This is a genomic window from Halomonas shengliensis (genome assembly GCF_900104135.1).
Taxonomy (GTDB): Bacteria; Pseudomonadota; Gammaproteobacteria; order Pseudomonadales; family Halomonadaceae; genus Halomonas; species Halomonas shengliensis.
In genome coordinates, this window is the sequence record NZ_FNIV01000001.1 from 333,749 (window position 1) to 445,974 (window position 112,226).

General features: G+C 65.5%; 106 protein-coding genes and 1 pseudogene (2 of these 107 running past the window's edge). 81 read left to right on the forward strand and 26 right to left on the reverse strand.

Features of this window, described 5'->3' with window-relative positions:
- Positions 1–860 carry the 3' portion of an LpxL/LpxP family Kdo(2)-lipid IV(A) lauroyl/palmitoleoyl acyltransferase gene (gene lpxL, locus BLP95_RS01540; RefSeq protein WP_089676451.1) on the forward strand. The gene continues 55 nt to the left of window position 1, outside the view, so only the last 860 of its 915 coding nucleotides appear in the window; its start codon lies off the left edge, out of view; it ends in the stop codon at positions 858–860.
- Here the strand turns inward: lpxL and BLP95_RS01545 are convergent.
- From BLP95_RS01545 to ettA, 3 genes are all read right to left on the reverse strand, one after another.
- On the reverse strand, positions 854–2,212 hold the full coding sequence (locus BLP95_RS01545; RefSeq protein ID WP_089676453.1) for a DUF2254 domain-containing protein: 1,359 nt from the start codon (positions 2,210–2,212) through the stop codon (positions 854–856). The genes lpxL and BLP95_RS01545 overlap by 7 nt on opposite strands.
- 111 nt (positions 2,213–2,323) lie before the next feature.
- Positions 2,324–3,526 (reverse strand): ISL3 family transposase, encoded by a 1,203-nt coding sequence (locus BLP95_RS01550; RefSeq protein ID WP_089676455.1) that lies wholly within the window; start codon positions 3,524–3,526, stop codon positions 2,324–2,326.
- A gap of 211 nt (positions 3,527–3,737) precedes the next feature.
- The gene (gene ettA, locus BLP95_RS01555) at positions 3,738–5,426 is read right to left on the reverse strand and encodes an energy-dependent translational throttle protein EttA (RefSeq protein WP_089676457.1); all 1,689 of its coding nucleotides are present in this window, start codon (positions 5,424–5,426) and stop codon (positions 3,738–3,740) included.
- 199 nt (positions 5,427–5,625) lie between these two features.
- Between ettA and BLP95_RS01560 the strand changes: the two genes are divergently transcribed.
- From BLP95_RS01560 to BLP95_RS16615, 22 genes are all read left to right on the forward strand, one after another.
- Positions 5,626–6,837, forward strand: a complete 1,212-nt coding sequence (locus BLP95_RS01560) for a site-specific integrase (protein ID WP_245678654.1) — start codon at positions 5,626–5,628, stop codon at positions 6,835–6,837.
- Entirely contained in the window at positions 6,834–8,423 is a 1,590-nt protein-coding gene (locus tag BLP95_RS01565; RefSeq protein ID WP_089676461.1) for a site-specific integrase, read from the forward strand. Before BLP95_RS01560 ends, BLP95_RS01565 begins: the two co-directional genes overlap by 4 nt.
- Complete coding sequence (locus tag BLP95_RS01570) at positions 8,420–10,630, forward strand: hypothetical protein (RefSeq protein ID WP_089676463.1); 2,211 nt, start codon at positions 8,420–8,422, stop codon at positions 10,628–10,630. The genes BLP95_RS01565 and BLP95_RS01570 overlap by 4 nt, the downstream gene beginning before the upstream one ends.
- A gap of 2 nt (positions 10,631–10,632) precedes the next feature.
- Complete coding sequence (locus BLP95_RS01575) at positions 10,633–11,025, forward strand: hypothetical protein (protein ID WP_089676466.1); 393 nt, start codon at positions 10,633–10,635, stop codon at positions 11,023–11,025.
- A 197-nt stretch (positions 11,026–11,222) separates the two neighbouring features.
- Positions 11,223–11,840: a DUF1819 family protein gene (locus BLP95_RS01580; protein ID WP_245678655.1), complete on the forward strand. Its 618-nt coding sequence runs from the start codon at positions 11,223–11,225 to the stop codon at positions 11,838–11,840.
- Between the two features lie 129 nt (positions 11,841–11,969).
- Complete coding sequence (locus BLP95_RS01585) at positions 11,970–12,578, forward strand: DUF1788 domain-containing protein (RefSeq protein ID WP_089676468.1); 609 nt, start codon at positions 11,970–11,972, stop codon at positions 12,576–12,578.
- A 144-nt stretch (positions 12,579–12,722) separates the two neighbouring features.
- Entirely contained in the window at positions 12,723–16,442 is a 3,720-nt protein-coding gene (gene brxC / locus BLP95_RS01590) for a BREX system P-loop protein BrxC (protein ID WP_089676470.1), read from the forward strand.
- A gap of 96 nt (positions 16,443–16,538) precedes the next feature.
- Positions 16,539–20,171, forward strand: coding sequence for a BREX-1 system adenine-specific DNA-methyltransferase PglX (gene pglX, locus BLP95_RS01595; protein WP_089676472.1), 3,633 nt, complete (start codon positions 16,539–16,541; stop codon positions 20,169–20,171).
- 62 nt (positions 20,172–20,233) lie between these two features.
- On the forward strand, positions 20,234–20,842 hold the full coding sequence (locus tag BLP95_RS01600; protein ID WP_089676474.1) for a hypothetical protein: 609 nt from the start codon (positions 20,234–20,236) through the stop codon (positions 20,840–20,842).
- Positions 20,843–20,852: 10 nt separating this feature from the next.
- The gene (locus tag BLP95_RS01605; protein ID WP_176760207.1) at positions 20,853–21,869 is read left to right on the forward strand and encodes a Kiwa anti-phage protein KwaB-like domain-containing protein; all 1,017 of its coding nucleotides are present in this window, start codon (positions 20,853–20,855) and stop codon (positions 21,867–21,869) included.
- 67 nt (positions 21,870–21,936) lie between these two features.
- Complete coding sequence (pglZ, locus tag BLP95_RS01610; RefSeq protein ID WP_089676478.1) at positions 21,937–24,567, forward strand: BREX-1 system phosphatase PglZ type A; 2,631 nt, start codon at positions 21,937–21,939, stop codon at positions 24,565–24,567.
- Positions 24,568–24,620: 53 nt separating this feature from the next.
- Entirely contained in the window at positions 24,621–24,884 is a 264-nt protein-coding gene (locus BLP95_RS01615; protein ID WP_089676480.1) for a hypothetical protein, read from the forward strand.
- Positions 24,881–25,408 carry a helix-turn-helix transcriptional regulator gene (locus tag BLP95_RS01620; RefSeq protein ID WP_089676483.1) on the forward strand — a complete coding sequence of 176 codons (528 nt, stop codon included), beginning with the start codon at positions 24,881–24,883 and terminating at the stop codon, positions 25,406–25,408. Before BLP95_RS01615 ends, BLP95_RS01620 begins: the two co-directional genes overlap by 4 nt.
- A gap of 27 nt (positions 25,409–25,435) precedes the next feature.
- A complete protein-coding gene (brxL, locus tag BLP95_RS01625) occupies positions 25,436–27,493 on the forward strand; it encodes a protease Lon-related BREX system protein BrxL (RefSeq protein WP_089676486.1) in 2,058 nt (685 codons plus the stop codon).
- Positions 27,494–27,526: 33 nt separating this feature from the next.
- Positions 27,527–27,763 (forward strand): hypothetical protein, encoded by a 237-nt coding sequence (locus tag BLP95_RS01630; protein WP_089676488.1) that lies wholly within the window; start codon positions 27,527–27,529, stop codon positions 27,761–27,763.
- Positions 27,764–27,848: 85 nt separating this feature from the next.
- The gene (locus BLP95_RS16810; RefSeq protein WP_176760208.1) at positions 27,849–28,502 is read left to right on the forward strand and encodes an antitoxin Xre/MbcA/ParS toxin-binding domain-containing protein; all 654 of its coding nucleotides are present in this window, start codon (positions 27,849–27,851) and stop codon (positions 28,500–28,502) included.
- Positions 28,503–28,706: 204 nt separating this feature from the next.
- Positions 28,707–29,093, forward strand: a complete 387-nt coding sequence (locus tag BLP95_RS01640; protein ID WP_245678656.1) for a hypothetical protein — start codon at positions 28,707–28,709, stop codon at positions 29,091–29,093.
- Positions 29,090–29,989 carry a TIR domain-containing protein gene (locus BLP95_RS01645; RefSeq protein ID WP_245678657.1) on the forward strand — a complete coding sequence of 300 codons (900 nt, stop codon included), beginning with the start codon at positions 29,090–29,092 and terminating at the stop codon, positions 29,987–29,989. The genes BLP95_RS01640 and BLP95_RS01645 overlap by 4 nt, the downstream gene beginning before the upstream one ends.
- Before the next feature lie 263 nt (positions 29,990–30,252).
- Complete coding sequence (locus tag BLP95_RS16605; RefSeq protein WP_143004390.1) at positions 30,253–31,074, forward strand: DUF6602 domain-containing protein; 822 nt, start codon at positions 30,253–30,255, stop codon at positions 31,072–31,074.
- Positions 31,075–31,297: 223 nt separating this feature from the next.
- Positions 31,298–32,455 (forward strand): hypothetical protein, encoded by a 1,158-nt coding sequence (locus BLP95_RS16610; RefSeq protein WP_143004391.1) that lies wholly within the window; start codon positions 31,298–31,300, stop codon positions 32,453–32,455.
- A gap of 196 nt (positions 32,456–32,651) precedes the next feature.
- On the forward strand, positions 32,652–33,398 hold the full coding sequence (locus tag BLP95_RS01650) for an SDR family oxidoreductase (RefSeq protein ID WP_089676496.1): 747 nt from the start codon (positions 32,652–32,654) through the stop codon (positions 33,396–33,398).
- 461 nt (positions 33,399–33,859) lie between these two features.
- Entirely contained in the window at positions 33,860–34,447 is a 588-nt protein-coding gene (locus BLP95_RS16615) for a hypothetical protein (protein WP_143004392.1), read from the forward strand.
- 683 nt (positions 34,448–35,130) lie between these two features.
- Here BLP95_RS16615 and BLP95_RS01655 read toward each other — a convergent pair.
- From BLP95_RS01655 to BLP95_RS01665, 3 genes are all read right to left on the reverse strand, one after another.
- A complete protein-coding gene (locus BLP95_RS01655) occupies positions 35,131–35,334 on the reverse strand; it encodes a PA3496 family putative envelope integrity protein (RefSeq protein WP_089676497.1) in 204 nt (67 codons plus the stop codon).
- A gap of 194 nt (positions 35,335–35,528) precedes the next feature.
- Positions 35,529–35,963, reverse strand: a complete 435-nt coding sequence (locus BLP95_RS01660; RefSeq protein ID WP_089676499.1) for a PAS domain-containing protein — start codon at positions 35,961–35,963, stop codon at positions 35,529–35,531.
- Positions 35,964–36,100: 137 nt separating this feature from the next.
- Entirely contained in the window at positions 36,101–37,414 is a 1,314-nt protein-coding gene (locus tag BLP95_RS01665) for an MFS transporter (RefSeq protein WP_089676501.1), read from the reverse strand.
- Between the two features lie 103 nt (positions 37,415–37,517).
- Here BLP95_RS01665 and BLP95_RS01670 point away from each other — a divergent pair, with 103 nt between their 5' ends.
- A complete protein-coding gene (locus BLP95_RS01670) occupies positions 37,518–38,402 on the forward strand; it encodes a DMT family transporter (RefSeq protein WP_089676503.1) in 885 nt (294 codons plus the stop codon).
- A 24-nt stretch (positions 38,403–38,426) separates the two neighbouring features.
- Here BLP95_RS01670 and BLP95_RS01675 read toward each other — a convergent pair whose 3' ends face one another.
- Complete coding sequence (locus tag BLP95_RS01675; RefSeq protein ID WP_089676505.1) at positions 38,427–39,098, reverse strand: arylesterase; 672 nt, start codon at positions 39,096–39,098, stop codon at positions 38,427–38,429.
- On the opposite strand from BLP95_RS01675, the gene BLP95_RS01680 reads away from it, so the two are divergent.
- From BLP95_RS01680 to BLP95_RS01720, 9 genes are all read left to right on the forward strand, one after another.
- Positions 39,097–39,816 carry an ABC transporter ATP-binding protein gene (locus tag BLP95_RS01680; protein ID WP_089676507.1) on the forward strand — a complete coding sequence of 240 codons (720 nt, stop codon included), beginning with the start codon at positions 39,097–39,099 and terminating at the stop codon, positions 39,814–39,816. The genes BLP95_RS01675 and BLP95_RS01680 overlap by 2 nt on opposite strands.
- Positions 39,813–42,392 carry an ABC transporter permease gene (locus tag BLP95_RS01685; protein WP_089676509.1) on the forward strand — a complete coding sequence of 860 codons (2,580 nt, stop codon included), beginning with the start codon at positions 39,813–39,815 and terminating at the stop codon, positions 42,390–42,392. The genes BLP95_RS01680 and BLP95_RS01685 overlap by 4 nt, the downstream gene beginning before the upstream one ends.
- Positions 42,393–42,401: 9 nt before the next feature.
- Positions 42,402–43,823: a hypothetical protein gene (locus BLP95_RS01690; protein ID WP_089676511.1), complete on the forward strand. Its 1,422-nt coding sequence runs from the start codon at positions 42,402–42,404 to the stop codon at positions 43,821–43,823.
- A gap of 53 nt (positions 43,824–43,876) precedes the next feature.
- Positions 43,877–45,010 (forward strand): hypothetical protein, encoded by a 1,134-nt coding sequence (locus tag BLP95_RS01695; protein WP_089676513.1) that lies wholly within the window; start codon positions 43,877–43,879, stop codon positions 45,008–45,010.
- Between the two features lie 117 nt (positions 45,011–45,127).
- A complete protein-coding gene (glyA, locus tag BLP95_RS01700; protein WP_089676515.1) occupies positions 45,128–46,393 on the forward strand; it encodes a serine hydroxymethyltransferase in 1,266 nt (421 codons plus the stop codon).
- Positions 46,394–46,559: 166 nt separating this feature from the next.
- A complete protein-coding gene (locus BLP95_RS01705; RefSeq protein WP_089676517.1) occupies positions 46,560–47,327 on the forward strand; it encodes a FadR/GntR family transcriptional regulator in 768 nt (255 codons plus the stop codon).
- 71 nt (positions 47,328–47,398) lie between these two features.
- Positions 47,399–48,430, forward strand: a complete 1,032-nt coding sequence (locus tag BLP95_RS01710; RefSeq protein ID WP_089676519.1) for a TRAP transporter substrate-binding protein — start codon at positions 47,399–47,401, stop codon at positions 48,428–48,430.
- Between the two features lie 68 nt (positions 48,431–48,498).
- Entirely contained in the window at positions 48,499–49,155 is a 657-nt protein-coding gene (locus BLP95_RS01715; RefSeq protein WP_089676520.1) for a TRAP transporter small permease subunit, read from the forward strand.
- Positions 49,155–50,456 carry a TRAP transporter large permease gene (locus BLP95_RS01720; RefSeq protein WP_089676522.1) on the forward strand — a complete coding sequence of 434 codons (1,302 nt, stop codon included), beginning with the start codon at positions 49,155–49,157 and terminating at the stop codon, positions 50,454–50,456. Before BLP95_RS01715 ends, BLP95_RS01720 begins: the two co-directional genes overlap by 1 nt.
- A gap of 101 nt (positions 50,457–50,557) precedes the next feature.
- Here BLP95_RS01720 and BLP95_RS01725 read toward each other — a convergent pair whose 3' ends face one another.
- The gene (locus BLP95_RS01725; RefSeq protein WP_089676524.1) at positions 50,558–51,067 is read right to left on the reverse strand and encodes a gluconokinase; all 510 of its coding nucleotides are present in this window, start codon (positions 51,065–51,067) and stop codon (positions 50,558–50,560) included.
- Positions 51,068–51,304: 237 nt separating this feature from the next.
- Between BLP95_RS01725 and BLP95_RS01730 the strand changes: the two genes are divergently transcribed.
- The 15 genes from BLP95_RS01730 (at position 51,305) to BLP95_RS01800 (ending at position 64,109) form a co-directional block, all read left to right on the forward strand.
- Positions 51,305–52,714 carry an MBL fold metallo-hydrolase RNA specificity domain-containing protein gene (locus tag BLP95_RS01730; protein ID WP_089676526.1) on the forward strand — a complete coding sequence of 470 codons (1,410 nt, stop codon included), beginning with the start codon at positions 51,305–51,307 and terminating at the stop codon, positions 52,712–52,714.
- A gap of 424 nt (positions 52,715–53,138) precedes the next feature.
- Positions 53,139–53,303 (forward strand): hypothetical protein, encoded by a 165-nt coding sequence (locus BLP95_RS16950; protein WP_218118508.1) that lies wholly within the window; start codon positions 53,139–53,141, stop codon positions 53,301–53,303.
- A 185-nt stretch (positions 53,304–53,488) separates the two neighbouring features.
- Complete coding sequence (locus BLP95_RS01740) at positions 53,489–54,073, forward strand: rhodanese-like domain-containing protein (RefSeq protein WP_089676892.1); 585 nt, start codon at positions 53,489–53,491, stop codon at positions 54,071–54,073.
- Between the two features lie 48 nt (positions 54,074–54,121).
- On the forward strand, positions 54,122–54,610 hold the full coding sequence (locus BLP95_RS01745) for a DsrE family protein (protein ID WP_089676528.1): 489 nt from the start codon (positions 54,122–54,124) through the stop codon (positions 54,608–54,610).
- 23 nt (positions 54,611–54,633) lie between these two features.
- On the forward strand, positions 54,634–54,825 hold the full coding sequence (locus BLP95_RS01750; protein ID WP_089676530.1) for a YgaP family membrane protein: 192 nt from the start codon (positions 54,634–54,636) through the stop codon (positions 54,823–54,825).
- A 199-nt stretch (positions 54,826–55,024) separates the two neighbouring features.
- On the forward strand, positions 55,025–55,936 hold the full coding sequence (locus tag BLP95_RS01755; RefSeq protein ID WP_089676532.1) for an MBL fold metallo-hydrolase: 912 nt from the start codon (positions 55,025–55,027) through the stop codon (positions 55,934–55,936).
- Between the two features lie 156 nt (positions 55,937–56,092).
- Positions 56,093–56,974, forward strand: a complete 882-nt coding sequence (locus BLP95_RS01760; protein ID WP_089676534.1) for an MBL fold metallo-hydrolase — start codon at positions 56,093–56,095, stop codon at positions 56,972–56,974.
- A gap of 19 nt (positions 56,975–56,993) precedes the next feature.
- The gene (locus BLP95_RS01765) at positions 56,994–57,428 is read left to right on the forward strand and encodes a protein tyrosine phosphatase family protein (protein ID WP_089676536.1); all 435 of its coding nucleotides are present in this window, start codon (positions 56,994–56,996) and stop codon (positions 57,426–57,428) included.
- A 3-nt stretch (positions 57,429–57,431) separates the two neighbouring features.
- Entirely contained in the window at positions 57,432–59,240 is a 1,809-nt protein-coding gene (locus BLP95_RS01770; protein ID WP_089676538.1) for a SulP family inorganic anion transporter, read from the forward strand.
- A gap of 33 nt (positions 59,241–59,273) precedes the next feature.
- Positions 59,274–59,747: a YeeE/YedE family protein gene (locus tag BLP95_RS01775; protein ID WP_089676540.1), complete on the forward strand. Its 474-nt coding sequence runs from the start codon at positions 59,274–59,276 to the stop codon at positions 59,745–59,747.
- On the forward strand, positions 59,744–60,157 hold the full coding sequence (locus tag BLP95_RS01780; RefSeq protein ID WP_089676542.1) for a DUF6691 family protein: 414 nt from the start codon (positions 59,744–59,746) through the stop codon (positions 60,155–60,157). The genes BLP95_RS01775 and BLP95_RS01780 overlap by 4 nt, the downstream gene beginning before the upstream one ends.
- Positions 60,158–60,314: 157 nt before the next feature.
- Complete coding sequence (locus BLP95_RS01785) at positions 60,315–61,004, forward strand: response regulator (protein WP_023006284.1); 690 nt, start codon at positions 60,315–60,317, stop codon at positions 61,002–61,004.
- Positions 61,001–62,335 (forward strand): ATP-binding protein, encoded by a 1,335-nt coding sequence (locus BLP95_RS01790; RefSeq protein WP_089676545.1) that lies wholly within the window; start codon positions 61,001–61,003, stop codon positions 62,333–62,335. Before BLP95_RS01785 ends, BLP95_RS01790 begins: the two co-directional genes overlap by 4 nt.
- Positions 62,336–62,407: 72 nt before the next feature.
- Positions 62,408–63,058 (forward strand): c-type cytochrome, encoded by a 651-nt coding sequence (locus BLP95_RS01795; protein ID WP_089676547.1) that lies wholly within the window; start codon positions 62,408–62,410, stop codon positions 63,056–63,058.
- A 13-nt stretch (positions 63,059–63,071) separates the two neighbouring features.
- Entirely contained in the window at positions 63,072–64,109 is a 1,038-nt protein-coding gene (locus tag BLP95_RS01800; protein ID WP_089676549.1) for a c-type cytochrome, read from the forward strand.
- 104 nt (positions 64,110–64,213) lie between these two features.
- On the opposite strand, the gene dsbG is transcribed toward BLP95_RS01800, so the two are convergent.
- Entirely contained in the window at positions 64,214–64,975 is a 762-nt protein-coding gene (gene dsbG, locus BLP95_RS01805; RefSeq protein ID WP_089676552.1) for a thiol:disulfide interchange protein DsbG, read from the reverse strand.
- Between the two features lie 218 nt (positions 64,976–65,193).
- On the opposite strand from dsbG, the gene BLP95_RS01810 reads away from it, so the two are divergent.
- From BLP95_RS01810 to BLP95_RS01880, 15 genes and pseudogenes are all read left to right on the forward strand, one after another.
- Positions 65,194–65,691 (forward strand): copper chaperone PCu(A)C, encoded by a 498-nt coding sequence (locus tag BLP95_RS01810; RefSeq protein ID WP_089676554.1) that lies wholly within the window; start codon positions 65,194–65,196, stop codon positions 65,689–65,691.
- A gap of 75 nt (positions 65,692–65,766) precedes the next feature.
- Entirely contained in the window at positions 65,767–66,240 is a 474-nt protein-coding gene (gene nrdR, locus BLP95_RS01815; protein WP_089676556.1) for a transcriptional regulator NrdR, read from the forward strand.
- Positions 66,241–66,253: 13 nt separating this feature from the next.
- Positions 66,254–67,399, forward strand: a complete 1,146-nt coding sequence (gene ribD, locus BLP95_RS01820; RefSeq protein WP_089676558.1) for a bifunctional diaminohydroxyphosphoribosylaminopyrimidine deaminase/5-amino-6-(5-phosphoribosylamino)uracil reductase RibD — start codon at positions 66,254–66,256, stop codon at positions 67,397–67,399.
- Between the two features lie 135 nt (positions 67,400–67,534).
- Entirely contained in the window at positions 67,535–68,701 is a 1,167-nt protein-coding gene (gene ribBA / locus BLP95_RS01825; protein ID WP_089676560.1) for a bifunctional 3,4-dihydroxy-2-butanone-4-phosphate synthase/GTP cyclohydrolase II, read from the forward strand.
- 99 nt (positions 68,702–68,800) lie between these two features.
- Positions 68,801–69,295: a 6,7-dimethyl-8-ribityllumazine synthase gene (ribH, locus tag BLP95_RS01830; RefSeq protein ID WP_023006294.1), complete on the forward strand. Its 495-nt coding sequence runs from the start codon at positions 68,801–68,803 to the stop codon at positions 69,293–69,295.
- Entirely contained in the window at positions 69,292–69,789 is a 498-nt protein-coding gene (gene nusB, locus BLP95_RS01835; protein ID WP_089676562.1) for a transcription antitermination factor NusB, read from the forward strand. The genes ribH and nusB overlap by 4 nt, the downstream gene beginning before the upstream one ends.
- An 11-nt stretch (positions 69,790–69,800) precedes the next feature.
- A pseudogene (gene thiL, locus BLP95_RS01840) lies at positions 69,801–70,676 on the forward strand (thiamine-phosphate kinase); the annotation flags it as partial.
- An 86-nt stretch (positions 70,677–70,762) separates the two neighbouring features.
- Complete coding sequence (locus BLP95_RS01845; RefSeq protein ID WP_023006297.1) at positions 70,763–71,236, forward strand: phosphatidylglycerophosphatase A family protein; 474 nt, start codon at positions 70,763–70,765, stop codon at positions 71,234–71,236.
- A 47-nt stretch (positions 71,237–71,283) separates the two neighbouring features.
- Entirely contained in the window at positions 71,284–72,525 is a 1,242-nt protein-coding gene (locus BLP95_RS01850) for a DUF945 family protein (RefSeq protein WP_089676566.1), read from the forward strand.
- A 73-nt stretch (positions 72,526–72,598) separates the two neighbouring features.
- Positions 72,599–75,046, forward strand: coding sequence for an endopeptidase La (gene lon, locus BLP95_RS01855; protein ID WP_089676568.1), 2,448 nt, complete (start codon positions 72,599–72,601; stop codon positions 75,044–75,046).
- The gene (gene thiB / locus BLP95_RS01860; protein WP_089676570.1) at positions 75,046–76,044 is read left to right on the forward strand and encodes a thiamine ABC transporter substrate binding subunit; all 999 of its coding nucleotides are present in this window, start codon (positions 75,046–75,048) and stop codon (positions 76,042–76,044) included. Before lon ends, thiB begins: the two co-directional genes overlap by 1 nt.
- Positions 76,020–77,678, forward strand: a complete 1,659-nt coding sequence (thiP, locus tag BLP95_RS01865) for a thiamine/thiamine pyrophosphate ABC transporter permease (protein WP_218118509.1) — start codon at positions 76,020–76,022, stop codon at positions 77,676–77,678. Before thiB ends, thiP begins: the two co-directional genes overlap by 25 nt.
- Before the next feature lies 1 nt (position 77,679).
- A complete protein-coding gene (locus tag BLP95_RS01870; RefSeq protein ID WP_089676572.1) occupies positions 77,680–78,333 on the forward strand; it encodes an ATP-binding cassette domain-containing protein in 654 nt (217 codons plus the stop codon).
- A 96-nt stretch (positions 78,334–78,429) separates the two neighbouring features.
- A complete protein-coding gene (ilvD, locus tag BLP95_RS01875) occupies positions 78,430–80,274 on the forward strand; it encodes a dihydroxy-acid dehydratase (protein ID WP_023006303.1) in 1,845 nt (614 codons plus the stop codon).
- Positions 80,275–80,331: 57 nt separating this feature from the next.
- On the forward strand, positions 80,332–81,417 hold the full coding sequence (locus tag BLP95_RS01880) for an oxidoreductase (protein WP_089676574.1): 1,086 nt from the start codon (positions 80,332–80,334) through the stop codon (positions 81,415–81,417).
- A gap of 69 nt (positions 81,418–81,486) precedes the next feature.
- On the opposite strand, the gene nudE is transcribed toward BLP95_RS01880, so the two are convergent.
- Positions 81,487–82,071, reverse strand: coding sequence for an ADP compounds hydrolase NudE (gene nudE / locus BLP95_RS01885; protein ID WP_089676576.1), 585 nt, complete (start codon positions 82,069–82,071; stop codon positions 81,487–81,489).
- Positions 82,072–82,153: 82 nt separating this feature from the next.
- On the opposite strand from nudE, the gene yrfG reads away from it, so the two are divergent.
- Positions 82,154–82,843 carry a GMP/IMP nucleotidase gene (gene yrfG, locus BLP95_RS01890; RefSeq protein WP_089676578.1) on the forward strand — a complete coding sequence of 230 codons (690 nt, stop codon included), beginning with the start codon at positions 82,154–82,156 and terminating at the stop codon, positions 82,841–82,843.
- A complete protein-coding gene (hslR, locus tag BLP95_RS01895; protein ID WP_089676580.1) occupies positions 82,836–83,222 on the forward strand; it encodes a ribosome-associated heat shock protein Hsp15 in 387 nt (128 codons plus the stop codon). Before yrfG ends, hslR begins: the two co-directional genes overlap by 8 nt.
- Positions 83,223–83,401: 179 nt before the next feature.
- On the opposite strand, the gene BLP95_RS01900 is transcribed toward hslR, so the two are convergent.
- Entirely contained in the window at positions 83,402–83,515 is a 114-nt protein-coding gene (locus BLP95_RS01900) for a DUF188 domain-containing protein (RefSeq protein WP_425402532.1), read from the reverse strand.
- 51 nt (positions 83,516–83,566) lie between these two features.
- Positions 83,567–84,016: a YaiI/YqxD family protein gene (locus tag BLP95_RS01905; RefSeq protein WP_089676583.1), complete on the reverse strand. Its 450-nt coding sequence runs from the start codon at positions 84,014–84,016 to the stop codon at positions 83,567–83,569.
- 421 nt (positions 84,017–84,437) lie between these two features.
- Between BLP95_RS01905 and BLP95_RS01910 the strand changes: the two genes are divergently transcribed.
- Together BLP95_RS01910 and BLP95_RS01915 are read left to right on the forward strand one after the other, a co-directional pair.
- Positions 84,438–86,144: a DEAD/DEAH box helicase gene (locus tag BLP95_RS01910; RefSeq protein ID WP_089676585.1), complete on the forward strand. Its 1,707-nt coding sequence runs from the start codon at positions 84,438–84,440 to the stop codon at positions 86,142–86,144.
- Positions 86,145–86,259: 115 nt separating this feature from the next.
- On the forward strand, positions 86,260–87,243 hold the full coding sequence (locus tag BLP95_RS01915) for a DMT family transporter (RefSeq protein ID WP_089676587.1): 984 nt from the start codon (positions 86,260–86,262) through the stop codon (positions 87,241–87,243).
- A 144-nt stretch (positions 87,244–87,387) separates the two neighbouring features.
- On the opposite strand, the gene BLP95_RS01920 is transcribed toward BLP95_RS01915, so the two are convergent.
- The 3 genes from BLP95_RS01920 to argE all read right to left on the reverse strand — a co-directional run bounded on the left by BLP95_RS01920 (position 87,388) and on the right by argE (position 90,611).
- Positions 87,388–88,559, reverse strand: a protein-coding gene (locus tag BLP95_RS01920; protein ID WP_089676589.1) for an IS3 family transposase whose coding sequence is annotated in 2 segments (ribosomal slippage) — positions 87,388–88,268 and positions 88,268–88,559 — 1,173 coding nt in all. Because the reading frame shifts where the segments join, the coding sequence is not laid out codon by codon here.
- 138 nt (positions 88,560–88,697) lie between these two features.
- Positions 88,698–89,420: a glutamine amidotransferase gene (locus tag BLP95_RS01925; protein ID WP_089676591.1), complete on the reverse strand. Its 723-nt coding sequence runs from the start codon at positions 89,418–89,420 to the stop codon at positions 88,698–88,700.
- Positions 89,421–89,456: 36 nt separating this feature from the next.
- Complete coding sequence (gene argE, locus BLP95_RS01930) at positions 89,457–90,611, reverse strand: acetylornithine deacetylase (RefSeq protein ID WP_089676593.1); 1,155 nt, start codon at positions 90,609–90,611, stop codon at positions 89,457–89,459.
- A 207-nt stretch (positions 90,612–90,818) separates the two neighbouring features.
- Here argE and BLP95_RS01935 point away from each other — a divergent pair, with 207 nt between their 5' ends.
- From BLP95_RS01935 to BLP95_RS01950, 4 genes are all read left to right on the forward strand, one after another.
- Positions 90,819–91,937 (forward strand): alkene reductase, encoded by a 1,119-nt coding sequence (locus BLP95_RS01935; RefSeq protein WP_089676595.1) that lies wholly within the window; start codon positions 90,819–90,821, stop codon positions 91,935–91,937.
- Positions 91,938–92,136: 199 nt separating this feature from the next.
- Positions 92,137–93,162, forward strand: a complete 1,026-nt coding sequence (locus BLP95_RS01940) for a virulence RhuM family protein/type II toxin-antitoxin system death-on-curing family toxin (RefSeq protein WP_089676596.1) — start codon at positions 92,137–92,139, stop codon at positions 93,160–93,162.
- Complete coding sequence (locus BLP95_RS01945; protein WP_089676599.1) at positions 93,159–94,055, forward strand: PhzF family phenazine biosynthesis protein; 897 nt, start codon at positions 93,159–93,161, stop codon at positions 94,053–94,055. Before BLP95_RS01940 ends, BLP95_RS01945 begins: the two co-directional genes overlap by 4 nt.
- On the forward strand, positions 94,052–94,516 hold the full coding sequence (locus BLP95_RS01950) for a hypothetical protein (RefSeq protein ID WP_089676601.1): 465 nt from the start codon (positions 94,052–94,054) through the stop codon (positions 94,514–94,516). The genes BLP95_RS01945 and BLP95_RS01950 overlap by 4 nt, the downstream gene beginning before the upstream one ends.
- Before the next feature lie 4 nt (positions 94,517–94,520).
- Here BLP95_RS01950 and BLP95_RS01955 read toward each other — a convergent pair whose 3' ends face one another.
- The 4 genes from BLP95_RS01955 to BLP95_RS01970 all read right to left on the reverse strand — a co-directional run bounded on the left by BLP95_RS01955 (position 94,521) and on the right by BLP95_RS01970 (position 96,759).
- Positions 94,521–95,108: an NAD(P)H-dependent oxidoreductase gene (locus BLP95_RS01955; RefSeq protein WP_089676603.1), complete on the reverse strand. Its 588-nt coding sequence runs from the start codon at positions 95,106–95,108 to the stop codon at positions 94,521–94,523.
- 129 nt (positions 95,109–95,237) lie between these two features.
- On the reverse strand, positions 95,238–95,555 hold the full coding sequence (locus BLP95_RS01960) for a CcdB family protein (RefSeq protein ID WP_089676605.1): 318 nt from the start codon (positions 95,553–95,555) through the stop codon (positions 95,238–95,240).
- Complete coding sequence (locus BLP95_RS01965; RefSeq protein ID WP_089676607.1) at positions 95,555–95,800, reverse strand: type II toxin-antitoxin system CcdA family antitoxin; 246 nt, start codon at positions 95,798–95,800, stop codon at positions 95,555–95,557. Before BLP95_RS01965 ends, BLP95_RS01960 begins: the two co-directional genes overlap by 1 nt.
- A 95-nt stretch (positions 95,801–95,895) precedes the next feature.
- Positions 95,896–96,759, reverse strand: coding sequence for an SDR family oxidoreductase (locus BLP95_RS01970; protein WP_089676609.1), 864 nt, complete (start codon positions 96,757–96,759; stop codon positions 95,896–95,898).
- 146 nt (positions 96,760–96,905) lie between these two features.
- Here BLP95_RS01970 and BLP95_RS01975 point away from each other — a divergent pair, with 146 nt between their 5' ends.
- Positions 96,906–98,219 (forward strand): transthyretin-like family protein, encoded by a 1,314-nt coding sequence (locus tag BLP95_RS01975; RefSeq protein WP_089676611.1) that lies wholly within the window; start codon positions 96,906–96,908, stop codon positions 98,217–98,219.
- Here the strand turns inward: BLP95_RS01975 and BLP95_RS01980 are convergent.
- Both BLP95_RS01980 and BLP95_RS01985 read right to left on the reverse strand, forming a co-directional pair.
- Positions 98,193–99,473, reverse strand: coding sequence for a sensor domain-containing diguanylate cyclase (locus BLP95_RS01980; protein ID WP_089676613.1), 1,281 nt, complete (start codon positions 99,471–99,473; stop codon positions 98,193–98,195). The two genes, BLP95_RS01975 and BLP95_RS01980, sit on opposite strands and share 27 nt — an antisense overlap.
- 38 nt (positions 99,474–99,511) lie before the next feature.
- Positions 99,512–99,793, reverse strand: coding sequence for a DUF503 domain-containing protein (locus BLP95_RS01985; protein WP_089676615.1), 282 nt, complete (start codon positions 99,791–99,793; stop codon positions 99,512–99,514).
- Between the two features lie 162 nt (positions 99,794–99,955).
- On the opposite strand from BLP95_RS01985, the gene BLP95_RS01990 reads away from it, so the two are divergent.
- Positions 99,956–100,720 carry a FadR/GntR family transcriptional regulator gene (locus BLP95_RS01990; RefSeq protein WP_089676617.1) on the forward strand — a complete coding sequence of 255 codons (765 nt, stop codon included), beginning with the start codon at positions 99,956–99,958 and terminating at the stop codon, positions 100,718–100,720.
- Between the two features lie 87 nt (positions 100,721–100,807).
- Positions 100,808–102,163 (forward strand): CHAD domain-containing protein, encoded by a 1,356-nt coding sequence (locus tag BLP95_RS01995; protein WP_089676620.1) that lies wholly within the window; start codon positions 100,808–100,810, stop codon positions 102,161–102,163.
- Positions 102,164–102,246: 83 nt separating this feature from the next.
- Here BLP95_RS01995 and BLP95_RS02000 read toward each other — a convergent pair whose 3' ends face one another.
- Entirely contained in the window at positions 102,247–102,987 is a 741-nt protein-coding gene (locus BLP95_RS02000) for a dienelactone hydrolase family protein (RefSeq protein ID WP_089676622.1), read from the reverse strand.
- Positions 102,988–103,112: 125 nt separating this feature from the next.
- Complete coding sequence (locus BLP95_RS02005) at positions 103,113–103,499, reverse strand: gamma-glutamylcyclotransferase family protein (RefSeq protein WP_089676624.1); 387 nt, start codon at positions 103,497–103,499, stop codon at positions 103,113–103,115.
- 210 nt (positions 103,500–103,709) lie between these two features.
- On the opposite strand from BLP95_RS02005, the gene BLP95_RS02010 reads away from it, so the two are divergent.
- On the forward strand, positions 103,710–104,129 hold the full coding sequence (locus BLP95_RS02010) for a SpoIIAA family protein (RefSeq protein ID WP_023006329.1): 420 nt from the start codon (positions 103,710–103,712) through the stop codon (positions 104,127–104,129).
- A gap of 153 nt (positions 104,130–104,282) precedes the next feature.
- Positions 104,283–106,295 (forward strand): sensor domain-containing diguanylate cyclase, encoded by a 2,013-nt coding sequence (locus BLP95_RS02015; protein WP_176760209.1) that lies wholly within the window; start codon positions 104,283–104,285, stop codon positions 106,293–106,295.
- Here the strand turns inward: BLP95_RS02015 and BLP95_RS02020 are convergent.
- Together BLP95_RS02020 and BLP95_RS02025 are read right to left on the reverse strand one after the other, a co-directional pair.
- Positions 106,263–106,583: a hypothetical protein gene (locus BLP95_RS02020; protein WP_089676627.1), complete on the reverse strand. Its 321-nt coding sequence runs from the start codon at positions 106,581–106,583 to the stop codon at positions 106,263–106,265. The genes BLP95_RS02015 and BLP95_RS02020 overlap by 33 nt on opposite strands.
- Positions 106,584–106,655: 72 nt before the next feature.
- Positions 106,656–107,564: a LysR family transcriptional regulator gene (locus BLP95_RS02025; protein ID WP_089676629.1), complete on the reverse strand. Its 909-nt coding sequence runs from the start codon at positions 107,562–107,564 to the stop codon at positions 106,656–106,658.
- Between the two features lie 164 nt (positions 107,565–107,728).
- Between BLP95_RS02025 and BLP95_RS02030 the strand changes: the two genes are divergently transcribed.
- The 5 genes from BLP95_RS02030 (at position 107,729) to BLP95_RS02050 (ending at position 111,387) form a co-directional block, all read left to right on the forward strand.
- On the forward strand, positions 107,729–108,172 hold the full coding sequence (locus tag BLP95_RS02030; protein WP_089676894.1) for a DoxX family protein: 444 nt from the start codon (positions 107,729–107,731) through the stop codon (positions 108,170–108,172).
- 72 nt (positions 108,173–108,244) lie between these two features.
- Entirely contained in the window at positions 108,245–109,192 is a 948-nt protein-coding gene (locus tag BLP95_RS02035; RefSeq protein ID WP_089676631.1) for a glutathione S-transferase family protein, read from the forward strand.
- A 76-nt stretch (positions 109,193–109,268) separates the two neighbouring features.
- A complete protein-coding gene (locus tag BLP95_RS02040) occupies positions 109,269–110,213 on the forward strand; it encodes a pirin family protein (protein WP_089676632.1) in 945 nt (314 codons plus the stop codon).
- 39 nt (positions 110,214–110,252) lie between these two features.
- A complete protein-coding gene (locus BLP95_RS02045) occupies positions 110,253–110,603 on the forward strand; it encodes a DUF3147 family protein (protein WP_089676634.1) in 351 nt (116 codons plus the stop codon).
- 109 nt (positions 110,604–110,712) lie between these two features.
- Complete coding sequence (locus BLP95_RS02050) at positions 110,713–111,387, forward strand: SDR family oxidoreductase (protein ID WP_089676636.1); 675 nt, start codon at positions 110,713–110,715, stop codon at positions 111,385–111,387.
- A gap of 41 nt (positions 111,388–111,428) precedes the next feature.
- Here BLP95_RS02050 and BLP95_RS02055 read toward each other — a convergent pair whose 3' ends face one another.
- A protein-coding gene (locus BLP95_RS02055) for a homocysteine S-methyltransferase family protein (protein ID WP_089676638.1) crosses the window boundary here: on the reverse strand, positions 111,429–112,226 show its 3' portion. The gene runs 120 nt beyond the window's last position; 798 of the gene's 918 nt are visible here — the last part of the coding sequence; its start codon lies beyond the right edge, outside the window; the stop codon is at positions 111,429–111,431.

Sequence of the window (112,226 nt, forward strand, 5' to 3'; positions counted from 1 at the left end):
GGCTGGCCATCGGCGCCATGCACCTCGTCGCCTGGCTGCCCTGGGGCCTCAAGATCCTGGTCGGCAAGGCGATTGGCCTGGCCGCCTGGCGCTTCGCCCGGCGCCGTCGGCATATCACCGAGACCAACCTGCGGCTCTGCTTCCCCGAACTCGATGAGCAGCAGCACCGGTCGCTGGTCAGGGAGACCTTCATCGCCAACGGCATCGGCATCATGGAGACCGCCACCGCCTGGTGCCGCGACCCGGAGCACCTGCGCCACCGCGTCACCTTCAAGGGCCAGGAGCACATGGCCCGGGTGCAGGCGCAAGGGAAGGGCGCCCTGATCATCGGCGTGCACTTCTCCACCCTCGACCTGGGCGGCGCCCTGCACTCGCTGTTCTTCCCCGCCGACGCCGTCTACCGCCCCCATGACAACCCGCTCTTCGAGCGCTTCATGACCCGGGCGCGCAACCGCATCTTCGGCGAGACCATCGACCGCTTCGACCTGCGCGGCGTGGTGCGCCGCATCAAGGCGGGCCATAGTGTCTGGTACTCGCCGGACCAGGACTTCGGGCGCGACGCCAGCGTGTTCGCTCCCTTCTTCGGCATCCCGGCCGCCACGGTGAAGATGACCGCGCGCATCGCCCGCATGACCGGTGCCCCGGTGATGCCGCTGATCTTCCACCGCAACCCGGACAATCGCACCTACACCCTGGAGTACCTGCCGCCGCTGGAGAATTACCCCAGCGACGACGAGGTGGCCGACGCGGCCAGGGTCAACGCCTTCATCGAGGCCGCCATCCGTCGCCACCCCGAGCAGTACCTGTGGCTGCACCGACGCTTCAAGACCCGTCCCGAGGGCGAGCCGGGGCTCTACTGAGCTCTCTCCACGGCCAAGCTTGCCCTCGGTGGCGGCAGCTGCAGCGGCAGGTCCAGGCGGTGAGCGCCGGTGCTCAGCCGCGCCTCGATGAAATGCCGGTCGAGCGGGTGGCGGGCGGCCTCGGCCAGCGTTTCGATGACCCGCTCGGCGTGGGCCTGCAGCGCCTCCCGTGACTCTCCCTCGGCGAACAGCGAGAGGCTCTTGAGCGCCTTGAGCAGCGCCAGGCCGATGCTCACGTCCTGCCGACCATAGCTCAGGATGGGCTGGAAGAGGCGGTAGAGCAGGTCATCGAAGCGTGCCAGCGGCCAGGTCACCCGCACCCGGCCCTCCGCGTCGAGCAGGCAGTTGCTGGGTTGCCAGCGCAGCTGGCGGGCCAGCAGGTCGGTCAGCCGGTGGATGCAGAGCCGCGCCGTGCCGGGATCGTTGATGCCTGGCGAGAGTGCCTTGATGGCGACCTCCATGAGTTGGCTCATGCCATAGAGATGATGGTCGGCGATCGACTCTCCCTCCAGGTAGGTGAGGGTGGCGCGAGCCTCCGCGCACCAGGCCTCGTCGGGGGCGTCCTCGGCCTCCAGCGACAGGATCGGCAGCCCCTCCACCACATAGTCCCCGAAGCGGAAGTGCAGGGTCACCCGTCCCTCGACGCGTGCCGCCAGCTCGCCCAGGGCGGACAGGTCGGCGTTCTGCAGGTAGCCGGCGCGCCGGGCGTGGATCACATGGCGAGGGTTGTCGGTGGGCACCACGGTAGGCAGGTAGCGCCAGCGCTCGCCCTGCTGACGTGCCTGGAGGCGTTCCAGGGCCAAGCGGGTGGCACGGTGCAGGTCCGAGGCCACGGCATCGATCTGGATCGACTCAGACACGTTGTGAATGAAGTAGACGAACAGCCCCAGGCAGTGGACGACCATGGCACAGGCGAGGTAGATCGCCAGCGAGCGCCAGGTCGTCTCGCCGCCGGCGACATCCGGCACGATCAGCAGCATCAGGATGAACAGGATGGTGCCCAGGTAGTGGCCCAGCACCCACTGGTGGGGCCGTTCGGTGACCAGGCCGAACACCAGCTTATGGGAGAACTGGCCGCCGGCCTGGGAGAGCACCGACATCACCATCGAGAAGCTGAACACCATCAGCGAGATCATGCCGCCGAGCAGGGCCGCCAGCAGCGCGCGGGTCGCCTCCGGCGCTTCCAGGCCCAGGGCGGTGAGCAGGCCCGGCAGCTGCTGGTTGGAGACCGGCAGCAGCAGGGCGGCGAGTCCCAGCAGTGCGTAGACGACCGCCAGCAGGGAGGGCAGGTAGGCGATGCTCTGGCGATAGGCCTTGAGCAGGTGGAGGGGCCAGGAGAGCAGGGCGCGCATGAGTGACTCCTCGCGGAACGAGCCTCCCTTATGGCGCGTCTCGCCGTTCGGGGCAACCCCGCTTGTTACCCACTAGCCATAAGCCATAAGCCGTAAGCCATAAGAAAAGGTTCATCGCACTTTGCCGGGAAACGCGGCACGGATCTTCAGGAAAAAGTACGCCGTGTCGCGGTACCCGTAGGCCATCCGCTTGATGACCTTGATCCGGTTGTTCATCCCCTCCAGCACACTGGTGTTCAGCCGGTGTCGGGTGCTGGATAGGATTCCTTCAAGGTACGGGGCCAGCCGCTTGGCGAAGCGTCCCAGGGCCTCAATGCCGCTGCTGGTGGTCATGTCGTACCATTCCTGCCAAGCGTTTCGGGCGGTGGCCTCGTCATCCGCAAACCACAGGGTCTTGAGCTGGTCCTTGAGCAGGTACGCCGTGGTCAATGACGCATTGGCCGCCAACAGCTCCTCCAACCTCACTGCCTGCTCGGGCTTGAGGTTGTCGGCATTGCGCAGCAGCAACCAGCGGCTGCCCTTGATCACCTTACGGGCGGCCTTGTCGTCGCGCAGCTGATTGGCCTGATCGACGCGGACCCGATCCATCACCTCGCGTCCATACTTGGCCACGACATGGAAACGGTCATAAACCACCTCGGCGTTGGGACACTGGGCCTTCACCTCGAGATCGAAGGCCGAATTCATGTCCATGGCGACCGCCTCGATCTGCTCTCGTGCCTCGCCAAGCCACTCGAAGAAGGGGCGGATCGCCTCACGGGATCGGCCCTCGCCGATCCACACCACCTGCTGGGTGTCGGCGCAGGCGACCACCGTGGCGTAGCGGTGCCCCTTGTGCAGGGCGAACTCGTCCATCATCAGGCGCCGCAGCCGTGTCGGGTCTGGTGCCGGTAGGTCGCGTTGCAGGCGCAGCTTGTCGATGGTTTTGACGGTGTGCCAGTGCAAGCCGACCAGCTCCGCAACATGTCGAATCGGCAGCAGCGTAACCAGACGCTCCACCCACTGGCGCAACGTGGTGGTGACCGGTGAGCGCCCCGGTAACCAGTCGATGCGCTCCCGTGTCGGACCGCAGACAGGGCAGCGAAGGCGGCGTACTGGGACGTTGAGCTCCACCCGGTAGATCAGCAGCGGCGCCTCACGAACGCGCCGGCGATGCACGTCATGTACCAGGAAACAGGCATGGTCGCAGCCGCTGCAGACCGGCGGAATCCGATCATCGGGCTCCAGCTGGAGCCGCAGCGTTTGGGGGGCCAGGAACTCGTGGTGAACGACGGTGAACCCTTTCCAGAACAGGCAGAGCGGGGTAGCATCCATGGCAACGGCGGTATCCGTGAGCAGACGTTTGTGGTGAACATCAGCTTACTCGGATTTACCGCCGTTTCTCTATCCTGCCTTCGCTCCACGCCCCGACCGTTTCACGCCAGTCTGCGAAGAACCTAAGAAAACCCCACAGACACTGGAGTCTGTGGGGTTGGCTTTCTTAAGCGGAACAACAGCTTATAGATTACCGCTCCGGCGAAGCCGGTCAGGCGTCGATCCGCTTGTACTTCATGCGGTGCGGGGTGTCGTCGCCCACGCGCTTCTTGTGGTCCGCCTCGTAATCCGTGTAGTTGCCCTCGAAGAACTCCACGTGGGAGTCGCCCTCGAACGCCAGGATATGGGTGGCGATGCGGTCGAGGAACCAGCGGTCGTGGGAGATCACCATGGCACAGCCGGGGAAGGCCAGCAGCGCCTCCTCGAGGGCCCGCAGGGTCTCGATGTCCAGGTCGTTGGAGGGCTCGTCGAGCAGCAGCACGTTGGCGCCCTGCTTGAGGGTCTGGGCCAGCTGCAGGCGGCCGCGCTCACCGCCGGAGAGCTCGTTCAGCCGCTTCTGCTGGTCGTTGCCCTTGAAGTTGAAGCGCCCCACGTAGGCCCGCGAGGAGACCTCGTAGCCGTTGATGTTGAGGATGTCCTGGCCGTCGGAGACCGCCTCCCACACCGTCTGCTTGTCGTCGAGGCCGTCGCGCAGCTGCTCGACGTAGGCGACATCGACGGTGTCGCCGACCACCACCTCGCCGGCGTCGGGCTGCTCCTTACCGGTGATCAGCTTGAACAGCGTCGACTTGCCCGCGCCGTTGCCGCCGACGATGCCGACGATGGCACCCTTGGGCACGGTGAAGGTCAGCTCCTCGTAGAGCAGCTTGTCATCGAAGGCCTTGGCGACGCCGTGGAACTCGATGACCTTGTCGCCCAGGCGCGGGCCGGGCGGAATGTAGATCTCGTTGGTCTCGTTGCGCTTCTGGAAGTCGCCGGACTGCATCTCCTCGAAGCGGTTGAGGCGCGCCTTGCTCTTGGCCTGGCGGCCCTTGGCGTTGGAACGCACCCACTCGAGCTCGTGCTTGATCGCCTTCTGGCGCGAGGCCTCCTGCTTGGCCTCCTGCTCCAGGCGCTTCTCCTTGGCCTCGAGCCACTGGGAGTAGTTGCCCTCGAAGGGGATGCCCTGGCCGCGGTCGAGCTCGAGGATCCAGCCGGCCACGTTGTCGAGGAAGTAGCGGTCGTGGGTGATCGCCACCACGGTACCGCTGTAGTCGTGCAGGAAGCGCTCCAGCCAGGCCACCGACTCGGCGTCCAGGTGGTTGGTGGGCTCGTCCAGCAGCAGCATGTCGGGGCTCGAGAGCAGCAGCCGGCACAGCGCCACGCGGCGCCGCTCGCCGCCGGAGAGATGACCGACCTGGGCCTCCCAGGGCGGCAGGCGCAGGGCCTCGGCGGCGACCTCGAGCTTGCGCTCCAGGTTGTGGGCGTCGGCGGCCTCGATGATGTTCTCCAGGCGGGCCTGCTCGGCGGCCAGGGCGTCGAAGTCGGCGTCCGGCTCGGCGTAGGCGGCGTAGACGCCGTCGAGCTTCTCCTGGGCCTCCTTGATGCCGGCCAGCGCCTCCTCGACGGTCTCGCGCACGTTCTTGCTATCGTCGAGCTCGGGCTCCTGGGGCAGGTAGCCGACGTTGATGCCCGGCATCGGGCGCGCCTCGCCCTCGTACTCGGTGTCGACGCCGGCCATGATGCGCAGCAGGGTCGACTTGCCGGCGCCGTTGAGGCCCAGCACGCCGATCTTGGCGCCGGGGAAGAAGGAGAGCGAGATGTCCTTGAGGATCTGCTTCTTGGGGGGCACGACCTTGCCCACCCGATTCATGGTGTAGACGTAAGAACCTGTTTGCCCGTGTTTGTCGCCTTTTGCCATCTTAATAACACCTATAGGCTTGTGAATTCATGACTTTAGAAGATTTTTGAGCGCTTGGCGCAAAATAAAAAAAGTTATTTTTAGGTTGGCCACCCTATTATTCTTTACTATACTAAGAAAAGTCAAGTTTTGGGGCGGGGTGGTCATGGGTTGCAAGGTCGTAGAAATAACGTGCAACGGCGCTAGGAGAAAGGTGCTGGTGCAAGAGCACATGCCTCTTTACTACCCGAATCTTTATGTGACTCTTGAGCAGTCGAGTCGGGCATTAAACACACAGCAAAAATATTTAGAGCATATCGGGTTGCTTGAAGACTTTCTTGAGTATGAATCAATTAATCTGATAAAACGCTTGGAAGATCGCCTTAAGTCATGCTATTTAACTGATAGTGAAATTTCAAGATTCGTTGCGGATGCCGCATTAACTAAAAAAACTCTGGATAAAAGGTACGCAGACTTGCGTCTTCTACCAGCGGGCTATGAAACGGTAGGTAGAACTCACGCACAGCAACGTCTTGAAGCTGTGCGTGACTACCTCAAGTTTCTTTATGACAAGCTAGGTGATGAAGCGACACGAGATGCAGCCGTTAATGATGTTGAGCGACGTTTTAATAGAAAAATAAAGGCCGCCAAGCCTGCTTGGAAAAAGAGGAAAAACGAAGAGATGAAAGGGTTGGATAATCAGGAGCGTGCTCGCTTGTTAGAGGTCATGCATCCTGAAAGCTCCAAGAGTCCCTTCGCAAATAAATCGCTGAGGCTGCGTAATTATATTATCCTTCTCCTGGGTCTTGAGCTGGGGCTACGTCGCTCCGAAATGCTGCTTATTAAGCTCAACGATATTCATTGGCACAGCGGGAAACTCTCAGTTGTCAATCTTGAGGATGAGAAAATCGACCCGCGTGCTCTGGCACCACAATTCAAAACCCACGAACGCATGCTGCAAATGAGTGATAACCTTATCTGGGCGCTACAGGAGTATGTAGATACTCACCGTATCATGACGAAGGGGCCGTCTGAGGCGAAAAAAAATCCGTTTTTGCTTGTGTCTCATAGACGAAATGAAGGTAAACCTTTAAGCATCAAAGCGCTGGATGGCGTTTTCCCCCGAGTCGGCAAGGTGGCACCTGAGCTGGCTCACATTCATCCCCATATTCTAAGGCATGACTCGGTCTACACGATGCTTGAAAGCATGCGCGAGGAGCTTGAAAAGCTCACGCCAGAGGATCGCACAACTCAAGTTCAAAAGACCCTCACTTGGATGTTTGGGTGGAGTCCTGAATCGAGCATGCCGGGACTCTACGGGGCGAAGTTCTGGAAAGAAGAAGCAGATAAGGCAATGAAAACACGCTCGGGTAGATTCAAGGTGACCAGGAAGGGTGATGAGGCTGAAATTTTCAAGGGATACGCAGAATGAATATAGCTGCTGCCGCACTTCAATCACCGACAGAGGACACTCTCGATGCTTGGCTGAATACACCTCGACTCGCCAAATGCGGCGAGTTTTTCACTCCCTCTGAACCAAGGTGGTGGCCTGATAGCTCAGTTAACATCTCGATCAATTGGCAAGCCGCAATCGCTTGTGTTCCGTCCGACTGGCAACGCTGGTTACACGCCGCCTTAGCCTACCGCATGGTGGAGGTCTCACAGGGGACTATGGTACTCGCTACTTCAGTTCTGTCGCGCGCGGCACAGGTAGGGCTTGATCCCCTCAATGAGTATCACGTGATCGATTTGCGCGAACGGTTTAATATGGGAGAATTTTCCGCGCTGACCGGTTTCATGAAATTTTGGCAAGAGTGTGAATCGCTTGAACAGCGACCATCACAAGCCCTGATTGATGCTTATGACACACTACCCAGAAAGAAGTGTCCCCGAAATGATGTCATCTTGCGCTTAGATCCTGAACAGGGGCCGTTCACGCAGGTGGAGCAAGACGCCCTACACCAGTGGGCGCATGAGCAGTTCTGTCACGGCAATTTGGATCCTGAGCACTACCTCTATTTGCGTCTGTTGATGATCTACGGGCAGCGTGGTGTGCAACTACGGATGATGGTCTTTAACGACTTTGTCAAAACCGAACGGGGCTATCAGGTTAGAATCTTCTGGGCGAAGCAGAAAGATAATGATGCGGGATGGAGAGAAAAATCCGAGACCTTCAGCTTAGATGAGGATCTTTACAATCTCGTGCAGGCCTATCGGTCGATTGTCCTCGCTCGACTTGAGCAGGAATATCCTGGTCGAGCCGATTGGGATAAAGCGATTGCGAATGTGCCACTCTTTCGTCGCAAGCTGGAAAATAGAGCAGTTGGTAGAGAGCTGCTCCCCGTAATAGTTGACATGCCTGATCACACTTCGTTGGAGCAGGAACCTAAGGCGAAGTTTCATGCTTCCGCTAGTGTTATAAGATCTTGGCTGTTGCAAATGGAGAGGAGGCCTGACTTTCCCATTTCTTCGCGCACCCATCAGCCTCTTAAAATCAGCAAGGGGCATCGTTTCAGGCACACGCTCGGTACCGATCTCTCGAATGCAGGGCTGGATGAGTGGTCAATAGCTAGCGCATTGATGCATTCTGATACATATACTGTTCGTAAATATCGAGCAGTATCGGCAGAGCTGATGAAGCTAATTGACGAGAAGATGAGCGACCATCTCGCGATTGTCGTGAGAGCGTTTACAGGTACCATCGTGAAAGATCGCGCTTCAGCCAAAAATGGAGATCGAGTGAATCGCCAGATTGAGGATTTGGCCGTCTGTGGTGCCGATGCAGCTTGCCATCTTGACGCCCCATTCACATGCTACGGATGCAGCAAATTTCAGCCACTTCTTGATGCGGATCACATTGCCGCACTTGATCGGTTGGAACGCCGCCGTGCGCAAACCATCGCCACCGATAAAACTACAGGTGTGCTCTGGGACCGTTCCATTCTGGCGTGTCGAAAGGTAATTATCGATTGCTACGCGCTGCGTGAATCAGGCAAGTTAGGCGGAGGTGACGCATGAGTAATATCATCGATTTTAAACCCCAGATTCACCTTGAAGCCGCCGCGCAACTGGATGCCTTTATCGCGTGGGCGAAAGCCACTTTGCCCAAGGGCGTTCCTAATCAACGAGTCCATTCAGGAATACGGTGGGATATGGAGTCGTGGCATAAATCGGGAGTTGTCAGTTGCTCTTTCACGGCACATGGAGCACCTAGATATTCGAAGGCAAAAGACAAAAAATATATGCAGCCGCCGTTCATAGATTTCGCCAAAGCGATAGTTGTTTATTATAGAGTGTTTCTAGGAAAGAAGTCGGTGAGGGAGTGGCTCACTGCGGCCAAGGTTCTTGAGGTTGCGCTGGTCGAATTGTCTGGAACACGAGATGTGACAAGAGTGTCGGCTGCTATCTGCAACAGGGCCTGTGAGCACTTCAAGAACGACTATCCTCGCGGCGACACTGCATACAATAATGGCAAAAGTCTCGAAAAAATAGTCCAGTTGATGAGGGATAAAGGGTTGCTTGCCAACCCCTTTCGATGGTCTTCGCCGCTGCGAATGAAGTCCCCAGCTACGCTGAAGGAGCAGAAGAAAAATCGCGACAAAAAATTGCCGAGCCGTGAAGCCATTATAGCCTTGGGGGAGTTATTTAATAACGACCTGACCAGTCCGCTGGATATTATAACTACATCAGCGTGTGTCCTCTTGCTCAGTCAGCCTAGCCGCATCGGAGAATTAGTCGATGTTGAGCATGACTGTTTGGTGTTTAAAGAGGATGCTGATGGTGGTCAGCGCATGTTCCTGCGATGGTACGCTGAGAAAGGTTTTGGAGCGACGGTTAAGCCCGTTGTGACCGGCATGGAGATTTCGGTGGAGCGTGCCCTCAAGCTGTTGGAACCGATCACTGATGAGGCGCGCAATTATGCAGCATGGCTCGAAGATCATCCCGAAAAATATCCGCCCCATGAAGGTGTGCCCCTAAAAGGTCTAGATGAACCGCTCTCGTATGATGAGGCCTGTGCTGCGCTAAAGTTGAAGTTTGGTGTGCTGACATCGCCGCGATCCGCTTTTAAGGATGGTTTTCTCGACTCTCTGGAAAAAAATAAATCATTAAGCCCTGATGCACAGTTTTTGCTCGATGATATACGAGCAGGTTGGGATACCAGTAATGGGAAGCGAATTTATTTGAATGGCAAGCTCAATCACTACGTATTTAACGATAGTGCGGTCATTACGTTGCGAAAACTTAATATCTTAATGCGTGAAAAGTATCTTCCTAAAAACTTCCCGTTTACCTCGCCTGCAGCAGATGGCAAGAAACGCGTGAAGTACCGCGACGCATTGTTTACAGTACGAACGGGGAGTCTGCCTGATGAGACAAAGAAGAGGAGAGACGTAATGGCCCGTGACTTTGGAGTGGAGATCGCTGCCAAACCTTCTCGATTGTCGGGGCAATTAGGAGGTGATCGGAAGATGCAGAGTATTTTCGAGCGTCACGGATACAAGGGCATTAAGGTAAATACGCATGCTTTCCGCCACGAGCTGAATACTGAGATGCACCGAGCAGGACTTTCACAACTTTTGATCGATGCATTTTCTGGACGCACTAGTATGGGCTCGGTCTACAATCATGAGACCGTCGAGGAGCGTACCCAAAGGGTTGCGCACTATCACCCCAAGACCAAGCACAGCAATGCGGCTCAGAGACTGGAGAAGGTCAAAACAAATCAACCTTTGAGTCTCAGTGATGTGAAGGATCTCCATGAGGGTGATCAGGACCTAGTCATCCATCAGACACACGTTGGGATCTGTGTGCACAACTTTGCCTCCGAACCCTGTCCGAAAATGGGGGCCTGCTTGACATGCGGGAAGCTGGGTTGTGTTAAGGGTGATGATGTGAAGCTCGCAAATCTCAAAGAAGAGCGCGCGGACCTTAAGCGCCGCTATGAAAAAGCGCTTGATGCCAAGTCTCGCGACATCTTTGGGGCCTCGGAGTGGGTCAAAAAAGTGGGTATGGATCTCTATAAGTGTAACGCGCTGATCCGAACCTTGGAGAATCCCGAACTCGAAAACGGCGACATCGTGTGGAACGTCGATAATGGTTGGACACTGACAAACAATGCCGCAGCAATGGCCGGGCTGATGGATGCCAACGTTATCGAAGATAAAAACGAGCAGCTGCCGTCGTTGGATGAGTTGTCAGCAATGTTAGACGATATTGAGGTGTAACTGTGGGGCATTTAACGAAGAAAGATGAAGCTAATATCATCAAGCTGATTGAAGAGTGGTCTGGGCCTAAGCTGACTTGGCCTCTTCTGGTTGAGGCCTGCAAAGCCAAGCTCAACATTAGTCGTGCTCGCCAGTCTTTGATGAAGTTGCCAGCAGTGGATATGGCAATGAAGGATCGCAAGGCGGCGCTTAAAGCATCAACTTCGAAGCCGGGCTGGGTTAAGGATATTCAGCAGGCAAATGAGCGTATTGAAAAGCTGACTGAAGCGAATCAGCAGCTCAAAATGGTTAACAAGAAACTTCTTGAGCGCTTCATTATTTGGCAGGCCAATGCGGATATGCATGGCGTATCTCAAACGAAGTTGGATCGACCGCTGGTTCAGTTCAGGAAGTAGTTTGGAAGGCGCTTTGGTGACCTGTTTGCATGTAAGCTTAGGAGTATAGGGTGCGGGCTTTCTGGCTCTTCGTTGGCGTTGACTAACTTGCCATGTGATAATCTCAATCTATGCATGAGATTAACGAGCTTTCCGCCATTGGGTGGGGAAGATAAATCTCCATAGATTCTGGCACTTTTTCTACGAGCTAAAGCCTTGTGAATACTCACACCCATGACTTCCACTACGACTCCGACCTCATCGGTGGCTCGCTCATGGTCCGCGAGAGCCGCATTGTGGCGGAGCTGCTGCTGGCTGGCGTCGATGACGCGGCCTGGAAGGCGGCCATTCTCGACGAGAATCGCCTCCAGAAGGCGCGGCCGGCCACGGCCAGGCGCATGGCCCAGGCAATTCGCAAGCGCCTTGAGCGGCTTCCTAAGCCGTTCTGGCAGGTGTTGAGCGATGGGGATGACCAGCTGGCCACCCAGGTGGCGTTCTGCGCGGCGCTGGCCCGCAATCTGCTGCTGGTGGAGTTCCTGGAGACGGTGGTGGCCGATGCCTTCGTGACCCAAGCCGAGCGCCTTGAGCCGTACCAGTGGGATGACTTCCTCGCTGATCGTGCCTACCGCGATCCGGTCATCAACGGCTGGACCGCTTCCTCTAGACGAAAGATGGGTCAGGTGGCCTTTCGCATGCTATCCGAAGTAGGCTTGATGGAGAGTGCGCGTAGCCGCCGGCTGCGTCCGCTGATGCTGCGGCCCGAGGTAGTGACCCTGCTGGAAAGGCACCACCTGATTCGGCTGCTGGACTGCCTGAGTGCCCTGGGACCGCGTTGAACGCCATGGACCCGGGCTGGCGGTAGCGTGCCCGAAAGCCCGCTATCCACCACAGGCCGCGGCACAAAGCATTATAAAACGCTCAATCATAACGAAAAGAACGACACCGGACGCAAGGATGAGAGCCGTATGTCACCGCTCACGCAGGGGCCGTCCCACCGCGAAGATCCTCACCTGAAGGATCGCCTCAACCAGATCGCCGAGAAGATCACCAGCCCGGCTTTCCTCTCCGGCCAGGGCCTGGGCAACGAGATCGGCTTCTGGATCTTCGACTATCCCCCCGAGCACGAACTGCAGGTTCGTGAGTACCTCACCTTCCTGGAAGGGGTACTGTCCCGTCAGCACAGCGAGCTGACGGTCGACCACGTCAACCTGCTGCGCGTGCTGCGCGACTATCTCCATGAGCGTGGCTTTCTCGATAAGGCCATCGCCATGCAGCAGACCAAGGGCGATGCGGCGCTGCTCAAGGCGCTGCGCGGCCCGCTGCACATGGACAAGTTCGCCCCCTTCCTTATCCGACACGCGCTGTCGGACGACCCCGATATCATTCTTTTGTCAGGCGTGGGTAGCGTCTGGCCGGTGATGCGTGCCCACAGTTTGCTCAATGCGCTGCATGGCAGGCTCGGCCACAAGCCGTTGGTGCTCTTCTATCCTGGCCGCTATGACGGCCAGAGCCTGGCCCTCTTCGACCAGATCGCCAGTAACCACTACTACCGGGCGTTTTCTCTCGTGCCGTGACGCATGGGCGCCCGGCTCAGTCAGTCCCCAGGGAACTCTCGATCTGAAGGCCAGCCGGCAGCCGTGCTGCGCTGGCACCCGCTTTGTTGACCGCCTTGCCCCACCACGGGAGCGAGGCGTTGCCCGTTAAGGAATCGATCGGACATGCGTATCCAGGACCTCTTCCAGAAACCCTTGAACCGCCCCATCAACGGGGTGGTGAAGGCCGACCAGAAGGACCGTGAGACAGTCTACCAGGAGCTCGACGAGTACGTGGTGACCAACGAGCTGGAGAAGCACTTCCGCGCCTTCTTCGAGTCCTACGCCACGCCGCTCAGCGATCCCTCCATCGCCAACCGCGTCGGGGTGTGGATCTCGGGCTTCTTCGGCTCCGGTAAGTCGCACTTCCTCAAGGCGCTGTCGTATCTGCTGGCCAACATCGAGGCCGAGGATGAGGCCGGCAACCATCGCCGCGCCGCCGAGTTCTTCGACGAGCACAAGCTCCATGACCCGATGATCCGCGCCGACATCACCAAGGCGGTGCAGCAGCCGGCGGATGTCATCCTGTTCAACATCGACAGCAAGGCGAGCTCCAACGACGGCGGCAACCCGATCCTCAACGTCTTCCTGCGGGTGTTCAACGAGTACCAGGGCTTCAGCGGCGACCACCCGCATATCGCCCACATGGAGCGCCACCTGGCCCAGCGCGGCGTGCTGGAACGCTTCAAGGCGGCCTTCCAGGAGGCCAGCGGCATGGTCTGGGAGGAGGAGCGCGACGGCTTCCAGTTCTATCAGGACGACATCGAGCAGGCGATCAGCCAAGCCCTGGATCTCTCGCCGGAGGCGGCCCACAAGTGGTTCGAGGATTCCGAGGAGACCTTCAGCGTCTCGGTGGAGAACTTCTGCCGCTGGGTGAAGGAGTACCTGGACGCGAAGTCTCCCACCCAGCGTATCGTCTTCATGGTGGATGAGGTGGGTCAGTTCATCGGCAGCAACACCCGCCTGATGCTGACCCTGCAGACGCTGACCGAAAACCTCGGCACCATCTGCGGCGGTCGCGCCTGGATCGTGGTCACCTCCCAGGCCGACATGGACGCCGTGCTCGGCGAGATGACCGCCGCCAAGGCTAACGACTTCTCCAAGATCGCCGGTCGCTTCAAGACTCGCCTGTCGCTGTCGAGCTCAAACTCCGACGAGGTGATCCGCAAGCGCCTGCTGGCCAAGAAACCGGAAGCGCGCGACGAGCTGGCCCAGGTGTTCGAGGCCAAGGGTGCGGTGCTGCGCAACCAGCTGACCTTCGACCGCTCCGGCCCCACGCTCAGGAACGTCGACGGCGTAGAGAGCTTCATCGCTAACTATCCCTTCGTGCCGTACCACTTCCAGTTGGTCCAGAAGGTCTTCGAGGAGATCCGCAAGGTCGGCGCCACCGGGGCCCACCTGGCCTATGGCGAGCGTTCCATGCTCGACGCCTTCCAGATGGCCGCCAAGGCGGTGGGTGACCAGGAGGTCGGTGCCCTGGTGCCAATGCATAGCTTCTACCGTGCCGTGGAAGGGTTCCTCGATACCGCGGTGAAGCGCACTATCGACCAGGCCAGCGAGAACGTCGCGCTGGATGACTTCGACGTCGAGATCCTGCGCACCCTGTTCATGATCCGCTACGTGGATCTGGTCAAGGGCACCCTCGACAACCTGGTTACGCTCTCCATTACCCGCATCGACGACGACCGCCTGGCGATCCGCGAGCGCCTGGAGGGCACCCTAGCGCGGCTGGAGAAGGAGAGCCTGGTCACCCGCAATGGCGAGGAGTACCTGTTCCTCACCAACGAGGAGCGTGACATCACGCGCAAGATCAAGGCCACCGAGATCACCAGCAGCGACGAGAACAAGCTGCTGGCCGAGATGATCTACAAGGACCGCCTGCGCGACCGCAACAAGTACCGCTATCCGCTCAACAAGACCGACTACACCATCGGCCGCTACCTGGATGGCCACACCATCGACGGCCGCTTCCAGAGCCAGCTACGCGTCGAGGTGGTCTCGCCGCTGGATATCGATTACGTCCAGAGCTACTCGGTCCAGAACGGCGAAGCGGGCTGCATCCACCGCAGCAACGAGAACCAGGGCCAGGTGCTGATCCGTCTCGGCGACAACAAGGCCTTCTTCGACGACCTGCGCACCACCCTCAAGACCGAGAAGTACATCCGCCTGAACGCCGCCTCCGGCGACAGCAGCGTGGAGCGTATCCTTGCCGACCGCGGTCGCGAGAACCAGGAGCGTCGCAAGCACCTGCTGGTGCGCTTGGAGGATATGCTGCTGGAGGCCGACGTCTACGCCCTGGGCCAGAAGCTCGACATCAACAGCAGCAGCCTGAACACCCGTCTCGACGACGCCTGCCAGTACCTGCTGGAGAACACCTACAGCAAGCTCGGCTACCTGCAGGTGCTCAACCCCGACCCCATGCGCGAGCTCCTCGCGGTGATGACCGCCGACGACATCGGTCAGCAGGCCATCGAGCTCGACGGCGAGGAAGGCAACCCCCAGGCGGTGCGTGAGGTGGAGCAGTACATTGGCCTGCATGGCGGCGAGCCGGTGCCGCTCAACCCGCTGCTGGAGCGCTTCAACAACCGCCCCTTCGGCTGGCCGGTGGAGGAGACCCTGCTGATCCTCGGGCGGCTGTATGCCGCAGGAAGGCTCACCTTCCACACCGCCGGCCCGGCACTGCCCGGCAAGGAAGCCTTCGAGCTCCTCAACAATAGCCGGCGACGCAGCGAGGTGCGCATCCAGAAGAAGCGCCAGACCGACGACGCCGTGCTGCGCCAGGTGCGTAACCTCACCAAGGACCTGTTCACCAAGCTCGGGCCCTCCAGCGAGACCGAGCTCTACGCCTTCTACGTCGAGCAGTTCAGCATCTGGAAGAAGGACCTGGAGGCCTATCGCAGCAAGACCGAGGTGAGCCGCTTCCCAGGGCGTGCCGCCATCGACAGCACCCTCAAGGAGGTCGAGCGCCTGCTGCGCATCGATGACAGCTTTGACTTCTTCAAGGCGGTGGCCGATCAGCAGGAGGATCTCCTCGATCTCGAAGAGGAGTACCGCGACCTCCATGAGTTCTTCACCAAGCAGCTCACCACCTGGAAGCAGCTGGACCAGGCGCTGACCCGTTTCAAGCCCAACCGCACGGCGCTGGAGAAGGAGCCCGAGGCAAAGGCGGCCCTGGGCGAGCTGGACCGCATCTACGCCTCCGAGGCGCCCTACGCCATGCTGCAAAAGGTCTCCGGCCTGGTCCAGACCGTCGAGGAGATCAACTGCCGGCTGTTGGAGCAGAAGCGCGAGCATGCCATTGGCCTGATCGACAAGCGCATCGCCCGGATCAGCGCGGAGATCGTCAAGAGCGGTATCGGCACCCCGGAACTTAGTAACCGCTTGCTACGCCCGCTGCAGCTGCTCAAGTCGGAGATCGAAGCGGCCACCAGCATTGCCCAGATCTACCTGCTGCAGGGCGATACCGCCAATGACCGCGAGCAGGAGAGCCTCGACGAGCTTCACCGCGAACAGCAGGCCGAAGCCGAACGCCAGCGTGCCGCAAGCCGGAAGGCGGATAACGGCAGCAAGCCCGACCGGGATGCCAAGCCTGCCGGCGAGGGCGGCTCATCCGAGGGCGACGGCGGCCGCGATACCGGCACGCCGCCCGGTGAAGTGCGCGAGCCTGTGCCCACCCGAGTCGCCGCACCCAAGCCGGTGGCCAACGTCAGCGTCAGCCAGGTGCTCAGCCGCACCCATGAAGGCGTCTACCTGGAGAGCCAGCAGGAGGTCGATGCCTTCCTGGATGCGCTCAAACGCGAGCTCGACGACGCCATCCAGGCCAACAAGCGCATTCGCATCCGCTAAGCCGCCGCTCTACCGGGCTGACCTGTCCCTCAGCGCACGGGGCTGCCACGCTCAATTTGCCAACCCTTCGGCAACCCGCACGATCAGGAATCCAGCATGAACACAGGGAATATCAAGAAGTTCGCCCCCAAGGCGCGTACCCGCTTCATTGAGACCATGACCCGCCAGGCCGCCCGCTACGGGATCAGCTCTGGTCACAAGGGCGAGGGCCACGTGGCGCCCACCGAGGTACGTGGCGACGTGATGCTGATAAGCGCCCTGGATGGCCAGACCCACAGTTTTCCCAAGGCGCTGCGCGGCCCCCGCGAGGCGCTGGCCAAGTGGGTGACCCAGCTGGGCTTCGAGCAGGCCATGGAGCAGGCCGCCTACAGCTGGTTCAACCGCCTGTGCGCGATCCGCTTCATGGAGCTCAAGGGCTATCTGGATCATGGCCGGCGGGTGCTCTCCCACCCGGACCATGAGGGCGGCTTCCAGATCCTTGATGACTGCCTGGAGATCGACCTGCCCGGGCTGGATACCGCCCGGGTGCGCGAGCTCAAGCTCGATGGCACCCAGGACGAGGCGCTCTACCGCGAGCTGCTGCTGGCCCAGTGTCATGCCCTGCATGAGGCCATGCCCTTCCTGTTTGAGCCGCTGGACGATGCCAGCGAGCTGCTGCTGCCGAACAACCTGACCAAGACCGACTCGCTGATCCGTGAGCTGGTGGAGGCGATCCCTGAGGAGGACTGGCATGACGTCGAGGTGATCGGCTGGCTCTACCAGTTCTACATCGCCGAGAAGAAGGACCAGGTGATCGGCAAGGTGGTGAAGAGCGAAGATATTCCCGCCGCCACCCAGCTGTTCACCCCCAACTGGATCGTTCAGTACCTGGTGCAGAACTCCGTGGGACGCCAGTGGCTGCAGACCTACCCGGATTCTCCCCTCAAGGGCGAGATGCCCTACTACATCGAGCCCGCCGAGCAGGAGCCCGAGGTGCAGGCCCAACTGGACGCCATCACCCCGGCCAGCATCGACCCCGAGACCATCAAGGTGCTCGACCCCGCCTGTGGCTCCGGCCATATCCTGGTCGAGGCCTACAACGTGCTGAAGGCGATCTACGAGGAACGCGGCTACCGCTCCCGGGACATCCCCAAGCTGATCCTGGAGAACAACCTGTTCGGCCTGGATATCGACGACCGCGCCGCCCAGCTTGCCGGCTTCGCGCTGCTGATGAAGGCCCGGGAAGACGACAGGCGCATTTTCAGCCGTGGCATCCGCCTCAACGTCATGGCCTTGCAGAGCACCCAGCACCTCGATGCCAGCACCTTGTGGCGCGATCTCAACCTCTCCGGCGACTGGCACCAGGGCCAGTCCCAGAGCCTGTTTGAGAGCGAGCAGAAAGAACTCTCCAGCAACGACAGCACCTACAAGGCTATCGTCGACCTGATCGAGCTCTTCCAGGACGCCAAGACCTTCGGCTCGCTGATCGAAGTGCCCAACAGCTTCGAAGTCCCGCTCAAGACACTGATGGAGGTGCTATCCGAGCGGAGCAGCAGTGGCGACACCATGCAGAAGACCGCTGCCAGGCAGCTGGTACCGATTGTGCAGCAGGCGTGGGTATTGGCGCAGCGCTACGATGCTGTGGTGGCGAATCCACCGTATATGGGCAGCAAAGGCATGAACAAAGCGCTGAAAGACTACGCTAAAACTGCCTATCCCAACAGCAAGTCGGATCTGTTCGCGATTTTTATGGAGCATGGGTTCAGTCTGCTGAACGAAAACGCCTTTAATGCCATGGTCACCATGCAAAGCTGGATGTTCCTGTCCAGCTACGAAAAGATGCGTGAAGCGCTGCTGGAAAACAGCACCATTGAAACCATGGTGCATATGGGCAACGGCGTAATGAAAATCGCCTTTGGTACCAACGCCACCGTGTTTCGAAATTGCTATATCTCTGGAATGAAAGTCTCGTTCTCTTATGCAGAAGCTGGCGATATTAGCGATCAAGGCGAGCCATATGAGTTTCCGGTTAAGAACGAGCGACTGAAAGCCGTGGCGCCGGATGATTTCAAGAAGATTCCAGGGAGTCCAGTGGCGTATTGGATTGGAGCCAGTTTTGCAAAAACATTCGACCAACCAAAGCTTGATGAGATAATTACAACCGAAGGGCAAAATAAAACTGCAAATAATGATAAATATGTCAGGATGTGGTGGGAAGTTTCGCGCCAAAAAATCGGGCAAGATAAAATGTGGATTACTTACGCTAAAGGCGGTGAGTATAGGAAGTGGTTTGGTAATATGCAGCATGTGGTAGATTGGTCTGAAGAAGCAAGAGTTCATTATAGAAAAGATAGTTCGTGTAGGATTGTTGGAGAAAATTTTTGGTATAAAGAAGGGCTTACTTGGACTGATATAACCTCAGGGGGGGCATCATTTAGATACCTTCCAGAAGGAGGTACTTTTGATATGTCAGGACCGACAGCTTTCTTTGAGAGCAGAGATGAAATTTATAGAACGCTACCACTACTAAACTCAAGCTACACCGCTTATCTTTTACCTATTATCAATCCAACACTTCATGCACAGTTGCGTGACATCAAGTCAATTCCGCAGCTAAACAAAGTCAGGTATAATGATAGGTGTATATTTATTGGTAAAGAATGTTCAAAAATCACCAAGCATGACTGGGACGAATATGAAGGGTCGCTAGATTTCAAAGAAAACAGCTTAGTGGAAAAGATATCTTTTGAGAACAATGCAAAAGAGAGCTATCAGAACATAAGAGGTGAGTGGATAAGCAAAGTAGACGAGATTAGGCACCTGGAAGAAGAGAATAATTCTCTCTTTGTAAAAGTCTACAACCTACAAAATGAGTTGAAAATTGAAGTTCCGTTAGAAGATGTAACGCTCACCTGCAATCCTTACTACCGCTATGGCGGCAACCGTCCGGAAGAAGAACTGGAAAACCTGCTCCAGTGCGACACTCTCAAAGAGCTGGTGAGCTACGCAATCGGCTGCATGATGGGCCGCTACTCTTTAGAAAAACCCGGCCTGATCCTCGCCAGTCAGGGCGAAACCGTCCGCGATTACTTCGCTCAGATCCCTGAGCCAAGCTTTTCCCCGGATGACAACGCCATCATCCCGCTCACTGATCAGGAATGGTTCACTGACGATGCCACCAACCGTTTCCGTGACTTTGTCCGTACCGTCTGGGGTGATGAGCATCTCCAGGAAAACCTCGATTTCGTGGCTGAGAGCCTTTGCCTGCACGCTATCAAGCCCAAGAAGGGTGAGGCAGCTCTGGACACCATCCGCCGCTACCTGAGTACGCAGTTCTACAAGGATCACCTGCGCACCTACAAGAAGCGCCCCATCTATTGGCTGTTCAGCTCCGGCAAGCAGAAAGCCTTCGAGTGCCTGGTCTACCTACACCGCTACAACGAGAGCACCCTCGCCGAGATGCGTACCGACTATGTAATCCCGCTCAGCACCAAGCTCGCCAGTTACGTAGAGAAACTGGAGCAGAACAAGGAGCGTAGCGCCTCCGCCGCCGAAGCCAAGCGCATCGAGAAGGAGCTGAGCAAGCTCTACAAGCAGCAGGCCGAGCTTAATGCCTTCGACGAGAAGCTGCGCCACTATGCCGACCAGCGGATCTCACTGGATCTCGATGATGGGGTGAAGGTGAACTATGGGAAGTTTGGGGATTTGTTGGCGGAAGTGAAGGCAGTGACAGGCGAGAAGCCAAAATGAGATGCACGAGCCACGTTATATCATTGCGCGGTATTATGAATATATAATGTCAGGAAATATGAATGGGTGAAAGAGGATTTACTCTAAAACCTGGCGCGAAATTGGCATTGTTTTTAGTGTCTTATACGCCTTTGTTTTTGATCATGTGCGTTACGCAGTTATATGAATACCGTGATTACTTTTCATGGGGTGGGTTAAACTATACATCTCTTGTTAATTATTTTCGCTATTTCGGTGCGGTCACGGCATTGTTTGTTATGTCTGCTTTTGGCTTGGTGGGGCTCTTCTTTTTATTGTCTAACATGCGTCGAAGAGCAAGCTCTAATGGGAAATTAGTCAAGGTTGTTGATATAGAAAATAAAAATAGCGAGTCGATATCATATCTTTTTACATACATAATTCCTTTCGTATTCCAAGACCTATCCAGTGTAACCAATGTATTTGCAGTTGGCGTGCTTCTTGTTGTCACCTATCTAATATACTCGAACTCATCAATGATCCTTATCAACCCGACTTTGAGTATGACTTACTCATTGTATCACGTTGAGTACGAGGATATGTCAAATAACAGAATACGGAAGGGGATGATTATTTCAAAAAATAAATTTTTAGAAGAGGATGACGAGATAAAAATACAGAGCATGGGTCATAAGCTTTATTACGCTGTCTAGGGAGGTGGAAGTGATTGTTAACGAGAAGCTTACTAAAGCAAGAACGATTTTGGAAAATAAACCTATATCGCTAAACTTGTTTTTTGTTACTAGAGAAGTCAAAGATGGGATATCTAAGTCTGCTAAAGTGGTAGATAAGTACTGCTTTAAAGCTTGGAGTGTTGATGCATCTCCAGACCTGGACGAGTTTTTCCTTAAAAACCTTTCAAAGCAGCTTGATAGAGTGGTGGAATCCGAAGGCTACGAGCTAGAGCCTTATGAAGTTATTTCTGACGATCTGCCTAACAAGCTTTATACTTATGCGTTGAATAACGCGCTATCATTTTCCGAGGTCGTCACTGATCAAATAATTCCGGGCTCTTCTCGCTCCATTACGTCACTTGCTAGTGTTAAAAACAATCTTTGGGCTTACAGCTTGAAAATAACAAGCCCGAGAGGTTGTTTTTTAATGTTCAGGAAGTTGTCAAAAGGTAAAGTGGTAACAGATCAAGATCAAACGATGAAAGAAAAGATTTCTTCCTACTTTGATTCTTCCACTGCAGAACTAAAAGCCTCGCTCCAAGAAAGTATAACTTTCGACGATGAGCTGGATTGTATTTTTATCGACAACGAGTTTTTTGTTTTTAGAAAGTCTGGGTTTGAAAACATTGTTGGGCTTGAAGAGGATTTTAACGAGGCGGCCAACGATGTAATCGATATTGTTGAGGCTACTGATCTTATTGACGGAGTTGAGCATATTAAGGCATCACTTAAAGAAAGTAGGTCTCTACTAAAAACCCTCTCTAATATAGCAAAAAAAGGGCATCATCATAATCTTAATCATGAAGAGATCAAAAAAATGAAAGAGGTGCTTCATAGATTTGAAGGAAAGGAGCTAAAGTCTACGCGCGAGGGTAGGCTTTTACTTGAAGACAAAAATGATGTTGGTTATTTCATAAAGCTTCTAAATGATTATTATAAACAGGGCCTGGTCTCCGGTGATGTCTATGGAACTCATGGTGGGCGATTGCTACCATCCGGTGAATAATATAAATATATATGGAGATTTTCTCTTATGTAATGTAACAACCCCATCCATCCAGCAAGGAGGCTAAATGCAACTCGACCAACTTCAGCAGGGGCTCCAAAACGCCTTCTTCACGGACGGCCACCGTTTGGTCTTCTGGTACGACCCGCCCGGCCACTTTGCTGATGCACTGGATGAGCTAACGCTGGAGGGCATTCAGATCCTCAACATGGCCGGGCAGTCCACCTTCGGCGTGAAGCTACGCCTGGAGCTGGATGAGTCCGAGCCCCCGACTCTGCTCTACTTCCCCTACGCAGAACCGGCACCGGAAGATGACTGGCTGCTGGACATAAAGCTCTACTCGGGGCGCTTCTACGCCGATCAGCTCTCGATGACCTTCAATGAGCTGGGCCTCACGCGGCATGCGCTGCGCGAGCACCTGGCCCAGCGGCAGGCGTTCCTGGGCAACCGCAAGCGTGTTGAAACGCTCAAGCGCCTGGTCACGCCGGAGATGGACGAGGATGGCCTGGATCTAGCCATGTGCGCCGCCGTGGTGGGTGCCCCCGCTAGCGATATTACTACGTTGCTGTTCCACCTCGGTGATGAGGCGGTGGCAGAAGAGACAGGGCTGGAGGGCAATCCCTCCTCGCTGGAGGAGATGACCAAGTACGCCCTGGTGCCGAGCCTGGTGCGGGCACTTCAGCTGGAGGTGGGGTACCCCGCCAGTCAGGCGGAGCTCAGCGGCGAGGCGGCGCTGCCGTTCGGCCAGCTGATGCTGCGGCTGCTTACCACCGGCTACTGCGAGAGCATCTCTGAGATCCCCGACTGGGCGCAGAGCCATGCCATCGCCTCGGTGAATGCCCGGGCCACCTCCCGGGCGCTGCTCTCCCGCTGGCGGGACAGCTCGCGCTTCTACCCGGCCTTCGATGTGATCTCCGGTTGGGTGGCCGAGGCGCTGCGTATCGAGGACAAGATCCGCGACGTGCCATTGGAGCGGCTGGCCAACGTGGCGACCTTCGAGGTGGTCGAGAAGCAGATCATCGTCGACCTGTGCTTGTCCATCCCCCAGGCCGATGTGCGCGACCTAGAGATGTTCCGCGGCATCATCGCCGAACGCCTGGACGGCTACTGGGCCTCACGGCACAAGAACGACGAGCGCCGGGCGCGCTACCGTCAGCTCTACGACGCCCTGAGCGCCGCCATTGATCTCTTTGCCCTGCGGCAGCAGCATCTCAACGGCTTCCACTACGAAAGCGTCGAGGCGCTCTACCACGCCTACAGCACCGAGCTCTACCGCTTCGATACCGCCTATCGCCACTATGCCGTGGCCTCCGACAGCACCGGCGTGGAACTGCTCAAGAAGCTCGATGAGGCGGTGGAGCGCTGCTACGACGAGTGGTTCCTGGGCCAGCTCACCCGCAACTGGAGCGAGCGAATCGACGCCGAGGGGCGCCTGCACGACTGGAAGCTGCCACGCATCCCCAACCAGCAGCACTTCTTCCGCGATGTGGTACGCCCGCACCTGGACGCTCACCGCAACAAGCGCCTGGTGGTGATCATCAGCGATGCCTTCCGCTATGAGGCCGCCGAGGAGCTGCGCGAGCGCATCAACGCCAAGCGCTACAGCGAGGCCACCCTGGGCAGTCAGCTCGGTGTGGTGCCCAGTTACACCACCCTGGGCATGGCCTCGCTGCTGCCGCATCGCGAGCTTACCTACCAGCCCGGCAGCGACAGCGTGCTGGTGGATGGCAAGTCCAGCCAGGGCACCGAGAACCGCAGCCAGCGCCTCAGCGCCGCCGTGAGCGGCCAGGCCATGGCCGTGACCGCCGAGGAGGTGAGGGGCTGGTCCCGCGAGCAGGGCCGCGAGGCGATCAAGGGGATGCAGCTGGTCTACGTCTACCACAACGTGGTGGATGCCCGGGGGGATACCGCCAGCACCGAGAGCGAGACCTTCGCCGCGGTGGAGGACGCCATCGAGGAGCTCGATACGCTCACCCGCAAGATCCTCATGCACCTCAACACCAGTACCGTGCTGGTCACCGCCGATCATGGCTTTCTGTTCCAACGCAGCAAGCTGGACGCCACTGACCGCACCAGCCTGACAGAGAAGCCGGCCGGCGCCTTCAAAAGCAAGAAGCGCTATGTGCTCGGGACGAGCCTGCCCGACAACCCCAGCGTATGGCACGGCCATACCCGCGAGACCGCCGCCACCACCTGCGATACCGAGTTCTGGATTCCCAAGGGCGCGCACCGCTTCCACTTCGTTGGCGGCGCTCGCTTCGTGCATGGCGGCATCATGCCCCAGGAGATCGTCGTGCCGGTGCTCACCGTCAAGCAGCTGCGCGGCGAGAAGGTCGAGAAGCGCACCCGCCGCAAGGTAGACGTGATCTCGCCCAAGGCCTCGCTGAAGATGGTCAACAATATCCAGCGCTTCGAGCTGCTGCAGACCGAGGCGGTCAGCGAGCAGCTCAAGCCCATCACCCTGGCCGTGGCCATCTACGAGGGCACCGAGGCGGTCTCAAGCGAGGAGACAGTGACCTTCGACAGCACGAGCGACAACATCAGCGATCGCATGAAGTCCGTGCGCCTGTCGCTGTCGGGGACCGACTTCGACCGCAAGCGCGACTACTTCCTGGTGCTGCGCGACAAGGACCTGCAGACCGAGCTTGAGCGCTACCGAGTGGTCATCGACCTGGCGTTCACCGATGATTTCTTCTGAGGTTGTCAATTGACAACCGGCGGCGAATGCCTAAGCTACTGGCAGGAGACACGATGACCCGCCCACGACACAGCAAGAAGGAAGTTGAGGCGGCGCTGGTCCACGCCGAGGCGCAGGGCTGGCGGGTTGAGCTCGCTTCGGGGCATGCCTGGGGCCGGCTGTATTGCCCACACAACGACAGTGAGTGCCGCTGCGGTGAGTTCTGCATCGTCAGCGTGTGGAGCACACCGAAGAACCCCGCCAATCATGCCCGACAGCTGCGCCGCGTGGTCGACAACTGCACGGGTGGCACATCCTCCGAGGAGGACGAGACATGACGACCTACGATTTTACCCTCAAGTTTGCGGTGCCCGGTGACCTCGGCATGGAGGCGCTGGAGTCCCGTCTGTTCGAGGCGGGCTGTGACGATGCCTTGATCGGCATTGGACTGAAGGGGCGCTTGGCCCTGGAGTTTTCCCGCGAGGCGGTGTCGGCTCAGCAGGCGATTACCAGCGCCATGTCGGATGTGAAGCGCGCCATTCCCGAGGCCCGCCTGATCGAGGTGGGGCCTGACCTGGTCGGCGTCACGGATATCGCCGAGCTACTGGCTTTCACCCGCCAGAACATGCGCAAGCTACTGCAAACGCACCTGGCGACCTTTCCGTTGCCGCTGCATGAGGGGCGTGCCTCGCTGTGGCACCTGGCCGAGGTGCTGGACTGGTTTCAGACCCATCAGCGCAGGAAGATCGACGACGCCCTGCATGAGGTGGCGCAGACCAGCATGCAGGCCAATGTGGCACGTGAAAGCCGCCGGGTGCCGGCGGAACACATCCGCCACTTCGATGATGCCCTGGTGTCATAAATGACCAATCCGATGGAACCCGCTCGAATGGAAGCGCTCCCCAACGTCGGCTCTGACGAGCCTGCCGACCTCGACACCCTGCTCAACACCCACTTCGCCGGTCGGGTGGTGCGCAAGGACCTGACCCAGCGGGTCAAGGAAGGCGCCAACGTACCGGTCTACGTGCTGGAGTACCTGCTCGGCATGTACTGCGCCTCCGATGATCAGGAGGTGATCGACGAGGGCCTGAAGAACGTCAAGACGATCCTCACCGACAACTACGTGCGCCCCGACGAGGCCGAGAAGGTGAAGTCGCTGGTCCGCGAGCGCGGCAGCTTCAAGGTCATCGACCGGGTGACCGTGCGCCTCAACGAGAAGCAGGACTGCTACGAGGCGGCGTTCAGCAACCTGGGGATCAAGGATGCCGAGATCTCCGCGGGCATCGTCAAGGAGCACGAGAAGCTGCTGGTGGGCGGGATCTGGGTGATCGCCACTCTGAGCTACTACCACGAGGAGGGCCAGCGCGGCTCGCCCTTTGGGGTCAGCCAGCTCAAGCCGATCCAGATGGCCCACATGAACATGGAGGAGCTGTTCGAGGGGCGCCGCGGCTTCACCACCGACCAGTGGCGTGAGGTGCTGATCCGCTCCATCGGCATGGAGCCCGCCGAGCTCGACGCCGAGGTGCAGTGGCACCTGCTGGCCCGGATGATCCCCTTCGTCGAGAACAACTACAACGTCTGCGAGCTGGGTCCCCGCGGCACCGGCAAGAGCCATATCTACAAGGAGTGCTCGCCCAACAGCATCCTGGTCTCCGGCGGCCAGACCACCGTGGCCAACCTGTTCTACAACATGAGCTCGCGGCGCATCGGCCTGGTCGGCATGTGGGACCTGGTGGCCTTCGATGAGGTGGCCGGCATCTCGTTCAAGGACAAGGACGGCGTGCAGATCATGAAGGACTACATGGCCTCCGGCTCATTCGCCCGCGGGCGCGAGCAGATGGAAGCCTCCGCCTCCATGGTGTTCGTCGGCAACATCAACCAGAGCGTCGAGTCGCTGGTGAAGACCAGCCACCTGCTGACGCCGTTCCCCGACGCCATGATCGACGCCGCTTTCTTCGACCGCTTCCACGCCTACATCCCGGGCTGGGAGATTCCCAAGATGCGGCCGTCGTTCTTCACCCAGCGCTACGGCTTCATTGTCGACTACCTGGCCGAGTTCTTCCGCGAGATGCGCAAGCGCAGCTTCGCCGACGCCATCGACCAGCACTTCCGCCTGGGTGATAACCTCAACCAGCGCGACGTCATCGCCGTGCGCAAGACCGTCTCTGGGCTGCTGAAGCTGCTTTACCCCCATGGTGAGTACGATAAAGAAGCCGTGCGCCAGAGCCTGGAGTATGCCCTGCAGGTGCGCCGCCGGGTGAAGGAGCAGCTCAAGAAGATCGGCGGCATGGAGTTCTACGACGTCCACTTCAGCTACATCGACAAGGAGACGCTGGAGGAGCACTTCGTCGCGGTGAAGGAGCAGGGCGGCGGCGGGCTGATCCCCGAGGGCCTCGGCAAGCCCGGCGTGGTGCATACCATCGGCCTCAGCGACAAGGGCATGCCCGGGGTCTACCGCATCGAGCTCCAGGTCACCGCCGGTAGCGGCAAGCTCGCTATGTCGGGGCTGTGGAACTCCACTGCGGCCAAGGAGCAGGTCAAGATGGCCTTTGACTACTTCAAGGCCAACGCCAGCCGCATCAGTGGCTCCAGTAAGGTGCTGGAGCATGATTTCCACCTGCACGTGGTCGACCTGCAGAACACCGGCGTGCTGCGCGACCTCGCCCTGGCCAGCCTGGTGGCCTTCGCCTCAGGAATGCTGGGCAGACCCACCCAGAGCCAGATGGTGGTGCTGGGCGACATGAGCCTGGGTGGCAGTCTCAAGCCCGTGGAGAGCCTCGCCGAGTGCCTACAGGTGGCCTTCGACGCCGGCGGCAAGCGCGTGACCCTGCCCATGAGCAGCGCCATGGATATCCCCACCATCCCCGCCGAGCTGTTCACCAAGTTCCAGACCAGCTTCTATGCCGAGCCGGTGGACGGCGTGGTGAAGGCGCTGGGGGTGGAGTAGCCCTTTATCGATAACGATTCTGGAGAGAGCCTCGTGAGCACCGAACCCGAACTGATCCAGGGCCCCCTCAGCCAGGCCATCACACGCGACGGCCATACCCTGCGGGTCGATATCTACCGCCTGGAAGACGAGACCGACTGGCTCCTGGAAGTCGTCAACGAGGACGGCACTTCCCAAGTCTGGGACGACCGCTTTGCCACCGACCAGGCCGCCCTGGACGCGGTATACGAAGCGATCGACGAAGAAGGCGTCGCTGCCTTCCTGGACTGACGCCAGTACCCGAAAGAGAGCAATGATAGACCGCGGTGGCCATGGGCTACCCTGATATCCGAAGCCTCAGCTGGGTAGCCTCCCCATGACACAGCCCGCAGATCCTCCCACAGACCCGCTAGCACGGATCTTTGCCTACAGGGCCATCGACCTCCGTGACCGCTTCCCCCAGCCTCTGGAGAGCTTCCGCGAGGCACTGGAATGCCTGCAGAGTGACCGCTCTTACATGGCCGCCATGAGCGGCGAGATCATCGCCTACCTGAGCGGTGGCTACTCCTTGACCATCCCTGATGAGTTTTTCATCCGCCGCAGCGGCGAGATCGACGCCACTCTGGCACCGCCGGAGGAAAACGACGCGGTGTGCGCGAAGGTGCAGGCCTGGCTGCGGGAAATGCTCACGCGACCTGATGTCGACACCACCAAGGGTGTTCCCGCGGAAGAGCGGCCTTACTCCCTCGATCAGCTACTGGCACAGTGCGATCCTCAGGCTCCACACCCTGAAGAGCTACAAGCCTGGCAGGACATGCCAGATGTTGGACGCGAAATCCTTGAGGCGCCTACCGAGACAGATATCTGGCAAGCCGCCGAGCGACTATTTGAAAGTCGAGACGGTGCCGAGCGCTGGATGACGAGTCCAGCAATTGCTCTCGGAGGTCACACACCGGTAGATGTTATGGTTGAAGATCCTCAGCTAGTTTACGACCTTATCATGCGACTGGAGTATGGGGTCTATACATGAAGGAAAGACCGCTATCGAGCCGAAGCGGTCATGCCGGAAAAGGCAGAGGACAAGTTCATTGGGGATATGTAGCATGCACGATGATCGGGTTTATGCGGGCAAGCTATAACTTAATATCAAGAAGTTCAAATAGGTTGAGAGTTGGTCGAACGCACAGCAATCAAAATATTGAATGCGCATGCGCGTTAAAGTGGAATATCAAGCGTGCTATATAATGTAACTTTAAATCATAAAGACATTGTGGCTCGGCTTGCTTGGTTTAGGGGTAAAGAGTTTCTGGCATGTCATAAAGAAGGGGGATTTATGCTTAAAATTACAGGGCTCAACAAGCTACAGAAAGAACTAAAAGAAGCAGAGCAAGCATTGAGTGAACTGGATGGCGAGTTGGGCGTCGTTAACTTTGACCCTGACGATCCTGCCAGTATTGAAGCTGCCATCCAGTCAGTTATGCGAGTTATTGATAGCCGAATTGAACCGTACGCTGATAACCCTATTGTCGGATCGCTCGCCGACCAAATGAAAGAAAGCTATAGAGAAAACATTCTCCAGAAAGCCGCTGAGGCCAGATTGCAGTCTGACGAGGATGAATGATGGCTCACGATATTTTCGGAGAAATTAACAACGCTGTGCTAGATTTACAGAACTCGCAGTTACAGACGTACGAACGACCGTTGAAGAAGTTGGCTCAATTGTTGCGGCATCCTGACCTTGAGCCTTACAACAATGAGCTGACGAAAGACGTTGATCTCAATGCTTTTATTGCGGAAAGTGAAAAAAATGGCGGCAGCATGGTTGGCAGTGCCAAACTTGCCTGGCCAGATGACCCCGAAAAAACTATGGGGCTAACGTTGCTTTTGATCGAGAAGTTGGCCAGCGAACCTAGTTACGCTACCAACTTCGGTAATCATTTCTTCTATTCTGGGAAGAAAACCATTGCCGGCATTCATTCGCTTACTGGCCAGCTAATCATTCCCTTCGTTCGTGATTATAAGAACTATGTCCAATCGAAGGGGAGTACTGAAACTGTGTTGATGCCACCATTTTCCCGTAAGGTATTTATTGTTCACGGCCATGACGATGGTGCGCGCGAAACAGTGGCTCGCTTTCTAGAACGCATTGGTTTGGAGGCTATCATTCTGCATGAACAAGCCAATCAAGGACGAACCATTATCGAAAAAGTTGTTGCAAACAGCGATGTTGGGTTTGCGGTAGTTCTTCTCACGCCGGATGATGAGGGCTGCGCAAAGGGAGGTAAACCCGAACCACGGGCGCGGCAAAATGTATTGTTGGAACTGGGCTACTTCATAGGTCGCTTGGGCCGAGACAAAGTATGCGCACTAAAGCGCGGTACGTTGGAAATTCCAAGTGATTTCGCGGGTGTCGTCTGGGAAACGATGGACAGCAATGGTGGCTGGAAGCAGTCACTTGCGCGCGAACTCGAAGCGGCTGGTCATAGTATAGATTGGAACAAGGTCATGCGCACTTGAGATGCGATGCGCCACGATCGAAGGGCCGCTATAGCGGTTATGCCTGCATAGAGACAGTATTCACCTGACCGCTCAGCTTCGCCTCGTGCCGGGTGAACTCTACCGTTATATAAGAATACACTGAAGGGCTGCTTTTGGCCGGTTCGTGAATTTAAGGAAAATTTTATGAAGTGGCTTTTGATAAATATGACCCAAAACGGTTGGTGCGATAATTCAATAATGGTGCATTTTAGCTATGAGATGACTGTTAGTGAGGAATCGTTATGAATAATAAGCTTAAGCTGGATGAGGTCTATATATCAGAAGCTCGCCGCATATTTGAGGCAAAAAAAGAAGCTAAAATTATTCACAATAGCGGAGATATTGTCTCCTCAGGTGATCAGACGGAGAGAGCGGTAAGACGTTTTATTGGAAATAGGCTGCCGACCCGCTTCAGAACAACTCATGGCCATGTTGTTGACTACTGCGGGAGAGCTAGTCCTCAGTTTGATATTATAATTTCAGAAAGTTTGTCATCAAAGTCACTATTTGAGGCTGCCGATGGTACTGAGTACATTCCCTATGAGTCGGTATACGCGATCGGAGAAATTAAATCTTCATTCGACAAGTCAAAGAAGCCGATAGAATCGTTTTCCAAGTCGATAGAGAAACTCAAGACACATCTAAGTCGACAAAAGCATGTTAAGCACAAGATTCTAACATTTCTGGTTTTTGTTACCACTGAACATATGGATTATGACTATTTGGAGGCAACTACCAAATCGATTGATCGGCCTCATTACCCAAGCTTTATGTGCTTCTTGGATCGTGGGTCATTCACTTATACGAGAATGTCAAAATCACCGCAGGGGTCTATCATTCCTTTGCAGTATTTCTTGTCCGATTCAGATATAGCTCCTGCTGATGAAAAACATATGTGGTCAATAATACATTGGGGAGATTCCGACAACCGCTCAGGAGTTAACTTGATGTTTCTTCATTTGTCAATTGTTCAACACTTGCAAACCTGCCCAGCAGGGATTCCTAATTTGACAGCGTACATGATAGGTGCAATGTCTCATGAAAGTGGTATCGCTTTTCAATGATCAGTTGACAAACTGGCAGTGGCCTCGGTATCTGCTGTAAGCTTTATATGAGCACGCGCTCAATGGTCGCTCTTGGCCGAATGAAGAATGCCAGTCTATGCTAATTGAATATAGACAGCTATTGGCTGAAATAAATGAATAAAAAATTATTTATTATAGATACAGCCGTTTTCAGGGTCTATCTTCGCCCTTGTTTTTCCAGCATTTGCAAAAAGGGTCATGAATGGAAATATGGTCGACATTGATAATTGCAGCTGCGACAATAATAGCAGCAGTATGGTTACGGCCGGTGCTACGGTATCGAATACTCCATGACGCGATTAATAACCAATTGGAGTCTCGTAGGCATCACAATGCAGAGATCCAAGCTTATGCAAAAGATGTTATGCGATCGCTTGATCAAACTGCTAATAATGAAAATCTCATCAGGCCGGCTTCTGTAAGTGATTATGAAAACTCAATAAAGATAGTTGAGGGGGCGCTTGATCGTGCTATTGGTTGCAATGAAGCAGTAGTAACATATTCTGTCCTTTTTGAGAGAACACTAACTCCCCTAAGAAAAATAAATGGCCTTGAAAATAATTCAAATTTATTTCTTTCGGATCTTCACTACTATTTATCATGCGGTGCTGCTAAGCTTGAGAACTCTGCATCAAACTATCTTGATATTCCAGATAAAATAAAAACAGAAAAATTCAATCCAATTCGACACCGCCTTCGTGGATTTGTTACGGAGTCAAACATTAAGCAAGTTCCTGGCTTGAGTCGAAGCTTAGATATTTCACCGCTGTCACCTTACGTTGTAAGTTTTTATGCAGATATTGTTTTAAGGGCGTTTCGGGACAACCCCGAATTATACCGATCTTTTTTTCAAATAATCGGAGATAATGCTCTTATGGGGGTGATTTTATATCAGCAGGGCTTCTATTACCCCCTTAATATCCACCTCCCAGAGATTCCTTTTTTTGGCAAGAATCCCGGTGTTCTAATCGGCTTTAAGCTGCAGGTGCGTCACGATGAATATGGAGAACAACAGGAGGTTGTTCTCTATTATTCACATCTTAACTCTTCGATAGAGTTCATGGAAGGGTGTGTTGCGGAAGAGAGTTTTTTAAATTCGTTTTCCGATTTGGATATTTGCCCCCGGTTTGATTTTAAAGATCATGTTCGAGCGGTGCGGTACCTGACAGACGAAGTTGTGGCGATCTACGTTAACCAGACGGCTGGGAAGGACGCATTTACTCTATGTAGGCCTTGCTTAGAGGACTGGCTTATTGTGAAAGCAAATCGTTGGTGGCTCAAAGAAAAAGCTTTGATTTGGCTGAGAAGAAATATTAAAAAAAGCTCCTTTCTTTCAAAAATTTTAAATTTCTCTATATGACAAAGGATGCCTTTTGTGTATTTTATATAAATTCTAAAGCCTATTTCATAATAGTTCATCACGAAAAATTATGTATCACGCCAGAAGCAGAATCACTTAATTTCCGCTCTTGGCCGACAGCTGACGCTCGCAAGTGATCAGTTTTTCAAAAATGACCTTAATTACTCCAAAATAAATTATTAACTGGAGGTTGTATATGGAGAAAGTGGTGATTGTTACCGGGGGTGGGCGCGGTATCGGCGCTGCAACAGCACTTTTATGTGCAAACCAGGGGTATGCTGTATGCGTCAACTATAAGAACAATAAGGAGGCAGCCGATGCGGTTGTTGAACGTATCAGATCAGAAGGTGGGCATGCCATCGCTGTTGCGGCGGATGTTTCGTTAGAGTCTGGTGTCAGAGAACTATTCGAAACTGTAGATGATAAGCTTGGCAAGATATCGGCGCTGGTCAATAATGCGGGTATTCTTGAAAGGCAGATAAGAGTCGAGGATATTGATGCGGAGCGGCTTCGGCGGATTTTGTCGGCAAATGTGGTCGGCCCTTTCCTGTGCGCAAGAGAGGCGGTGAGACGCATGTCTAAAAATCGTGGCGGTCAGGGCGGCGCGATCGTCAATGTTTCGTCTGCCGCTTCAAGACTTGGCTCGGCTGGAGAGTATGTCGACTACGCTGCATCAAAGGGGGCAATTGACACGCTTACAATAGGTCTGTCTCAAGAGGTGGCAGGAGAGGGGATTCGCGTTAATGCTGTTAGACCTGCATTTATATATACTGATATGCATTCTGATGGTGGCGAGCCAGGTCGAGTAGATCGCATAAAAACGTCATTGCCAATGAAGAGAGGTGGATGTCCAGAGGAAGTGGCGAATGCTATCGTTTGGCTGTTGTCTGAGAAAGCTTCATATGCAACAGGCACATTTATTGATTTGGCGGGTGGAAAATAGTTTTTGAACGATAGCGAGCGATCGGAAGGCGAGTCTGGAGATGGTGGAGCGACCGCTTCTGGCCGGTAGCTGATCTTGAGGCTACCCTGATAGGTCAGCCACTGACGACTCAAAGCCGACATGGTTATAGGGGCACCAGTCACGACCCCGTTTGTCTGGGAAATGCAACATACGCGATGCTACATTACCAATCTAGGCTTAACACGCTTTTTCAATGAGATAAGAGATGGCAGAGCGAGTGGAAAAAATATTTTTGAAAGCGCGTGCACGCTCAAGTCGAATATCGAGCATGCGGGACCTTAAAGGTATTGACAATTTCATGCTGTTTCCCAATAATTTGAGAAGGCATAGGTAGCCTCCCTGCTGCGTTGGGAAATACCAAATTTACCTTCCAGTATTTACTTTGAAGCCAAGCAAGCAGCATGCTAACTATGATTAACATAGGGCTGTCGGAGTAAAAAATGTTTGCATACAAAGAGTGCTTAGATAGTCTCAAATATCTAGCAAAGGTATCCATTTTCAATGACAAGTCTCATTGCCAGAAGCTTGACCTCTGTAGCCAAGAATTCGGCTTCAATAACTACCATCATTTAAAAAATACTTTACATAAATTACCTGAAGATCGATTTGGTAAAGTTTCTCTAAAATTAATGCGAAAATATTGCCAAGCTGCAAAGCCCAGCTTGAATGAAGATTATGTTGAGTTTTATGCTTTTCAAGGTATAGAAGCTGTTCAAGTTGCGTTCTATAGCCAATGGGTCGGATGGGACAAGCTAGGGAGAGAAGTTAGAGAGCCGCGTCCATATTGTGGCAAAAGGAGCATTGATGGCCTGAGAGAGCTGTTTGAAACCCCTGTCTATGTGGTGGAAAATGACAAACAACTTATAAGCTGGCTGCATGACTGGTATGGTACTGCATTAATACCTGAAAAATTGGCGAAGAAATATTTCTCAGAAAAATTTGACAGAAGAAGGCTTGTCTGCGATGAAGTGAACATGGGTCTGGTTAGAGCGTGTGCGGAAGATCACAGCAATAATGTCGCTACATAGTCAATTGCATAACAAAACTAGTCAGAGGTGGAGGGGTTGCCCGCGCCTCTGCTGGTGGCGTTGTAAGTTAGTATAATCCAATGGCCGATTCTGGCCGAATGCAGCCCTGCCAACCATATTACTGGACGGAAGGGCTACACCCTTGTTTTTCACCAGCCATCCCTTAACGGTATCTGCACCGTACTCCTATAAGTTACACAGTCTTTTCCAAAACATAACCCATAGCTTTGTTATGGAAAATTATTCCGCATAATGCTTAAAGCATTTCCAGCTGCAGCAGGCGAGGTGCCATTGTGTCGGTTAACCGGGAGCGGGGCTTCCGGTCGCTTTAGGTGATCCGGAAGAAGAAGCGGCTAAAATTAACAAAAATGAGAACTATTCTTGACGAATGCCAGGTCACACAGCTCACCTTCAAAAAGTTAAGTTTTCCAGCCAAATTGGGCCCAAAAGCGGCAAAGCTAACCAAAGATGTTGGCTTTGAGTAAAGGTAGGAGGGGGAGCGGACTACTGGGTAGTCTGGAAAGCCTGTTGTTCCGGGGGCTATCCATCCTTCCATAGAAATTTAACGAAAAGAGAATGGCGCAGAGGGCCATATTGCGCCATGGAGTTCCACTTGGTTGGGGGGTTGGCTGACCTCGGGATGATAGAGCCCGCAACGGGCAAAGGCCAGCCAGTGGGGTGGGCTACTCCTCTTCGTCCACCGCCCAGTCGTCCTCGATGGCACGCCTCAGGCGGCGCTCCTCGAGCAGTGCCTCGACGCGGCGGCGGGCGCGCAGGGTCTCGGCACGGCTGGTGGCGCGGGGACGCACGTAGTCGTCGTCGTTCACCGCGTCGGTGAGTTCCTGATCGTCGTCGTATCCGGGATCGAGAAGGGGTTCACGGCCCATGTGGCAATCCTCCCATGGCCAGGGCCCGGAAGTTGCCGGGCCATCACACGATCGCTTCTCGTCCGCCGGTCACGTCACACATGCGAACCTGAAGCGCCCAGGCAGCAAGCTGGCTGCCTGGGCGCTATATATCTGCCTTGGGTGTGCAGTGCAAGCCCTTGAGGCCGGTTTTTTTCGCGGCGCCGCCGCGGGGCTCACTCCAGGCCGTGCTCGGCCTTGAGCCGCGCCAGCTCCTGCTGGGCCTCGACCCGCTCGGTGACGTCCTTCTGCACCCCGATGTAGTAGGTGAGGTTGTCGTCGTCATCATGCACCGGGGTGATGGAGAGCTCGTTCCAGAACAGGGTGCCGTCCTTGCGGTAGTTGCGCAGCACGGTGCGGCAGGGGCGCCCCTCGGCCAGTGCCTTGCGCAGGGTGTCGAGCCCCTCCTGGTCGCGGTCGTCGTTCTGCAGGAAGCGACAGTCCTGGTAGAGGATCTCGTCGGCGCTGTAGCCGGTCAGGCGCTCGAAGCCCTTGTTCACGTAGATCAGGATGTTCTCGTCGCCCTCCTGCTCGGCGACCACGATGCCGTCCTCCGAGGCGTCGACGATGCGCTCGAGCAGGTCGGGACTGATCAGGGGAGATCGTTTCATGCTGGGCGTTCCTGTCGCGGATCCTGTCCTGGCCGCCCGGGGGAGACGGCGTGCGTGTTGCCGCTAGTGTGCCAGATATCATGGCCAGTGGGCGGCGGGATTTCAACGCGGCACCGGCGCGGACCTCCCCGGGCCATTCACTCCACCTCGGGCAGGCGGCTGGCGCTGGCGGCGGCCGCCAGCGCCATGCCGGCGAGCACCACCAGCAGCGCGGCGCCGCCCAGCCACTGGCCCAGGGCGCCCACGGCACCGCCCACCACCAGCAGCAGCACCCCGGTAAGGGTGTTGGAGAGCGCCACGTAGAGGGCGCGCTTGTCGCTGCCCGCCATGTCCACCACATAGGTCTTGCGGCCCAGGCGCACCCCGGCGTGCACGATCACCAGCAGCGCATAGACCAGCGCATAGGGCCACACCGTCTGGGTCCAGCCCCCCGGCAGCCAGGCGACCAGCGCGCCCAGCAGGCAGCAGGCCGCCGCCCCCAGGCCGGCGTCGCGCATCACCTTGCGGCTCGAGGCATCGGCGCGCTTGCCCCAGACGGGATTCGCCAGCATGCCGGCGACGCCGGAGACCACGATCAGCACCCCCAGGCCACCCAGCTCGGTGCCGCTCTGCTGCTGCCCGAGCAGCGCCACCCAGGGCAGCGCCAGGGCACTGGCCAGCAGCAGGGCGCGGGCGACGTTGAAGTGCAGGAAGGCGCGGTCATCGCGCAGCAGGCGCAGGCCCAGCTTGATGCTGTCCCAGGCGTTCTCGCCACCCTCCACCGCCCCAGGGGCCTCGCGGAGTCGCGCCGCGCACAGCGCGTTGAGCGCCCAGCCCAGGGCCGCCACGCCCAGCAGCACCGCCAGGGCCAGCTCGCCGGGGCGGTCCTCGAAGAGCATCAGCACGCCGCCGGCGGCCAGGGTCACCGCACCCGCCACGCTGCCGCTCCAGCCCATCAGGGTGCCGCGGCGTCGCTTGGCGATGGTCTTGCCCAGCACGTCCTTGGTGGCGATGGAGGAGAGCCCCCGGGCCAGCGACAGCGCCACCAGCACGCCCAGCACCAGGGCGCCGCCCAGCCCACCGGAGCCGGCCAGCGCGAGCAGGGCGAGCGCCGCGGCGGCCGCCGCCTGGAGCAGCCCGCCGGCCACCCAGACCCACTTGCGCCGTGGCTTCTGGCGGATGAAGCCGGCCACGAACAGCTGCGGCAGCAGGGCGCCGGCCTCGCGGATCGGCACCAGCAGGCCCACCATCCACAGCGGCGCGCCGATCACCCCGAGCAGCCAGGGCAGCACCAGCCGGGCGCTGGCGAGCTCGTCGGCGAGCTTGTTGCCCAGCGAGGCGACTAGGTGCAGGAAGAAGCTGCGCGGCTGCTCGTCGCACGCCTCGTCGGGGATGTCCCGGCACATCCGGCTGTCCTCTTCGCCGGTCAACCATTCGTAGAGGCGGCGCTGACTGATCTCGGGGGCGGCCATGGGGGCTCCTCGCTGGTAGGATGGACGCCCATTGTCGCGACTGTGAGGACGCCGTGTCACCCGTTGGAATTCCCTGCTGCCCTCCTGCCCCGAGGCCGCTGCCATGACCCGAGACGGCCAGGCGATGCTGTTCGGCCTCGGTGCCGTGGCGCTGTGGTCCACGGTGGCCACGGCGTTCAAGGTGGCGCTGGGCCACATGAGTCCGCTGGCGCTGATGTGGCTCGCCTCGCTGGTCTCCTGGGCGCTGATCGGCGTGCTGGTGGCGCGCCAGGGCCTGTTGGGACAGGCGCTGCGCCGCGGCTGGTGCACCGCCGCCTGGGCCGGGCTGATGAACCCTGTGGCCTACTACCTGGTGCTGTTCGGTGCCTACGACCGCCTGCCGGGCCAGGAGGCCATGGCCCTCAACTACACCTGGGCGCTGGCCATGGCCTTCCTGGCGGTGCCGCTGCTCGGCCAGCGGCTGACCCGCACGGACGTCGCGGCGGGGCTGATCGCCTATGCCGGCGTCTGGGTGATCGCCACCCGCGGGGCGGTGCTCGACGTGGCCTTCGCCGACCCCCTGGGCGTCGCCATGGCGCTCGCCTCCACGCTGATCTGGGCGCTCTACTGGCTGCTCAACGCCCGTGACCATCGCCCGCCGCTGGTGGCCCAGTGGCAGAACTTCAGCGTCGGGCTGCCGGTGCTCACCGCGCTGCTGCTGGCCGGGCCGGGCCTTGCGTGGCACGGCTGGACGGCGCTGGGGGCGGGGGTCTACGTGGGGCTCTTCGAGATGGGCATCGCCTTCGTGCTGTGGCAGCTCGCCGTGCATACGGTGTCGCGCACGGCGAAGGTCTCCAACCTGATCTTCCTCTCGCCGCCGGTGTCGCTGCTGCTGCTCTACCTGGTGGTGGACGAGCCGATCCTGCCGTCTACCCTGGTCGGCCTGGTGCTGATCCTCGCCGGCCTCGGCCTGCAGCAGTGGCAGAAGGCGCCGGCGGCAGCGCAGTAGGCGACTCGAAAGCCCGCAACGGCGTCAGCCCTGCGCCTCGGCCAGGGCCAGGCCGTTCTCCTCGAGCAGCGGTGCCAGCGTCGGCCAGACGTTCTCCAGGATGACCGGCTGGGCGGCGGCGGTGGGGTGGATGCCGTCGTCCTGCATCAGCGTCTCCTCCAGCGCCACCCCCTCGAGCAGGAAGGGCACCAGCGGCAGGTCGTAGTCGTCGGCCAGGCGGTGGTAGACCCCGGTGAAGGCGTCGCGGTAGGCCTGGCCGTAGTTGGGCGGGATGTCGATGCCCAGCAGCAGCACCTCGGCGCCCGCCTCTTGGCTCGCCTCGACCATGCGCCGCATGTTGGCCTGGAACTGTCCCGGCGGCAGGCCGCGCAGGCCGTCGTTGCCGCCCAGCTCGAGCAGAACGATGTCGGGGTCATGCTGTCCGAGAAGCTCGGGCAGCCGGGTCGCGCCGCCGCTGGAGGTCTCGCCGCTGATGCTCGCGTTGACCACCCGCGCCTTCCCGTCGAGGCGCGCCTGCAGCAGACTGACCCAGCCGGCGTCGGCCTCGATGCCATAGGCGGCACTCAGGCTGTCGCCCATCACCAGCAGGGTGGGGCGTTCCTCGGCAGGCGCGGCCTGGGTCCAGAGCACCAGGGCCAGGGCCAGCAGCCAGCCCAGCGAGCAACGCAACGCAACAGCAGGGGATCTTGTGATCATGAAGGCGACCTCTCAGCGGAACACGACACCGATTCTACACGCCGAGCACCTCTGCAAGGAGGTGGCCAGCGGCGAACGGCGGCTCACCATTCTGAATGATCTGGCGCTCTCGGTGTTCCCCGGCGAGACGGTGGCGATCCTCGGCCAGAGCGGCGCCGGCAAGTCGACCCTGCTGGGGCTGCTGGCCGGTCTCGACCTGCCCACCTCCGGCGAGCTCTCGATGTTCGGCCACCTCCTCGCCGAGCTCGACGAGGATGGCCGGGCACGGCTGCGCGCCGGCCGGGTGGGCTTCGTGTTCCAGAACTTCCAGTTGCTGCCCACCCTCACGGCGCTGGAGAACGTGATGCTGCCGCTGGAGCTCTCGCCACGGGCCGGCGCCGAGGCGCGCGCCCGGGAGTGGCTGGAGCGGGTGGGGCTGGGCGAGCGCCTGGACCACCTGCCCAAGCAGCTCTCCGGCGGCGAACAGCAGCGGGTGGCCCTGGCCCGGGCCTTCGTCACCGGCGCCGAGCTGGTGTTCGCCGACGAGCCCACCGGCAACCTCGACCCCGACACCGGCGAGCGCATCATCGAGGCACTGTTCGCCCTCAACCGCGAGGCCGGCACCACCCTGGTGCTGGTCACCCACGATCACGCCCTGGCGCGGCGCTGCGATCGCAGCCTGCGCCTGGACCACGGCCGCCTGACCGAGATGATGACCCTCGACGAGGTGAGCGCATGAGTCGGCCCGCCCTGCGCCTGGCGCGCTTCTCGGCGCGGGGGCTGGCACGGGACCTGCGCGCCGCCGACGTGCGTGCGCTTTTCGTCGCCCTGGCCCTGGCGGTGGCCGCCTCCACCATGATCGGCTTCTTCCTGGACCGCCTCGACCGCGGCCTGACCCGCCAGGCGAGCCAGCTGCTGGGCGGCGACCTGGTGCTGGAGCAGGCGCGGCCCTTCGATGACGCCCTGCGCGCCGAGCTCGAGGAGGCCGGCCTGGTGCTCAGCGACCAGATCGACATGGTCTCCATGGTCAGCTTCGACGACGCCTTCCAGCCGGCCAGCCTCAAGGTGGTGGACGACCGCTACCCCCTCTATGGCGCGGCGGAGGTGGACCTGGGGGAGGGCGTCGAGACCCTGGCGCGCGGCCCCGCCCCCGGCGAGGTGTGGCTGGCGCCGCGCCTGGCCCTGCTGCTCGAGGCCCAGGTCGGCGACCGGGTGCGCATCGGTGAGAGCGAGCTCAAGGTGGGCGGCCTGGTGGAGCGTGAGCCCGACCAGTCCGCCGGCTTCGGCAGCTTCAATCCGCGCCTGATGATGCATATCGACGACATCGGCGACACCGCCCTGGTCCAGGACGGCTCGCGGGTGGAGTTCGAGCTGCTGGGCGCCGGGCCGCCGGACCTCCTGGAGGCGCTCACCCCGCTGCTGGAGCGGCTGCGTCGCGACGGGGTGGAGGTGCGCGACGTGCGCCGCGACCGCCCCGGGCTCGGCAACGCCCTGGAGCGCGCCGAGCGCTACCTGAGCCTGGCCGGGCTCGCCGCGGTGCTGCTGGCCGGGGTGGCGGTGGCCATGTCCACCCGCCGCTACGTCGACCGCCACCTGGATACCGCCGCCCTGCTGCGCTGCTTCGGCGCCACACAGGGGGAGCTCAGCCGACTGTTCGCCCTGCAGCTGCTGTGGCTGGCGCTGGCGGCCTCGCTGCTGGGGGCGGCGCTGGGGCTGGCCGGCCAGGCCGGGCTGCTGGCGCTGCTCACCGCCTTCCTGCCGCTGGAGCTGCCGCCGCCCGGTGCGCTGCCTCTGTGGCTCGGGGTGTTCACCGCCCTGGCGGTGCTGGTGGGCTTCGCCGGCCCCACCCTGCTGCGGCTCAAGAAGGTCAGCGCCCTCAAGGTGCTGCGTCGCGAGCTCGACCCGCTGCCCGCCTCGGCGTGGCTGGTGGTGGCGGTGGCCAGCGCGGTCTTCGGCGGCCTGCTGTGGCTCTACTCCGGCGATCTCGGCCTCGCGGTGGCCCTGCTGCTGGGCGGGCTGGTCATGCTGGTGGTGCTGTGGGGGCTGGGCCGGCTGTTGCTGGCCGGCGTGCTGCGCCTGGCGGCGCGGCTGCCCCGCGGCGAGGGCGAGGCGGGGCTGAGCCAGGCACTGCGCCTGGGGGGCGCCCAGCTGGCGCGGCGGCGCACGGCGAGCCTGGGCCAGCTGCTCGCCTTCGCGGTGACCTTCTTCGCCATGGCGATGATCGCCATGGTGCGCGGCGACCTGCTGACCACCTGGCAGGCGCAGCTCCCCGAGGAGACCCCCAACCACTTCGCCATCAACATCCAGCCCCACGAGCGGGAGGCCTTCGAGGCCGCCCTGGGCGATGCCGCCGACGCCCGCAGCGCCCTCTATCCCATGGTGCGTGGGCGCATCACCGCCATCAACGGCGAGACGCCCCGCGACGCGGTGCCACCCGAGTCGCGCGGCGACAACGCCCTGCGCCGCGAGCTCAACCTCACCTGGCGCGAGACCCTGCCTGAGGGCAACCGCCTGGTGGCGGGCCGCTGGTTCGATGCCACGGCCGAGGGCGGCGGCGACTGGTTCGACGAGGTGGCCGCCGAGCCCGGCGTGGCGACGGTGCCGATCTCCCTGGAGGATGGCCTGGCCGAGCGCTTCGGCCTGGGGCTGGGCGATACCCTCACCTTCACCATCGGCGCCGACGAGGTGGTGGGCGAGGTGCAGAGCCTGCGCGACCTGGACTGGGACAGCTTCCGCCCCAACTTCTACGTCATCTTCCCCCCCGGGGTGCTGGAGCGCTTCGGCCACAGCTTCATCACCGCCTTCCACCTCGACGAGGAGCGGCGCGAGCTGACCCGCGAGCTGGTGCGCGACTTCCCCGGGGTCACCCTGCTCAACGTCGACGCCATCCTCGCCCAGGTGCGCGAGCTGCTCACCCAGGTGACCCGCGCCGTGGAGCTGGTGCTGGCCTTCGTGCTGCTGGCCGGCGTCAGCGTGCTCTATGCCGCACTCACCGCCAGCCGTCCGGTGCGTGCCCACGAGAGCGGCCTGCTGCGCGTCTTCGGCGCCGGCAACCGCCTGCTCTCGCGGGTGCAGGGGGCGGAGTTCGCCATCCTCGGCCTCGCCAGCGGCCTGATGGGCGCGCTGCTGGCGGAGCTGGCCACCGCCGGGCTCTACCTCGCCTGGCTCGACCTGGCGCCGCGTCCCCACCCCTGGCTGTGGCTGGCGCTGCCGCTGGGCGGGGCGCTGGCGATCGGCGCCATCGGGCACTTGCTCTCCCGGGACCTGCGCCGCCAGGCCCCGGCGGCGAGTCTGGGCCTGCTGGGCGAGACCTGAGGCGTCGTCATGAAGAGGGACACCCTGCGCTATCGGCTGCTGGAGGCCCAGCTGGAACTCGCCCGCCGCCAGGAGCGTGCGGTGGTCCTGCTGCTCACCGGCCATGCGGCGACCCACAAGGGACAGCTGGTCAACGCCCTCAATCGCTGGCTGGAGAACCGCCACACCGAGGTGCACGCCCTGGCCCCCAGCAGCGAGGAGCAGAGCCGCCCCTACTGGTGGCGCTACTGGCGACGGGTGCCGGAACGCGGGCGCATCGGCATCTTCATCCATGGCTGGCACGGCGACGCGCTCTTCGCCCGTGCCGAGCGGCGCCTCGCCGCCGGCGCCTTCGAGGATCGCCTGTCCCAGATCCGCCAGTTCGAGGCCGAGCTCGCCGCCGAGGGGGTGGTGCTGCTCAAGCTGTGGATGGAGATCGGCCGCCACGCCCAGCGCGATCGCCTGCAGGCGCTGGCGGCCGACCCGGCCACCGCCTGGCAGGTGGGGCCGGTGGAGTGGCAGCGCCATGTGCAGCACGCCGCCATCCAGTCGCTGGGGCGGCGCCTGCGCGAGGCCACCGAGGCGCCCCACGCCCCCTGGCAGCGCCTGGCGCTGCGCGAGCCCGACGCGCAGTTGCCGCGGGTCGCCGAGGGGCTGCTGGCCGCCATCGGCGAGCCACGGCCGGCCCCGCCGCCTCCTGCCGAGGTCGCCCCCCTGGCGGCGGTGCCCCGGCTCCACCAGGCCGCCCCCCGGGAGGTCGAGCCCCTGGCCAAGCCTCGCTACCGGGAGCGCCTGGCCGCCGCCCAGGCGCGGCTGGCGATCAACGCCCGCGAGGCCGCCCGCCGCCGACTGCCGGTGGTGATCGTCTTCGAGGGGCTGGACGCGGCGGGGAAGGGTGGCAGCATCCATCGCCTCACCGCGGCGCTGGACGCCCGCCAGTACCGCGTGCACCGCATCGCCGCGCCCAGCGACGAGGAGGCCCTGCGCCCCTGGGCCTGGCGCTTCTGGCGACGCCTGCCCGCCGACGGGCGCCTGGCTATCTTCGATCGCAGCTGGTATGGCCGGGTACTAGTGGAGCGGGTCGAGGGGCTGGCCTCCGAGGCCGCCTGGCGGCGGGCCTACGGCGAGATCCGCCACTTCGAGGAGCGCCTGCTGGCGCATGGCGGGGTACTGATCAAGCTGTTCCTGGCGATCTCCCGGGACGAGCAGCTCAGGCGCTTCGAGGATCGCGCCGCCACGCCCCACAAGCGCCACAAGCTGACCGCCGAGGACTGGCGCAACCGCGAGCACTGGGACGACTACCACCAGGCCATCGACGCGATGTTCGCCGCCACCCACCGCCCCGGGGCCGAGTGGACCCTGGTGGCCGGCGACGACAAGCGCCGGGCCCGCCTGGCGGTACTGGAGGTCGTCAACGAGCGCCTCGAGGCGCGACTCGCCGCGGCCGATTGAGCTAGGCTGGGAGCAGTTCTCCACGCCATCACGATCACACGGGAGGTGGTCCCATGCGGTTATCCCTTCTCACCGCGGCGCTCGCCGCCGCCCTCATGCTGCCGGCCGCCCCAGTACTGGCCGATGCCGAGCGCCTGGAGGCCGATCTGCGGGCGCTGTTCGCCGGGCGCGGCGAGCTGACCCTCGGAGAGGTCTCCACCTCGCTGCTCGGCGGCGAGACCCGCGCCGAGGAGATTCGCTTCACCGGCCACGACGGCGAGCGGCTGTGGGTCGAGCGCTACGTGGTCGCCGGCGACTACGACGCCCCGGACGCCGTCACCCTGGAGGGCGTGCGCCTGGAGGGCGAGGTGGAGGAGCTGGAGGCGCCGCTCACCATCGCCGTCGAGGAGGTCGCCCTGGACGCCCCCGACCGGGCGGTGCCGCCGCGTGACGACGAGGCGCTGGAGGAGGCCTGGTTCGACGGCGTGACCCTGACCAGCTTGGCCATCGACCATCGCGAGGAGCGCCTCGCGCGCCTGGAGCGCCTCGCGCTGGACAACGACTTCGCGGACGGCGAGGGTGGCCTCTGGCTCGACGCCCTGTCGCTGGACCTCCCCCGGATGATCGCGCTCTCCCCCGAGGAGGAGCGGACCCGCCTGCGCATGGCCAGCAACGTGCTTACCGACGGCAGCGGCGAACTGCGCCTGGACGCCGCCTTCGATGCCCGCTGGGAGCCCGAGGACGAGCGTGAGGGGCGCCTCGTCAGCGACGGCGAGCTGACCCTGCGTGACGGCCTGGTGTTCGGCCTCGACCTCGATAGCCTGCTGGTCCTGCCCGAGGAGGGCGACGTCACCACGCTGATGGCCGAGGGCACCCTGCTGGAGGAGGCCGCCCTGGGCGGCGGCCGGCTCGAGCTGCGCCTGGCCGAGCGTGGGCTCTTCGACCGCCTGGCGACCCTGGGCGCCACCATGGAAGGCATCAGCAAGGCCCAGTACCTGGAACAGGCGCGCACCCAGGCCGAGGGCTTCGGGATGATGTTCGGCCCCCAGGTGCGCGACCTGCTCAACGGCCTGGTGGACCTGATGGCCGGCGGCGCCGAGAGCCTGGTGGTCACCCTCGACCTGCCCGCCGAGGAGCGTCTCGAGCGCTTCGCCGAGGACCCGCTGGCGCTGCCCGAACGCTTCGCCATGCGCGTGGAGACCCGCTGAGCCCTCGCCGACGTGCGCCGATTCGCCGTCGGCGATGATCCGCTTTCATGTGAAAGCGCCGGGGGCTGGGGTATCATGCGAGGACATCTTCACTCCGTGATGCGAGGTTTCCAGACGATGTTCAGCCGTGACATGACGATTGCCGGTTTCGATGACGCCCTCCTTGACGCCATGCAGCAGGAAGTGCGGCGCCAGGAGGCTCACATCGAGCTGATCGCTTCCGAGAACTATGCCAGTCCCCGGGTGATGGAAGCCCAGGGCAGCCAGCTCACCAATAAGTACGCGGAAGGCTATCCCGGCAAGCGCTACTACGGCGGCTGCGAGTATGTCGACGTCGTCGAGCAGCTGGCCATCGATTACGCCAAGCAGCTGTTCGGCGCCACCTACGCCAACGTCCAGCCGCACTCCGGCTCCCAGGCCAATGCCGCGGTCTTCCAGGCGCTGGTCAAGCCGGGCGATACCGTGCTGGGCATGAGCCTGGACGCCGGCGGCCACCTGACCCACGGCGCCAAGCCCAACTTCTCCGGCAAGCACTACCACGCCGTGCAGTACGGCATCGACGAGGCCGGCCGCATCGACTACGCCGAGGTGGCCAAGCTGGCCCGCGAGCACCAGCCGAAGATGATCATCGCCGGCTTCTCCGCCTACTCCCAGATCATCGACTGGGCCAAGTTCCGCGAGATCGCCGACGAGGTGGGCGCCTACCTGCTGGTGGACATGGCCCATGTGGCCGGCCTGGTGGCCGCCGGCGTCTACCCGACCCCGCTGCCCCATGCCCACGTGGTCACCACCACCACCCACAAGACCCTGCGTGGCCCCCGCGGCGGCCTGATCCTCTCCAGCGAGGGTGACGAGGCGATGGAGAAGAAGCTCCAGTCCGCGGTCTTCCCGGGCAGCCAGGGCGGCCCGCTGGAGCACGTCATCGCCGCCAAGGCGATCTGCTTCAAGGAGGCCATGGCCCCCGAGTTCAAGACCTACCAGCAGCAGGTGGTCAAGAACGCCCAGGTGATGGCCAGCGTGTTCATCGAACGCGGCTATGAGATCGTTTCCGGCGGCACCGAGGACCACCTCTTCCTGCTCTCGCTGATCAAGCAGGGCCTGACCGGCAAGGACGCTGACGCCGCCCTGGGTCGCGCCCACATCACCGTCAACAAGAACGCCGTGCCCGGCGACCCGCAGAGCCCCTTCGTCACCTCCGGCCTGCGCATCGGCACCCCGGCGGTGACCACCCGCGGCTTCGGCGAGGGCGAGTGCAAGGAGCTCGCCGGCTGGATCTGCGACATCCTCGACGTGATGGCCAAGGGCGAGGACACCGCCGCCATCGAGGGCGAGGTCAAGGCCAAGGTCGAGGCCGTCTGCGCCAACTTCCCCGTCTACCGCTGATCCCGGGTGGGCCGCCTCCCGGCCCGCCCTTCCGCACACCCAGGGCCCCGCCCGGCATTCGCCGGGCGGGGCCCTGGCGTTTCGGGCGACCAAAGTCTAACGGCGGGCGGTGCCGATCTGGTCCAGTCTATGTCGGACATAGCTTTTCTCAGGTCGTACAGAAACCATGCCGACACCCTCCAAACCCGATATCGCCGAGGACCTGGCGCGCGGCATCTTCGCCGGCGATCACGCCCCGGGCAGCTTCCTGCCCCGGGAGCTCGACCTCTGCGAGACCTACGGGGTCAGCCGCAGCACGGTGCGCAGCGCCCTGCAGCAGCTGGTCTCGGGGGGCATGGTGGTGCGCATCTCGGGGCAGGGCAGCCGGGTCCGCGAGCTGGCCGACTGGCACCTGCTGGATCCCCGGGTCAGCGACTGGATGGCCCGCTTCGCCCAGCCCAATGCGCGCATCCGCCGCGACATCTTCGCCTTCCGGGTGGCGGTGGAGCCCTTCATGGCGCGCCTCGCCGCCCAGCACGCCACCGCCGCCGACCTGCTCGCCATCGAGACCGCCTGGGAGAGCATGATCCGCGCCCTGGAGGCCCCCGACCGGTGCCATGAGGGGCGCACCCATGACGAGCATGACGTGGCCTTCCACGAGGCGATCTTCGCCGCCACCCACAACCTGATGTGGGCCCAGCTCAGCCACATGCTCAAGCCGGCCATCGGCCTGCTGGTGGAGACCTCCAACCATAGCGCCGCGGAGCTCAGCGACAGCATGGAGCGCCACCGCCGGCTGATGGAGGCGATCCGCCTGCGCCAGCCGGAGCAGGCCGAGCGGGCGGCCCTCTCGGTGCTGGAACGCACCGGCCTCGACCTGGGCTTCGACAGCCTCTTCGACCATCCTCCGCCACGCCTGCGCCTGCCGGGCGTAGACGTTTCCGAACCGGGCTGACCGGTTTGTCTCGTACCCGGTGTCACGCACCGACAACAACAATCCTCATGCGCTGAAGAAGGAATCACACCATGCAACAGACCACGCCACGCTCCCTTGCCCTCAAGGGCCTGACCGCCGCCGTCCTCGGCGCACTGGCCTTCTCCGCCCAGGCCGCCGAGTACGAGTGGACCTTCCAGACCTCCGAGACCGCCGGTGAGCCCCAGTTCGAGCTCAAGAAGGCGTGGGCCGAGAACGTCACCACCATGTCCGATGGCCGCATCGAGATCGAGATCCTGCCGGTCAACGCCGTGGTCCAGGCCAACCAGACCCTGGATGCCGTGCAGTCCGGCATCCTCCAGGGCCACCTCACCGACCCCAGCTACTTCTCCGGCCGCGACCCCGCCTTCGGCATGCTGGGCAACCTGGTGGGCGCCTGGGGCGACCCGCTGGAGTTCCTCGAGTACATGAACCACGGCGGTGGCGAGGAACTCTACAACGAGCTGGTCAACCCCTACGGCGTGCAGTTGATCGGTGCCGCCGCCACCGGCCTGGAGTCCTTCCCCTCCACGCGGCCGATCCGCACCGTGGAGGACCTCGAGGGCCTCAAGGTGCGCGCCCCCGAGGGCATGGTCTACAACATCTTCGAGAAGGCCGGTGCCGCCCCGGTGAACCTGCCGGGTTCGGAGGTCTACACCTCGCTGGAGAAGGGCGTGATCGACGCCGCCGACTACACGGTGTTCTCCACCAACCACAGCCAGGGCCTGCACAGCTTCGCCAACTACCCCAACTATCCTGGCTTCCACTCGCTGCCCATGGTAGCCGTGTCGCTCAACAAGGAGATCTGGGACGGCCTGCCGGAGGACCTCAAGGCGATACTCGAGACCTCGGTGGACAAGCTCGCCTACGAGATGGTCTTCGAGCTCAAGAAGCTCGACCTCGAGGCCGTGGCCGAGGCGCGTCAGGACCCGGACATCGAGCTGATCGACATGGCCCCCGAGGAGCGCGCCAAGTTCCGCAACATCGCCAAGGAGGAGTGGGCCGCCTGGGCCGAGCGCAGCGAGATGAACCAGAAGATCTATGACTCCGTGGTCGCCTTCCTCCAGGCCCGCAACCTGATGTAAGCCGACCCCCACCCACCGCCAAGGCGCCGCCCGGGTCCGTCCCGGGCGGCGTTCGATCGAGACGCGCCATGACCCATCCCCCCACCGACTCCCGAGATCACGACCCCGCCGAGGCCCACGAGCAGGTCGAGGCCCACGAGCAGGTCGAGGCCCACGAGCAGGTCGACGCACAGCGCCCCGAGCGCACCGCCCTCGACCGCCTGGTGGCCCGCGGCGCCCGCGGCGCCGCCTGGCTGGTGCTGGTCGCCATGGGCATCAGCGTGGTCGAGGTGTTCCTGCGCTACGGCTTCAACAACCCCACCTCCTGGGTCCACGAGAGCGTGGTCTTCCTGGTGGCGGTGAGCTTCGCCCTGGGCGGTCCCGCGGCCCTGGCCCGCAACGCCCATATCCGCGTGCGGGTGCTCTACGACAGCGCCGGCCCGCGGCTCAAGTGCTGGATGGACCGCTTCAACGACCTGGTGACCCTGGGCTTCTGCCTGGCGATGAGCTATGCCGCCTTCCACATGTTCTGGCGCGCCTCCCACAACCCGCTGGGCGAGTGGCAGCTGGAGCGCTCCGGCACCTCCTGGAACCCGCCCTTCCCGGCGCTGGTGAAGGGGATGATCCTGTTCGCCCTGGCACTGATGACCCTGCAGGCGGCATTGCACCTGGTGCAGTCGCTTCGCGCCCGTCCCGCCGACCATGAGCCCGACGCTCATGAGTCCACCGACAGGGAGATCCGCTGATGGATATCGGGACGGCCACGATCCTGATGATCGCCGCCATCTTCGGCCTGCTGGTCACCGGCCTGCCGCTGGCCTTCATCACCGGCCTGGTGGCGATGGTCTTCACCTTCGGCTGGTTCGGCGAGACGGCGCTGCCGCTGGTCACCAGCCGGGTGTTCAGCTTCATCACCGAGTATTCCCTGGTGGCGGTGCCGATGTTCGTGCTGATGGCCTCGCTGCTCGACCGCTCGGGCATCGCCAAGGACCTGTTCAACGCCATGCGGGTGTTCGCCGGGCGGCTGCCCGGGGGCGTGGCGGTGCAGACCATCGTGGTGGCCTTCTTCCTCGCCGCGCTGTCGGGGATCATCGGCGGCGAGATCGTGCTGCTGGGTATCCTGGCGCTGCCGCAGATGCTGCGCCTGGGCTATGACAAGCGCCTCTCCATCGGCGTGGTGTGCGCCGGCGGGGCGCTGGGCACCATGATGCCGCCGTCGATCGTGCTGATCATCTACGGCCTGATCGCCAGCGTCTCCATCGCCGAGCTGTTCACCGCGGCGATCACCCCGGCGGTGATCCTGATGGGCTCCTACATCGCCTATGTGCTGGTGCGCTGCCTGAAGAACCCCGAGATGGGCCCGCCGCTCACCGCCGAGACCCAGGACAATCCCTTCGCCAGCAAGCTCGAGGCAGTCAAGGCGATCCTGCTGCCGGGGATGATCGCCTTCCTGGTGCTGGGCACCATCTATGGCGGCATCGCCTCGGTCACCGAGGCGGCGGCCATGGGCGTGTTCGGGGTGATCCTGGCCATCGTCCTGCGCGGCGAGTTCAGCGTGGCGATGCTGCACCACAGCCTGGGCCAGACCCTCAACACCTGCGGCATGATCATCTGGATCGGCATCGGCGCCGCGGCCCTGGTAGGGGTCTACAACCTGATGGGCGGCAACCGCTTCGTCTCCGGCATGATCCTGGGCATGGAGGTGGCGCCGATCGTGATCATCCTGGTGATGATGGCGATCATGCTGGTGCTGGGGCTGTTCCTGGACTGGATCGGCATCGCCATGCTGGCCCTGCCAATCTTCCTGCCCATCGTCACCCAGCTGGGCTACGACCCGATCTGGTTCGGCATCCTGTTTGCCGTGAACATGCAGGTCTCCTTCCTGTCGCCGCCGTTCGGTCCCGCCGCCTTCTACCTGAAGAGCGTGGCGCCACCGGAGATCAGCCTGAAGGATATCTACCTCTCGGTGCTGCCCTTCATGGCGATCCAGCTGCTGGTGCTGGCGGCCCTGCTGATCTGGCCGCAGCTGGCCATCTGGCCGCTGTAGAGGCGCTGTAAGGCACCACAAGGCGTGAAAAAAGGGAAGCCGAATGGCCTCCCTTTCCCTTGCCTATTTTCTGCCCTTTGCTGGCTGTCGAAGGGCAGGAATCAGGCGTCGAGTCTCTCGATGAAGCTCGCCACGATCTCGTCCGGTGAAAGGGCGATGTCGACCCGAAAGGCCTCGTCGTTTCCCGGCGGTTCCAGATCATGAAGCTGGCTGTCGAGCATGTGCTCTCCCTGGAAGAAGTGTCCCTGCCGGGCACGCAGCCGCGACAGCAGAAGCTCGCGGCTGCCGTGCAGGTAGAGGATCTTCAGCGCCGGCGCACCACCGCGCAGGGTATCGCGGTAGCGGCGCTTGAGGGCGGAACAGCCAATCACCAGCGAACGCCCCTGTCGCCGGTGGTCGCGGTAGAAGTCGGCCAGGGTGGCCAGCCACTCCTCGCGATCGCCGTCGTTGAGGGGTTCACCGCGTGACATCTTGGCGATGCTGGTGGGGCTGTGATGGTCATCGGCATCGATGAAGTCGGCCGACATCGCCTCGGCGAGACGCCGGCCGATGAAGGATTTTCCCGACCCGGAAACACCCATGACCAGCACGAGTTGGGGGCTCGTCGACATCCTGGTATGGCTCTCGATGATGGCGCCTTTCGCGCGGATTTTTCAGGATGTTAATAGGGTAAAAGTCGCGTGCATGGGTGGCAAGGTTTTTCCGTCGCTTACCCGTCGGTGATGCGCCTGGAAAGGCGGTCGTGATCATGCCGTGACATCAGGCAGGCGTCAGGAAGGGAGTGATCCGTTATGCTGAAGGCAGACAACGGCCCGACAGGGATCGCCAGCAGACGGGAGAGCATGCACATGTCGACACTGACCTTTCTGGGTGCAGTGGGGGAAGTCACCGGGTCCCGCTACCTGCTCGAGGTGGACGGCGAGAATGGGCCCCACCGGCTGCTGCTGGAGTGTGGCCTGCACCAGGGCGGGGCGGACGCCGACCGCGCCAACGACAAGCCCTTCGGCAAGCTGGTGAAGGAGCTAGAGGCGGTGGTGCTCTCCCATGGCCACCTAGACCATTCGGGCCTGCTGCCCAAGCTGGTGCGCGAGGGCTATCGTGGGCCCATCCACTGCACCCGCGGCACCCGCGACCTGCTGGAGATCATGCTCCAGGACGCGGCCTTCGTGATGGCCAAGGACATCGAGTGGGAGAACAAGTGGCGCAGCCGCCACGACAAGCCGCTGGTGGAGCCGCTCTACGACCTCGACGACGTGGCGCAGACCCTCGCCCAGTGCGTCTCCCACCCCTATGGCCAGCCGGTCAACCTGCCCGGCGGCGTGACCCTGGTGTTCCGCGACGCCGGCCATATCCTCGGCTCGGCGATCGTCGAGCTAGGTGTGCCCTCCGGCGGCCAGGAGAAGCGCCTGGTGTTCTCCGGCGACCTGGGCAATCCCAGCTCGGTGCTGATGAAGGACCCCGAGAAGCTCTATGAGGCCGACCTGGTGCTGATGGAGAGCACCTACGGCGACCGCGACCATCGTCCCCTGGAGGAGACCCTGGAGGAGTTCGCCAGCGTGCTGGAGGAGGCCCACGCCGACGGCGGCAACGTGCTGATCCCCGCGTTCGCGGTGGGGCGCAGCCAGGAGATCCTCTACCACCTCAGCGTGCTCTACCACGAGGGGCGCCTGCGCCAGCAGCTGGTGTTCCTCGATAGCCCCATGGCGATCAAAGTCACCGAGCTCTACCACCGGGCGCGCAAGGCGCTCGACCCCGACGACCTCAAGGTGCTCAACAAGGCCGCCAGCGGCGACCCCGGCCAGTACCTGCCGGTGCTGCGCATGACCCGCACCGTGGAGGAGTCCATGGCCATCAACCGCATCCACGGCGGGGCGATCATCATCGCCGGCGCCGGTATGTGCAACGGTGGGCGCATCGTCCACCACTTCCGCTACAACCTCGAGAAACCCGCCACCCGGCTGGTGATCGTCGGCTTCCAGGCCGCCGGCACCATCGGCCGCCAGGTCGTCGACGGCGCCGAGCGCATCCGCGTGTTCGGCCACGACCTGGCGGTGAAGGCCAGGGTGCACACCATCGGCGGCTTCTCCGCCCATGCCGGCCAGAGCCAGCTGATCGGCTGGGCCGGGGCCTTCCGCAACCGCCCGCGCTTCTACCTGGTGCACGGCGAGCCCGAGACCCAGAAGGTGCTCCAGTCGGCCCTGGCCGAGAGCGAGATCGAGGCCGAGATTCCCGCCTACGGTGACCGCATCGAGCTCTGAGCCACCGCGACAACCTGTCCTCTTGCCGTCACGCGGGCGCAGGCGCAGCGTGATGGCAACGATGGAGCGGAAGGGGTGAGCATGATGGGCGTGAGCCAGGCACTGACGCGCCACCTGGTGGTGGGCATTCCCCTGCTGGCCGGCCAGCTCACGCGGCACTGGCTGATCAAGCGCCATGGCGCCGAGGGCTTCCGGAAGCGCTGGGCACCGCGCTTTCCGCCGCTCTCCACCCTGGGGGGTGCTGGGGATCGTTTTCGTGGCCATGGCACTCAAGGCCGATGCCCTGCTCGCGAGCCCCGGGCTGCTGCTGGAGATCGCCGTGCCGCTGCTGCTGCTGTATGCCATCAACCTCCTGCTCAGCACCCTGATGGCCCGGGCCTAGCTATCGCGGGGTGACGGCATCGCCCTGGTCTACGGCACGGTGATGCGCAACCTCTCCATCGCCCTGGCGCTGGCGATGAACGCCTTCGGCGAGGCGGGCACCGATGCCGCCCTGCTGATCGCCCTGGCCTATATCATCCAGGTGCAGTCCGCGGCCTGGTACGTGAGGTTCACCGACCGGCTGTTCGGGCCGCCTGCGGCGGCATAGGCCTGCCAGGACCGCTACGGTCGCCGACACGCGAGAGTCAACCTGCCCGTCGTGATGGCCCGCATGGGCCGGGTGACTTGACCCATATCAAGGTGCGGCCAGATGCCCCATGGCAAAGCAGTCTGAGCGGACTATCCTTCAGTGACGTTTATTTTGTAATTAGCTTAGAGGTTTTTATTATGAAAATGGCGTTGAAGGATCTTCTGGCCTCGACCGCCCTGGCGGCGCTGCTCGCGGCGGGCCCGGCCCTTGCCGAGGAGGCCGCGGCCTATCGCGAGACCCAACTGGGGCTCTACGTCAACGCCGCCGAGGCCTGGGAACTGATGCAGGAGAACGAGCGAGCGGTGCTCATCGACGTGCGCGACCCCGTCGAGATCAAGTTCACCGGCTTCGCCGAGCCCACCGATATCCATGTCCCCTGGGTGCTCGCCGACCGCGACAGCTTCGACGCCGAGGCCAGGACCTGGCCGATGGTCAAGAACCCTGACTTCGCCGAGCAGATGCGCGCCGAACTTGAGGCGCTGGGCGTGGCCGAGGATGACCCGATCATCGTGATGTGCCGCTCGGGCTCCACCCGCAGCGCTCCGGCCGCCGACGCCATCGCCGCGATGGGCTTCAGCGAGGTCTACTCCGTCACCGACGGCTTCGAGGGAGGCAAGCTCGAGGAGGGTGACTCCAAGGGCGTGCGCGCGGTGAACGGCTGGCGTAACTCCGGGCTGCCCTGGAGCTACGAGGTCGACCCCGACGTAGCCTGGCGCCCGGCGCAGTAACGACGCTAACCCGGTTCCTTCACTACCCAATGACCGCGAGGTGGTTTCATGAGCATCAAGACGACCCTGAGTGCGGCGCTCGCCGCCGGTACCCTCGCCTTCGGCGCCGCGGCCCTGGCCGACAGCCATGGCGGGGAGGCCGAGGAGGGCAAGGCGATGGGTGATAAGGCGCTGGTGATCCTGACCAGCGACTCCCTGGAGACCCAGGGCATGGCGATGATCCTGGCCAACGCCATGCAGCAGCAGGGCACCGACCTGCAGCTGCTGCTCTGCGACCAGGCCGGTGACCTGGCGATGGAGGGCTACCAGAGCACCCAGCCGATCAACACCCCGCCGAGCAACCCCGCCGGCCAGGTTACCCCCGAGGGCATCATGCAGATGCTGATGAACAAGGGGGCCCAGGTGGATGTCTGCGCCATCTACCTGCCCAACCGCGACTATGGTGAAGAGGTGCTGCGCGAGGGGGTGGGCATCGCCGCACCGGGCCCGATCGCCGAGCTGATGCGTGACCCGTCCGTACCGGTCTTCAACTTCTGAGCAGATTCATCGAGGAGAGTGACATGACACGCAACGTGGGTGGCATCGACAAGGTCCTGCGCATCGCGGTCGGCATCCTGCTGATCGTGCTGGCACTGACCGGCACCATCGGCGCCTGGGGCTGGATCGGCGTCCTGCCGCTGGCCACCGGCCTGTTCAACTTCTGCCCGGCCTACAAGCTGCTGGGCATGAACACCTGCAAGCTGAAGAAGTAGCCATCGCCGGCCTGTGCCGGCGCTACCGGCAAGGCGCCCGCGGCCGCAAGGTCGCGGGCGCCTGTTTTTATGGGCCTGGTGACCGCGGCTATCGCCGCCATGCAGCGGTACAATCGCCACATAGTAATTTTTAAGCTAAGCTTATTCCATATAAAGCAATCGGTGGTCGACCCACCCCGAACCCTATCGGAGGACGTCCATGAAGACCTTTGCCCTCTCTCCCAGCAGTGGCGCCGGCAGCCCCGAGGTGGCCGGCTTCTTCGACTCGCGCACCTTCTCCATCCAGTACGTGGTCAGCGACCCCGCCACCGGCAAGTGCGCCATCATCGACCCGGTATACGACTTCGACGAGAAGTCCGGGGCCACCGCCACCCACCACGCCGACGAGCTGCTCGCCTACGTGAAGGAGAAGGGGCTCGAGGTGGAGTGGGTGCTGGACACCCATCCGCATGCCGACCACTTCTCGGCGGCACGCTACCTGAGCGAGCAGACCGGCGCACCCACCGCTATCGGCGAGAAGGTGGTGGAGGTACAGAAGCTGTGGAAGGAGATCTACCACTGGCCCGACTTCCCCGCCGACGGCTCCCAGTGGGATCGCCTGTTCGCCGAGGGGGAGACCTTCTCCATCGGCGAGCTGGAGGCGCGGGTGATGTTCTCGCCGGGGCATACCCTGGCCTCGATCACCTACGTGGTGGGCGACGCCGCCTTCGTCCACGACACCCTCTTCCAGCCGGACTTCGGCACCGCCCGGGCCGACTTCCCCGGGGGTGATGCCCACCAGCTGTGGCGCTCCATCCAGGCGATCCTGGCGCTGCCCGACGACACCCGCCTGTTCACCGGCCACGACTACATGCCCGACGGCCGCGAGCCAGAGTGGGAGAGCACGGTGCGCGAGCAGCGCGAGACCAACAAGCACCTGGCCGACGGCGTCAGCGAGGCGGAATACACGGCCATGCGCGACCAGCGCGACAGCGAGCTGCCCATGCCCAAGCTGATCCTCCACTCCCTGCAGGTGAATACCCGTGGCGGGCGCCTGCCGGAGCCCGAGGCCAACGGCAGGCGCTACCTCAAGATCCCCCTGGATGCCCTGGAGGGCGCCGCCTGGGAGTAGGCTCACCGTCCACGGGCTCCGAACCACCGGGGCCCGTGGTGTTTCGAGGCGTCTCAGGGCGAGGGTGTCATATTTCCAAATAATCTATGCTTAGAACGTAAGTTGGGCTATGCTGTCGGCATACCGGCACACGACATCCCACGGAGGTTGTTCCCCATGTCCAGGACCAACTCGCCACGACCCATCGTCACCCACTTCTTCGACGAGCCCACCAACACCTTCAGCTACGTGGTGCAGGATCCCGACAGCAACGCCTGCGCCATCCTCGACTCGGTGCTCGACTTCGACTACGCCGCCGGTCGCACCGACGTGCGCTCCGCCGACGAGATCATCGCCTTCGTACGCGACAACGGCCTCGAGGTGGCGTGGATCCTCGAGACCCACGTGCACGCCGACCACCTCTCCGCCGCCCCCTACCTGCACGAGAAGCTGGGCGGGCTGACCGGCATAGGCGCCAGGATCACCGTGGTGCAGGACGTCTTCGGCAAGGCCTTCAATGCCGGCACCGAGTTCGCCCGTGATGGCAGCCAGTTCGACCGCCTCTTCGAGGAGGGCGACACCTTCGCCATCGGCAACCTCGAGGGGCGGGTACTGCACACCCCGGGCCACACCCCGGCCTGCCTGACCTACGTGATCGGCGACGCCGCCTTCGTCGGTGACACCCTGTTCATGCCCGACTACGGCACCGCCCGCTGCGACTTCCCCGGCGGCGACGCGCGCACCCTCTATCGCTCCATCCAGAAGGTTCTGGCGCTGCCCGAGGAGACGCGCCTCTTCCTATGCCACGACTACAAGGCGCCGGAGCGCGAGGAGTACCAGCACGAGACCAGCGTGGCCGAGCAGCGCGCCCACAACGTGCACGTCCACGAGGGCATCGGCGAGGAGGAGTTCGTCAGGATGCGCACCGAGCGCGACGCCACCCTGGGCATGCCGCGGCTGATCATCCCCTCGGTACAGGTGAACATGCGCGCCGGCGAGATGCCCCCCGCCGAGGACAACGGCCAGATCTACCTCAAGGTGCCGATCAACAAGTTCTGAGATAGAGGAGAGTGCCTGCATGCAGATCCATGAGCTCGAACCCGGCTTCGCCATCACCGACGCCGTCACCCCGGCCGATCTCGACGAGGTCGCCCGCCGCGGCTTCCGTTCGGTGGTCTGCAACCGCCGCCCCGGCGAGGCCGAGGACCATCCCGACGACCGCCCCCTCCGCGAGCGTGCCGCCGAGCTGGGCCTCGAGTGGCGCTGCATCCCGGTGACCCCGGGCGACTACTCCGCGGCCGATATCGCCGCCTTCGGCGAGGCGCTGGAGACCCTGCCCACGCCGATCCTGGCCTTCTGCAAGACCGGCAAGCGCGCCGTGCACCTCTGGGCCCACGCCCGCAGCCAGGGCGAGAGCTGCGACATCCCGGCGCTGCTGGCCGCGGCCCGTGCCGCGGGCCATGACCTCGAGGAGCGGCGCCCGCTGCTGGAGGCCGCCGCGGGGCGGGGCTGAGCCATGAACCCCAGGCGCTACCTGCCGATCCTGCAGTGGCTGCCCGGCTATGGCCGGGCGACGCTATCCAGCGACCTGCTGGCGGCGGTGATCGTCACCATCATGCTGATCCCGCAGTCGCTGGCCTACGCCATGCTGGCCGGGCTGCCACCCGAGGTGGGGCTCTACGCCAGCATCGCGCCGCTGGTGGTCTACGCCGTGTTCGGCACCAGCCGCACCCTCTCGGTGGGGCCGGTGGCGGTGGTCTCGCTGATGACCGCCGCGGCGGTGGGCAAGATCGCCCCCCAGGGCAGCCCGGAGTACCTCGCCGCCGCCCTGGCCCTGGCGCTGATGTCGGGGCTGATGCTGACCCTGATGGGAGTGGCACGGCTGGGCTTCTTGGCCAACTTCCTGAGCCACCCGGTGATCTCGGGTTTCATCACCGCCTCCGGGCTGATCATCGCGGCGAGCCAGCTGCGCCATGTGCTGGGCGTCGAGGCGAGCGGCCACAACCTGCTGGAGCTCGCCGGCGGCCTGGCGGGCAGCCTGGGGGAGGTCAACGGCCCCACCCTGGTCATCGGTCTCTCCGTGCTGGCCTTCCTCTATGCCGCGCGCCGCTGGCTCAATCCGGCCCTGCGCCGGCTCGGCGTGCCGGCGCGGCCGGCGGACATGCTCACCAAGGCCGCGCCGATCCTCGCCGTGGCCGCCACCACCCTGGCCAGCTGGGCCCTGGGGCTCGACGAGCGTGGCGTGGCGCTGGTCGGCGAGGTGCCCGCAGGGCTGCCGCCGCTGACCTGGCCTGCCTTCGACGCCGGCCTGTGGCGCGAGCTCGTGGTGGCGGCGCTGCTGATCAGTATCGTCGGCTTCGTGGAGTCGGTGTCGGTGGGGCAGACGCTCGCCGCCAAGCGCCGCCAGCGCATCGACCCCGACCAGGAGCTGGTGGGGCTCGGCACCTCCAACATCGCCGCCTCGCTGACCGGCGGCATGCCGGTGACCGGCGGCTTCTCGCGCTCGGTGGTCAACTTCGACGCCGGCGCCGAGACCCCGGCCGCCGGGGCCTTCACCGCGGTGGGCATCGGCGTGGCGGCGCTGCTGCTCACCCCGTTGATCGCCTACCTGCCCATCGCCACCCTGGCGGCCACCATCATCGTGGCGGTGCTCTCGCTGGTGGACCTGGGCGCCATCCGCCGCACCTGGGCCTATTCGCGCAGCGACTTCGCCGCCATGCTGGGCACCATCGCCGTGACCCTGGGGCATGGCGTGGAGAGCGGTATCATGGTCGGCGTGGGGCTGTCGCTGGCGCTGCACCTCTACCGCACCAGCCGGCCGCACAGCGCCGTGGTGGGGCGGGTGCCGGGCACCGAGCACTTCCGCAACGTGCAGCGCCACCGGGTCGAGACCGACGAGCGCCTGGTCATCCTGCGCGTCGACGAGAGCCTCTACTTCGCCAACGCCCGCTACCTGGAGGACACCGTGATGGCGCTGGCCGCCCGCCAGCCGGGCCTCGAGCACATCGTGCTGGCCTGCCAGGCGGTCAATGTCATCGATGCCTCGGCGCTGGAGAGCCTGGAGGCGATCAACGCGCGTCTCAAGGATTCCGGCGTGGCGCTGCATCTGGCCGAGGTCAAGGGGCCGGTGATGGATCGCCTGCAGCACACCGAGTTCTGCCACGAGATGACCGGCAAGGTGTTCCTGAGCACCTATGATGCCTGGCAGGAGCTGCGCGGTGTCGGCGACGGCCGGCTGTCGCGGCGCTGCGCCGAGATGCAGATGGGCGCCGTGCCGGGCGCGACCTTCGACGACGAGGCACAACCGCATCCGCGGATGCCCTGACGACAATTTTTTTCGACGATAGGAGAAGAAAGCGTGGACTGGAGTTCATCCCTGCAGGGACTGGCCGGCGGTGTGCTGATCGGCCTCTCTGCCACCTGGCTGATGGCCACCCTGGGCCGCATCGCCGGCATCAGCGGCATCGTCGGCACCCTGATCACCGCCCGGCCGAAGGGCGACAGCGCCTGGCGCCTCACCTTCGTGCTCGGCCTGATCAGCGGCCCCCTCGTGGTGATGCTGCTGGGCGGTGGCCTGGGCAATGTCGCCGGCGGCGCCGTCGACGTCACCGGCCGGGTGATCGGTGAACCCGCCGGCGGCGCGGCGCTGATGCTCGTCGCCGGCCTGCTGGTGGGCCTGGGCACCGGCCTGGGCAGCGGCTGCACCAGCGGCCATGGAGTCTGCGGCCTCTCGCGGCTCTCGGTGCGCTCGATGGTAGCGACCGTCACCTTCCTGGTGGCGGCGATCATTACCGTGTTCGTGGTTCGGCACGTGATCGGAGGTGGCGCATGAAAACGCTCATGGGCTATATCGCCGGGCTGATCTTCGGCCTGGGGCTTGCCGTCTCCGGCATGACCGACCCGGCCAGGGTGCTGGGCTTCCTCGACGTCGCCGGCGCCTGGGACCCGACCCTGATGTTCGTGCTCGGCGGTGCCGTGGTCACCAACTTCATCGGCTACCGGCTGGTGCTGCGGCGCCCCAACCCGCTGTTCGCCGAGCGCTTCCAGCTGCCCACCCGCCAGGACCTGGATGCCCGTCTGATCGGCGGTTCGGCGCTGTTCGGCATCGGCTGGGGCCTCTCCGGCTACTGCCCGGGGCCGGCCATCGCCTCCGTGGGCGGGCTCACCGCCCCGCTGGTCGCCATGCTGGTGGCAATGGTCGCTGGCTGGTTCCTGGCCAGGGCGATCCCCGCCCGGGGCTGAGCCTGATCTGCATTAAGCGACGCCCCCGCAGGCCCCGCCGGCGGGGGCGTCGTCGTCTACGACCAATGGATCGCCGCGGGCGGCTTATAACCCTATAACCATTAACGCAGGCTTAATGGCGCGGTGACAGGATGTCGCACAACGAGAGGACCCTGCCATGCACGTACTGTTGATCGAGGATGACGCCCTGGTGGCCTCGGGCATTCGCGCCGGGCTGGCGATGCACGACTACGTCGTCGATCACGTGGCCAGCATCGCCGAGGCGCGCCGAGTCCTGGAGAGCGTGGCCAGCGACGTGGTGATCCTCGACCGCGGCCTGCCCGACGGCGACGGCCTCGCCCTGCTCGAGGAGTGGCGCGACGCCGGGGTGACCACCCCGGTGCTGGTGCTGACGGCCCGCGATGCGGTGAGCGACCGGGTGGCGGGGCTGCAGGGCGGCGCCGACGACTACCTGGTCAAGCCCTTCGACCTCGACGAGCTGGTGGCGCGGCTGCAGGCGCTGCTGCGGCGTGCCGCCGGCCGCTCCCACCCGCTGATCGAGCACGGCGCCCTGTGCCTCGACCCGGTGGCCCGCGAGGTGACCCTGCGCGGCCGGCCGGTGTCGCTGTCGCGCCGCGAGCTGGTGCTGCTGGAGGCCTTCCTCCAGGCGCCGCGCAGCGTGCTCTCCGCCGACCAGCTCAAGGACAGCCTCTACGGCATGAGCGAGGACGTGGAGAGCAACGCCCTCAACGTGCATATCCACCACCTGCGCCGCAAGCTCGGTGGCGAGGTGATCGAGACGGTGCGCGGGCTCGGCTACCGGCTGGGGCCGCCGCTGGGCGAGGGCGCCGGCGAGGCGCGCGCGTGAGCCTGCGCACGCGGCTGCTGCTGACCCTGGGCGTCACCCTGGCGCTGCTCTGGGGGCTGGCCGCCGCCTGGCTGTTGCGTGACCTCGAGGAGCAGTTCGTGGCCACCCTGGACCAGCGCCTGGCGCAGTCGGCGCGCATGGTGGCGGGGCTGATGGCCCAGCTGCCCGAGGAGGTGTGGCTCGAGGCGGACCGGCGGGCGCTGTCGATCCCCCCCATCGAGGGGCTCGCCTGCCAGGTGCACTCGCCGCGTGGCGAGATCATGGCGCGCACCCACACCGACCTGGAGTCGATCCTGGCGGCAGGAGAACGCGGCCATGCCTACCGCGAGGAGGGCGGCGTGACCTGGCGGGTGTTCACCTATGAGCGGGGCGGGCTGACCATCACCACCGCCGACCGCATGGACGAGCGGGATCTGCTGCTGGGCAACGTGATCAAGACCGCCACGCTGCCCTTCGTGGTGGCCATGCTGGGCAGCCTGGTGGCGCTGTGGATCGGCGTGGTGCGCGGCCTGGCGCCCATCGCCCGGCTGCGCGACTCGCTGGCGCGCCGCCATCCGGATGCCCTGGCACCGGTGGCTACCTACGGGGTGCCCGGCGAGCTGCGCCCGCTGGTGGAGACCCTCAACGGCCTGCTGGCGCGCATCCAGCAGGCCATCGTGCGCGAGCAGCGCTTCACCAACGATGCCGCCCACGAGCTGCGCACGCCCCTCACCGCCATCAAGACCCACCTGCAGGTGGCCGGCCGGGTGGAGGGCGAGGCGGCACGCGAGGCCGTCGCCTACGCTGAGGAGGGGGTCGAGCGCCTGGCGCGGATCCTCGACCAGTTGCTGATGCTGGCGCGGGTCGAGGGGCGGCTGACCTTCGAGGATGGCTCCCTGTGTCGCCCCGCCGAGGTGGTGGCCCTGGCGCTGCGCGACAGCGGCGCGCCCACCGCGCGTTTCGCGCTGCCGGAGGCCTGGCCCGAGGCGCCCCTGGCGCTGCCGCGGGAGCTGGCGGTGACCGCGCTGCGCAACCTGATCGACAACGCCCTGCGCCACGGCGGCGAGGGGGCCAGGGTGACGCTCGACGCCGAGAGCGAGCCCGGAGGCGCGGTGACCTTTCGGGTGATCGACCAGGGCCCCGGCGTCGATGACGAGGCCCTGGCGCAGATGTCGCGGCGCTTCTGGCGCGCCAGCAAGCAGCACGGCAGCGGTCTGGGCCTGGCCGTGGTGGCCGCCATCACCGAGCGCTTCGGTGGCGGCCTGGCATTCGTCCGTCCCGAGCAGGGCGGACTGGAGGCGCGCCTGACCTTCCCGGTCCAGGCGAGCCATGACGCCCCGTCAGGGGCATGAGGGATCGCCCCGCGCCCGGGGCCACGATAGAAGACCCAAGACAAGACCCACGACATCAAGAGGGGAATACCGATGACCAGCAAGAGGATCGTGAGCGGGCTCGGCCTGCTGCTGGGCGCCGGCCTGGCCGCCGGCCAGGCCCTGGCGCTCGAGGGGGACGCCGAGCGCGGCGAGGCGGCGGCGGGCACCTGCGTGGCCTGCCACCAGGCCGACGGCAGCGGCATGAACGTGCCGGGCGGGCAGTCCTGGCCGCGCCTGGCGGGGCTGGATGCCGGCTACATCGCCAAGCAGCTGCATGACTTCCAGGCAGGGCGTCGACAGAACGCCAGCATGATGCCCTTCGCCAACATGCTCGATGACCAGCAGATCGCCGATGTGGCGGCCTACTACAGCCAGTTGCCCGCCACCCAGGGTGATGGCGGCGACGTCGACGAGGCGGTGCTGGCCCGCGGCGAGCAGATCGCCATGCGCGGCGACTGGGACGAGTACATCGTCTCCTGCAAGAGCTGCCATGGTCCCGGTAACCAGGGCGTGGGCGGCACCTTCCCCGGCATCGCCGGCCAGCACGCCGGCTATATCGAGAGCCAGCTGCGCGCCTGGCAGGCCGGCGAGCGCAGCAATGACCCCCAGAACCTGATGGGGGCCATCGCCCAGCGCATGAGCGACGAGGACATCACCGCCGTGGCGGCCTGGCTGGCCAGCCAGCCGGCGGCCGACGAGTAAGGGAGACGAGACCATGAGCAATCGCAGGAAGACGCTGGTACTGGCCGGCGCGACCCTGGCCGCCGGCGCAAGCCTGGTCGCCTGGGCCGAGACCGAGGGGCATCCCTACGACAAGCTGGTGGAGATGGGCTATCCGGCGCCCCAGGAGGGCGAGCTGGTCCACGTGCCGCCGACCATGGCGGACCTCGAGGCGGCCGACATGAAGCCGCAGACCAAGGCGGTGATCCGGCGTGGCTACGAGCTGTTCACCAACACCCAGCAGCTGCGTGGCAAGAACGTCTTCAACGACATGAACTGCTCCAGCTGCCACCTGGGCGAGGGGCGTCAGCCCTTCAGCGCCCCGGTGTGGCCGGCGGCGGTGACCCTGCCGGACTTCCGCGGCAAGAACCAGCACGTCAACAACCTCGAGGAGCGCATCGCCGGCTGCTTCGCCTACTCCATGAACGGCACCCCGCCCGAGTACGGCAGCGACGACATGCTGGCGCTCTCCGCCTACCACCAGTGGCTGGCCAAGGGCGCCCCCATGTACCCGGACCAGCCCATCTACGGCCGCGGCTTCCCGGCACCGGAGCGCCCCGAAGAGCTGAGCTACGCCAACGGCGAGGCCCTCTACGTGGAGAACTGTGCGGTCTGCCACGGCGAGGACGGTGGCGGCCTCTACCAGGACGGCGAGTATGTCTTCCCCGCCCCCTGGGGCGACGGCTCCAACAACTGGGGAGCGGGCATCGTGCGCACCCACACCGCGGCCGGGTTCATCAAGAACAACATGCCGCTGGGCCAGCCGCTGTCGCTCTCCGACCAGGAGGCCTGGGACATCGCCTACTACATGACCCAGCAGGAGCGTCCGCAGGACCCGCGTTACACCGGCAGCGTGGACGAGGTGCTGGAGAAGTTCGGCCCCACCTTCCACAAGCACTCCAGCTACGGCCAGGTCCGTGAGGTGGATGGCCACCGTCTCGCCGACCACGCCAACTGGGGCGAGAAGGGCGAGGAGATCAAGCCCTGGAACGTCGGCCAGCCGCGCTTCGAGGACCTCGAGGTCGATCAGTAGGCCGACCCCGGCGCCGAGTCCTCGGCGCCAGGAGGCAGGCAGGAAGGCCCCGTCCGGCAGCAGCCGGTCGGGGCCTTTCTCGTCACGGGGGGGGCGCTTGAGGGTCAGGGCGCCGGGCTGCCCATCGCCTCCTCGAGACGCTCGGGGCTCGGCACGCCCTCGATGCGGTCGACCCGGTTCCCGGTGCGGAACAGGGTGGTGGGGGTGGCCATGAAGCCCAGGGATTCGAACAGCTGGTTGTTGGCGAAGACCTGCTCCTCGATCTCCCGCGGCTGCGGGCCGGGCACGATCTCCTCGCCCTCGCCGCTGTGGGCATGGAGGGCGGCGGCCGGGTCCTCGGCGCCGAGCAGGGCGGCGGCCTTGGCCGGGCTGTCCTGGGCCAGCACACCGATCATGATGTGGCGCAGCTGCACCCTGCCGGCCTCGATCCAGGGGCGGACGTCGTGCCAGAACTGGCGGCAGTAGGGGCAGTTGGGGTCGGTGAAGGTGTAGACGATGCGCTCGGCGTCGGGGTCGCCGTCGGCGATCCAGTGGCTCTCCTCCAGCTCCTGCCAGACCTGGGCGAACTGCTCGGCGCGTACATGCTCGTCCAGCGCCGCCTCGGAGAGGTTGTTGCCCTCGGCGTCGACCAGGGTGCCGACGATGGCGTGCTCGCCGTCGGGCAGCAGGTAGATGGCGACCTCGCCGCCGGAGTGGCTGGCGCCGAAGCCGCGCAGCCCGCCGGGACCCTCGAACTCGCCGTGGATGGTCAGCCCCTGCTCGGTGAGGGCCTCCACCGGGGCGGGCCAGTGGTCGTCGGCGAGGGTGGGGAGGGCGGCGCCGCAGGCGGCGAGGCCCAGGGTCAGGGAGGGGAGGAGATGGCGCATCGCAGGGTCCTGTGGAAGAAGGTCAGGGATGTGGGGTAGAGGCACGGGGTATGGAGTAGAGCATAGGGGTCTACACCAGACCGCCCGCGTCGTCTCGGGTTTCCCATCCTTGCACGCGGTGATTAGCCAGGGGTTAAGCGGGGCAGGGTGTCGCAGTCCTGCTCACGCCGTCTGTGTCGCGCTAAGCTGGAGACTCTTACTTGCCTCAGGAGTGTCGCATGCGTCTTCTCTCTCTTCTCGCCGCGGCGGGGCTGGCGGTGGCCAGCGCCACGGCCCTGGCCGACACGCTCAGCGTCGAGGGCGCCCATGTGCGCGCCGTGCCGCCGGTCTCCACCACCACCGCCGCCTTCATGCGGCTGCACAACAGCGGCGAGGCCGACCGCGAGCTGGTGGCGGCGAGCACCCCGGCGGCCCGGGTGGCGGAGCTCCACAACCATGTCGACGTGGACGGCGTGATGCAGATGCGCCAGGTGGAGGCGATTGCGGTGCCGGCGGGCGAGGGCGCACGCCTGGCCCCGGGTGGCTACCACCTGATGCTGATCGACCTGGTGGCGCCGCTCCACGAGGGCGACGAGGTGGCGCTCTCGCTGACCTTCGACGACGGCCAGACCCTCGAGGTGGCGGCCCCGGTGCGTCGCATCGAGACCATGGGCCATGGCATGGCCGACGATGGTGCCGAGGGGAAGGCCGAGGGCATGTCGCACTCGGCTCACTGAGGCGGCACCGCTGGGCGGGCGGGACGCGAGTCGCTACAATGCGCCGAGTCCCGTCTTCCCGTTCTGGAACCTGCCATGCACTGTCCCTTCTGCGGCACCCACGACACCAAGGTCACCGACTCGCGGCTGGTCGCCGAGGGGGACCAGGTGCGCCGGCGTCGCCAGTGCGTGGCCTGCGGCGAGCGCTTCACCACCTACGAGACCGCCGAGCTGGTGATGCCGCGGGTGATCAAGGGCGATGGCTCCCGCGAGGCCTTCAACGAGGAGAAGCTGCGCGCCGGCATGCTGCGCGCCCTGGAGAAGCGCCCGGTGAGCGCCGAGGCCATCGAGGCGGCGGTGCAGCGCATCCGCCAGGCCCTGCGCGCCCGGGGCGAGCGCGAGATCCACGCCCGCGACATCGGCGAGGCGGTGATGGCCGCGCTGCGCGGCCTCGACCAGGTCGCCTACATCCGCTTCGCCTCCGTCTACCGCCGCTTCCAGGACATCGACGAGTTCCGCGCCGAGATCGAGCGTCTCGCCCAGGATCCTGACCAGCCCGCCTCCCGCTGACCCGGAGCCTCCCATGGCCGACCCCACGCCCCCGCACGCCTGGATGGCCCGTGCCCTCGAGCTGGCCCGCCGCGGCCTCTACACCACCCACCCCAACCCCCGCGTCGGCTGCGTGCTGGTCAAGGACGGCCGCGTGGTGGGGGAGGGCTACCATGCCCGCGCCGGCGAGCCCCACGCCGAGGTGCATGCCTTGAGCGCCGCCGGCGACGCGGCTCGCGGCGCCACCGCCTACGTCACCCTGGAGCCCTGCTCCCACCAGGGACGCACCGGCCCCTGCGCCCAGGCGCTGATCGCGGCCGGCGTCGCCCGGGTGGTGGTGGCCATGGAGGATCCCAACCCGGCGGTGGCCGGCCGCGGCATCGCCATGCTGCGCGAGGCCGGCATCGAGGTGGCGGTGGGCATCGCCGAGGACGAGGCCCGGACGCTCAACGCCGGCTTCGTGCGGCGCATGGACCATGGCCGCCCCTTCGTGCGCCTGAAGATGGCCATGAGCCTCGACGGCCGTACCGCCATGCAGTCGGGCGAATCGCAGTGGATCACCGGCCCCGAGGCGCGGTGCCAGGTGCAGCGCCTGCGCGCGCGTTCCAGCGCCGTGCTCACCGGGGTGGAATCGGTGATCTTCGACAACTCGCGGCTCACCGTGCGCGCCGACCAGCTCGGCCTGCCCGATGCCGAGGCCATCGCCTCTCGCCAGCCGCTGCGGGTGATCGTCGACAGCCGCCTGCGCCTGCCCGAGGCGGCGGCCTGCCTCACCGAGCCGGGGCGCACCCTGGTGGTGGCGGTGGAGGGCGTCGAGGAGGAGCGTATCGCGCGGCTCACCCGTGCCGGGGCCGAGGTGCTCACCCTGCCCGCCGGCGCCGACGGTCGGGTCGACCTCGATGCCGTGCTGCGCCACCTGGCCGAGGTCGAGCAGGCCAACGAGGTGCTGCTGGAGACCGGGGCGACGCTGGCCGGCGCCATGCTCGACGCCGGCCTGGTGGACGAGATGCAGCTCTTCGTGGCGCCCACCCTGCTCGGCGGCGACGCCCGGCCGCTGTTTCAGCTCGCCGGCATCGAGACCATGGCCCACCAGCGTGGCCTGGAGATACTCGATATCCGCGCCGTGGGGCAGGACTGGCGCATCACCGCCCGGCCCAAACGCCGTAGTCCGACGCGCTAGCGCCTTGGTTGCCTTTACTGGCGCGCAGCGACCGACCACGGTACCCTGACGCCGTTTCGAGGCGGGCGACGCCCCCGGCCGACGCCAGCGTCGCCGAGCGCCGACGCCCGCCCGCGCAGAACTTGTGGAGATCTCATGGTGCACGCCACTAGCGGGGGCCTGGCCCCCATCGAGGACCTGATCGAGGACATTCGTCAGGGCAAGATGGTGATCCTAATGGATGACGAGGATCGCGAGAACGAAGGCGACATCATCATGGCCGCCGAGAAGGTGCGGGCCGAGCATATCAACTTCATGGCCCGCCACGCCCGCGGCCTGATCTGCCTGCCCATGACCCGCAGTCGCTGCGAGCGCCTCCGCCTGCCGCTTATGGTCAACGACAACGGCTCCGGCTTTGGCACCAAGTTCACCCTCTCCATCGAGGCCGCCGAGGGGGTCACCACCGGCATCTCCGCCGCCGACCGCGCGCGCACCGTGCAGGCCGCCGTGGCCCACGACGCCCGCCCCGAGGACATCGTCCAGCCCGGCCACATCTTCCCGCTGATGGCCGAGCCCGGCGGCGTGCTGCGTCGCGCCGGCCACACCGAGGCCGCCTGCGACCTCTCCGCCCTGGCCGGCCTCGACCCCAGCGGCGTGATCTGCGAGATCATGAACGACGACGGCACCATGGCCCGGCGCCCCGAGCTCGAGCGCTTCGCCGAGGAACACGGCCTGAAGATGGGCACCATCGCCGACCTGATCCACTACCGTATCCACAACGAGCAGACCGTGGATCACGAGGAGTCGACCACGGTGCAGACCGCCCACGGCGAGCTCACCCTGCACGTCTTCCGTGACAGCATCCAGGGGGCCCACCACCTGGCACTGGTCAAGGGGCGGCCGAGCCCCGAGGCGCCGACCACGGTGCGCGTGCACCTGGCCAGCACCATGCGCGACCTGCTGTGCCTGGAGAAGGGCGACGGGGGGCACTGGGCCTCCCACGCGGCGATCGCCGAGGTCGCCCGCAGCGAGCGCGGCGTCTTCGTGCTGCTCGACGACGGCCGTCCGCACCTCGACCTGCGCGACCAGCTCGACATCTTCCTCGAGCGCCGCCGGGCGCCGCGTACCAGCGCCTCGGATGGCGCCGGTAACTACCTGACCATCGGCACCGGGTCGCAGATCCTGCGCCACCTCGGCGTGGGCCAGATGCGGCTGCTCAGCTCGCCGTGGAAGTTCTCGGCGCTCTCCGGCTTCGACCTTGAGGTGGTCGAGCGCCTGGGCCCCGAGGACGTGGCGCGCACCGGCGACGAGGCCGGCGACTGAGCCGGCCGGCGCTACCGCCCGTTCAACCCCGTTCTTCATCACCCTATTTCACCCCCAGGGCGCGGCACCGCCGCCCCAGGGGCACAGCAGGAAACCGACATGGAACCCATTGCACAACTCGAAGGCAGCTTCGTCGACGTCGACGGTCGTTACGTGATCGTGGTGGGGCGCTTCAACCACCACGTGGTGGACAGCCTGGTGGAGGGCGCCGTGGATAGCCTGGTGCGCCACGGCGTCGACCCCGAGAACATCGATATCGTCCACGTGCCGGGCGCCTGGGAGCTGCCGCTGGCGGTCAAGCAGGCGCTCAAGGTAGCCCGCCCCGAGGCGGTGATCGCCCTGGGCGCGGTGATCCGCGGCGGCACCCCGCACTTCGAGTACGTGGCCGGCGGCTGCAACGCGGCGCTTGGCAACCTGCAGCTGGAGTTCGACACCCCCATCGCCAACGGCGTGCTGACCGTCAACTCTATCGAGCAGGCCATCGAGCGCTCCGGCACCAAGGCCGGCAACAAGGGCGCCGAGGCGGCCATGGCCGCCATGGAGATGGTCTCGCTGATGCGCCAGCTGGGCGGCGGTGCCGAGGAGGAGGCATGAGCCGCGAGCGCGCGCCTTCCAAGGCGCAGCAGTCACGCCGCGCCGCCCGCGAGCTGGCGGTGCAGTGCCTCTACCAGTGGCACATGACCGGCAAGTCCATCACCGCGGTGGAGGCGGAGTTCAGGAGCCAGGTGGCCGACGACGACCTCGAGGACCACGAGAACTGGCACAAGGTCATGGAGATCGCCGACCTGGCGCTGTTCCATGAGCTGGTGCACAACGTGGCGCGCTTCAAGGCCGACCTCGACGCCTCCATCTCGCCGCTGCTCGACCGCAAGGTCGACGAGCTCGACGCCATCGAGCTCACCATCCTGCGCCTGGGCGCCTACGAGCTGTCGCGGCGGCTGGACTTGCCCTACCGGGTGGCGATCAACGAGGGCGTGGAGCTGGCCAAGTCGTTCGGGGCCACCGACGGCCACAAGTACGTCAACGGCATCCTCGACAAGCTTGCCGGGCGCCTGCGTGGTGCCGAGGTGGCCGCCCGCCGCCGCTGAAGGGAAACCGGATGCATAGCGAATTCGACCTTATCGCCCGCTACTTCACTCCCGCTCCCCCCGGCCCGGAAGCCGGCGTGGCGCTGGGGGTGGGTGACGACTGTGCGCTGCTGGCGCCCACCCCGGGCCGGCGGCTGGCGGTAAGCGTCGACACCTCGGTGGCGGGGGTGCACTTCCCTGCCGAGGCACCGGCCGAGGCGATCGGCCACCGCGCCCTGGCGGTGAGCCTCTCGGACCTGGCCGCCATGGGGGCCCGCGCCCGCTGGTGCTTCATGGCGCTGACCCTCCAGGCGCGCCCGGACGCCTGGCTCGAGGCCTTCTCTCGCGGCTTCAAGGCGCTGTGTGACGCCACCGGCACCACGCTTGCCGGCGGCGACATCACCCGCGGTGAGCTGGCCATCGGCGTCACCGTGATGGGGGAGGTGGCGCCTGAGGCCGCCCTGACTCGTGGCGGCGGCCGGCCCGGTGACCTGGTGGCGGTCACCGGGGCCCTGGGCGGCGGCGCCGGCGGCCTGGCGGCCTGGCAGGCCGGCGAGCGCGATGTCGGCCATCCCTTGCTCGCCCGCTACCTCTTCCCCCGGCCGCGGCTGGCCGCCGGCGAGGCGCTCGCCAGGCTTGCCACCGCCGCGGTGGACCTCTCCGACGGCCTGCTCGCCGATCTGGGCCACATCCTCGAGCACTCCGGCGGCGGCGCCCGGCTCGAGCCCGAGGCGCTGCCCCTGGCCGAGGGGCTGGTGGAGGCGCTGGGCGAGGCCCGGGCGCAGGAGGCGGCGCTCTCCGGCGGCGACGACTACGAGCTGCTGATCTGCCTGCCCGCCGAGCGCCTCGACGAGGCCCGCCGGCGCCTCGCGGCGCTGGCGCTGCCGCTGACGGTGATCGGGCGCCTGACCGAGGCGCCCGGGCTGCACGGGGTGCCGGGGGCTCGCCGCCTCGGCTGGCAGCACTTCCGCGGCGACGAGACGGGAGGTCGCCCATGAACCGCGCCCCGGCCAGCGTCTGGCATCGCCCCTCTCACTTCCTCGCCTTCGGCCTGGGCAGCGGGGCCGTGCCCTTCGCCCCCGGCACCTTCGGCACCCTGGCCGCTATCCCCTTCTACTGGCTGCTCTCGGAGCTACCCCTCGACTGGTACTGGGGCGTCATCGTCATCGCCTTCCTGTGGGGCGTGTGGCTGTGCGAGAAGACCTCCCGGGACCTCGGCGTCCACGACCACTCCGGCATCGTCTGGGACGAGTTCGTGGGCTACTGGATCACCATGGCCGCGGTGCCCTTCTCCTGGGAGGCGGCGCTGTGGGGCTTCGTGGTGTTCCGGGTGTTCGACGTGATCAAGCCGTTCCCCATCCGCTGGGCGGATCGCCGGGTGGCCGGGGGCTTCGGCATCATGATCGACGACGTGCTCGCCGGCATCTACGCCTGGAGCCTGATGCACCTCTGGTTCTGGCTACACTAGGGCGAGGCCCGCGTCGCCGGGAAGGCGCCACCGGGAAGGGAGGCTGGATGCGCAAGGAACGACTGATCGTGCCGGTGGTGCTGGGCCTGGCGCTCGCCTGGGCGGTGGCTCAGTATGCCGCCTCGCTGCTCTTCGAGCGCGAGCTCGCCCGTACCCTGGCCGACCTCGAGGCGCGCGGCGAGCTGGTGGTGGAGCGCGAGGCCGTCGAGCGCGGCTGGCTCTCCTCCTCGGGTCGGGTGCGCATCGCCCCGCTGCTGGGCGACGCCTGGCAGCTCGCCTTCACCTATGAGGCCCGCCATGGGGTGCTGAGTACCCGCCTGGAAGGGGAGCTCTCGCCCACCCTGGGGCCGGCCCAGCGGCGGCTGTTCGGCGATGCGCTGCCCTCCCGGGCGCCGCGCTGGCACGCCCGTTACCAGACCCTGGGCGGCACCCTGGAGGGCAGCCTGGGCCTGGCGCCCTTCGTGGTGCGCCAGGGCGAGCGCGAGCTCGACTTCCAGGGCGGCCAGGTCACCTTCGGCGGCGAATACGGCGACTGGTGGCTGCGGGCCCGCCTGCAGCCGCTGCGCCTGACCGACGGTGTCGCCACCCTCGAGGCCGGCCCGGCGAGCCTCGAGAGCCGCTACGCCTACACCGAGGGCGCCTACCACTTCACCCAGCACGACCTGCTGCGCCTGGAACGCCTGGCCTGGCGCCAGCCCGACCTCGCCCTGGACGGCAGCGAGCTGCTCTATCGCAGCCGCATGCAGCTCGACGACAGCGAGCTGGTCGTCGACGGCGAGCTCGAGATCGGCCAGGTGCTGGCCGCCGAGCAGGTGCTGCTCACCGGGCGGGTCGCCGCGACCCTCTCGCGGCTCGATGCCGAGGCCCTGCGCACCCTGCTGCGCCGCCTGCGCGAGGAGGTGATGCGCGTGGGCAGCGATACCCCCACGCCCCGCGAGCTGATCGCGCGGCTGGAGCCGGAGCTCAAGGCGCTGCTCGCCGACTCGCCGCGCGTCGACGTCACCACGGTGGACCTCGACAGCCCCATGCTGGGGATCACCGCGCGCGGCGAGGGCACCCTGATCTTCGACCCGCGGCGCCTCGACGAGCTCACGGTGTCGCGGCTCGACGACCCCGCCGAGCAGGCGCGCTGGCGCAGCCGCCTGGATGGCGACTTCGTGTGGCACCAGGTGCCCACCGTGGTGGCCCTGTGGCTGGGACTGCCGCTGGATACCCGCGAGCTGGCGATCGACGTGGTGCGCGGCAAGGTGCGCGTCAACGGCCGCCCGCTGCCCCCGCTATGGCGCTGATCGGGCTTGAACTTTCGTGGCGTCGCCCGCATTCCTAGGGCATCGGCACCCGCCCACAGGACACGGAGACCCCATGAGCGACGACCAGGACCGCCGTCCCGATTCCGACGAGCCCGAGTGGCTCCACGACGACCCCGAGAGCGGCGATGCCTTCGCCGAGGATGACCTCGACGGCGAAAGCGGGCATGCCGTGGTACCGGCCCGCGAGGCGCTGCCCGAGCGCATCTACCTGCTGCCCATCCACAACCGTCCCTTCTTCCCCGCCCAGGTGCAGCCGCTGGTGATCAACCGCGAGCGCTGGGAGGAGACCATCGAGCGCGTCGCCAAGACCCCGCACCACACCGTGGGCCTGGCCTTCGTGGGCGAGGCCGCGGTGGAGGGGCTCTCCCACGACGCCTTCCCCGAGATCGGCACCGCGGTGAAGGTGCACAAGCTCCAGGGGGAGGACAACCAGATCCAGTTCATCGCCCAGGGGCTGCAGCGCTTCCGCATCCAGCGCTGGATCTCCCGGGAGCCACCCTACCTGGTGGAGGTGAGCTACCCCCGCGAGCCGGTGGACGCCGAGGCGGACGAGGCGCGCGCCTACGCCATGTCGCTGATCAACGGCATCAAGGAGCTGCTGCCGATCAACCCGCTCTACGGTGAGGAGCTCAAGCACTACCTCAACCGCTTCAGCCCCCACGAGCCGGGCCCGCTCACCGACTTCGCCGCCGCCATCACCTCGGCCAAGGGGCACGAGCTGCAGGACGTGCTGGCCACCCTGCCGGTGCTGGCGCGCATGCAGAAGGTGCTGCCGCTGCTGCGCAAGGAGATCGAGGTCGCCCAGCTGCAGAGCGAGATCAGCGACCAGGTCAACGCCCAGATGCAGGATCGCCAGCGCGAGTTCTTCCTGCGCGAGCAGCTCAAGGTGATCCAGCGCGAGCTCGGCATCTCCAAGGATGACCGCGAGAACGACGTCGACACCTTCCGCGACCGCCTCGAGGACCTGGTGGTGCCGCCCCGGGTGCTGACCCGCATCGAGGAGGAGCTCGACAAGCTGGCGGTGCTGGAGACCGGCTCGCCGGAGTACGGCACCACCCGCAACTACCTCGACTGGCTGACCAGCATGCCGTGGGGCGTGCAGAGCCAGGACCAGCTCGACCTCACCCACGCGCGCCAGGTGCTCGACCGCGACCACGACGGCCTGGCCGACGTCAAGGAGCGCATCATCGAGTTCCTCGCCGAGGGCACCTTCAAGGGCGACGTGGGCGGCTCCATCGTGCTGCTGGTGGGTCCGCCCGGGGTCGGCAAGACCTCGGTGGGCCGTTCCATCGCCGAGGCGCTGGGTCGCGAGTTCTACCGCTTCTCGGTGGGCGGCATGCGCGACGAGGCGGAGATCAAGGGCCACCGGCGCACCTACATCGGCGCCATGCCCGGCAAGCTCGCCCAGGCCCTCAAGGAGGTCGAGGTCGAGAACCCGGTGATCATGCTCGACGAGATCGACAAGATGGGGCAGTCCTTCCAGGGCGACCCCGCCTCGGCGCTGCTCGAGGTGCTCGACCCGGAGCAGAACGTCGACTTCCTCGATCACTACCTGGACGTGCGCCTGGACCTCTCCAAGGTGCTCTTCGTGTGCACCGCCAACACCCTGGACTCGATCCCGCCGGCGCTGCTCGACCGCATGGAGCAGATCCGCCTCTCCGGCTACATCGCCGAGGAGAAGATGGCGATCGCCAAGCACCACCTGTGGCCCAAGCTGCTCAAGCGCGACAACATCCCCAAGAAGCGCATCAACCTCACCGATGCCGCCCTGCGCCAGGTGATCGAGGGCTACGCCCGCGAGGCGGGGGTGCGCCAGCTCGAGAAGCAGCTGCACCGCATCGTGCGCAAGGCGGCGGTCAGGCTGCTGGAGAACGACCAGCAGTCGGTGAAGGTCTCGGTGAAGAACCTCGAGGAGTACCTTGGGGCGCCGCTGTTCCGCAAGGAGCAGGTGCTAAAGGGCGAGGGCGTGGTCACCGGCCTGGCTTGGACCGCCATGGGGGGCGCCACCCTGCCCATCGAGGCGGGCAAGGTGCACTCCCTGACCCGCGGCTTCAAGCTCACCGGCAAGCTCGGCGAGGTGATGCAGGAGTCCGCCAACATCGCCTACAGCTACGTGCTGGGCCACCTGACCGAGTACGGTGCCGACGCCGACTTCTTCGACTCCGCCTTCGTGCATATGCACGTGCCGGAGGGCGCCACCCCCAAGGATGGCCCCTCGGCGGGGGTGACCATGACCACGGCGCTGCTGTCGCTGGCCAGGCACCAGGCCATCGACCGCGACCTGGCGATGACCGGCGAGTTGACCCTCACCGGCCAGGTGCTGCCTGTCGGCGGCATCCGCGAGAAGGTGATCGCCGCCCGGCGCAGTGGCATCTTCGAGGTGATCCTGCCCGATGCCAACCGCCGCGACTACGACGAGCTGCCCGACCACCTCAAGGAGGGTGTCACCGTGCACTTCGCCAAACGCTACCAGGACGTGGCCAGGGTGGTGTTCGGCTGATGCAGAGACTGCTACCACTGGCCCTGGGGCTGGCGGCGGCGGGTGGTGCCGCTGCCGCCGAACGCACCCTGACCGTCTATACCTACGACTCCTTCGTCTCCGAGTGGGGGCCGGGGCCCGCCATCGAGGCGGCCTTCGAGGCGCGCTGCGGCGATTGCGACCTGCGCTTCGTGGCCCTGGATGGCGGGGTCGATATCCTTCAGCGCCTGCGCCTGGAAGGAGAGGGCACTGGCGCCGACCTGGTGCTCGGCCTGGACATGAACCTGATGGCCGAGGCCCGCGCCCTCGACCTGCTCGCCCCCCATGGCGTCGACACGGGTGCGCTCGAGTTGCCCATCGAGTGGGACGACGACACCTTCCTGCCCTACGACTGGGGCCACTTCGCCTTCGTCTACGACCGCGAGCAGCTGGAGGAACCGCCGGGCAGCTTCGCCGAGCTCCTCGAGGCGCCGGAGGACGTCAAGGTGATCCTCCAGGACCCGCGCACCAGCGTCACCGGCCAGGGGCTGCTGCTGTGGATCAAGCACGTCTATGGCGACGCGGCGCCCGAGGCCTGGGAGCGCCTCAACGAGCGGGTGCTCACCGTCACCAACGGCTGGAGCCAGGCCTACTTCTCGCTGTTCATGAACGGCGAGGCGCCCATGGTGCTGTCGTATGCCACCTCGCCGGCCTACCACATGGCGGTGGAGGAGACCGACCGCTACCAGGCCGCCGAGTTCGCCGAGGGACACTACCTGCAGGTGGAGACCGCGGCCATGCTTGCCAGCAGCGAAGAGCCGGCGCTCGCGCGCGACTTCCTGGCGTTCATGCTGACGCCGGACTTCCAGCGCCATATCCCGCTGGGCAACGTGATGAACCCGGCCATCGACCTGGGTGACGAGCTGCCCGCGGTGTTCGAGCGGCTGATCGACCCTGAGAGCCTGACGTTCACCCCCGAGGAGGTGCGCGACCATCGCCGCGCCTGGATCCGTGAGTGGCTGAACGCCGCGGCGCGCTGACGCCGCCGCGCTGGGCACGCCCCTCGCCGTGGCCGCCGGGGTTGGGGCTCGCCGCCCTGGCGCTGGTGGCGGGGCTGGGGTTCGGCAGCCTTGGGGCGCTGCTGTGGCAGGCCCGCGAGCTGCATCCGGCTATGCTGTGGCAGGAGCCATGGCTCGCCGCCATCCTGCGCTTCACCCTCTGGCAGGCGACCCTCTCCACGCTGCTGGCCGTGGGGCTCGCCGTGCCGGTGGCGCTGGCCCTGGCGCGGCGCCCCGCCTTCCCTGGCCGGGCCCTGCTGCTGCGCGCCATGGAGCTCTCGCTGGTGCTGCCCACGCTGATCGGCCTGTTCGGACTAGTGGCGGTGCACGGCCGGCGTGGCTGGGCGGCACCGATGTGGGAGTGGCTGTTCGGCCTCGAGGCCGGTTACCTCTACGGCCTCTCCGGCATCGTGCTTGCCCATGTGTTCTACAACCTGCCGCTCGCCGCGCGGCTGATGCTGCAGGCGCTGGAGACGGCGCCGGCGGCCCACTGGCGCCTGGCCGCCCAGCTGGGGCTCACCCGCGGGGCCATCTGGCGCACCCTGGAGTGGCCGCGCCTGGCGCCGCTGCTGCCGCGGCTGGCGGCGCTGGTCTTCACCCTCTGCTTCACCAGCTTCGCCATCGTCATGACCCTGGGCGGCGGGCCGCGCAGCTCCACCCTGGAGGTGGCGATCTACCAGGCGCTCAAGTTCGACCACGACCTGGCGCTTGCCGCGCTGCTGGCGCTGACCCAGCTGACCATCTGCCTGGCGCTGTGGGGGCTGGCGCTCTCCCGGGGCGGGGCGCCCTCGCTGATGGTGGGCAGCGTGCGCCTGCCGAGCCTGGGACGCTGGCGCCGCCGCGACGCCGCGGGGTCCTCGCGCTGGATGGACGCCGCCTGGCTGCTAGCCCTGGTGGCGCTGCTGGCCCCGCCGCTGGTGGCCATCGTGGTCGCCGGCCTGGGTGGGCTCGCCGAGCTGCCGCGGGCGTCGAGCCTGTGGCCGGCGGCGGTGAGGAGCCTGGTGATGGCGCTGGGGGCCGGGTTCGGCGCGCTGGCCCTGGCGCTCGCCCTGCTGGCCGGCAGCCGCTGGCTGCGCCGCCGCGGACGCGGGGGCCTGGGCCTGGTGATGGAAGGCGGCGGCCAGCTGATCCTGGTGGTGCCGGCGCTGGTGCTGGGAACCGGGCTCTTCCTGCTGCTGCGCCCCACCCTGGGCAGCGGCTGGGAGGGCTATGGGCTGGTGGTGCTGGTCAATGCTTTCATGGCGCTGCCCTTCGCCATGCAGGTGCTGCGCGGGGCGCTGCCGGGGCTCTCTGCCCCCGAGGCGCGCCTGGCCGACCAGCTGGGGGTGCGCGGGGCGCCGCGGCTGCGCTGGCTCACCTGGCCGCGCCTGCGTCGCCCGCTGGCCCTGGCGCTGGCCTATGCCATGACCCTGTCGCTGGGTGACTTCAGCGTCATTGCCCTGTTCGGCAGCCCCTCGGCGCCGACCCTGCCGATGCTGCTCTACCAGCAGCTGGGCGGTTACCGCTGGCAGGGGGCGGCGGCCACCGCCCTGCTGCTGCTGGTGCTGGTGACCCTGACCTTCGCCGTGCTGGGTGGCCTGACCCGGCGCCCGCCGCGCCCACGCTGGAGGCCCTGAAATGCTCGATTGCCGCGACCTCACCTTCCATTACGAACGCGCCGATCCCGGCGAGACGCCGGCGTTTGCCTTCAGCTTCCGCCTGGCCCCGGGGGAGTGCCTCTCGGTGGAGGGCCCCTCAGGCTGCGGCAAGAGCACCCTGCTGGGGCTCCTGGCCGGCTTCCTCGAGCCCGAGGGTGGCACCCTGACCTGGCGGGGGCAGGACCTGCTGGCGCGTCCGCCCTGGGAGCGGGGCATCACCACCGTCTTCCAGGAGCACAACCTCTTCGACCACCTGCCGGTGTGGGCCAACCTGGGGCTCGGCCTGGCGCCGGACCTGCGGCTGACCGCCGACCAGCGCCGGCGCATCACCGAAGGCCTCGCCGAGGTGGGGCTCGCCGGCCTCGAGGCGCGCCTGCCTGGTGAACTCTCCGGCGGCCAGCGCCAGCGCGTGGCGCTGCTGCGCGCCCTGCTGCGGGCCTCGCCGCTGCTGCTGCTCGACGAGCCCTTCACCGGCCTCGACGAGGCCACCCGGGAGGGCCTGTGGGCCCTGGTGCGTCGCCAGCAGCAGGCGGGCGCCGCGGTAATCCTGGTCAGCCACGACCGCGACGACATCGACGCCCTGGCCGACCGCCGCTGCCGGCTAGAGGCGGGACGGCTTAAGCCGCTTCCCTGAGCCACTGGCCTGACGGCCGGGCGCGTGCCAGAATCGTCGGCTGACCTGGACACCGAGCCGCCGGCACAGGCGGCCGCACGCGAAGAAGAGGACACCATGCCCGAGTACCGTTCCCGCACCACCACCGCCGGCCGCAACATGGCTGGCGCCCGCGCCCTGTGGCGCGCCACCGGCATGAAGGATGACGACTTCCACAAGCCGATCATCGCCGTGGCCAACTCCTTCACCCAGTTCGTGCCGGGACACGTGCACCTGAAGGACATGGGGCAGCTGGTGGCCCGCGAGATCGAGAAGGCCGGCGGGGTGGCCAAGGAGTTCAACACCATCGCCGTGGACGACGGCATCGCCATGGGCCACGACGGCATGCTCTACTCGCTGCCCAGCCGCGACCTGATCGCCGACAGCGTCGAGTACATGGTCAACGCCCACTGCGCCGATGCCCTGGTGTGCATCTCCAATTGCGACAAGATCACCCCCGGGATGCTCAACGCCGCCATGCGCCTGAACATCCCGGTGATCTTCGTCTCCGGTGGCCCCATGGAGGCGGGCAAGACCAAGCTGCTCGACCACAACATCGACCTGATCGATGCCATGATCTACGCCGCCGACGACCAGTACAGCGACGAGCAGATCGAGGAGATCGAGCGCAGCGCCTGCCCCACCTGCGGCAGCTGCTCGGGCATGTTCACCGCCAACTCCATGAACTGCCTGATGGAGGCCCTGGGCCTGGCGCTGCCCGGCAACGGCACCGTGCTGGCGACCCACGCCGACCGCCGCCGGCTGTTCGAGGAGGCCGGCCATCGCATCGTCGAGCTGGCCAAGCGCTATTACGAGGGTGACGAGGCGCACCTGCTGCCCCGGGCCATCGGCTCCAAGGCGGCGTTCAGGAATGCTATGACCCTGGATATCGCCATGGGCGGCTCCACCAATACCATCCTGCACCTGCTGGCCGCCGCCCAGGAGGGCGGGGTGGACTTCACCATGGCCGACATCGACCGCCTGTCGCGGGAGGTGCCGCAGCTCTGCAAGCTGGCGCCCAACACCCAGCAGTACCATATCGAGGACTGCCACCGCGCCGGCGGCATCATGGCGATCCTCGGCGAGCTGGACCGCGCCGGTGTTCTCGATACCCGCGTGCCCACCGTCTACGGCGACACCCTGAAGGCGGCGCTGGAGGAGTGGGACATCATGCGCAACCCCAGCCCCGAGGTGGTGGAGTTCTACAAGGCCGGCCCCGGCGGCATCCCCACCCAGACCGCCTTCTCCCAGGCCGCGCGCTGGCCGAGCCTCGATGGCGATCGTGCCAACGGCTGCATCCGTGACCTCGAGCACGCCTTCTCCCGCGAGGGCGGCCTGGCCGTGCTGTTCGGCAACATCGCCGAGGATGGCTGCGTGGTGAAGACCGCCGGCGTCGACGAGTCGATCCTGGTCTTCGAGGGCCCGGCCCACGTGGTGGAGTCCCAGGACCAGGCGGTGGAGCATATCCTCGGCGGCCAGGTGAAGGAGGGCGATGTCGTCGTCATCCGCTACGAGGGGCCCAAGGGCGGCCCCGGCATGCAGGAGATGCTCTACCCGACCTCGTATCTCAAGTCCAAGGGGCTGGGCAAGGCGTGCGCGCTGCTCACCGACGGCCGCTTCTCCGGCGGCACCTCGGGGCTCTCCATCGGCCACGCCTCGCCGGAGGCCGCCGCCGGCGGCGCCATCGGCCTGGTGGAGCAGGGCGACATCATCGAGATCGACATCCCCAACCGCGCCATCAACGTCAGGCTCTCCGCCGAGGAGCTGGCCGAGCGCCGCGCGGCGGAGGAGGCCAAGGGCGCCGATGCCTGGAAGCCCAGCATCCAGCGTGACCGCAGGGTCTCCGCGGCGCTCAAGGCCTATGCGCTGCTCGCCACCTCCGCCGACAAGGGCGCGGTGCGCGACCTCACCAAGCTCGACTGATCCACTCGTCCCCCGCGCCCCGGTCTGCCGGGGCGCGGCGTCTCAAGGAAAGCCGCGATGCGAACCCATACCCTGAGCGTCGGCCTGATAGGCTACGGCCTGGCCGGCCAGGTGTTCCACGCCCCGCTGATCCAGGCCGCCAACGGCATGGAGCTCACCGCCGTGGTGTGCAGCGATGCCGAGCGGGTCCACGTTGACCTGCCGGACGTCGCGGTGCTGCCCAAGGCGGCGGCGCTGCTGGCCCGGCGCGATATCGACCTGGTGGCCATCGCCACCCCCAACGAGACCCACTTCCCGCTGGCCAAGGCGGCGCTCGCCGCGGGCAAGCACGTGGTGGTGGACAAGCCCTTCACCCTGACCCTCTCCGAGGCGCGGCTGCTGCGCGCCCAGGCGGAAGAGGAGGAGCTCACCCTGAGCGTCTTCCACAACCGCCGCTGGGACAGCGACTTCCTGACCCTCAGGGCGCTGCTCGAGGCGGGCACCCTGGGGCGGGTGGTGTCGCTGGAGTCGCGCTTCGACCGCTTCCGGCCCGAGGTGAGCGACCGCTGGCGTGACCACCATCGCCCCGGGGCGGGTATCTGGTACGACCTCGGCCCGCACCTGCTCGACCAAGCCCGGGAGCTCTTCGGCATGCCGCGGGCGATCCTGCTGGAGCTCGCCACGGTGCGCGACGGCGCCGAGGTGGATGACGACTTCCTCTGCCTGCTGGAGTACGACGGCGCGCGGGTCAGCCTGCAGGCGGGCTCGCTGGTGGCCGACCCCACCCCGCGCTTCCGCGTCCACGGCACCCGCGGCAGCTACGTCAAGTACGGCCTCGACCCCCAGGAGGCGCGCCTCAAGCAGGCTCGGGCACTGGTCGAGGGAATGGGCGATGACCCCGCGCCGGGGCAGCTGACCCTGGCCGAGGCCCCCGGGGCCGAGCCGGTGACCCGGGCGCATACTGGCGAGCCCGGCGACTACGGCGCCTTCTACGCCGGGGTGGCGGAGATGTTGCTCCAGGGTGGGCCGGCGCCGGTGGCCCTCGAGGGTGCCATGGAGACCATGGAGCTGCTCGAGGCGGGGCTCGACAGCTACCGCCAGGCGCGCTGGGTGCGGCTCAAGGAGGGCAACGGCGTGCTGCGCCAGCGGCTGCATCGCCGCTGAGCCCCCGGGTCGCGGCCTGGTTCCCGGGGGGAATGGCGAGGCTGACCCCGGAGTGAGGGTGACGCAGCGCTACCAGCGCAGCGGCCCCTCCGCCTCGCGCTCTAGCAGCTTGTCCCGGGCGATGAACAGGGCGGCGATGGCGCGCGCCTCGTGGAAGTCCTCCCGGGCGAGCAGGGCGGGCAGCTCGAACAGCGCATGGGTCTCGACGATCAGCGGCTCGGGCTCGTCGCCCGGCAGGCGCTTGGGGTAGAGGTCGGTGGCCAGCAGCACCTGCATGCGGTGGCGCATGTAGTTGGGCGCCAGCGACAGCTCCACCAGCGGCTCGATGCTGTGGGCCCCGAAGCCGCACTCCTCCATCAGCTCGCGGTTGGCCGCGGTGATGATGTCTTCGCCGGGGTCCACCAGCCCCTTGGGCAGGGTCAGCACATAGTCCTCGAAGCCGGCGGCGTACTCGCGGATCAGCAGCACATGCTCGGGGTCGGGCATCGCCACGATCATCACCGCACCGCTGTCGCTGCCGGTGAGGCGCTCGAAGGTGCGTTCGGCGCCGTTGGAGAAGCGCAGGTCGAGGGACTCGACGTGGAACAGGCGGCTCTTCGCCACCGAGCGGCGGTCGAGGATGGCGGGTTTCTGCGGCCAGTCGGGCGGGGTCATGGCGGCTCCGTGTCGGGGGTTCGTGGTGTCGGGAAGCGCCTGCTACCATAGCACCTCCCGCAAGCCACGACCCGGAACCCGCATGATCGACTGGCGCGCCATCGACACCGTCCTGCTGGACATGGACGGCACCCTGCTGGACCTGCACTTCGACAGCCACTTCTGGCTCGAGCACCTGCCGCGGCGCTACGTGGAGCTGCACCAGCTCGACGAGGCCACCCAGGAGGTGGTGCGCTCCAAGGTGCTGCGCGAGCAGGGCACCCTCAACTGGTACAGCCTCGACTACTGGAGCCGCGAGCTCGACGTCGACGTGGTCGCCCTCAAGCGCGAGATCCAGCACCTGATCGGCCTGCGCGGCGACGCCCTGGACTTCCTCAAATGGCTCAAGCAGGCCCATCCGCGGGTGGTGCTGGCCACCAACGCCGACCGCGCCAGCCTGGCGCTCAAGCTGCCGCTCACCGGCCTGGAGGAGTACCTGGACGCCATCGTCTCCTCCGCCGACCTCGGCGTGCCCAAGGAGGAGCAGGAATTCTGGTTCGCGCTGCAGGAGGTGGAGCCCTTCGACCCTGCCCGCACCCTGTTCATTGACGACAACCCCAGGGTGCTGGAGAGCGCCCGGGAGTTCGGTATCCGCCACCTGCTGGGCATCAAGCAGCCCGACAGCCGGCGCCCGGAGCGCGAGCTGGAGGAGTTCATCGCCCTGGACCGTTTCGCCACCATCCTGCCCGACAACCTGCCGCCCGCGGCGGGCGAGGGAGGACGCCATGGATAGCGTCAGGCTCGACAAGTGGCTGTGGGCGGCGCGCTTCTTCAAGACCCGTGGCCTCGCCAAGAAGGCCATCGAGGGCGGCAAGGTGCACTACGACGGCGCCCGGGCCAAGATCAGCAAGGCGGTGGAGGTGGGCGCCATCATCCGCGTGCCCCAGGGCTGGGACATCCTCGAGGTGGAGGTGCTGGCGCTCTCCGACCAGCGCCGCGGCGCCCCCGAGGCGCGCACCCTCTACCGCGAGACCGAGGAGAGCGTGGCGCGCCGCGAGCGCGAGGCGGAGGCGCGCCGGCTCACCAACCAGGCCATGCAGCACCCCCTCAAGCGCCCCGACAAGAAGCAGCGCCGCGACATCAAGCGCTTCCAGCGCAATCAGGGGGAGTAGGGCGCGCGGCTCCTGCGTGATTGGCGCCTTGTAGGAGGGAGGCTCTGCCTCGCGACTGGCGCCGCCAGGCGCCCCGGCCGTGTTGCCGATCTTGCGGGCGTCATCTGGGGAGGCCTTCGGCCTCCAGTCGCGATGCGTAGCATCCCTCCTACCAACCCCATGCAGGGCAAGCAGTTTGACTACCGCTGCTTCGCCAGCCAGCGATCCAGGGCGTTGGCGAACTCGCGGCGGTCGCCGTCGGAGTAGCCCTTGAGCCCGCCGGTATGCTTGCCGCTGGCGCGCATGGTCTCCATGCTGCCCTTGAATCAGCCGAATCTGCACCCCGGGTGCAGATGCGTCATCGCTTAGACGTTCTTCGCCAGCCAGCGGTCCAGGGCGTTGGCGAACTCGCGGCGGTCGCCGTCGGAGTAGCCCTTGGGCCCGCCGGTGTGCTCGCCGCTGGCGCGCATGGTCTCCATGAAGTCCCTCATCTGAACCCGTGCCCGGATGTTGCTCTCGTCCAGCGCCTCGCCGCGGGTGGTCATCACCCGGGCGCCGCGCTCGATGGCGGCCATGGCTAGCGGCAGGTCGGAGGTGATCACCAGGTCGCCGGGGGCCAGGCGCTCGACGATCTCGTCGTCGGCGGCGTCGAAGCCATGGCTCACCGCCAGCGCCTTGACCCACTTCGAGCGCGGCAACGGCACCGTGTGGTTGGCCACGAACCAGGTCGGAGTGGCGGTGCGTTCGGCGGCGCGCACGATGATCTCGCGGGCCACCTTGGGGCAGGCATCGGCATCGACCCACAGGCTGGGCATGGTCTCTCCTTGTCGGGGGCGGCCGCCGAAAAGGCTGGCCAGGGAAGATCGACGATGGTAGCATGCGCGCTCCTCGCATGTGCTGACCCCACCATCCATGGTCGACGCCACCGCCCCTCGGGCCGTGGGCGTTGCAACGCCAGGCAAGGCCCCAAGCAGGCCGCACTGCCAGCGTTTGAAGTGTGAAGATGGAGCGCCAACGAGATCTCGCCACCCGGGCGGGATCGGCGCAGACGGTCGCCACAGGGGTTCCGAGCGCCATCCTCGATGGCCGGACCCGATGCCAGGTGCGACCGGCGTCCCCGACTCCGATGTCCCGTGCTGCCGCCTTACCAGGCCGCGGCGCGCCTGATCGCTTTTGCCCGCGTCAGGGACGCCAATGAACTTACGCCGGTGACCCCGGCCTACCAAGGTGTGATTGATGACCTCTTCTTCCGTCGCCTCGCCGAGTTTCGGCGATCTTGCCCTGCTGCCCGCCGTTCTCTCCGCCGTGGAGACCCTGGGCTACCAGACCCCGTCCCCCATCCAGGCCGAGACCATCCCGGCACTGCTGGAAGGGCGTGACATGCTGGGCCAGGCCCAGACCGGTACCGGCAAGACCGCGGCCTTCGCCCTGCCGCTGCTTTCGCGTCTCGAGATCAGCCGCCGTGAGCCCCAGGTGCTGGTGCTGGCGCCGACCCGCGAGCTGGCCCAGCAGGTGGCCGTCTCCTTCAGCAAGTACGGCCAGAACCTTCAGGGCCTGGAAGTGGCCACCCTGTGCGGCGGCCAGGAGTATCGCGAGCAGCTCTCCGCGCTGCGTCGCGGCGCCCAGGTGGTGGTCGGCACCCCCGGCCGGGTCATCGACCACCTGGATCGCGGCAGCCTCAAGCTCGACGGCCTCTCCGCCCTGGTGCTCGACGAGGCCGACGAGATGCTGCGCATGGGCTTCATCGACGACGTCAAGCGTGTGGTCGCCGACACCCCCAAGGAGGCCCAGCGGGTGTTCTTCTCCGCCACCCTGCCGGCGGAGATCGAGCGCATCGTCAACCGTTACCTGGTCGATCCGGTGAAGGTGGCCATCGAGTCGCGCACCACCACCGGCGAGAACATCGAGCAGCGCCTGGTGCGCGTCGATGGCGGCGCCAAGCTGGAGGCGCTGTCGCGCATCCTCGAGGTGGAGCCGGTGGATGCCGCCATCGTCTTCGTGCGTACCCGCGCGGCCTGCACCACCCTGATGGAGCAGCTCTCCGCCCGGGGCATCAACGTGGCCAGCCTCTCCGGTGACCTCGACCAGAGCCTGCGCGAGCGCACCATCCAGCGCCTCAAGCGCGGCAAGGTCGACGTGCTGATCGCCACCGACGTGGCCGCCCGTGGCCTCGACGTGCCGCGCATCACCCACGTCTTCAACTACGACCTGCCCCAGGACTCCGAGGCCTATACCCATCGCATCGGGCGTACCGGCCGGGCCGGGCGTACCGGCATCTCGATCACCTTCGTGGGCTTCCGCGAGGGCCGCAAGGTGGGCTGGATCGAGCAGGCCACCGGTCAGAAGATGAGCGAGATGGCGGTGCCCGACGAGGCGGCCATCCGCGCCCATCGCGACGAAGCCTTCCACCAGAAGGTGATCGCCGCCCTGACCGCCGGTGCCGAGGAGCAGCAGGCGCTGGTCGAGCGCCTGATCGCCGAGGGCTACGACCCCGTCGAGCTGGCCTGTGCCTTCGCCCGCCTGGCGCGTGCCGACGAGGCGCCCATCGGCCGCCTGCAGGCGCCGCGCAAGGAGCGTGCCCCGCGTGACGGCAAGCCGGCTCGCCAGGGCGGCCCGTGCGACCGCGGTCCCAGCGAGGGGATGACCCGCTACCGCGTCTCTGTGGGCCACAAGGATGGCGTCAAGCCCGGCCAGCTGGTTGGCGCGCTGGCCAACGAGGGCGGCATCGAGGGCAACCGCATCGGTCGCATCGACATCCGCAACGCCTTCTCGGTGGTGGAGCTGCCCAGCGGCCTGCCCTCCAGCATCCTGGCCAAGATGGCCCGCGCCCGCGTGGCCGGCCGTCCGCTGGAGATCAGCGAGGACCGCGGCGCCCCCGAGCGCGCCCCGCGCCGTCGTCGTGACGACGGTGAGGCGCCGATTCGCCGCCAGTCCCGGGCGTAACGTCAGGCTCGCCGCCCGCCAGGGCGGCCTGCCCCCCCCACGACAGGTCGGAGCCTTGCTCCGGCCTGTCGTCGTTGGTGGCCTCGAAACCTTTACCTCACAGGGAGGATGCCCCATGTGGAAGCGACTGCCGTTCCGGCTGCGCGGCTACCTGATCACCATGACCGGCGTGCTGCTGCTCTCGCCGGATGCGCTGCTGGTCAAGGACACCACGGTGGACGTGGCCACCTTCATGTTCTGGCGTGGCCTGCTGCTGGGCGGGGTGCTGCTGCTGATCGCCGCGGCGCGCTACCGTGAGCGGCTGCCGGCGGCCATCCGCGCCTGCGGCCCGGCCGCGCTGTGGTGCCCGCTGGCCTTCGCCGCCAGCGCCTGGGCCTTCGTCGCCGCCAATCGCCTGACCTCCGCCGGCAACGTGCTGGTGATGCTCAACCTGGCGCCGCTGGCGGCGGGGCTGATCGGCATGCTGCTGTTCGGCCAGCGCCTGCGCCGCCAGACCTGGGTGGTGATCGCGGTGTGCATCGCCGGGGCCAGCCTGATGGCGGTCGGCGAGGTGGGGCAGGGCAGCCTGCTGGGACTGGCGGTGGCGCTGATCGTCCCGCTCTCCATCGCCATCAACACCACCGTGGCCAGCGCTCAGCGCGGCAGTGGCCGCCGCGGCCTGGACACCACGGTGATCCTGCCGCTGGGTTGCCTGGCGATGCTGCTGCCCGCCGCCGTGATGGGCGGCGCCCGCCTGCCCGAGGGTGACGACCTGCAGCGGCTGCTGCTGATGGGGGCCTTCCTGCCGCTCGCCTACTTCCTGATCCAGACCGGCGCCCGCTACCTGCCGGGCGCCGAGGTCAGCCTGGTGATGCTGCTGGAGACCCTGGTGGGCACCCTGCTGGTGTGGTGGTGGGTGGGCGAGGTGCCCACCGCGCTGGCCTTCGCCGGCGGGGGCATGATCGTCGTCGCCATGCTGGCGAGCTCGCTTCGCGACCTCTACCGCCAGCGCCGCAAGGCCGCCGAGGGCGCGCCGGATACCCGACGGCTGCGCGACGAAGCGGCGGAGGCGAGTCTCGAGCGCGGCGAGCCCGCCCCCTCGGTGGGCGAGCGCCACTGACCCGGCTGCGCCGGGAGCTTGAAGCGGGAGGATCGCCGCTTCGCGGCTGGAAGCTGGGAGCCCGGCTGTGCCGGGAGCTGTAAGCTTTAAGCCTTAAGCTGTAAGTGGGTGCCTTGATGTGACCCTGAAAAAGTAGACACCTTCTCAGGCAGCGGCTTCATAGGTCCGGGGGGAGACTCCGCCCAGGGCCCCATGGAGCCGCACGTCATCGTAATACTCTTCGATGTAGTACTGCGCCTCAGCGCGCAGCTCGTCGCGGCTTTGCCGCCCAAGACACTGCAGCCATTCCACTTTCAGCTGGGCGAAGAAGCTCTCGGCGCAGGCATTATCCCAGCAGTTGCCTCGCCGCGACATGCTCAAGGTTACGCCCCGCTTCGTCAGCCACCGCATCACGGCTTCACTACGGTACTGCGCCCCTTGGTCTGAGTGAAATAGCATACCGCCACCCGAGGGCTGTCGCGTGTCCCAGGCCGCTTCCAATGCTCGCTCGACGAGGTAGCTGTCGTTAACCGGCCCATCAGCCCACCCCACGATCCGGCGCGAATACAGGTCCATGACAATCGCCAGATACCACCAGCCCTCGTCACAGCGCACCTGCGTGATGTCTGACACCCAGACCTGGTTCGGCTTGCTGACCTCGAATTCCCGATTCAGTAGGTTGGGCAGGGCCGGCAATCCAGGCTTGGGGCGTCGATAGCCGGGCCGTAGCGCGCGTACTGAACGATAGCCGGCTCGCTGCAACAGACGCTGAACGCGGTTCTTGCCGCAGGCAAAGCCGGCGTTTACGGCGGCTTGCCACAGCTTGCGATAGCCGGGCACGCTCGACTGCCGCTTCGCCTCAGCGAGCAGGAAGCCGAGCAGATGCTCCCTCTCCGTCGCTCGCGGCGACGGGGAGCGGCTCAGCCAGCGATAGAAGCCCGCCCTGGATACTCCGAGCACTTCGCACATCAAGGCCACCGTCCAGTTCCTGGATCGGTATCGCCTGATGAATATAAATTTCACTTCGGGCTTTTGGCGAAGTACTCGGTGGCTTTTTTTAGGATTTCTACCTCCAGCTCTGCTCGCTCAAGGCGCTGTTTTAGCTTGCGATTTTCACGCTCCAGCTCGCCCAGGCTTTTGGTGGGCCCGTGATTGGGCACTCCTTCGGGTGAATGAGCATCAGGGGTCACGAGCTCACGCCTCCATCGACACAACACATTGGGGTGAAGCCCGAACTGCCCTGCCACGTTCGACAGGGTGTCCGGAGATTCCAATGAATACTGAACGACATGCCGTTTGAACTCTATCGAGAATTGGCGTCGAGTTTTCAAGCGCATAGCACCTTACCTTCGGTTGTCGGCAAGGTGTCTACAAAACCGGGGGCACATCACCTGCCCCTGTGGGAGCGACGGTCCGGCGCTCCGGCTTCAGTTCGCGAAGGTGGGGCGTTAGCGATGCTGCCAGGCGCTCCGGTCTCAGCGCTTGGCGTGGCTGGTCACGGTTTCGGCGAAACGCACCAGCAGCGAGCGTGCCTCGGGGGTGTCGGTGACGCGGCGCATCAGGGCATGGGCGTCCTGGCCCTGGTCGCGCAGCTTGTCGACCTGGCGCGCCAGGTAGGCGCGCATCACCTCGGGGGTGAACTCGGGGTGGAACTGCACGCTCCACTGGCGCGGGCCGTAGCGCAGCGCCTGGAAGGCATCGTGGGCGTTGCGGGCCAGCACTACGGCGCCGCTGGGCGCGGCCAGCACCGACTGGGCGTGGGTGAGCTGGGTGGGGAAGTGGCGGGGCAGGGCGCCCAGCAGCGGGTCCTCGCGGCCCGAGTCGGTGAGCGACACCTCGTGGGTGCCGGACTCGCGCCCCGCCGGATGGTAGCCGCTCTCCCCGCCGAAGGCCGATGCCATCAGCTGGTGGCCGTAGCACACGCCGAGCATTGCCAGGTTGCGCTCCCGGGCCGAGACCAGCCACGGCTTGAGCGCCTCGCTCCACGGCTCGGCGTCGCTGACCATGGCGTGGGAACCGGTGATGATGAGGCCGTCGATGCCGGCCAGGTCGGGCAGCGGCTCAAGGCGGGCGTCGAACACCTCGGCGGTGAAGCCGGCCTCCGCCAGGGCCCGCCTAAACAGCGCCTCGAAGTCACCGTGTTGCGCGATCACCTCGGGGAAGGCATCGCCGGTCTTGACGATCAGCAGGCGGGGCATGGCGGCTCCTGGCGTGGGGGATGGAGGCGCCCTATTCTACTTTCGTTGCAGCCGCTCGCCCAGCGCCGCCATGAAGCGCGCCCCCGCCTCGAGCTGCTCGTGCTCGATGTACTCGTCGGGTTGGTGGGCCTGACCGATGCTGCCCGGGCCGCAGATCACCGTGGGCAGCCCCTGGCGCTGGAACTGCCCCGCCTCGGTGGCGTAGGCCACCGCGCCGGCGGGGCGCTCGCCGAGCAGGTCTTGGCATAGCGCCAGCACCTCGGCGTTGTTGTCATCGGCCAGCGCCGGGACCGTCTGGTTGAGCGGCTCGGTGACGATGCTCGCCTCCGGCGCACGGCGGCGCATCTCCGCCTCCAGCGCCTCGGCACGGGCGTCGACCCGGCCGGTCAGGTCCTCGAAGCGGTCCGACGGCAGGTGGCGGATCTCCCACTCGAAGGTGCACTCCCGGGCCATGATGTTGATCGCCGTGCCGCCCTGGATCCTGCCCACGTGCAGGCTGGAGTGCACCACGTTGAAGGCCTCGTCCACGCGCCCCTCGGCGCGCAGCTCCGCCATCACCTCCTCGATATAGGTGACCAGCCGCGCCGCCACATGGATCGCCGAGACCCCCTGGTTGACCTGGCTGGAGTGGCTGGCGCGACCGGTGACGGTGGTGCGCAGGTTGGTGGCGCCCTTGTGGGCCACCACCGGGTGCATCAGGGTCGGCTCGCCGACGATCACCGCCGCCGGCCGCGGGTGCTCGGCCATCAGCCGCTCGATCATGCGCGGCGCGCCGATGCAGCCCACCTCCTCGTCGTAGGAGAGCGCCAGCCAGATCGGCGTCTCGAGCTCGAGCGTCACCCAGCGCGGCAGCTCCGCCAGGGCGCAGGCGATGAAGCCCTTCATGTCGCAGGTGCCGCGGCCGTAGAGGCGGCCATCGCCCTTGTCGGTGAGGGTGAAGGGGTCGCTGGACCAGGGCTGCCCTTCCACCGGCACCACGTCGGTATGCCCGGAGAGCACCACGCCGCCGGCCACGTCGGGGCCGATGCGCGCCAGCAGGTTGGCCTTGCGGCCGTCGTCACTCTCCACCCGCCAGTGGGGCACGTCGTGCTTGTCGAGCAGTGCCTCGACGAAGGCGATCAGCTCCAGGTTGGAATCTCGCGAGACGGTGGGGAAGCCCACCAGGCGGTCGAGCATCTCGGCGGCGGTCATGGCGCACTCCAGGATCGAAAGGGAAGACGACGGCAGGGGGCAGACTACCACGCCCGCGGGATGGGCCGAAGGCGGTGACGAGGCGGCTACACGATAGCGCCAGGCTATGGGGGCCATCGGCGCTCTGGCTTGGCGAAGGCCGTTAACACGCTTATGGTGTTGGCCTGCTTTCACCCAGTGAAATTCCCTTTCCAGAGGAGGCGCCTCATGCCGAATCCTTCGCTTCTCACCCCGCTCAGGCTCGGCAGCCTGACCCTGCCCAACCGCGTGATCATGGCGCCCCTGACCCGGGCACGCACCCCGGACAGCGTGCCCGGCACGCTGCAGCAGGCCTACTACGGCCAGCGCGCCGGCGCCGGCCTGATCATCAGCGAGGCCACCAACATCTCGCCCACCGCCCGCGGCTACGTCTACACCCCGGGCATCTGGACCGATGCGCAGGAGGCCGGCTGGCGCGACGTGGTCGAGGCCGTGCATGCCAAGGGCGGGCGCATCGCCCTGCAGCTGTGGCACGTCGGCCGCGTCTCCCACGAGATGGTGCAGCCCGATGGCCAGCAGCCCGTGGCCCCCAGCGCCCTGAAGGGCGAGGGCGCCCAGTGCTTCGTCGAGTTCGAGGACGGCAGCGCCGGCCAGCACCCCACCAGCACGCCACGGGCGCTTGAGACCGACGAGATCCCCGGCATCGTTGAGGACTACCGCCAGGCCGCGCAGCGCGCCAAGCGTGCCGGCTTCGACATGGTCGAGGTCCACGCCGCCAACGCCTACCTGCTCAACCAGTTCCTCGCCACCGGCACCAACCGGCGCACCGACCAGTACGGCGGCTCCATCGAGAACCGTGCGCGCTTCCCGCTGGAGGTGGTCGACGCCGTGGCCGAGGTGTTCGGGCCCGAGCGGGTCGGCATCCGCCTGACCCCCTTCATCGAGCTGTTCGGCCTCACCGACGAGGAGCCCGAGGCGATGGCCCTCTACCTGGCCGACGAGCTCAACCGCCGCGGCCTGGCCTACCTCCACTTCAACGAGCCCAACTGGGCCGGTGGTGACATCACCTTCCCCGAGGGCTTCCGCGAGCAGATGCGCGAGCGCTTCAAGGGCGGGCTGATCTACTGCGGCAACTACGATGCGAAAAGCGCCCAGGCTCGCCTCGACGAGGACAGCGCCGACGCCATCGCCTTCGGCCGCCCCTTCATCGCCAACCCCGACCTGCCCGAGCGCTTCCGGGTGGGCGCCGCGCTCAACGAGCCGGACCACGCCACCTTCTACGGCGGCGCCGCGACGGGCTACACCGACTACCCCTTCCTCGATAATGGCCACGACCGCCTCGGCTGAGGCGATGCCAGCCAGCCGCTGAACGCCACAAGCCCGGCCATCGAGCCGGGCTTGTGGCGTGATGGGGCGTCGCCATCGCCGATTGGCGGCGCTGGTGGGCGCGGCGTAGCATTCATCAAACACATCGCCAAGGGCCGCTATCCGGGGCTGTCGGCGCTAGACCCAAGCAGGAACAGGCCGGGGAGTTGGGGAGCAGGACATGAACACCAATAGCCAGACACCCATCGTCATCTATCAGGAGGCCGATCAGCAGGTCGAGGTGCGGCTGGACGTGGAGCAAGACACCGTCTGGCTGACGCAGCGGCAGATGTCGGAGCTATTCGGCAAGGATGTCCGCACCGTTAATGAGCACCTGCTGAACGTCTATTCCGAAGATGAGCTGGAGCGTGATTCAACTATCCGGAAATTCCGGATAGTTCGGCAGGAGGGCGCACGGAAGGTCACACGGAGCATTGAACACTACAATTTGGATGTGATCATTTCGGTGGGGTATCGGGTCAAGTCTCCCCAAGGCACTCGCTTCCGCCAGTGGGCCACCCGGGTGTTGCGCGAGCATCTTACCCAAGGCTGGACCCTGAACCGCCAGCGCTTCGAGGAAAACGCCCGCGAGCTGGAAGCCGCCATGGCCCTGGTGCGCAAGACCGCCGGCAGCCCGGCGCTGGATGCCGCCAGCGGACGGGGCTTCGTCGATATCGTCACCCGCTATGCCCAGACCTTCCTGCTGCTGCAGCGCTACGACGAGGGCCTACTCACCGAACCCCGCGCCGAGGCCGGCGGCCGGCTGCCGACCCTGGAAGAGGCTCGCGCGGCGCTAGCGTCGCTCAAGGCCGAGCTGATCGCCAAGGGCGAGGCCACAGACCTGTTCGCCCGGGAGCGCGGCGACGGCCTCGAGGCGCTGCTCGGCAATCTCGACCAGACGATCTTCGGCGAGCCGGCCTATCCCTCGGTGGAGGCCAAGGCCGCGCACCTGCTCTACTTCGTGGTCAAGAACCACCCCTTCGCCGATGGCAACAAGCGCAGCGCGGCCTATCTGTTTGTCGACTTCCTCTACCGCAACGAACGCCTGCTCGATGCCCACGGCGCGGTGGTGGTCAACGACGTGGGCCTCGCCGCCCTGACGCTGCTGATCGCCGAGTCCGACCCGGCCAACAAGGAGACGATGGTCCGGCTGATCATGAACATGCTCGCCATCCCTGAAGCTCGAGTTTCCGGAGAGTCTGTATGACCGAGTATTTCCTGCTCGATGTCTTCACCGACCGGGCCTTTGCCGGCAATCCGCTGGCGGTTTTCCCCTACGCCGAGGGCCTCGCCTCTGGCACGATGCAGGCCATCGCCAACGAGCTGAACCTCTCCGAGACGGTATTCGTCGGCGAGGCAACCGAACAGCATCGCTACCCCATCCGCATCTTCACGCCCACACAGGAACTCCCCTTCGCGGGCCATCCGACGGTAGGTACCGCCCACCTGCTGGTGGCGCTGGACATGGCCGAGCGAGAGTGTCCGCTGGTTCTCGAGGCTGGCGTCGGCCCTATCGTCGTTGAGTTCGACAACCAACTGGCTCGCTTTACCACGGCCGCGTCGTTCAGCCGCCTGCCGAGCTCCTTGAATCGGACCGCTGCGGCCGAGCTGCTGGGCCTGGGGGCACACCAAGTCCTGAGCGAGCCGGTGCTCGCCTCCTGCGGGCTGCCCTATCATCTGGTCGAGCTCGCGTCGGTAGAGGCCCTCGAGCGGGCACGGCCATCGCCAGGCCCCTGGGCGGACTGGGTCTCACCCAGTGGCCAGGATCAGATCTATCTCTACGTGCTTGGCAACCAGGGTGGGGCAACACGGGGTGTGAGAACCCGGATGTTTTCCACCCCGGGTGGCGTGCGCGAAGATCCTGCTACCGGCAGTGCGGCAGCGGCCCTGGCAGGGCATCTGGCACAGAACAGCGGAGTCGGTCGATGGCGTTGGCAGATCGAGCAGGGGGTCGAGATGGGGCGCCCAAGCCGCATCCTTGCCGAGGCCGAGCGCACCGAACACGATCTTTCGGTTCGCATCGCGGGAGAGGCCGTGATCGTGGGAAGCGGGACGCTGCACCTGCCAAGTGGGCTGTCGGTTTCCCGGGAGGCCCTATGAATCCCTTCTCCATCCTGCTGATCCGCCTGCTGGGGCTCTACCTCTTCCTGAAGACGCTGTTCTCGGTGGTGCCGGCGCTGGCGCTGCTGGGGCCCAATGCCGCCGAGCCCGGCATCGGGAAGTTGCTGCTGATCTATGCGGCGACCGTTGGCGTGCCGATGCTCGGCGGGGTGCTGCTGTGGGGCTTCGCCGGGCGGCTGGCGGAGAGGCTGCATGGCGGGGTCGAGGCCGACGACGGCGCGCGCATCACGGACGAGGACCTGGTGCGGGCTGGCACCTTCCTGATCGGCGTGTACCTGGTGGTGCGTCACGTCGGCATGCTGCTGGCGGCCTACACGGGCGCCGGCGCCATCGCCTACGACGCCCTCTTCGTGGTGGTGGCGGGCCTCGGCATGATGCTCGGCGGCGGTGGCATCACGGCGCTCTACCGCAGAATCAAGTATCTGGGGCTGGACCGGTAGGCGCCTACCGTCCCTCTTCGCCGAAGGTATGCACCTCGCGGAACCAGTCGTCGATCTCCTTCTGGCTCATCCCCTCCACGCCGCCGATCAGCGTCTCGCGTATCGGTGAAAAGCCGACGAAGCCGAGGACGTTGCGCTCCAGCGACTTGAGGCTGTGGGCGCGGTAGAGGTGGCGGTAGATGGCCGCCGGCATGCCCATGGTCACGATGACCCGTGCCGAGCGACCGGTCAGCCCCTTCTTGCCCAGGGGGTTGTCCTCCTCGTACTCGAAGGCGAAGCCCGGGCGCAGCACCTGTTCCAGGAAACCCTTGACCATGGCCGGCATGTCGCCAAGCCACAGGGGGAAGATGAGCACCAGGTGCTGGCACCAGCCGATGGCCTCCTGGGCCTCGGCCAGGCTGTCGGGGAGGGGCGAATGCTCCCACTCCTTCTGGCTGCGAATCAGGGGGAACTCGAGGCTGGCCAGGTCGATCTGGCGGATCTCGTGGCCCTTCTGCTCCGCGCCGGCGCGGTAGTGGTCGGCCAGGGCGTGGCAGAGGTGGGTTTCGCTGCGGTCGGGGTGACCCTGCAGGATCAAGATTCGCTGGTGCATGACGACGACCTCTCAGTGAGGTAGGGGGCTTCACCCTCAGCGTAGTCGTCCGGCCGGTGATCACCTTGACCGATATCAAGCCATGGGCAGTGCGGGCACTGCGGCCGTGTCCGCTGGTTGCCGGATGAATCAGATGCCGGTGATCAGGAAGTCGACGGCGGCCATGATCCGATCGCGATAGTCACCAAGGTCATGAACGGGTGCACCGAGTCGCTTCCTTTCGATGCCGGCAAGCTCCTGCGTCATGGCGATGTAACGCTCTTCGTCGATCTCGATGACGGGATTCAAGTAGGTCATGCGCACGCTCTCGGCTTGCGCGACAGGACAGAGAGGCACGACCACGGTGGTGCGGAGCTCTTCGAGCAGGTCGCACTGGATATCAAGCAGGTAGGGGTAGCGATGCCGCGAGGCTGGATTCCGGTTTTCGTAGGCGTTGAATTGGGCCATCAGAACTGCCGCTCGTCATCACCGAAGGTGCCGTTCTCTTCGACGAACTGGTTGTAGGCCCGAATGGCATCGCTGTTTTCCCGTTGCCATTTGTCGCGTTGCTCTGCACGTACCTTTTCCGTCAGCGCGCTCTCGAAGGTGGCTGAGAGGTTGATCCCCAGGTGCCTTGCGAGTTGGAGCAGGTCGCTGTTGATGCTGACGTTGGTGGCCTTCTTGGGTGCCGTGACATCGAAGAGTGGCGACATGGTGCGATCTCTCGTCGAGATAGGCGATGCGTATAGCGTATGCGCATCATGGTTGGGTGGCAAGGCATGCTCTGCGTGGCGGACTGCCCGGGCATTCACTCCCGCTCATCCCGCGTCGCGCGCAGCAGCACCCGGTCCATGCCGCGGGTACTCAGTACCCGCCTGAAGGCGGCGAAGAGGTGGGTCGGCAGGGTCACCGCGTAGCGAGGCCTGGGACGCGGGTGCTCCAGGGCGTGGATCAGCTTGGCCACCACCGCCTCGGGACCCAGGGTGAAGGCACCCTTGCCGTCCTGGCTGGCCAGGCGTGCCTCCACCTTGCGATAGGTCTCGGCATGGGCGCTGTGCCGGGTATCGATGTTGGCGCGAAAGGCGCGGTGGGCGTTCTCGCGAAAGCGGCTGGCGATGGGGCCGGGCTGGATCAGACTGACCTGGATACCGCTGCCGATGAGCTCCTGGCGCAGGGTGTCGCTGAGCCCCTCGAGGGCGAACTTGGAGCAGACATAGGCGCCGCGGTAGGGCAGGGCGGCGAAGCCCAGCACCGAGCTGTTGTGCACGATGCGCCCATGCCCCTGGGCGCGCATCATCGGGAGCACACGAACGGTGAGCTCGTGGGTGCCGAGCAGGTTGGTCTCGAGCTGCTCTCTCAGCACCTCGCGGGAGAGGTCCTCCACCGCGCCGGGCTGGCCGTAGGCGCCGTTGTTGAACAGCGCCGTCAGTCGGCCGTCGGTGCGCTTCGCCACCTCGGCGACCGCCGCCTCGATGGAGGCGCTGCTGGCGAGGTCCAGGGGCAACGCCTCGAAACCCTCCTCGCACAGCCGGGCGACATCCTCGTCCCTGCGCGCCGTGGCGAAGACCCGCCAGCCCCGCTCGGCCATGGCATGGGCCGCGGCATGGCCGATGCCGCTGGAGCAGCCGGTGATCAGCAGGCTGCGCGTGGTCTGTGGCGGGGCGGCTGGCATATGGAGCTCCTTTCTCTGCCCAGGGGGCCGGGGTGAGGGCTTCGACCTTATGGCCCGGGCGCCCGTTGCGCAACGATGGGCCAGGGCAGTACCCGTCGCGAGGGGCGGGGTGCTAGGCTGCCGGTGGCGAGGAGGGGAGGCGAACCATGAGCGAGCATGCCGGGCGCCGTTGGCGGTGGGGGGTGATAGCGGGGGCCGTGGTCTCGGGGCTGGTGCTGGCGGTCTGGCTGACGCTCTGGTGGCTCACGCCCGCACCGGTGACGGGGCGGCTGATCGAGTATCACCATGAGACCCCGATCGCCGGCGCCACCCTGACCCTGAGCCGCCACGGCTGGGGGCTGATCGGCCCGGAGCGCCAGCTGGTCTGGGACAAGCGCTACGCAACCACTACCACCACCGATGTCGAGGGGCGCTTTCGGCTGCCTTTGCCCGGCCCGGAGTGGTTGCTCGGTAGCGGCGGCGGCCGGCTGGTGGCCCAGGCGCAGGGCTTCCAGCGCCTCGATGCCGGCTATGTGGCCCCCGGCGCGGACGTGACCCTGCAGACGGTGGCAGAGCGGGAGGAGCGCCTGCCCGGCGGGACCGCCTACCTGGGGTGGGACGAATCGGGCGAACCCTTCGGCTGGTCCTTCATCGACCACGCCCCGGTGCGTGACCCGGCCCGGGCCGACCTCTTTCCCGTCGACCTGGAGCGCGAGCCGTTGCGGGTCACCCTGGCCGCCGCCGAGGGGGGCGGGCTCCACTTCGTCTCGGCCGAGGCGCAGGGGATCGCCCGCCCGTCCTACGACTACCTGCTGCGCTATCGGGATGCCTCGCCCGAGCCGCCGGCGAACGCACGGCTGACGCTGGACGACACCCCCGGCACGCTGTTCCTGCGCACCGCCCGGGATCGCCACGCCAAGCTCGCCTGGGCGCCCGGCGAGGCATTGGCGATGTCCGGCAGCGTGCCGGGGCTCGATGCCAGCAGCGAGCGGCTGCTGTCGCTGCGCTTCGTCTATCGCCCCGGCCCGGGAAGCGAGCTGCCGTTCCAGCCGCCGCTGGTCCGCGTGGACCCGCTGCGCGCCTCGGTGCTGGCGCAGCTTCCCAGCCAGGGCGAGCCTTACCGGGGACCACGACGCTATCGGCTGCTGGTCACGGATGCCGAGGACCGGGAGCTGGAGCGACAGCGCTTCGCCCTTGCGCCGGGCGAGCCGCTGGACCTGGCGAGCTGCGCCGGGGAGGCGCCGCTGGCGTGGCGCTTCGAGGATGTGAGGCTGGACCATGACGACGAGGGGTTGCCACGCCTGCAGATGACGATCCAGGGCCGGACCTTCGTCCACCACTCGGCCCCTCGGCTGGTCGGCACCGACCGGGATACCGTCTTCGCGGTGATGGCCTTCGATGCGGCCTATCGGCGCCATGATCTCGAGGTCAGGATCCGGGAGGTGAACGAGGCGTCAGCCGCGCTCGGCTGCGCCCCATGACTCGACCCGGTTCCGGCCCAGCGCCTTGGCCCGGTAGAGCGCCTCGTCCACCCGCTGGGCCAGCGACCGGGAGTCCTCGCCGGGCACCATCTGTGCCACGCCGAAGCTGGCGGTAACGCCGCCAGGCCCCTCGAAGCGGTGATCGGCGATCGCCCGACGCAGCTTCTCGGCCACCTTGCCGGCCGCCGCCAGGCCGGTCTCCGGCAGCAGCACCATGAACTCCTCGCCGCCCCAACGGCCGTGGAGGTCGGTATCGCGCAGGCATTCACCCACCAGGCCGGCGACCGTCTTGAGCACGTCATCGCCGGCGTTGTGGCCGAAGCGGTCGTTGATGCGCTTGAAATGGTCGAGGTCATACATGATCAGCGACAGCGGCGAGGCGTAGCGGCTGGCGCGGGCCATCTCCCTCTCCAGCAGCCGGCCGAACTCCTGGCGGTTGAGGATGCCGGTGAGGCCGTCGGTGATGGCCATGGTGGTGACGCGCTCCTCGGCCCGCTTGCGCTGGGTGATGTCCAGCAGGATGCCGGTCCAGAGGATGCAGCCGTCGGCCTCCCGCTGGGGTGTGGAGCGGCATTCGATCCAGCGGATCGAGCCGTCGCCATGGCGGAAGCGGAACTCCACATGGACGTTTTCCATGGTGGCGGCGCTGTGCTGGGTCTGGGCTTCGACGAGGCCGGCATCCTCGGGAAGGATGCGCGACATCAGCGGCACCACCTCCGGGCCGGACAGCGCGCCGAGCGACAGGCCGCCTTGTGTGGCGAGGCCCTCGCTGAGGTAGGGGAAGCTGCGCGAGCCGTCCGGTGCCATGCGGTACTGGTAGAGGACCCCCGGCACCTGGGAGGCGATGCCCCGCAGCAGTGCCTCGCTGCGGCGCAGCCGCTCCTCGGTCGCCTTGCGTGCGGTGATGTCGCGCACGATGCAGAAGATCAGCTTGAGCCCCTCGTAGGTGGCGCCGTTGTTGCTGAGCTCCACGTCGACGAGGCGGCCATCCTTGCGGCGCTGCTGGGTCTCGAAGTGGGCCCCGGTATCGTCGACGCGTGCCAGCATCGTCTCGATCTCGGGCCGGCTGAAGCGGGTGTCGAGGTCCCAGACGTACATCGACTCCAGCTCCTCGCGCGTATAGCCGAGCATCTCGGCATAGCGCTGGTTGACCCGGTAGAGACTGCCATCGTGCTTCAGTACCACCATGCCGTCCCAGGACGCCTCGAAGAGGGCGTTCCAGAGGATGGCTTCGTTGTGGCTGGATGGTGACATGGGCGGAATCCCGGCGGCCGGAATTGGAGGCCTGCTTCCTATAGTAACTCACGGGTCGCTGCCAGCACGCGCCCATCCACGCCGCGCTGGACCTTGTCCTCGATCTCGGCGAGCAGCGCCTCCACCTTGGGGCCGCTGGTCGCCACCGCCACGAAGGTCCACTCGCTCGCCTCCAGGCGGTCGAGCTCGCCACTCTCGCACACCGCCACCGCGGGGTGGCGCCCGAAGCGCTCATGCAGGCCGCCCATGCGCTGGCGTTTCTCCTTGAGGGAGCGGCAGCCGGGCAGCGAGATCGAAAGGGTGAGGATGCCGATATGCATGCTGACTCCCTGGCGCGAAGAGGAGGGCGCCGGCGGCCTTCGGGGCCGCGTGCCGGTCGTTTCATGGTGTGACCTGGGGCGTATCGCTGGCAAGCGCGCGACGCTTGCGGTAAATATCTGACATTAAGTAGGGTGTAGCCCCATTCTCACGAGGTCCTGTCGATGTCCCTGTCGGAATTGCAACTTGCCCCGAAGTCGGGTGGCTCACGCGCCCTGGCCACCATCCTGGCCCATTCCATCCTGTCGGGCCGTTGGGGCAGCGGGGACCTCTTTCCCCGCGAGCTCGACCTGTGCGAGCACTTCGGGGTCAGTCGCAACCGCGTCCGCAACGCCCTGGCCGAGCTGACCAGCAATGGCCTGATCGAGCGCACCGCCGGGCGCGGCACCGTGGTGCGTCCGCTCGAGGAGTGGAACCTGCTAGACCCCCAGATGAGCGAGTGGATGGCGGGCCTCGAGGCGCCACACCCCCAGCTGGTCAGGGAGGTGTTCGCCTTCCGCCTCTCCGCGGAGCCCTTCATCGGCGAGCTGGCGGCGCTGTCGGCCACCGACCAGGACCTGGCCAACATCGAGCGCGCCTTCGAGGGCATGTGCGACAGCGCCGCCGACCCGGCGCGCCGCGAGGAGCACGCCGAGCATGACGTGGCCTTCCACGACGCCATCTACCGCGCCAGCCACAACCTGGTATGGCGCCAGATGGGTCGGCTGCTACGCCCCGCCATCATCGCGCTGATCCAGCGCTCCCATCACCAGGCGGACTCCCTGGCGGACAGCCTGGAGCGCCACCGCCAGCTGCTCGACGCCATTCGCCTGCGCCAGCCGGAGGCCGCCCGGGAGGCCACCGAGCGGGTTCTCGAGCGCACCGCCGCCGACCTGGGGCTGGACCCCGACGGTCGCAAGGTGAGGCGCCCGGCCGCGCTGTCGCCCTGACGGCAGCCGGCGCCAGCCCCCTTCGGCGGGAAGGGCGCCCCGGCCTGGTCTACGCTGTCTGCTGCCAGCCCTCGCCGTGGAGGCCCCATGCCGGAGCTCTTCCTGCTGCGTCACGCCAAGGCCAGGCGGCCCCGTGCCGACCAGGCCGATCATCAGCGTCCCCTGCGCCGTCGCGGACGTCGCCAGGCGGCGGCAATGGCGCCTGCCCTGGCGCGCTGCCAGGCCTTGGCGGGCGAGGTCCATGTCAGCGGCGCCCGCCGCTGCGTGCAGACCCTGGAGGCGGTCGACGCCGCGCTTGCCGGTGAGGACCTCATGGCGCGGGCCCGGTTGGACGAGGCGCTCTACACCTTCGAGGGGCAGGCGCTGCTGGCCTGGCTGCGTGGCCTGCCGGATGATCTCGAGCGGGTGCTGCTGATCGGCCACAACCCGGCCCTGCTGCAGCTCGCCCGCTGGCTCTGCCGCGAGGCGCTGGCCGCCTTGCCCACCGGAGGTCTCCTTCATCTCCACCTGCCTGGCGACGGCTGGCAGGGGGCCAGTCGCCATGGCGCCGCGCTGGTCCAGCGCCTGCTGCCTGCCGAGGCGAGTCACGCCCTCTTCCAGCGCCGGGCGCCGGCCGCCCCGGAGCTCGGCAACGCCGACCTTGCCTCGCGTCTGCATGGGCTGCTGCATCACCAGCGGCGGCTGGTGCGTGCCCGCGAGCCCGGCGTCATCGCCGGCATCGACCCCGAGTTCCTGCACCAGTATCGGGTCAACCTGCGGCGCAGCCGCGCGCTGGGCGAGGCGCTCGCCGCCGTGGCCGAGGTGCCCGGCCTCAAGAAGCGCCTCAAGCGCATAAAGCGCCGGGCCCAGGCGACCAGCGAGCTGCGCGACCTGGACGTCTTCCTGGAGAACCTGGCCAAGGAGCCGCCGCCGCTGTCGCAGGGGGGCCGCCAGGCGCTGCACGACTGGCTCCTGGCCCGTCGCGAGGAGCGACATCTGGTGCTCTGCCGGCAGCTTGCCGAGCGGGAGTACGCCAAGGAGAGGGCGGACTGGCGGGACTTCCTGGAGGGTCGCCCCTTCCGGCGTGCCCTTGACGAGGTGAAGGCCTCGCGGGTCGAGGCGGTGCTGGCCGAGCGCCTCGCCCGTCACGATGCCGACCTGGCGGCCCTGGCCTCCGAGAGCCCCGACGAGGCCTTCCACGACCTGCGCAAGGGCGTGAAGCGCATCCGCTACCTGGCCGAGCTTGACCCAGGGCGCCATCGTGACCTGCTGCGCCGGCTCAAGGGGCGTCAGAACCTGCTCGGTGACTTCCAGGACCTCTGCACCCGCCAGGCCTGGGTCGTGGCCTTCTCCGGCGACCTGCCCGAACAGGCCGAGGCGTGTCGCGCCTGGCGGGAGTCGCTGGAGCAGGCGAAGCGGGCGCTGCGCGAGCAGGTCATGGCGCTGCCGTCTCTCTCCCGCTGAGTGCCGCCCCCTCCCAGGAGTGCTCGGGCACAGTCCACAGATGCTTCCTCGATGGCGACACGAACGCCGCCATGAGAGGCGCCCTACAGCGTCTCCTCCAGCAGCTGGGCGATGCGCCTGTGGTGCAGGGCGTCGGCGGCGCCGTCCCAGGAGGGAGCGTCCCTGGCGGTGAAGCCGTGGGTGGCGCCCTTGAAGAGTTCGGTAGTGAAGTGCACGCCGGCGCGGGACAGTGCCTCGTCCATTCGGGCGATCTGCTCGGGGGGCAGCAGCTCGTCCTGGTCGGCGTGGCCGAGATAGACGCGACCTTGGATGTTGCCGACCACGTGGACGGGGCTTGCCGGGTCGTCGACCTCCGCCAGCCGGGCGGAGTGGAAGCCCGCCGCCGCGGCAACACGCCCGGGGTGCTCAGCCGCCATGCGCAGCGCGAAGGCGCCGGTCATGCAGTAGCCGACCACGCCGATCTTGCCTGCGGCGAACTCGGCCTCCTGGTCAAGGCAGGCGAGGAGGGCGGCGAAGTCGCGCGACTGCGCCTCGGGCGTGAGGTGGCCGGCGTAGTCGAACAGCGTCGGGCGCACTTCCGGGTCACGGAAGGACCGGCCTTCCGGCACCACGGCCCCGCGGGCATCGCGGTAGTAGATGTTGGGCATCAGGACGGCATAGCCGTTGTCCGCGATGCGCTGGGCCTTATGGTGGTAGCAGGGCCGCAGGCCGCCGATGTCGGTGAACAGCACCACGGCCGGAAGCGGTCCCTTGGCATCCGCGGGCGTGAAGAGGTGGGCATCGATGGTGCCGTTGGCGGCGGGAATGTCGAGGGCGCGGGACATGGCGGGCTCCGGTGCGAGGCGCTGATGGCCCGAGCGTCTCAGGGCGCGGGCCCGGATGCAATCGGCGTCCCGCATTACCCTTCGTGACGTCGCTGCCGACGCGCCTTGTGGTGCCGGTGCCGGGTTTAGGGCCACCAACCGCCCTCGCGGATCGCCGCGTGGCCGCTCACGTCGGGGTTGTAGAGGTAGAGCCAGGCGTGACCGAAGGCGGTGGGGTGAGGCGTGCGGTCGTAGAGGCCGAGCCGGGGCTGGCGAGGCCGGTAGTCCTCCAGCCGGTCGAGGCCGGCCAGCAGGCGGGCATCCACCCGGAAGACCTCGACCTCCACCCCGCGGGAGGGCTCGAGCTTGGCGCCCGGGAAGGGCCCCAGGTCGTAGAGGGTCACGCCGGCCAGCCGGTCGTTGCCGAGGAAGTCGGCACCCTCGAGCCAGTGGTGGTTCCCCAGGCCGCGCTTGAGGGTGCCGTAGACGGCGACCAGCGGCGTGCGGGCGACGGCGAGTGTGGGGGTCAGCATGTTGAGCAGCCTCCGGCGCAGTGGTGACATGGGGAACGGCGTGATTGTCCCACCGAGACCGTTATCCTCTCCCCAGGCGAGTCCCGGGTAAACCACGGGGTTGTGGCCGAACACATCGGGGCGTTAGGGCGTGCCGTTTCGGCCGCGCCGTCAGCGGCTATGCTGAAGGCAGGCTCACCCCCTATACGCAGAGCGACCAGGGAGATTTCCATGTTGGAGTTCATCACTCACTCGGCACCGCACGTCGTGGCCATGAAGGTCGGCGGCGTGGTGACCGGCCGGGAGCTGCAGCGGGCCATCGATGCCATCGAGGCCGCCAAGCGCGACCATCCCCGTGTCAGCCTGCTGGCCGAGCTCGACGGATTGCGCTGGATGACCCTTACCGCGCTGCTCAAGGATGTCGGCTACGGCCTCACCCAGCTCGGCGACCTGTCGCGCTACCACCGCGCCGCGGTGATCACCGACAAGGAGTGGGTCAAGCATATCGCCCATCTCGAGGATCGCCTGTTCAAGGCGATCGAGATCCGCACCTTCCCGCATCGCGAGTACGCCGCCGCCCGGGAGTGGGTCGCCGAGCTGCCCCAGGGCGAGCACGAGAGCCCCGAGGAGGATGGCTACCACGGCGCCTGAGGCGACGAACGTGTTGCCTACCGGGATGGGATGCGATGCCGTGCGCCAGGCCGGCGCTGGAGCCTGGGGTTATTCTCGTGCAGCATAGGGCTCATGACAGCGAAATCTCATCCAGAGCGGCGTGGTGTCCGGTCGCGTTATCTGGCTCCCCTCGTGCGTCCCCTGACGTTCCCCCTGATGACCCTGCGTGGGCGCCTGCTGGTCGGCGCCGCGGTGCTTTGGGGCCTGTTGTGCGTGACGCTGCTGACCCTCGGTTGGCAGGCGGGCCGCCTGCTGGTGGACGAGACCAACCACCAGCACCTGCGCTACGAGGCCGAGCTGATCAGCAACGCCATCACCAACCAGGTCGGCCTGCGACTGGAGGAGCTGGAGCAGCTGGCAAGCAGGATTCCCGAGCCCCGTGAGGGGGCCCTTGACGCCCAGCATACCCACGGCCTGGCCCACCTCTTCGAGGGCGTGATCCTTTCCAATCGCGACAGCCGGATCGTCGATGCCTGGCCAGCGGGCGAAGGCCGCGTGGGTGTCACTGTCTCCGACCGGGACTATGCGCGTTTCATGAACGCCTTCCGGCGCCCGCTCGTCAGCGAGCCCTTCGTGGGCCGCATCACCGGTAACCCCCTGGTGATGATGCTGGTTCCGCTGCATGACGACGAGGGCCGGTACACCGGCTTCCTGGGAGGGCTGGTCAATATCCGGGAGAGTCGGCTCTTCAAGAGCTTCGAGCGCCTGCGCCTGGGCGACAGCGGCTACGTCACCGTGACCACCGCGTCCGGCCAGCGGCTCTACCACCCGCGCCAGCAGCAGGCCATCGTCGACCTTCCCGACCGGCTCGCCCCGGCGCTCGAGAGGGCGCTGTATGGCTGGGAGGGCGAGAGCCAGGACCAGTCGGCTTCCGGCGAGCCACAGCTGGTGGCGTATCGCCAGATCTGGCCGGCCGACTGGATCGTGGGGGTCCACCTGCCCCAGTCGCAGGCGGAAGCGCCGCTGGTGGCCGGCATGCGACGCATTTCCTTCTATGCCTGGGGCGTGCTGATATTGGTCCTGCCCCTGGTGGGAGGGTCGATCTGGCTGGCGCTGCGTCCGTTGGCGCACCTCGCCGAGCAGGTCCGCGAGCTTCAGGGCGAGCGGCGGCAACGGCTGGAGATCCCGACCCGCATGCCGGAGCTGCGGCGAGTGATCGAGGTGATCAACGAGACCGAGCGCGCCCGGCGCGCCAGCCTGAGCGACCTGATGGAGCGCGAGGCGCTGCTGCGCGGCACGCTGGCGGCCTCTCCCCAGGGGATGTTCGTGACGGACCCGCAGGGCAGGGTGACCTTCACCAATGACGCCCTGCGCCGGCTGCTGGGGGGCGACTTGCCTCTCGATCTGGCCACCTGGAGCGAGCGCCTCCATCCCGAGGATCGCCCCGCTGTGCGTGATGCCTGGCGCCACAGCCTGGCCCAGCGCCACGATTTCGTCCGCCAGTTCCGCATACGGGACGACGACGGGGAGTCACGCTGGCTGGATGTGCATGCCGGTGCGATTCATGTCGATGGCAAGTTCATCGGCATCGTCGGTGCCGTACGTGATATCACCCAGCATCGCCATGACGACACCCTGCGACGGTGGGAGGCAGAGCACGATCCGTTGACCGGGCTGCTCAATCGACGCGGCCTGCTTCGCCGCCTCGAGGAGGCTCTGGTCGAGTGCCAGAAGGTCGGCACACCCACCGCGGTGCTGCTCTTCGATCTCGACCACTTCAAGCCGATCAATGACCAGGGCGGCCACGCCCTGGGCGATCGCATGTTGCAGCAGGTGGGCGAGACCATACGGGGCCTGGTGCGCAGCAACGATCATGCCGCCCGCCAGGGCGGCGACGAGTTTGCCGTGCTGTTGAGCGGTTGCGGTCCCGAGCAGTCGCAGACCCTCGCCGAGGCGTTACGGGCACGGATCGCCGCCCAGCCGGTGGCGCATCAGGGAGAGCAGTGGTTTGTCACCGCCAGCATCGGCGTGAGCCAGGTGCATCCCGACGACGCTGCCATCGGTGACGTCCTGGCCCGCGCCGATGCCGCGAGCTACCGCGCCAAGCGGGGCGGTCGTGACCGGGTCGTCGTGGATGAGGACGACGCCCAAGGCGCCTCCGCTGTCAGGGCATCAGTTCGGGGTACCGAGGGTGAGGCTCAGTGACTGCAGGCCGTCCAGCTCCAGGGTGATCTCGTCCGAGAACACCGGATGGCCGATCACCCGGATGTCCAGGGTCGCCTCGGCGCCGCGATAGTCGAGGGTGGCGGCCAGGCGGGTGTCCTGGCTCAGCGGGGCCGTCACCGGGAAGTCGACGCGCTCCACTTGGATCGCGTCGAAGCCACGGGCATCGAGCTGCTGCTCGATCGCCTGCTTCACGCTGACCCCGTAGTAGAAGTAGAGGCCGCCGTAGGCGAGGCCCCCGATCACGATCAGGCCGAAGAGTTTTCCCATGTCCGTCTCCCTGGTGTCGGCATGCCAGCATGCGTTGCTGTTGCGGTTATAGCATAGCGCCTGCCGGGACCCTCAGAAGCGATCCCAGTAGGGCGGGTCGCCGAAGTACCCCTCCAGGAAGTCCACGAAGTGGCGCACCTTGCTGGCCAGCAGCTGGCGGTGGGCATACACCGCATAGAGCCCTAGCGGCTCGGGCTCATGCTCGGGCAACACGATGGCCAGCCGCCCCTGGCGAATGGCCTCGCCGGTCAGGAAGGTCGGCTGCAGGGCGATGCCGGCCCCGCCGATGGCGGCCTCCACCAGCACGTCGCCGTTGTTGCTGGTCAGTTCGCCTCCCTCTCTTTCCCCACCGCCGTCGCGTGACAGCCACTTCAGCAGCGGTTCCTGGCTCTCCTCCATGTAGCGGTAGCGCAGGAAGCGGTGACCGGTGAGGTCCCGGGGCTGCTCGGGGGTGCCGTGGGCCTTCAGGTAGTCGGGCGCGGCGCATAGCACCAGGCGCACGGGGGCGATGCGCTTGGCGATCAGCGAGGAGCTCTTGAGCCGTCCGATGCGCAGGGCGATATCGAACCCCTCCTCGACGATATCCACCTTGCGGTCGTTGAGCTGCAGGTCGATATCCACGGCGGGGTGGGCGCGCTGGAAGTCGTTGATCAGCGGCGCCAGGTGGCGGATGGCAAACGACACCGGGGCGCTGATGCGCAGCTGCCCGCGGGCCTGGCCCTGCAGCTCGCCGAGCTCGCTCTCCATGTCGTCGATCTCGGCCAGCACCTGCTCGGCGCGCTGCCGATAGGCGGCCCCCGCCTCGGTCAAGTGCAGCCGGCGGGTGGTGCGGTTGAGCAGGCGCACGCCCAGGTGCTGCTCCAGCTGCGAGACATGCTTGCTGACCAGCTGGGGGGAGAGCGCCAGGCGCTCGGCCGCCCGGGTGAAGCTCCCCTCTGCGACCACGGTGACGAAGGCGCGCATGGCATCGAGACGGTCCATGGCCGGCTCCTCGCGGGGTAGGGAAGGTCAATTATCAACGCATTGAGGATAATAATGCAACGCTGGCGCCCTTATTCCGTTCATGGGGCGAGAGTAGAGTGGCCCCATCGCTCGAGGCCACCCGCCGCCTCGGCCTTCCCCGACACGACGATGAGGACGACACCATGAAGACCCAAGCGATCAAGACCCTGTTCACCACCACCGGCGGCTATGGCGCCCTGGCCCTGCGCCTGCCGGTCGGCCTGATCCTCGCCGCCCACGGCGCCCAGAAGCTGTTCGGCTGGTTCGGCGGCTATGGCCTTTCCGGCACCGCCCAGTGGCTCGAGAGCATCGGCCTGGCCCCCGGCCTGCTGATGGCGCTGCTGGCCGGCGGTGCCGAGTTCTTCGGCGGCCTGGCGCTGATGGTCGGCCTGCTGACCCGCCCCGCGGCGCTAGCCGCCGCCTTCACCATGCTGGTGGCCATCGTCAGCGTGCACCTCGGCAACGGCCTGTTCATGGCCAACAACGGCTATGAGTTCGCCCTGGCCCTGCTGGCCGCCACCGTGGCGCTCACCCTGCAAGGCGCTGGACGCCTCTCCCTGGATAGCCTGGTCGCGAAGCGCCTCTGAGCCGTCGACGCGACTGACCCGACCCGGCACCCTCCCACGACGGAGGGTGCCCCATGAACAGGAGGACGCAACATGCTGGTCAACGGCATCTGGCAAGAGAACTGGCAACCGGTCCAGGCGAAGGACGACGAGGGGCGCTTCATTCGCCAGACCTCGACCTTCAGGAACTGGATCACCCCCGACGGTGCCCCCGGCCCCACCGGCATCGGCGGCTTCAAGGCCAAGCCGGGTCGCTATCACCTCTACGTGGCCTACATCTGCCCCTGGGCCTCGCGCACCCTGATGGCGCGCCGGCTCAAGGGGCTGGAGGCGCTGATCGGCGTGACCGTGGTCAACCCGCGGCTTACCGATCAGGGCTGGCGCTTCGGCGGCTTACCCGGCGCCGACGAGGATAGCCTCAACGGCGCGCGTTACATGCATGAGCTCTACACTCGCGCCGACCCAAAGGTCTCCGGCCGTGCCACCGTGCCGGTGCTGTGGGACAAGAAGACCGGCACCATCGTCAACAACGAATCCGCCGACATCCTGCGCATGCTCAACACCGCCTTCTCGCACCTGGTCGACCAGGGGCCGGACCTCTACCCGGGTCACCTGGCCGCGGAGATCGATGTTCTCAACCGCGAGATCTACGGCGACCTCAACAACGGTGTCTACCAGGCCGGCTTCGCCTCCAGCCAGCAGGCCTTTGATGAGGCCTACGGCAAGGTCTTCGCCAGGCTCGATGCCCTCGAGGCGCGGCTTGGCGACGGGCGCCGCTACCTGTTCGGCGATGACCTGACCGAGAGCGACATCCGCCTCTTCGTGACCCTGGTGCGCTTCGATGCCGCCTACCACGGGCTCTTCAAGTGCAACCGCAACACCCTGGCCGCGATGCCGGCGCTGCACGCCTACATGCATCGCCTCCTGGCACTGGAAGGCATCGCCGAGACGGTCAACCTCGATCACATCAAGGCGGGCTACTACTCGATCAAGGCGCTGAACCCCACCGGCATCGTGCCCGCCGGCCCGGTGGCGATCTGAGCCCGGGGCGTCCCGGCGACGCCAGCGCCTGGGCGGGTTATGGTGAGACCATCACGCGACAGGCGAGGAGGCTGCCATGAGTAACCTGATCAAGGACGCCACGGCGTCGTCGTCCTTGGACTGCCCGGTGGTGGAAGGGCGGCGCCAGGTGCAACACGTGCCAGCTCGCACCGCCGAAGTGGGCGGCATCCCCCTGCACCGTGCGCTGCCCTCACGGCAGCGCCGCCTGGTGGGAGCCTGGTGCTTCCTGGACCATGCCGGGCCGGTGGTCTTCAAGGGCGACAGCCGCGGCATGCAGGTGGGCCCCCATCCGCATATCGGCCTGCAGACCTTCACCTGGATGATCGCCGGTGAGGTGCTGCACCGCGACAGCCTGGGCAGCGAGCAGGTGATCCGCCCGGGCCAGGTCAACCTGATGACCGCCGGTCGTGGTATCAGCCACACCGAGCAGTCGCTGCCCGACGACCCGCAGCTGCACGCGGCCCAGCTATGGATCGCCCTGCCGCATGCCCATCGTCACACCGCGCCGCGCTTCGACCACTACCCGGACCTGCCGGTCTGGCGGGAGGCGGGGGCTACCCTGACGTTGCTGGTGGGCGAGTTCGACGGCCGCGAGGCGCCCACGCTTACCTTCTCGCCCCTGGTGGGGGTGGACCTCGCCGCCGAGCACGACGCGACCCTGACCCTGCCGCTGAATCCCGCCTTCGAATACGCCCTGCTGCCCTTGGAGGGGGCGCCGAGCCTGGCGGGAGAGGCGCTCGCCGTGGACGAACTGGCCTATCTGGGCCGCGGGCGCGACGCCATCACACTGGCCCTGCCGGCGGGAGCGAGGGCGCTGCTGATCGGTGGCGAGCCGCTGGGCGAGGAGGTGCTCATCTGGTGGAACTTCGTCGGCCACGACAAGGCGGAGATCGCCGCGGCCCAGCGCGAGTGGGAGGCCGGCGGCGAGCGCTTCGGCCGGGTGGCCGGCTTCTCCTTCGAGGAGCGCCTGATGCCACCGCCGCTGCCCTGGAAGGTCTAGGCCCGACGACTCCCGACCCGGCGAAGGAGGGCGAAGAGATTGCTCTACTACGTGACCAAGGTGGCGGTTACCGCCCTGCTGGTGGTGCTGATCTCGGAGGTGGCCAAGCGCAGCACCTTCCTCGGGGCCGTGCTGGCCTCGGTGCCCCTGACCTCGGTGCTGGCGATGCTCTGGCTCTACCTTGATACCGGCGATGCGGCGAAGGTGAGTGCGCTGGCCGGCAGCGTCTTCTGGCTGGTGCTGCCGTCCCTGGCGCTGTTCGTCGCGCTGCCGCTGCTGCTGGCCAAGGGCGTCAACTTCTATGCCGGCCTCGTCGTCTCCATCGCCATCACCGCCCTCTGCTACTGGCTCATGGTGACGCTGCTGCGTCTCTATGGCATCGAGCTGTAGGCCACGGGCCGCAGGCCCGGCTCGTCGGTGATGGCGCGTCGGCGACGGTTGAAGCCGGCGCTCGCGCCCCCATCTGGATGGGGACGACATTCCACTTTGAGGAGACGTCATGACCTCCACCGTAGTGATCACCGGCGCCAACCGCGGCGTCGGCCTGGCCCTGGCCCGCCATTACCATGATGCCGGCTGGGCGGTGATCGGCGTGTGCCGCAGCGGCGGCGACGAGGCCGCCGAGCTGCGTGACCTGGCCGAGACGCTGATCGAGGGGATCGACGTGACGCGCGCCGAGGACGTGGCGCGGCTCAAGCAGTCGCTGGCGGGGCGGCACCTGGATCTGCTGATCAATAACGCCGGGCTGCTACAGGACGATGTGCTGGGCGAGATCGACGTTGATTCCCTGCGCGCCCAGATGGAGATCAACGCCTACGCGCCCCTGCGCGTGACCGAGGCCTTGCTCGACAACCTGGGGGAGGGCGCCAAGGTCGCCAATATCACCAGCCGCATGGGCTCCATCGCCGATAACGACTCCGGCGGGCGCTACGGCTATCGCGCCTCCAAGGCGGCACTCAATGCCTTCGGCAAGTCGCTGGCTGTGGACCTCAAGCCGCGCGGCATCGCCGTGGCCCAGCTCCATCCCGGTTACGTCAAGACACGCATGGTCAACTTCGGCGGCCTGATCGACGCCGAGGAGGCGGCGGCCGGCATCGCCCGGCGCATCGAGGAGCTGACCCTGGCGACCAGCGGCGGCTTCTGGCACAGCAACGGCGAGGCGCTGCCCTGGTAGCCGCCGGGGGCCGCGTGTGGGCCCTCGGTCACGCTCAGGCGTCATTCCGCCTCGTCATCCAGCTGATAGCCCAGCGCGACTAGTCGCGCGGCCAGGGCGGCGATGTGCGCCGGGCCCACCTCGCAGCAGCCCCCGACGAGGGTCGTCCCCCGGGCGACCCATTCGCAGGCGTGCTCGGCATAGCGCTCGGGGTCCAGGTCCCGGCGGGCCTCCAGCCCCTCCACCGTGCCCCCGGGGGCGAGGTCCGCGGCCGAGGTGAAGCCGTTGGCGTAGCCGCCGTAGGGCACGTCGAGGCCGGCCAGTTGTGCCATGGCCGTGGTGACCGCCTCGGGCACCGAGCAGTTGACCAGCACCGAGCTGGCGCCGGCCGCCACCACGGCCCTGGCCGCCTCGGCCAGCGGCTCGCCGGAACGCAGCCGCGTGCCGTCGGCGTCATCCACCGAGAAGGCGACCCATACCGGTACCTGGCGCTCCACCGCCGCGCGGGTCGCGGCCAGCGCCTCGCGGGTGAGGGTCATGGTCTCGCAGATGAGCAGGTCGACCTCCTCGGCCTGGACCTCCACCAGCCGCCGGTAGTCGCGCAGGCAGATGGCGTCGTCCGGCACCAGCTCGTGGTGATAGCTCGCCACCAGCGGCGGCAGGCAGCCGGCGATGCGCACCGCCCGGCCGCTCTGCTCCCGGGCCTGGCGAGCGGCCTCGAGCGCGGCGGCCTGTAGTGGCGCGAACAGGGCAGGGTCGCCGTCGCGGGCCAGCCGCTGCGGTGTCGTACTGTAGTTGTTGGTGATGATCACCCGGGCACCGGCATCGATGAAGTCGCGGTGGGCGGCGACCACCAGCTG

What these genes read in the sequence shown, in the direction of transcription:
- BLP95_RS01675 (WP_089676505.1), bottom strand. Translation starts at nt 39,098, where the DNA reads ATGATCACAAGATCCCCTGCTGTTGCGTTGCGTTGCTCGCTGGGCTGG.
- BLP95_RS01570 (WP_089676463.1), top strand. Translation starts at nt 8,420, where the DNA reads ATGAGTAATATCATCGATTTTAAACCCCAGATTCACCTTGAAGCCGCC.
- BLP95_RS16810 (WP_176760208.1), top strand. Translation starts at nt 27,849, where the DNA reads ATGACACAGCCCGCAGATCCTCCCACAGACCCGCTAGCACGGATCTTT.
- BLP95_RS01755 (WP_089676532.1), top strand. Translation starts at nt 55,025, where the DNA reads ATGAAGACCTTTGCCCTCTCTCCCAGCAGTGGCGCCGGCAGCCCCGAG.
- brxC (WP_089676470.1), top strand. Translation starts at nt 12,723, where the DNA reads ATGCGTATCCAGGACCTCTTCCAGAAACCCTTGAACCGCCCCATCAAC.
- BLP95_RS01720 (WP_089676522.1), top strand. Translation starts at nt 49,155, where the DNA reads ATGGATATCGGGACGGCCACGATCCTGATGATCGCCGCCATCTTCGGC.
- BLP95_RS01945 (WP_089676599.1), top strand. Translation starts at nt 93,159, where the DNA reads ATGACCGAGTATTTCCTGCTCGATGTCTTCACCGACCGGGCCTTTGCC.
- BLP95_RS01725 (WP_089676524.1), bottom strand. Translation starts at nt 51,067, where the DNA reads ATGTCGACGAGCCCCCAACTCGTGCTGGTCATGGGTGTTTCCGGGTCG.
- BLP95_RS01710 (WP_089676519.1), top strand. Translation starts at nt 47,399, where the DNA reads ATGCAACAGACCACGCCACGCTCCCTTGCCCTCAAGGGCCTGACCGCC.
- BLP95_RS01900 (WP_425402532.1), bottom strand. Translation starts at nt 83,515, where the DNA reads ATGGAGACCATGCGCGCCAGCGGCAAGCATACCGGCGGGCTCAAGGGC.
- pglZ (WP_089676478.1), top strand. Translation starts at nt 21,937, where the DNA reads ATGCAACTCGACCAACTTCAGCAGGGGCTCCAAAACGCCTTCTTCACG.
- nusB (WP_089676562.1), top strand. Translation starts at nt 69,292, where the DNA reads ATGAGCCGCGAGCGCGCGCCTTCCAAGGCGCAGCAGTCACGCCGCGCC.
- dsbG (WP_089676552.1), bottom strand. Translation starts at nt 64,975, where the DNA reads ATGCGCCATCTCCTCCCCTCCCTGACCCTGGGCCTCGCCGCCTGCGGC.
- BLP95_RS02035 (WP_089676631.1), top strand. Translation starts at nt 108,245, where the DNA reads ATGCTGGTCAACGGCATCTGGCAAGAGAACTGGCAACCGGTCCAGGCG.
- BLP95_RS01800 (WP_089676549.1), top strand. Translation starts at nt 63,072, where the DNA reads ATGAGCAATCGCAGGAAGACGCTGGTACTGGCCGGCGCGACCCTGGCC.
- BLP95_RS01785 (WP_023006284.1), top strand. Translation starts at nt 60,315, where the DNA reads ATGCACGTACTGTTGATCGAGGATGACGCCCTGGTGGCCTCGGGCATT.
- BLP95_RS02050 (WP_089676636.1), top strand. Translation starts at nt 110,713, where the DNA reads ATGACCTCCACCGTAGTGATCACCGGCGCCAACCGCGGCGTCGGCCTG.
- BLP95_RS01660 (WP_089676499.1), bottom strand. Translation starts at nt 35,963, where the DNA reads ATGAAACGATCTCCCCTGATCAGTCCCGACCTGCTCGAGCGCATCGTC.
- BLP95_RS16950 (WP_218118508.1), top strand. Translation starts at nt 53,139, where the DNA reads ATGCGCAACCTCTCCATCGCCCTGGCGCTGGCGATGAACGCCTTCGGC.
- BLP95_RS01685 (WP_089676509.1), top strand. Translation starts at nt 39,813, where the DNA reads ATGAGTCGGCCCGCCCTGCGCCTGGCGCGCTTCTCGGCGCGGGGGCTG.
- BLP95_RS01650 (WP_089676496.1), top strand. Translation starts at nt 32,652, where the DNA reads ATGGAGAAAGTGGTGATTGTTACCGGGGGTGGGCGCGGTATCGGCGCT.
- lon (WP_089676568.1), top strand. Translation starts at nt 72,599, where the DNA reads ATGAGCGACGACCAGGACCGCCGTCCCGATTCCGACGAGCCCGAGTGG.
- BLP95_RS01960 (WP_089676605.1), bottom strand. Translation starts at nt 95,555, where the DNA reads ATGGCCCAATTCAACGCCTACGAAAACCGGAATCCAGCCTCGCGGCAT.
- ribBA (WP_089676560.1), top strand. Translation starts at nt 67,535, where the DNA reads ATGGTGCACGCCACTAGCGGGGGCCTGGCCCCCATCGAGGACCTGATC.
- BLP95_RS02020 (WP_089676627.1), bottom strand. Translation starts at nt 106,583, where the DNA reads ATGGGAAAACTCTTCGGCCTGATCGTGATCGGGGGCCTCGCCTACGGC.
- BLP95_RS01910 (WP_089676585.1), top strand. Translation starts at nt 84,438, where the DNA reads ATGACCTCTTCTTCCGTCGCCTCGCCGAGTTTCGGCGATCTTGCCCTG.
- BLP95_RS01795 (WP_089676547.1), top strand. Translation starts at nt 62,408, where the DNA reads ATGACCAGCAAGAGGATCGTGAGCGGGCTCGGCCTGCTGCTGGGCGCC.
- BLP95_RS02000 (WP_089676622.1), bottom strand. Translation starts at nt 102,987, where the DNA reads ATGTCCCGCGCCCTCGACATTCCCGCCGCCAACGGCACCATCGATGCC.
- BLP95_RS02030 (WP_089676894.1), top strand. Translation starts at nt 107,729, where the DNA reads ATGAAGACCCAAGCGATCAAGACCCTGTTCACCACCACCGGCGGCTAT.
- BLP95_RS01850 (WP_089676566.1), top strand. Translation starts at nt 71,284, where the DNA reads ATGCGCAAGGAACGACTGATCGTGCCGGTGGTGCTGGGCCTGGCGCTC.
- BLP95_RS01980 (WP_089676613.1), bottom strand. Translation starts at nt 99,473, where the DNA reads ATGTCACCATCCAGCCACAACGAAGCCATCCTCTGGAACGCCCTCTTC.
- BLP95_RS01970 (WP_089676609.1), bottom strand. Translation starts at nt 96,759, where the DNA reads ATGCCAGCCGCCCCGCCACAGACCACGCGCAGCCTGCTGATCACCGGC.
- brxL (WP_089676486.1), top strand. Translation starts at nt 25,436, where the DNA reads ATGGAAGCGCTCCCCAACGTCGGCTCTGACGAGCCTGCCGACCTCGAC.
- BLP95_RS01545 (WP_089676453.1), bottom strand. Translation starts at nt 2,212, where the DNA reads ATGCGCGCCCTGCTCTCCTGGCCCCTCCACCTGCTCAAGGCCTATCGC.
- BLP95_RS01765 (WP_089676536.1), top strand. Translation starts at nt 56,994, where the DNA reads ATGCAGATCCATGAGCTCGAACCCGGCTTCGCCATCACCGACGCCGTC.
- ilvD (WP_023006303.1), top strand. Translation starts at nt 78,430, where the DNA reads ATGCCCGAGTACCGTTCCCGCACCACCACCGCCGGCCGCAACATGGCT.
- BLP95_RS02040 (WP_089676632.1), top strand. Translation starts at nt 109,269, where the DNA reads ATGAGTAACCTGATCAAGGACGCCACGGCGTCGTCGTCCTTGGACTGC.
- BLP95_RS01965 (WP_089676607.1), bottom strand. Translation starts at nt 95,800, where the DNA reads ATGTCGCCACTCTTCGATGTCACGGCACCCAAGAAGGCCACCAACGTC.
- BLP95_RS01810 (WP_089676554.1), top strand. Translation starts at nt 65,194, where the DNA reads ATGCGTCTTCTCTCTCTTCTCGCCGCGGCGGGGCTGGCGGTGGCCAGC.
- BLP95_RS16615 (WP_143004392.1), top strand. Translation starts at nt 33,860, where the DNA reads ATGTTTGCATACAAAGAGTGCTTAGATAGTCTCAAATATCTAGCAAAG.
- BLP95_RS02025 (WP_089676629.1), bottom strand. Translation starts at nt 107,564, where the DNA reads ATGGACCGTCTCGATGCCATGCGCGCCTTCGTCACCGTGGTCGCAGAG.
- BLP95_RS01990 (WP_089676617.1), top strand. Translation starts at nt 99,956, where the DNA reads ATGTCCCTGTCGGAATTGCAACTTGCCCCGAAGTCGGGTGGCTCACGC.
- BLP95_RS01925 (WP_089676591.1), bottom strand. Translation starts at nt 89,420, where the DNA reads ATGCCCCGCCTGCTGATCGTCAAGACCGGCGATGCCTTCCCCGAGGTG.
- ettA (WP_089676457.1), bottom strand. Translation starts at nt 5,426, where the DNA reads ATGGCAAAAGGCGACAAACACGGGCAAACAGGTTCTTACGTCTACACC.
- BLP95_RS01770 (WP_089676538.1), top strand. Translation starts at nt 57,432, where the DNA reads ATGAACCCCAGGCGCTACCTGCCGATCCTGCAGTGGCTGCCCGGCTAT.
- BLP95_RS01730 (WP_089676526.1), top strand. Translation starts at nt 51,305, where the DNA reads ATGTCGACACTGACCTTTCTGGGTGCAGTGGGGGAAGTCACCGGGTCC.
- BLP95_RS01645 (WP_245678657.1), top strand. Translation starts at nt 29,090, where the DNA reads ATGATGGCTCACGATATTTTCGGAGAAATTAACAACGCTGTGCTAGAT.
- BLP95_RS01745 (WP_089676528.1), top strand. Translation starts at nt 54,122, where the DNA reads ATGAGCATCAAGACGACCCTGAGTGCGGCGCTCGCCGCCGGTACCCTC.
- BLP95_RS02005 (WP_089676624.1), bottom strand. Translation starts at nt 103,499, where the DNA reads ATGCTGACCCCCACACTCGCCGTCGCCCGCACGCCGCTGGTCGCCGTC.
- BLP95_RS01665 (WP_089676501.1), bottom strand. Translation starts at nt 37,414, where the DNA reads ATGGCCGCCCCCGAGATCAGTCAGCGCCGCCTCTACGAATGGTTGACC.
- BLP95_RS01870 (WP_089676572.1), top strand. Translation starts at nt 77,680, where the DNA reads ATGCTCGATTGCCGCGACCTCACCTTCCATTACGAACGCGCCGATCCC.
- BLP95_RS01680 (WP_089676507.1), top strand. Translation starts at nt 39,097, where the DNA reads ATGAAGGCGACCTCTCAGCGGAACACGACACCGATTCTACACGCCGAG.
- argE (WP_089676593.1), bottom strand. Translation starts at nt 90,611, where the DNA reads ATGACCGCCGCCGAGATGCTCGACCGCCTGGTGGGCTTCCCCACCGTC.
- BLP95_RS01600 (WP_089676474.1), top strand. Translation starts at nt 20,234, where the DNA reads ATGGGTGAAAGAGGATTTACTCTAAAACCTGGCGCGAAATTGGCATTG.
- BLP95_RS01670 (WP_089676503.1), top strand. Translation starts at nt 37,518, where the DNA reads ATGACCCGAGACGGCCAGGCGATGCTGTTCGGCCTCGGTGCCGTGGCG.
- BLP95_RS01975 (WP_089676611.1), top strand. Translation starts at nt 96,906, where the DNA reads ATGAGCGAGCATGCCGGGCGCCGTTGGCGGTGGGGGGTGATAGCGGGG.
- BLP95_RS16610 (WP_143004391.1), top strand. Translation starts at nt 31,298, where the DNA reads ATGGAAATATGGTCGACATTGATAATTGCAGCTGCGACAATAATAGCA.
- pglX (WP_089676472.1), top strand. Translation starts at nt 16,539, where the DNA reads ATGAACACAGGGAATATCAAGAAGTTCGCCCCCAAGGCGCGTACCCGC.
- BLP95_RS01995 (WP_089676620.1), top strand. Translation starts at nt 100,808, where the DNA reads ATGCCGGAGCTCTTCCTGCTGCGTCACGCCAAGGCCAGGCGGCCCCGT.
- BLP95_RS01585 (WP_089676468.1), top strand. Translation starts at nt 11,970, where the DNA reads ATGTCACCGCTCACGCAGGGGCCGTCCCACCGCGAAGATCCTCACCTG.
- BLP95_RS01620 (WP_089676483.1), top strand. Translation starts at nt 24,881, where the DNA reads ATGACGACCTACGATTTTACCCTCAAGTTTGCGGTGCCCGGTGACCTC.
- BLP95_RS01950 (WP_089676601.1), top strand. Translation starts at nt 94,052, where the DNA reads ATGAATCCCTTCTCCATCCTGCTGATCCGCCTGCTGGGGCTCTACCTC.
- BLP95_RS01565 (WP_089676461.1), top strand. Translation starts at nt 6,834, where the DNA reads ATGAATATAGCTGCTGCCGCACTTCAATCACCGACAGAGGACACTCTC.
- BLP95_RS01955 (WP_089676603.1), bottom strand. Translation starts at nt 95,108, where the DNA reads ATGCACCAGCGAATCTTGATCCTGCAGGGTCACCCCGACCGCAGCGAA.
- BLP95_RS01880 (WP_089676574.1), top strand. Translation starts at nt 80,332, where the DNA reads ATGCGAACCCATACCCTGAGCGTCGGCCTGATAGGCTACGGCCTGGCC.
- BLP95_RS01615 (WP_089676480.1), top strand. Translation starts at nt 24,621, where the DNA reads ATGACCCGCCCACGACACAGCAAGAAGGAAGTTGAGGCGGCGCTGGTC.
- BLP95_RS01780 (WP_089676542.1), top strand. Translation starts at nt 59,744, where the DNA reads ATGAAAACGCTCATGGGCTATATCGCCGGGCTGATCTTCGGCCTGGGG.
- glyA (WP_089676515.1), top strand. Translation starts at nt 45,128, where the DNA reads ATGTTCAGCCGTGACATGACGATTGCCGGTTTCGATGACGCCCTCCTT.
- BLP95_RS02010 (WP_023006329.1), top strand. Translation starts at nt 103,710, where the DNA reads ATGTTGGAGTTCATCACTCACTCGGCACCGCACGTCGTGGCCATGAAG.
- BLP95_RS01985 (WP_089676615.1), bottom strand. Translation starts at nt 99,793, where the DNA reads ATGCATATCGGCATCCTCACCCTTTCGATCTCGCTGCCCGGCTGCCGC.
- BLP95_RS01550 (WP_089676455.1), bottom strand. Translation starts at nt 3,526, where the DNA reads ATGGATGCTACCCCGCTCTGCCTGTTCTGGAAAGGGTTCACCGTCGTT.
- BLP95_RS01940 (WP_089676596.1), top strand. Translation starts at nt 92,137, where the DNA reads ATGAACACCAATAGCCAGACACCCATCGTCATCTATCAGGAGGCCGAT.
- BLP95_RS01705 (WP_089676517.1), top strand. Translation starts at nt 46,560, where the DNA reads ATGCCGACACCCTCCAAACCCGATATCGCCGAGGACCTGGCGCGCGGC.
- BLP95_RS01935 (WP_089676595.1), top strand. Translation starts at nt 90,819, where the DNA reads ATGCCGAATCCTTCGCTTCTCACCCCGCTCAGGCTCGGCAGCCTGACC.
- ribH (WP_023006294.1), top strand. Translation starts at nt 68,801, where the DNA reads ATGGAACCCATTGCACAACTCGAAGGCAGCTTCGTCGACGTCGACGGT.
- ribD (WP_089676558.1), top strand. Translation starts at nt 66,254, where the DNA reads ATGGCCGACCCCACGCCCCCGCACGCCTGGATGGCCCGTGCCCTCGAG.
- nudE (WP_089676576.1), bottom strand. Translation starts at nt 82,071, where the DNA reads ATGACCCCGCCCGACTGGCCGCAGAAACCCGCCATCCTCGACCGCCGC.
- hslR (WP_089676580.1), top strand. Translation starts at nt 82,836, where the DNA reads ATGGATAGCGTCAGGCTCGACAAGTGGCTGTGGGCGGCGCGCTTCTTC.
- BLP95_RS01760 (WP_089676534.1), top strand. Translation starts at nt 56,093, where the DNA reads ATGTCCAGGACCAACTCGCCACGACCCATCGTCACCCACTTCTTCGAC.
- BLP95_RS01715 (WP_089676520.1), top strand. Translation starts at nt 48,499, where the DNA reads ATGACCCATCCCCCCACCGACTCCCGAGATCACGACCCCGCCGAGGCC.
- BLP95_RS01905 (WP_089676583.1), bottom strand. Translation starts at nt 84,016, where the DNA reads ATGCCCAGCCTGTGGGTCGATGCCGATGCCTGCCCCAAGGTGGCCCGC.
- BLP95_RS01845 (WP_023006297.1), top strand. Translation starts at nt 70,763, where the DNA reads ATGAACCGCGCCCCGGCCAGCGTCTGGCATCGCCCCTCTCACTTCCTC.
- BLP95_RS16605 (WP_143004390.1), top strand. Translation starts at nt 30,253, where the DNA reads ATGAATAATAAGCTTAAGCTGGATGAGGTCTATATATCAGAAGCTCGC.
- BLP95_RS01690 (WP_089676511.1), top strand. Translation starts at nt 42,402, where the DNA reads ATGAAGAGGGACACCCTGCGCTATCGGCTGCTGGAGGCCCAGCTGGAA.
- nrdR (WP_089676556.1), top strand. Translation starts at nt 65,767, where the DNA reads ATGCACTGTCCCTTCTGCGGCACCCACGACACCAAGGTCACCGACTCG.
- BLP95_RS01915 (WP_089676587.1), top strand. Translation starts at nt 86,260, where the DNA reads ATGTGGAAGCGACTGCCGTTCCGGCTGCGCGGCTACCTGATCACCATG.
- BLP95_RS01655 (WP_089676497.1), bottom strand. Translation starts at nt 35,334, where the DNA reads ATGGGCCGTGAACCCCTTCTCGATCCCGGATACGACGACGATCAGGAA.
- BLP95_RS01695 (WP_089676513.1), top strand. Translation starts at nt 43,877, where the DNA reads ATGCGGTTATCCCTTCTCACCGCGGCGCTCGCCGCCGCCCTCATGCTG.
- thiB (WP_089676570.1), top strand. Translation starts at nt 75,046, where the DNA reads ATGCAGAGACTGCTACCACTGGCCCTGGGGCTGGCGGCGGCGGGTGGT.
- yrfG (WP_089676578.1), top strand. Translation starts at nt 82,154, where the DNA reads ATGATCGACTGGCGCGCCATCGACACCGTCCTGCTGGACATGGACGGC.
- BLP95_RS01750 (WP_089676530.1), top strand. Translation starts at nt 54,634, where the DNA reads ATGACACGCAACGTGGGTGGCATCGACAAGGTCCTGCGCATCGCGGTC.
- BLP95_RS01740 (WP_089676892.1), top strand. Translation starts at nt 53,489, where the DNA reads ATGGCGTTGAAGGATCTTCTGGCCTCGACCGCCCTGGCGGCGCTGCTC.